This is a genomic window from Pseudomonas sp. SJZ103, assembly GCF_007828335.1.
In the GTDB taxonomy this organism is placed as follows: Bacteria; Pseudomonadota; Gammaproteobacteria; order Pseudomonadales; family Pseudomonadaceae; genus Aquipseudomonas.
Window position 1 is genome coordinate 1 of record NZ_VIUN01000011.1, and the last position, 113757, is coordinate 113757.

113 protein-coding genes, 1 tRNA gene and 6 pseudogenes (1 of these 120 only partly in view) are annotated in these 113757 nt (G+C 59.5%); 66 read left to right on the forward strand and 54 right to left on the reverse strand.

Features of this window, described 5'->3' with window-relative positions:
* Positions 1 to 569 (forward strand): CBS domain-containing protein (locus tag FBY10_RS31840; protein WP_256663570.1); only part of this gene is annotated, 569 nt, incomplete at its 5' end.
* A 21-nt stretch (positions 570 to 590) separates the two neighbouring features.
* Positions 591 to 1196 (forward strand): UvrD-helicase domain-containing protein, encoded by a 606-nt coding sequence (locus FBY10_RS21485; RefSeq protein ID WP_256663569.1) that lies wholly within the window; start codon positions 591 to 593, stop codon positions 1194 to 1196.
* 958 nt (positions 1197 to 2154) lie between these two features.
* On the opposite strand, the gene FBY10_RS21495 is transcribed toward FBY10_RS21485, so the two are convergent.
* The 6 genes and pseudogenes from FBY10_RS21495 to deoC all read right to left on the reverse strand — a co-directional run bounded on the left by FBY10_RS21495 (position 2155) and on the right by deoC (position 6322).
* Complete coding sequence (locus FBY10_RS21495; protein WP_145337838.1) at positions 2155 to 2559, reverse strand: DUF2251 domain-containing protein; 405 nt, start codon at positions 2557 to 2559, stop codon at positions 2155 to 2157.
* A 169-nt stretch (positions 2560 to 2728) separates the two neighbouring features.
* Positions 2729 to 3136, reverse strand: a pseudogene (locus FBY10_RS21500) (response regulator); the annotation flags it as partial.
* Between the two features lie 2 nt (positions 3137 to 3138).
* Positions 3139 to 4467, reverse strand: coding sequence for an ATP-binding protein (locus tag FBY10_RS21505; protein ID WP_145337836.1), 1329 nt, complete (start codon positions 4465 to 4467; stop codon positions 3139 to 3141).
* Positions 4468 to 4478: 11 nt separating this feature from the next.
* Entirely contained in the window at positions 4479 to 5090 is a 612-nt protein-coding gene (locus FBY10_RS21510; protein ID WP_131696283.1) for a chemotaxis protein CheC, read from the reverse strand.
* Entirely contained in the window at positions 5090 to 5449 is a 360-nt protein-coding gene (locus tag FBY10_RS21515) for a response regulator (RefSeq protein ID WP_131696282.1), read from the reverse strand. The genes FBY10_RS21510 and FBY10_RS21515 overlap by 1 nt, the downstream gene beginning before the upstream one ends.
* Before the next feature lie 189 nt (positions 5450 to 5638).
* Complete coding sequence (gene deoC / locus FBY10_RS21520; RefSeq protein WP_131696281.1) at positions 5639 to 6322, reverse strand: deoxyribose-phosphate aldolase; 684 nt, start codon at positions 6320 to 6322, stop codon at positions 5639 to 5641.
* Positions 6323 to 6450: 128 nt separating this feature from the next.
* On the opposite strand from deoC, the gene deoR reads away from it, so the two are divergent.
* The gene (deoR, locus tag FBY10_RS21525) at positions 6451 to 7209 is read left to right on the forward strand and encodes a DNA-binding transcriptional repressor DeoR (protein ID WP_131696280.1); all 759 of its coding nucleotides are present in this window, start codon (positions 6451 to 6453) and stop codon (positions 7207 to 7209) included.
* Here deoR and FBY10_RS21530 read toward each other — a convergent pair.
* From FBY10_RS21530 to FBY10_RS32230, 5 genes and pseudogenes are all read right to left on the reverse strand, one after another.
* On the reverse strand, positions 7206 to 8252 hold the full coding sequence (locus tag FBY10_RS21530; RefSeq protein ID WP_145337835.1) for an aldose 1-epimerase family protein: 1047 nt from the start codon (positions 8250 to 8252) through the stop codon (positions 7206 to 7208). The genes deoR and FBY10_RS21530 overlap by 4 nt on opposite strands.
* Positions 8249 to 9580 (reverse strand): L-fucose:H+ symporter permease, encoded by a 1332-nt coding sequence (gene fucP / locus FBY10_RS21535; RefSeq protein ID WP_131696278.1) that lies wholly within the window; start codon positions 9578 to 9580, stop codon positions 8249 to 8251. The genes FBY10_RS21530 and fucP overlap by 4 nt, the downstream gene beginning before the upstream one ends.
* A 28-nt stretch (positions 9581 to 9608) precedes the next feature.
* Complete coding sequence (gene rbsK / locus FBY10_RS21540) at positions 9609 to 10529, reverse strand: ribokinase (protein ID WP_145337834.1); 921 nt, start codon at positions 10527 to 10529, stop codon at positions 9609 to 9611.
* Positions 10530 to 10729: 200 nt separating this feature from the next.
* Positions 10730 to 11593: a methyl-accepting chemotaxis protein gene (locus FBY10_RS32225; RefSeq protein ID WP_371920991.1), complete on the reverse strand. Its 864-nt coding sequence runs from the start codon at positions 11591 to 11593 to the stop codon at positions 10730 to 10732.
* Positions 11588 to 12343, reverse strand: a pseudogene (locus FBY10_RS32230) (MCP four helix bundle domain-containing protein); the annotation flags it as partial. The gene FBY10_RS32225 and the pseudogene FBY10_RS32230, both read right to left, overlap by 6 nt.
* Positions 12344 to 12479: 136 nt before the next feature.
* Here FBY10_RS32230 and FBY10_RS21550 point away from each other — a divergent pair.
* Both FBY10_RS21550 and FBY10_RS21555 read left to right on the forward strand, forming a co-directional pair.
* Entirely contained in the window at positions 12480 to 13688 is a 1209-nt protein-coding gene (locus FBY10_RS21550; protein ID WP_145337832.1) for a multidrug effflux MFS transporter, read from the forward strand.
* A 100-nt stretch (positions 13689 to 13788) separates the two neighbouring features.
* Positions 13789 to 14646, forward strand: a complete 858-nt coding sequence (locus FBY10_RS21555; protein WP_092484302.1) for an SDR family oxidoreductase — start codon at positions 13789 to 13791, stop codon at positions 14644 to 14646.
* 43 nt (positions 14647 to 14689) lie between these two features.
* Here the strand turns inward: FBY10_RS21555 and xerC are convergent, their stop codons facing one another.
* Together xerC and FBY10_RS21565 are read right to left on the reverse strand one after the other, a co-directional pair.
* Positions 14690 to 15604, reverse strand: a complete 915-nt coding sequence (gene xerC, locus FBY10_RS21560) for a tyrosine recombinase XerC (RefSeq protein ID WP_145337831.1) — start codon at positions 15602 to 15604, stop codon at positions 14690 to 14692.
* Between the two features lie 108 nt (positions 15605 to 15712).
* Positions 15713 to 16531: a M949_RS01915 family surface polysaccharide biosynthesis protein gene (locus FBY10_RS21565; protein WP_145337830.1), complete on the reverse strand. Its 819-nt coding sequence runs from the start codon at positions 16529 to 16531 to the stop codon at positions 15713 to 15715.
* Positions 16532 to 16966: 435 nt separating this feature from the next.
* Between FBY10_RS21565 and arnC the strand changes: the two genes are divergently transcribed.
* From arnC to FBY10_RS21625, 12 genes are all read left to right on the forward strand, one after another.
* A complete protein-coding gene (gene arnC / locus FBY10_RS21570; protein ID WP_131696272.1) occupies positions 16967 to 18004 on the forward strand; it encodes an undecaprenyl-phosphate 4-deoxy-4-formamido-L-arabinose transferase in 1038 nt (345 codons plus the stop codon).
* Entirely contained in the window at positions 18001 to 19992 is a 1992-nt protein-coding gene (arnA, locus tag FBY10_RS21575) for a bifunctional UDP-4-amino-4-deoxy-L-arabinose formyltransferase/UDP-glucuronic acid oxidase ArnA (protein ID WP_131696271.1), read from the forward strand. Before arnC ends, arnA begins: the two co-directional genes overlap by 4 nt.
* Complete coding sequence (gene arnD / locus FBY10_RS21580) at positions 19992 to 20876, forward strand: 4-deoxy-4-formamido-L-arabinose-phosphoundecaprenol deformylase (protein ID WP_145337829.1); 885 nt, start codon at positions 19992 to 19994, stop codon at positions 20874 to 20876. Before arnA ends, arnD begins: the two co-directional genes overlap by 1 nt.
* A complete protein-coding gene (gene arnT / locus FBY10_RS21585) occupies positions 20873 to 22528 on the forward strand; it encodes a lipid IV(A) 4-amino-4-deoxy-L-arabinosyltransferase (RefSeq protein WP_145337828.1) in 1656 nt (551 codons plus the stop codon). Before arnD ends, arnT begins: the two co-directional genes overlap by 4 nt.
* Positions 22525 to 22872: a 4-amino-4-deoxy-L-arabinose-phosphoundecaprenol flippase subunit ArnE gene (gene arnE, locus FBY10_RS21590; RefSeq protein ID WP_131696268.1), complete on the forward strand. Its 348-nt coding sequence runs from the start codon at positions 22525 to 22527 to the stop codon at positions 22870 to 22872. Before arnT ends, arnE begins: the two co-directional genes overlap by 4 nt.
* Positions 22869 to 23282, forward strand: a complete 414-nt coding sequence (arnF, locus tag FBY10_RS21595) for a 4-amino-4-deoxy-L-arabinose-phosphoundecaprenol flippase subunit ArnF (protein WP_131696267.1) — start codon at positions 22869 to 22871, stop codon at positions 23280 to 23282. Before arnE ends, arnF begins: the two co-directional genes overlap by 4 nt.
* A complete protein-coding gene (locus tag FBY10_RS21600; protein WP_131696266.1) occupies positions 23279 to 24658 on the forward strand; it encodes a UDP-glucose/GDP-mannose dehydrogenase family protein in 1380 nt (459 codons plus the stop codon). The genes arnF and FBY10_RS21600 overlap by 4 nt, the downstream gene beginning before the upstream one ends.
* Positions 24659 to 24661: 3 nt before the next feature.
* Complete coding sequence (locus tag FBY10_RS21605) at positions 24662 to 26284, forward strand: glycosyltransferase family 39 protein (protein WP_145337827.1); 1623 nt, start codon at positions 24662 to 24664, stop codon at positions 26282 to 26284.
* Between the two features lie 271 nt (positions 26285 to 26555).
* Entirely contained in the window at positions 26556 to 26711 is a 156-nt protein-coding gene (locus FBY10_RS31545; protein ID WP_256663573.1) for a type VI secretion system contractile sheath small subunit, read from the forward strand.
* Positions 26712 to 26879: 168 nt separating this feature from the next.
* Positions 26880 to 27590: an HPP family protein gene (locus tag FBY10_RS21615; RefSeq protein ID WP_145337825.1), complete on the forward strand. Its 711-nt coding sequence runs from the start codon at positions 26880 to 26882 to the stop codon at positions 27588 to 27590.
* Positions 27591 to 27731: 141 nt separating this feature from the next.
* A complete protein-coding gene (locus tag FBY10_RS21620; protein ID WP_145337824.1) occupies positions 27732 to 28835 on the forward strand; it encodes an enoyl-CoA hydratase/isomerase family protein in 1104 nt (367 codons plus the stop codon).
* Positions 28836 to 28838: 3 nt separating this feature from the next.
* Entirely contained in the window at positions 28839 to 29990 is a 1152-nt protein-coding gene (locus FBY10_RS21625) for an acyl-CoA dehydrogenase family protein (RefSeq protein ID WP_145337823.1), read from the forward strand.
* 73 nt (positions 29991 to 30063) lie between these two features.
* Here the strand turns inward: FBY10_RS21625 and FBY10_RS21630 are convergent, their stop codons facing one another.
* Genes FBY10_RS21630 through FBY10_RS21645 form a run of 4 tightly spaced genes read right to left on the reverse strand, consistent with a single transcriptional unit; the run spans position 30064 to position 33953 of the window.
* Positions 30064 to 30837, reverse strand: a complete 774-nt coding sequence (locus tag FBY10_RS21630) for an enoyl-CoA hydratase (protein WP_145337822.1) — start codon at positions 30835 to 30837, stop codon at positions 30064 to 30066.
* Between the two features lie 11 nt (positions 30838 to 30848).
* The gene (locus FBY10_RS21635; RefSeq protein WP_131696259.1) at positions 30849 to 31976 is read right to left on the reverse strand and encodes an acyl-CoA dehydrogenase; all 1128 of its coding nucleotides are present in this window, start codon (positions 31974 to 31976) and stop codon (positions 30849 to 30851) included.
* Between the two features lie 12 nt (positions 31977 to 31988).
* Positions 31989 to 33173 carry an acetyl-CoA C-acyltransferase gene (locus FBY10_RS21640; RefSeq protein ID WP_145337821.1) on the reverse strand — a complete coding sequence of 395 codons (1185 nt, stop codon included), beginning with the start codon at positions 33171 to 33173 and terminating at the stop codon, positions 31989 to 31991.
* A gap of 12 nt (positions 33174 to 33185) precedes the next feature.
* Positions 33186 to 33953 carry an SDR family NAD(P)-dependent oxidoreductase gene (locus FBY10_RS21645; protein ID WP_145337820.1) on the reverse strand — a complete coding sequence of 256 codons (768 nt, stop codon included), beginning with the start codon at positions 33951 to 33953 and terminating at the stop codon, positions 33186 to 33188.
* Between the two features lie 200 nt (positions 33954 to 34153).
* Between FBY10_RS21645 and FBY10_RS21650 the strand changes: the two genes are divergently transcribed.
* From FBY10_RS21650 to FBY10_RS21670, 5 genes are all read left to right on the forward strand, one after another.
* Positions 34154 to 35047 (forward strand): bestrophin family protein, encoded by an 894-nt coding sequence (locus tag FBY10_RS21650; protein ID WP_131696643.1) that lies wholly within the window; start codon positions 34154 to 34156, stop codon positions 35045 to 35047.
* Positions 35048 to 35117: 70 nt separating this feature from the next.
* Positions 35118 to 36173 (forward strand): tetratricopeptide repeat protein, encoded by a 1056-nt coding sequence (locus FBY10_RS21655; protein WP_145337819.1) that lies wholly within the window; start codon positions 35118 to 35120, stop codon positions 36171 to 36173.
* Positions 36174 to 36284: 111 nt separating this feature from the next.
* Positions 36285 to 37787 (forward strand): ATPase domain-containing protein, encoded by a 1503-nt coding sequence (locus tag FBY10_RS21660; protein WP_131696255.1) that lies wholly within the window; start codon positions 36285 to 36287, stop codon positions 37785 to 37787.
* Between the two features lie 44 nt (positions 37788 to 37831).
* A complete protein-coding gene (locus tag FBY10_RS21665) occupies positions 37832 to 39466 on the forward strand; it encodes an ATP-binding protein (protein ID WP_221461895.1) in 1635 nt (544 codons plus the stop codon).
* 312 nt (positions 39467 to 39778) lie between these two features.
* Positions 39779 to 43990: a YopT-type cysteine protease domain-containing protein gene (locus FBY10_RS21670; RefSeq protein WP_178116781.1), complete on the forward strand. Its 4212-nt coding sequence runs from the start codon at positions 39779 to 39781 to the stop codon at positions 43988 to 43990.
* A 101-nt stretch (positions 43991 to 44091) separates the two neighbouring features.
* Here the strand turns inward: FBY10_RS21670 and FBY10_RS21675 are convergent, their stop codons facing one another.
* From FBY10_RS21675 to FBY10_RS21695, 5 genes are all read right to left on the reverse strand, one after another.
* Positions 44092 to 44469 carry a response regulator gene (locus FBY10_RS21675; RefSeq protein ID WP_057703059.1) on the reverse strand — a complete coding sequence of 126 codons (378 nt, stop codon included), beginning with the start codon at positions 44467 to 44469 and terminating at the stop codon, positions 44092 to 44094.
* 78 nt (positions 44470 to 44547) lie between these two features.
* On the reverse strand, positions 44548 to 45741 hold the full coding sequence (locus FBY10_RS21680; protein WP_131696252.1) for a hybrid sensor histidine kinase/response regulator: 1194 nt from the start codon (positions 45739 to 45741) through the stop codon (positions 44548 to 44550).
* The gene (locus FBY10_RS21685; protein ID WP_145337816.1) at positions 45735 to 46334 is read right to left on the reverse strand and encodes a chemotaxis protein CheB; all 600 of its coding nucleotides are present in this window, start codon (positions 46332 to 46334) and stop codon (positions 45735 to 45737) included. The genes FBY10_RS21680 and FBY10_RS21685 overlap by 7 nt, the downstream gene beginning before the upstream one ends.
* On the reverse strand, positions 46331 to 47161 hold the full coding sequence (locus FBY10_RS21690) for a protein-glutamate O-methyltransferase CheR (RefSeq protein ID WP_371920987.1): 831 nt from the start codon (positions 47159 to 47161) through the stop codon (positions 46331 to 46333). Before FBY10_RS21690 ends, FBY10_RS21685 begins: the two co-directional genes overlap by 4 nt.
* Positions 47162 to 50659 (reverse strand): response regulator, encoded by a 3498-nt coding sequence (locus tag FBY10_RS21695; protein WP_131696250.1) that lies wholly within the window; start codon positions 50657 to 50659, stop codon positions 47162 to 47164. It abuts the gene before it with no gap.
* A 283-nt stretch (positions 50660 to 50942) separates the two neighbouring features.
* Here FBY10_RS21695 and FBY10_RS21700 point away from each other — a divergent pair, with 283 nt between their 5' ends.
* The 5 genes from FBY10_RS21700 to FBY10_RS21720 all read left to right on the forward strand — a co-directional run bounded on the left by FBY10_RS21700 (position 50943) and on the right by FBY10_RS21720 (position 59348).
* Positions 50943 to 54488: a hypothetical protein gene (locus FBY10_RS21700; protein WP_145337815.1), complete on the forward strand. Its 3546-nt coding sequence runs from the start codon at positions 50943 to 50945 to the stop codon at positions 54486 to 54488.
* Positions 54489 to 54741: 253 nt separating this feature from the next.
* Positions 54742 to 55107 (forward strand): response regulator, encoded by a 366-nt coding sequence (locus FBY10_RS21705; RefSeq protein ID WP_131696248.1) that lies wholly within the window; start codon positions 54742 to 54744, stop codon positions 55105 to 55107.
* Between the two features lie 196 nt (positions 55108 to 55303).
* The gene (locus FBY10_RS21710) at positions 55304 to 56704 is read left to right on the forward strand and encodes a DUF1254 domain-containing protein (RefSeq protein ID WP_145337814.1); all 1401 of its coding nucleotides are present in this window, start codon (positions 55304 to 55306) and stop codon (positions 56702 to 56704) included.
* Positions 56705 to 56820: 116 nt separating this feature from the next.
* The gene (locus FBY10_RS21715; RefSeq protein WP_145337813.1) at positions 56821 to 58368 is read left to right on the forward strand and encodes a J domain-containing protein; all 1548 of its coding nucleotides are present in this window, start codon (positions 56821 to 56823) and stop codon (positions 58366 to 58368) included.
* The gene (locus FBY10_RS21720) at positions 58365 to 59348 is read left to right on the forward strand and encodes a DUF3829 domain-containing protein (protein ID WP_145337812.1); all 984 of its coding nucleotides are present in this window, start codon (positions 58365 to 58367) and stop codon (positions 59346 to 59348) included. Before FBY10_RS21715 ends, FBY10_RS21720 begins: the two co-directional genes overlap by 4 nt.
* A gap of 3 nt (positions 59349 to 59351) precedes the next feature.
* Here the strand turns inward: FBY10_RS21720 and FBY10_RS21725 are convergent, their stop codons facing one another.
* Complete coding sequence (locus tag FBY10_RS21725) at positions 59352 to 60023, reverse strand: DUF3313 domain-containing protein (RefSeq protein WP_145337811.1); 672 nt, start codon at positions 60021 to 60023, stop codon at positions 59352 to 59354.
* A gap of 133 nt (positions 60024 to 60156) precedes the next feature.
* Positions 60157 to 60651, reverse strand: a complete 495-nt coding sequence (locus FBY10_RS21730; RefSeq protein ID WP_145337810.1) for a hypothetical protein — start codon at positions 60649 to 60651, stop codon at positions 60157 to 60159.
* 194 nt (positions 60652 to 60845) lie between these two features.
* Between FBY10_RS21730 and ccoN the strand changes: the two genes are divergently transcribed.
* The 3 genes from ccoN to FBY10_RS21745 all read left to right on the forward strand — a co-directional run bounded on the left by ccoN (position 60846) and on the right by FBY10_RS21745 (position 63267).
* The gene (gene ccoN, locus FBY10_RS21735; protein ID WP_145337809.1) at positions 60846 to 62273 is read left to right on the forward strand and encodes a cytochrome-c oxidase, cbb3-type subunit I; all 1428 of its coding nucleotides are present in this window, start codon (positions 60846 to 60848) and stop codon (positions 62271 to 62273) included.
* Between the two features lies 1 nt (position 62274).
* On the forward strand, positions 62275 to 62484 hold the full coding sequence (locus FBY10_RS21740) for an elongation factor P maturation arginine rhamnosyltransferase EarP (protein WP_145337808.1): 210 nt from the start codon (positions 62275 to 62277) through the stop codon (positions 62482 to 62484).
* Positions 62485 to 62574: 90 nt separating this feature from the next.
* Positions 62575 to 63267 (forward strand): aspartate/glutamate racemase family protein, encoded by a 693-nt coding sequence (locus tag FBY10_RS21745; RefSeq protein WP_145337807.1) that lies wholly within the window; start codon positions 62575 to 62577, stop codon positions 63265 to 63267.
* On the opposite strand, the gene FBY10_RS21750 is transcribed toward FBY10_RS21745, so the two are convergent.
* The 4 genes from FBY10_RS21750 to FBY10_RS21765 all read right to left on the reverse strand — a co-directional run bounded on the left by FBY10_RS21750 (position 63264) and on the right by FBY10_RS21765 (position 67294).
* Entirely contained in the window at positions 63264 to 63776 is a 513-nt protein-coding gene (locus tag FBY10_RS21750) for a GNAT family N-acetyltransferase (RefSeq protein ID WP_145337806.1), read from the reverse strand. The genes FBY10_RS21745 and FBY10_RS21750 overlap by 4 nt on opposite strands.
* Positions 63777 to 63837: 61 nt before the next feature.
* A complete protein-coding gene (locus FBY10_RS21755) occupies positions 63838 to 64902 on the reverse strand; it encodes a DUF1176 domain-containing protein (RefSeq protein ID WP_145337805.1) in 1065 nt (354 codons plus the stop codon).
* A 54-nt stretch (positions 64903 to 64956) separates the two neighbouring features.
* Entirely contained in the window at positions 64957 to 66096 is a 1140-nt protein-coding gene (locus FBY10_RS21760) for a glycerate kinase (RefSeq protein WP_145337804.1), read from the reverse strand.
* A 91-nt stretch (positions 66097 to 66187) separates the two neighbouring features.
* Positions 66188 to 67294, reverse strand: coding sequence for a sugar diacid recognition domain-containing protein (locus FBY10_RS21765; protein ID WP_131696234.1), 1107 nt, complete (start codon positions 67292 to 67294; stop codon positions 66188 to 66190).
* Positions 67295 to 67467: 173 nt separating this feature from the next.
* Here FBY10_RS21765 and FBY10_RS21770 point away from each other — a divergent pair, with 173 nt between their 5' ends.
* Entirely contained in the window at positions 67468 to 68778 is a 1311-nt protein-coding gene (locus tag FBY10_RS21770; protein WP_145337803.1) for an MFS transporter, read from the forward strand.
* A gap of 64 nt (positions 68779 to 68842) precedes the next feature.
* Here the strand turns inward: FBY10_RS21770 and FBY10_RS21775 are convergent, their stop codons facing one another.
* On the reverse strand, positions 68843 to 69547 hold the full coding sequence (locus FBY10_RS21775; RefSeq protein WP_145337802.1) for an SDR family oxidoreductase: 705 nt from the start codon (positions 69545 to 69547) through the stop codon (positions 68843 to 68845).
* Between the two features lie 101 nt (positions 69548 to 69648).
* On the opposite strand from FBY10_RS21775, the gene FBY10_RS21780 reads away from it, so the two are divergent.
* The 4 genes from FBY10_RS21780 (at position 69649) to rarD (ending at position 73883) form a co-directional block, all read left to right on the forward strand.
* Positions 69649 to 70560 (forward strand): LysR family transcriptional regulator, encoded by a 912-nt coding sequence (locus FBY10_RS21780; protein WP_145337801.1) that lies wholly within the window; start codon positions 69649 to 69651, stop codon positions 70558 to 70560.
* 119 nt (positions 70561 to 70679) lie between these two features.
* Complete coding sequence (locus tag FBY10_RS21785) at positions 70680 to 71546, forward strand: hypothetical protein (RefSeq protein WP_145337800.1); 867 nt, start codon at positions 70680 to 70682, stop codon at positions 71544 to 71546.
* A 193-nt stretch (positions 71547 to 71739) separates the two neighbouring features.
* On the forward strand, positions 71740 to 72750 hold the full coding sequence (locus tag FBY10_RS21790; protein WP_131696229.1) for an aldo/keto reductase: 1011 nt from the start codon (positions 71740 to 71742) through the stop codon (positions 72748 to 72750).
* 251 nt (positions 72751 to 73001) lie between these two features.
* Complete coding sequence (rarD, locus tag FBY10_RS21795) at positions 73002 to 73883, forward strand: EamA family transporter RarD (protein ID WP_131696228.1); 882 nt, start codon at positions 73002 to 73004, stop codon at positions 73881 to 73883.
* 56 nt (positions 73884 to 73939) lie between these two features.
* Here rarD and hppD read toward each other — a convergent pair whose 3' ends face one another.
* Complete coding sequence (gene hppD / locus FBY10_RS21800; RefSeq protein ID WP_027606579.1) at positions 73940 to 75016, reverse strand: 4-hydroxyphenylpyruvate dioxygenase; 1077 nt, start codon at positions 75014 to 75016, stop codon at positions 73940 to 73942.
* A gap of 246 nt (positions 75017 to 75262) precedes the next feature.
* A complete protein-coding gene (locus FBY10_RS21805; protein WP_145337799.1) occupies positions 75263 to 76186 on the reverse strand; it encodes a DMT family transporter in 924 nt (307 codons plus the stop codon).
* 78 nt (positions 76187 to 76264) lie between these two features.
* Here FBY10_RS21805 and FBY10_RS21810 point away from each other — a divergent pair, with 78 nt between their 5' ends.
* From FBY10_RS21810 to FBY10_RS21820, 3 genes are all read left to right on the forward strand, one after another.
* Complete coding sequence (locus tag FBY10_RS21810; protein WP_131696226.1) at positions 76265 to 77191, forward strand: LysR family transcriptional regulator; 927 nt, start codon at positions 76265 to 76267, stop codon at positions 77189 to 77191.
* A 27-nt stretch (positions 77192 to 77218) separates the two neighbouring features.
* Complete coding sequence (locus tag FBY10_RS21815; protein ID WP_145337798.1) at positions 77219 to 78760, forward strand: EAL domain-containing protein; 1542 nt, start codon at positions 77219 to 77221, stop codon at positions 78758 to 78760.
* A gap of 198 nt (positions 78761 to 78958) precedes the next feature.
* Positions 78959 to 79324, forward strand: coding sequence for a histone-like nucleoid-structuring protein, MvaT/MvaU family (locus FBY10_RS21820; protein ID WP_027606583.1), 366 nt, complete (start codon positions 78959 to 78961; stop codon positions 79322 to 79324).
* Between the two features lie 111 nt (positions 79325 to 79435).
* On the opposite strand, the gene FBY10_RS21825 is transcribed toward FBY10_RS21820, so the two are convergent.
* Positions 79436 to 79972, reverse strand: a complete 537-nt coding sequence (locus FBY10_RS21825) for a DUF4946 domain-containing protein (RefSeq protein WP_145337797.1) — start codon at positions 79970 to 79972, stop codon at positions 79436 to 79438.
* Positions 79973 to 80171: 199 nt separating this feature from the next.
* On the opposite strand from FBY10_RS21825, the gene gloA reads away from it, so the two are divergent.
* A complete protein-coding gene (gene gloA, locus FBY10_RS21830) occupies positions 80172 to 80693 on the forward strand; it encodes a lactoylglutathione lyase (RefSeq protein WP_053129696.1) in 522 nt (173 codons plus the stop codon).
* Positions 80694 to 80757: 64 nt separating this feature from the next.
* On the opposite strand, the gene ahpF is transcribed toward gloA, so the two are convergent.
* The 3 genes from ahpF to FBY10_RS21845 form a co-directional block, all read right to left on the reverse strand.
* Positions 80758 to 82323: an alkyl hydroperoxide reductase subunit F gene (gene ahpF, locus FBY10_RS21835; RefSeq protein WP_145337796.1), complete on the reverse strand. Its 1566-nt coding sequence runs from the start codon at positions 82321 to 82323 to the stop codon at positions 80758 to 80760.
* Positions 82324 to 82453: 130 nt separating this feature from the next.
* Positions 82454 to 83017, reverse strand: a complete 564-nt coding sequence (gene ahpC, locus FBY10_RS21840) for an alkyl hydroperoxide reductase subunit C (RefSeq protein ID WP_003173835.1) — start codon at positions 83015 to 83017, stop codon at positions 82454 to 82456.
* Positions 83018 to 83150: 133 nt separating this feature from the next.
* Positions 83151 to 84083 (reverse strand): site-specific integrase, encoded by a 933-nt coding sequence (locus tag FBY10_RS21845; RefSeq protein WP_131696221.1) that lies wholly within the window; start codon positions 84081 to 84083, stop codon positions 83151 to 83153.
* A 170-nt stretch (positions 84084 to 84253) separates the two neighbouring features.
* Here FBY10_RS21845 and FBY10_RS21850 point away from each other — a divergent pair, with 170 nt between their 5' ends.
* Positions 84254 to 85261 (forward strand): DNA-binding protein, encoded by a 1008-nt coding sequence (locus FBY10_RS21850; RefSeq protein WP_145337795.1) that lies wholly within the window; start codon positions 84254 to 84256, stop codon positions 85259 to 85261.
* Here FBY10_RS21850 and gorA read toward each other — a convergent pair whose 3' ends face one another.
* A complete protein-coding gene (gorA, locus tag FBY10_RS21855; protein WP_145337794.1) occupies positions 85262 to 86620 on the reverse strand; it encodes a glutathione-disulfide reductase in 1359 nt (452 codons plus the stop codon).
* Between the two features lie 99 nt (positions 86621 to 86719).
* Complete coding sequence (gene galU / locus FBY10_RS21860) at positions 86720 to 87559, reverse strand: UTP--glucose-1-phosphate uridylyltransferase GalU (RefSeq protein ID WP_003212579.1); 840 nt, start codon at positions 87557 to 87559, stop codon at positions 86720 to 86722.
* Positions 87560 to 87868: 309 nt separating this feature from the next.
* On the opposite strand from galU, the gene FBY10_RS21865 reads away from it, so the two are divergent.
* A complete protein-coding gene (locus tag FBY10_RS21865; protein ID WP_131696218.1) occupies positions 87869 to 88054 on the forward strand; it encodes a hypothetical protein in 186 nt (61 codons plus the stop codon).
* A gap of 141 nt (positions 88055 to 88195) precedes the next feature.
* Positions 88196 to 88477, forward strand: a complete 282-nt coding sequence (locus tag FBY10_RS21870) for a hypothetical protein (RefSeq protein WP_027606590.1) — start codon at positions 88196 to 88198, stop codon at positions 88475 to 88477.
* 9 nt (positions 88478 to 88486) lie between these two features.
* Here the strand turns inward: FBY10_RS21870 and FBY10_RS21875 are convergent, their stop codons facing one another.
* Together FBY10_RS21875 and FBY10_RS21880 are read right to left on the reverse strand one after the other, a co-directional pair.
* Complete coding sequence (locus tag FBY10_RS21875) at positions 88487 to 88717, reverse strand: hypothetical protein (protein ID WP_027606591.1); 231 nt, start codon at positions 88715 to 88717, stop codon at positions 88487 to 88489.
* A 20-nt stretch (positions 88718 to 88737) separates the two neighbouring features.
* Positions 88738 to 89088 carry a hypothetical protein gene (locus tag FBY10_RS21880; RefSeq protein WP_131696217.1) on the reverse strand — a complete coding sequence of 117 codons (351 nt, stop codon included), beginning with the start codon at positions 89086 to 89088 and terminating at the stop codon, positions 88738 to 88740.
* A gap of 212 nt (positions 89089 to 89300) precedes the next feature.
* Between FBY10_RS21880 and FBY10_RS21885 the strand changes: the two genes are divergently transcribed.
* The 11 genes from FBY10_RS21885 (at position 89301) to FBY10_RS21930 (ending at position 99045) form a co-directional block, all read left to right on the forward strand.
* Complete coding sequence (locus FBY10_RS21885; RefSeq protein WP_003173824.1) at positions 89301 to 89603, forward strand: DUF1883 domain-containing protein; 303 nt, start codon at positions 89301 to 89303, stop codon at positions 89601 to 89603.
* Positions 89604 to 89627: 24 nt separating this feature from the next.
* Positions 89628 to 89795, forward strand: coding sequence for a hypothetical protein (locus tag FBY10_RS31550; RefSeq protein WP_167656289.1), 168 nt, complete (start codon positions 89628 to 89630; stop codon positions 89793 to 89795).
* 4 nt (positions 89796 to 89799) lie between these two features.
* Positions 89800 to 90465 carry a DNA oxidative demethylase AlkB gene (gene alkB, locus FBY10_RS21890; protein WP_131696216.1) on the forward strand — a complete coding sequence of 222 codons (666 nt, stop codon included), beginning with the start codon at positions 89800 to 89802 and terminating at the stop codon, positions 90463 to 90465.
* A gap of 75 nt (positions 90466 to 90540) precedes the next feature.
* Positions 90541 to 91587: a bifunctional DNA-binding transcriptional regulator/O6-methylguanine-DNA methyltransferase Ada gene (ada, locus tag FBY10_RS21895; protein ID WP_131696215.1), complete on the forward strand. Its 1047-nt coding sequence runs from the start codon at positions 90541 to 90543 to the stop codon at positions 91585 to 91587.
* A gap of 105 nt (positions 91588 to 91692) precedes the next feature.
* Positions 91693 to 92751: a nitronate monooxygenase family protein gene (locus FBY10_RS21900; protein ID WP_145337793.1), complete on the forward strand. Its 1059-nt coding sequence runs from the start codon at positions 91693 to 91695 to the stop codon at positions 92749 to 92751.
* A gap of 119 nt (positions 92752 to 92870) precedes the next feature.
* Entirely contained in the window at positions 92871 to 93629 is a 759-nt protein-coding gene (modA, locus tag FBY10_RS21905) for a molybdate ABC transporter substrate-binding protein (RefSeq protein ID WP_145337792.1), read from the forward strand.
* Positions 93630 to 94310 (forward strand): molybdate ABC transporter permease subunit, encoded by a 681-nt coding sequence (gene modB / locus FBY10_RS21910; protein WP_145337791.1) that lies wholly within the window; start codon positions 93630 to 93632, stop codon positions 94308 to 94310.
* Positions 94311 to 94315: 5 nt separating this feature from the next.
* A complete protein-coding gene (modC, locus tag FBY10_RS21915) occupies positions 94316 to 95395 on the forward strand; it encodes a molybdenum ABC transporter ATP-binding protein (RefSeq protein ID WP_131696641.1) in 1080 nt (359 codons plus the stop codon).
* Between the two features lie 79 nt (positions 95396 to 95474).
* The gene (locus tag FBY10_RS21920; protein WP_131696211.1) at positions 95475 to 96524 is read left to right on the forward strand and encodes a DNA topoisomerase IB; all 1050 of its coding nucleotides are present in this window, start codon (positions 95475 to 95477) and stop codon (positions 96522 to 96524) included.
* A 124-nt stretch (positions 96525 to 96648) separates the two neighbouring features.
* Positions 96649 to 98271 (forward strand): ABC-F family ATP-binding cassette domain-containing protein, encoded by a 1623-nt coding sequence (locus FBY10_RS21925; protein WP_145337790.1) that lies wholly within the window; start codon positions 96649 to 96651, stop codon positions 98269 to 98271.
* Between the two features lie 69 nt (positions 98272 to 98340).
* A complete protein-coding gene (locus FBY10_RS21930) occupies positions 98341 to 99045 on the forward strand; it encodes a YoaK family protein (protein WP_131696209.1) in 705 nt (234 codons plus the stop codon).
* Positions 99046 to 99189: 144 nt separating this feature from the next.
* Here the strand turns inward: FBY10_RS21930 and FBY10_RS21935 are convergent, their stop codons facing one another.
* The 4 genes from FBY10_RS21935 to FBY10_RS21950 form a co-directional block, all read right to left on the reverse strand.
* Positions 99190 to 99543, reverse strand: coding sequence for a hypothetical protein (locus FBY10_RS21935; protein ID WP_131696208.1), 354 nt, complete (start codon positions 99541 to 99543; stop codon positions 99190 to 99192).
* 171 nt (positions 99544 to 99714) lie between these two features.
* Positions 99715 to 100026 carry an AzlD domain-containing protein gene (locus tag FBY10_RS21940; RefSeq protein WP_145337789.1) on the reverse strand — a complete coding sequence of 104 codons (312 nt, stop codon included), beginning with the start codon at positions 100024 to 100026 and terminating at the stop codon, positions 99715 to 99717.
* Complete coding sequence (locus FBY10_RS21945) at positions 100023 to 100718, reverse strand: AzlC family ABC transporter permease (protein ID WP_131696206.1); 696 nt, start codon at positions 100716 to 100718, stop codon at positions 100023 to 100025. The genes FBY10_RS21940 and FBY10_RS21945 overlap by 4 nt, the downstream gene beginning before the upstream one ends.
* A 71-nt stretch (positions 100719 to 100789) precedes the next feature.
* Positions 100790 to 101005: a hypothetical protein gene (locus FBY10_RS21950; RefSeq protein WP_025856028.1), complete on the reverse strand. Its 216-nt coding sequence runs from the start codon at positions 101003 to 101005 to the stop codon at positions 100790 to 100792.
* Between the two features lie 176 nt (positions 101006 to 101181).
* Between FBY10_RS21950 and FBY10_RS21955 the strand changes: the two genes are divergently transcribed.
* From FBY10_RS21955 to FBY10_RS21975, 6 genes and pseudogenes are all read left to right on the forward strand, one after another.
* Positions 101182 to 101538, forward strand: coding sequence for a metalloregulator ArsR/SmtB family transcription factor (locus FBY10_RS21955; RefSeq protein ID WP_145337788.1), 357 nt, complete (start codon positions 101182 to 101184; stop codon positions 101536 to 101538).
* Positions 101539 to 101557: 19 nt separating this feature from the next.
* Complete coding sequence (locus FBY10_RS21960; RefSeq protein ID WP_145337787.1) at positions 101558 to 102841, forward strand: arsenic transporter; 1284 nt, start codon at positions 101558 to 101560, stop codon at positions 102839 to 102841.
* A 13-nt stretch (positions 102842 to 102854) separates the two neighbouring features.
* Positions 102855 to 103340: an arsenate reductase ArsC gene (locus FBY10_RS21965; RefSeq protein ID WP_131696203.1), complete on the forward strand. Its 486-nt coding sequence runs from the start codon at positions 102855 to 102857 to the stop codon at positions 103338 to 103340.
* A 113-nt stretch (positions 103341 to 103453) separates the two neighbouring features.
* Positions 103454 to 104065 carry a LysE family transporter gene (locus tag FBY10_RS21970; RefSeq protein WP_145337786.1) on the forward strand — a complete coding sequence of 204 codons (612 nt, stop codon included), beginning with the start codon at positions 103454 to 103456 and terminating at the stop codon, positions 104063 to 104065.
* Between the two features lie 414 nt (positions 104066 to 104479).
* Positions 104480 to 104563, forward strand: a pseudogene (locus tag FBY10_RS32235) (cation-transporting P-type ATPase); the annotation flags it as partial.
* 129 nt (positions 104564 to 104692) lie between these two features.
* On the forward strand, positions 104693 to 105220 hold the full coding sequence (locus FBY10_RS21975; protein ID WP_145337785.1) for a DinB family protein: 528 nt from the start codon (positions 104693 to 104695) through the stop codon (positions 105218 to 105220).
* Between the two features lie 2 nt (positions 105221 to 105222).
* Here FBY10_RS21975 and FBY10_RS21980 read toward each other — a convergent pair whose 3' ends face one another.
* Complete coding sequence (locus tag FBY10_RS21980; RefSeq protein WP_145337784.1) at positions 105223 to 105681, reverse strand: GFA family protein; 459 nt, start codon at positions 105679 to 105681, stop codon at positions 105223 to 105225.
* 196 nt (positions 105682 to 105877) lie between these two features.
* On the opposite strand from FBY10_RS21980, the gene FBY10_RS21985 reads away from it, so the two are divergent.
* On the forward strand, positions 105878 to 106159 hold the full coding sequence (locus FBY10_RS21985) for a hypothetical protein (RefSeq protein WP_131696199.1): 282 nt from the start codon (positions 105878 to 105880) through the stop codon (positions 106157 to 106159).
* 45 nt (positions 106160 to 106204) lie between these two features.
* Here the strand turns inward: FBY10_RS21985 and FBY10_RS21990 are convergent, their stop codons facing one another.
* Complete coding sequence (locus FBY10_RS21990) at positions 106205 to 106396, reverse strand: hypothetical protein (protein WP_027606617.1); 192 nt, start codon at positions 106394 to 106396, stop codon at positions 106205 to 106207.
* A 90-nt stretch (positions 106397 to 106486) separates the two neighbouring features.
* Positions 106487 to 106951: a hypothetical protein gene (locus FBY10_RS21995; protein ID WP_131696198.1), complete on the reverse strand. Its 465-nt coding sequence runs from the start codon at positions 106949 to 106951 to the stop codon at positions 106487 to 106489.
* A 224-nt stretch (positions 106952 to 107175) separates the two neighbouring features.
* On the opposite strand from FBY10_RS21995, the gene FBY10_RS22000 reads away from it, so the two are divergent.
* A tRNA-Leu gene (locus tag FBY10_RS22000) sits at positions 107176 to 107262 on the forward strand.
* Between the two features lie 153 nt (positions 107263 to 107415).
* On the opposite strand, the pseudogene FBY10_RS32240 reads toward FBY10_RS22000, so the two are convergent.
* Positions 107416 to 107556 (reverse strand): annotated as a pseudogene (locus FBY10_RS32240) (host specificity protein); the annotation flags it as partial.
* Positions 107557 to 107966: 410 nt separating this feature from the next.
* Here FBY10_RS32240 and FBY10_RS22010 point away from each other — a divergent pair.
* The gene (locus FBY10_RS22010) at positions 107967 to 108353 is read left to right on the forward strand and encodes a hypothetical protein (protein ID WP_256663567.1); all 387 of its coding nucleotides are present in this window, start codon (positions 107967 to 107969) and stop codon (positions 108351 to 108353) included.
* A gap of 26 nt (positions 108354 to 108379) precedes the next feature.
* On the opposite strand, the gene FBY10_RS22015 is transcribed toward FBY10_RS22010, so the two are convergent.
* The 4 genes from FBY10_RS22015 to FBY10_RS22030 form a co-directional block, all read right to left on the reverse strand.
* A complete protein-coding gene (locus tag FBY10_RS22015; RefSeq protein ID WP_145337783.1) occupies positions 108380 to 108559 on the reverse strand; it encodes a hypothetical protein in 180 nt (59 codons plus the stop codon).
* A gap of 109 nt (positions 108560 to 108668) precedes the next feature.
* Positions 108669 to 108947 (reverse strand): putative phage abortive infection protein, encoded by a 279-nt coding sequence (locus FBY10_RS32245; RefSeq protein ID WP_145337843.1) that lies wholly within the window; start codon positions 108945 to 108947, stop codon positions 108669 to 108671.
* Positions 108948 to 108951: 4 nt separating this feature from the next.
* Positions 108952 to 109371: a hypothetical protein gene (locus FBY10_RS22025; protein WP_145337782.1), complete on the reverse strand. Its 420-nt coding sequence runs from the start codon at positions 109369 to 109371 to the stop codon at positions 108952 to 108954.
* Between the two features lie 183 nt (positions 109372 to 109554).
* On the reverse strand, positions 109555 to 109755 hold the full coding sequence (locus tag FBY10_RS22030; protein WP_145337781.1) for a hypothetical protein: 201 nt from the start codon (positions 109753 to 109755) through the stop codon (positions 109555 to 109557).
* Between the two features lie 76 nt (positions 109756 to 109831).
* Between FBY10_RS22030 and FBY10_RS22035 the strand changes: the two genes are divergently transcribed.
* From FBY10_RS22035 to FBY10_RS22050, 4 genes are all read left to right on the forward strand, one after another.
* Positions 109832 to 110179 (forward strand): hypothetical protein, encoded by a 348-nt coding sequence (locus FBY10_RS22035; RefSeq protein WP_145337780.1) that lies wholly within the window; start codon positions 109832 to 109834, stop codon positions 110177 to 110179.
* Positions 110180 to 110578: 399 nt separating this feature from the next.
* Positions 110579 to 110944, forward strand: a complete 366-nt coding sequence (locus tag FBY10_RS22040) for a hypothetical protein (protein WP_131696191.1) — start codon at positions 110579 to 110581, stop codon at positions 110942 to 110944.
* 199 nt (positions 110945 to 111143) lie between these two features.
* Complete coding sequence (locus FBY10_RS22045; protein WP_145337779.1) at positions 111144 to 111389, forward strand: hypothetical protein; 246 nt, start codon at positions 111144 to 111146, stop codon at positions 111387 to 111389.
* A 147-nt stretch (positions 111390 to 111536) separates the two neighbouring features.
* Positions 111537 to 112085: a thioesterase family protein gene (locus FBY10_RS22050; RefSeq protein WP_131696189.1), complete on the forward strand. Its 549-nt coding sequence runs from the start codon at positions 111537 to 111539 to the stop codon at positions 112083 to 112085.
* A gap of 90 nt (positions 112086 to 112175) precedes the next feature.
* On the opposite strand, the gene FBY10_RS32250 is transcribed toward FBY10_RS22050, so the two are convergent.
* From FBY10_RS32250 to FBY10_RS32260, 3 genes and pseudogenes are all read right to left on the reverse strand, one after another.
* Complete coding sequence (locus FBY10_RS32250; protein WP_371920992.1) at positions 112176 to 113039, reverse strand: sensor histidine kinase; 864 nt, start codon at positions 113037 to 113039, stop codon at positions 112176 to 112178.
* A pseudogene (locus tag FBY10_RS32255) lies at positions 113040 to 113510 on the reverse strand (response regulator transcription factor); the annotation flags it as partial. It lies immediately after the preceding gene.
* Positions 113511 to 113588: 78 nt separating this feature from the next.
* A pseudogene (locus tag FBY10_RS32260) lies at positions 113589 to 113757 on the reverse strand (ATP-binding protein) (its annotated part continues 2144 nt past the right edge of the window); the annotation flags it as partial.

Sequence of the window (113757 nt, forward strand, 5' to 3'; positions counted from 1 at the left end):
GCGTCGGCGACGCGGCAAAAATCATGACAGAACAAAGCGTTTCTTGCGTTCTAGTGATGTCATCAGCGGGCTTGCAGGCGGCTGAAATCCAAGGGGTCGTGACGGATCGGGACCTTCGCACACGCGTTGTCGCGGCCGGCCGAAACGCTGACGAAACGGCTGCCCGATACATCATGACGGCCGAGCCGGTAACGATAGGCGCAGACGACTCAGTGTTTGAAGCGATGCTGGTGATGTTGCGCCGGAATATTCACCATCTGCCGGTTGTCCATCATGGCCATCCGATTCGGCGTGTGCTCATTGTTACGTTCACCCAGACGAATCAACAGGAACTGATCCATCGCCTCCGCACCCAGGTCGGCGATCGCTACAACCTCGAGGTTCTGGGCTGGTACACATTCTTGCTTCGCCACTTTGTAAAACCGTTCCTGCCATTCAAATTTCCGGGGGAGCGGGTAGGGGGCTTCAACTTCGAAGGTCGCCCTAGCATGTACGCGAAGAACAAGCAGAGATTTATGGATAGTAGCAACCAGATCTACGCATGCGAACTCGGACGCCTCGCGCGGTAGCTTATCGCAGCCACCCCAGCGTTGATACGCAGACTTGAGTGCCTCTACGACGAAATCTTGATCGACGAGGTACAAGATCTCAGTGGCTACGATTGGGAAATCGTCCATGAATTACTTGAGTCGCGGGCCGACGTCCGCATGGTTGGTGACGTGCGCCAAGCGGTGCTCTCAACAAACCCTCGGGGACAGAAAAATAAACAATATGGGTATGCAGGTGCACTTGAATGGTTCCTTGCACGCGAAAAGGGAGGGCTGCTTAGCATTGAGTATGCGACCACGACTTACCGCTGCCGAACTGAGATCGCTACATTCTCTGATTCCATTTTTGATACGTCATGGGGCTTTCCAGAAACAACGTCAGAGAACCACGTAGCGTCTGAGCATGATGGCGTGTACTTGCTGCACTCCAAGCATGTCGACCAATACGTTGAGCGGTACCGGCCTCAATGCCTACGCAGTACTATAGCTTCTGGCAAAGAGTTCCCGTTGGACTTCATGAATTTCAAAGTGTCGAAAGGCGCCACATTCGAGCGTGTGATAATCATGCCTACGGCGCCAATAAAGTCCTTCATTCAGATAGTGTCACAAGGGCTGAAAGGGCAAGTCCCCCGACTCTTTATGCTGTAAGAGCATTGCATTGTCAGCAACCAGCCTTCGTTAGGCAATATCGCGGACAGTCCTTGGCATGTGAGCTTCATGTCGGATGATAGTGACACCTCGATCACAGACGACATTGTCTTTGTGAGTGAGGCGAGGGTGGATGAATGCCGTAGAACATGCATGCGGATTACCCGGGCCCGAAAAAAGAGTGAGACGTCAGCCCAGTTGCACTGGGTGATGAGCCAGGTATTTCCGACGCTGATGCCCAATGTGGTGTTCGAAGGCAGCCGCCCTAGCATCAAGGCGCTTGAGTTCGGTGATAGGCCTTTTTAGAACATTCAACGACCACAGCAAGAGGTGCTCGACTTGACAGCGATAGGTGCTAAAAGTCAGGGGGTTTTCCGCAAAATGCCGCAGGTACGCACGCGCGGCCAGGTATCCGTCGACGGCCAGAAGCTCTTTATCGAAACTTTCCAGTAGTCATTGACGCTGCGTATAGATGACCGACCCACAGTAAAATCCTGATCTAGAAAATCATCATGGGATTCAAATGCAACGGTCACATCAGCAGCATGTCGCCTGCAGGAAACGATGAACAAGGAGGCATGCAGAACCAATCAATAGAGTTGCACATTTGCACAAATTCTTACCACACAGTTTCAAATTTGCGGACAAAAAGGCAACAGCAGGGGTGTTCACACTCGAAAAGTCTCAAATTCGCGCAGTCGCAAGGGAGGTATGTGGGATTGGACACGAACCGAAGTGGCTGAGCCTGATACATTATTTAACATAATATACATTATGCGAACCAACAGAATGTCCTCGTTGGGCTCTGCTTGGCGCTTTTCACCAAGCGCCCCCCCCTGTTTCTCGCCTGGTGGAAAAACACGATGACGACACTCGCTGTGGCGCTGCCTGCCCGTTAAACCTGGTAGATCCTTTGCGCAGAAGAAAAAGCCTGGCTAACCCAGGCTCATCCTCATACTCATGCGAACAGTTCAAGCGCAGCATCATCCCAATCGTGGCCATGTTCAGACCAACCATTGCCAGTGTGTGGTGGGAACCCGGTACGGCAATAGCCTTGTTTCGCCGTGAAATCGAATATGGCATGCGGATAATCGTTGATTAGCAACACGGCCTTGGTGTGATCAACGGACCAACCGATCTTCAAACTGGAGGGTTTATGTTTGTCTGAAACGTCCGCAACGTTGTAGATATGCAGCGCGTCTTGAATCGGGTTGCTTTCAGCCGCTGTATCCAGAGCGTAGAAATAGCCGGTGTCTTCGTCGTCTTCGAATACGACAACGCAAGTTCCTTCTTCCGCAGGTGCTTCTGTGAATGAGTTTTGACCCACGTGCAGTTCTGATTCGGCAGCGAGGTATATTGGCATCGGGTATTCCTTTACGAGTTGAATGTTTCAGACGTTAAGAATACCAACAGTCCACGGTTGGGTGACAACGATTAAACTGCCCTATGCCGCCCACAAAAAAAACAAAAAGAATAACTAAACTAAATAGTCATTTAGTTGAGTTATAGGGTTGGGGCGTATTCGGAGGGTTACGCTCACCGGACGCTCTCTTCATTTCAAGAGCCTGATCGAGAGTCAGCTTGAGCTCTTCATCATTCCAGGGCTTGCTGATGTAACGGAACACATACCCATCGTTGAGCGCCTGCGTGATCATGCTCATATCGGCATAACCGGTCAGCAGGATATTTACGCATTGCGGATCGCGCCTATGCACCTCGCGCAGCAAGGTCGGTCCGTCCATGAACGGCATGCGCGCGTCGCAGACGATCAGGTCGACAGGATGTTGTTCGAAAAGACTCAGCGCCTGGGCCCCGCTCGTGGCCAGAAGCAAGTCGTAAGGCTTTGCGCGCAGCAGGCGTCGGAGGCTGTTGAGGATGCTTTCTTCATCATCCACCAGCATGACGGTATGCCGTTTTACGCTGGAAGACAGCCTATCCATGATCAGCGTCCTTCAACGGCGCAAGTAGAGACAGCCTGTATCACCGGCTGGCGTAATGGTAACCAAGCGCGGAAGCGACTCCCCCTGCCCGGCTCACTTTCGACGGTGAGCCGTCCATGGTGCTTGACCATGATGCTGTACGACAACGACAGGCCAAGGCCCGACCCCATGCCCACCGGCTTGGTTGTGAAGAACGGTTCGAATATCCGGTTCTGGATTTCAAGGGGAATGCCATGACCGTTGTCGGCGATCTCGACGAACACGCCGCCGTCTTCCCTCCCGCTGCTAATGGTGATTTCGCCGTCGGCACCCACGGCATGGCTTGCATTGATGAGCAAGTTCAGGAAAACCTGATTGATCTGTGAGCCCATGCATTCGATGGGCTCGATATCGCCGTAGCACTTGATCACCTGAGCCTTGAACTTGATCTCGTTCCAGATAACGTTGAGGGTGCTGTCCAGCCCCTTGTGCAGATCGGCCAACTGCCATTCATAACTGTCGACATGGGAGAACTCGCGCAGGTCCTTGACTATGCGAGTGACCCGGTCAAGCCCGTCGGCCGACTCGGCCAGCAGGTCGTCGATGTCCTGGCGCATGAAGGTGTAATCCATCTTGTCCCGCATCACCGCAAGCTCGGGATGAGCACTGGCATGCGTGTCATCGGTCGCCTGTTCATGGGCCTCGAGCAGCGCGAAGATGTCCACGAGGTAACGGCGCAGGCTGTTGACGTTGGAACAAACGAAACCGATCGGGTTATTGATCTCGTGGGCCACGCCGGCAGCCAGTTGCCCTATCGCGGCCATTTTCTCGGACTGCAGCAACTGCGCCTGTGCCTCTTCGAGCCGCGCGATAAGCAGCGCCTGGGCGCCCTTTTCTTCTTCCAGCAACTGGTTGAGGTGCGTCAGCTCGATTTGACGCGCAGCGGTATCGGTCGTGTCACTGATGGCCAGGCCCACGCCAAGATTGCTGCCATCGGCATCTTGCACGGGGAAGAAGGTGCAGTTCTGATACATGTGCCGGACCATGCCACTGATGGGCCGGGTGCTTTCGAAATTGAACAGGTGCGGACGTTGCTGCCACGAAGTGAAAGCAAAGTTTTGCAGAGTCATGACGCTGTTGATCTTCTGCCGGGTCCAGACTTCCGGCAGTTCCGGAAAAGCTTCGAACAGCGTACGGCCGATCAGTTCTTCAGCGCTGCGGCCGCTGTTGATGGACATAAAGTGGTTGGAGAACAGCACCTTGCAGTCCTGGTCGACCAGCAGCACGCCCATGTTGATGGCCTTGAGCATCGACTCAAGGGTTTCCCGGGAGATTGCCTTATTGTCTGTCATGGGAGCCCCCTTCAAAGCTCGTCCAGCAAACGATCAATGGCCCGAACGACAACGCCTGCTGTACGTTCAGTGATGCAGATCAGCAGGTCGCAGGAGAATTGATGAGCCTGAACCTCGAAACGGATTTCCAACACCATCGCAAGGTGTTCATTCAGGTTCAATTCATCCAGTGCGTTCGCTTCCTGCTCCCTGTGGACGAGAATGGAGGGTGCGTCATAGCTCACTTGAGTCGCCACCTGTCTTGCCAGCCCACTGATGCAGGCGCCGGTCAGGATATTGGTGACATCAAGCATCAACTCGTCCTGCTGGGCCAGGCCGCCGCCCTTGTAGCCCAGCAGCTCGGCCAGTTCATCTGCCCCCATGGCGCCAAAACACACGAACACTTCTCCGCGTAACTCCCCCAGGAAAGACTGCCGGGTGACAATCATGAAGCTTCGGCGCAGATGCTCCGGGATCGCCAGGTTATTCTGTTCCCGAATCAGCGGGTGAATAAAAGGAACCGAAAGCGTCACCATGGTATTGGTCAGCAGGGCCAGTCGCTCGGCCGCCTGTCCCATGGCGATGTTCATCAGTTCCTGCAGGGCGTCACGTTGGTCTTCGGTGAGCTCGGCCAAGGTTTCCATCAAAGCACTCCTATGACGTGCAAAGCATTGAGTACGGCTTCTGCCGTAACTGGCTTGGCGACGAATGCAGCAGCGCCCAGGTCGAATACGCGCTGCCTGGCGAGGGGCTGGATGTCCGCGCTGATCACCACGACGACCACATTGGCGTCTTCGCGCTTGAGCGCCTCCAGCGTCTGGAAACCGTCCATGACGGGCATGGTGAGGTCGAGAAAAAGCAGATCGACGTGCCCGGCGTGGTAGGCCTCCATCACCTCGGCACCATTACAGGCTTGGCGAACATCTTCGGTCAGTGATTCAGGCAGGGAACGCAAGACCATCTTGCGGGACATGGATGAGTCATCGGCGATTAGAACTTTCATGGTGCACTCCACAGGTATGAAGTGTCCTGCGGCCTCGGCCGAGGCCGGAGAAATCAAGACTTCATTAAATCTTCCAATCACTCTAGCGTGACATATAGCAAAGAGCCATGAGGAAATCCCGATATTGCTCTAATGATTTGCGAAGGCTGTCGGGATTTCCCGACAGGTCACCAAGCGTCGGCCCGAAGCTCAGTAACCACTCGCCGCCGTCATCGCCCCGCCGACAATCGCAACCCCCGAACTGCTGCCCAAGCGTGTTGCCCCGGCTTCAATCATCTTCAGTGCCGTCGGATAATCGCGCACGCCCCCGGAAGCCTTGACCCCAACCCCGGCGCCCACGGTTTTACGCATCAGGGCCACGTCTTCGGCGGTGGCACCGCCTCGGCTGAACCCGGTGGACGTCTTGACGAACGCCACACCCAAGTCCCGGCAGATTTTACAGGCCTGGACCTTCTCTTCGTCATCAAGCAGGCAGGTTTCCAGGATGACCTTCAACGGCACGGCGCCGCACGCCTTGTGGACCAACGCAATGTCTTCGCGCACCGCCTCCAGCAAACCGTCCTTCAACCAGCCGATATTGAGCACCATGTCGATCTCCCCTGCCCCGGCGGCAATCGCCTGTTCGGCTTCGAAGGCCTTGGTGTCACTCAGGCCGGCGCCCAGCGGAAAGCCCACCACGGCACAAATCACCACGCTGTCATCGGCCAGGCACGATGCGGCGTAAGGCACCTGCCCTGAGTTCAGGCACACCGAATAAAAACCGTGCTCCCGTGCTTCCTCGCACAAGGTGCGAATCTGCTCACGGGAGGCATCGGGAGCCAGCAAGGTGTGATCGATGTACTTGGCCAATGCTGCGGGTTGAAGAGTGTTCATTTAACGAGCCCTTGCCTGTATGTTGCGAATGATCGTGTGCCGCCTGTCACAGCGCTCACACTAATACGTTACAATAATAACACTAAATGTTACTTATCTAACACAAACAATCAAGCCCTGGAATACTCGTGGACAGTAGAAAAGCCGAGCGACTCAAGCTTATCCAACAAGCCTTGCAGGACCAGAACGCCATTCACCTGAGGGAAATGGCGGCGCTGCTGGAGGTTTCGGAGATGACCCTGCGCCGCGATCTCAACCACTTCAGCGATCACCTGCGCCTGCTGGGTGGCTACATCACCCGCGTCGGCAGTGAGGTCAGCGATTACCGGGTTGCCGAGCAGGACACGCGCCACGTCGAGGAAAAGCGCCGCATCGGCAAACTCGCCGCGCGGCTGATCCAGCCCGGTGACACGGTGTTTTTCGACTGCGGCACCACCTCCCCCTTTGTGATTGACTTCATCCCCGATGAGCTGGAATTCACTGCGGTGTGCAGCTCGCTGAACGTGCTGCTTAAGCTGCATGGCAAGCCCAACTGCCACATCGTGTTGTGCGGCGGGACCTTTCACCGCAAGAACCAGGTGTTTGAAAACACGGCCGAAAGCAGCATCCTCGACAGCGTGCGCCTGACCTGGGCCTTCGTGACTGCCGCGGGTGTCAGCCAGGAATTCGGCGTGACGTGCTTCAACTTCAACGAGGTCGAGGTCAAGCAAAAGGTCATGCGCCAGGCCCAGCAACGCGTGTTGCTCGCCGACTTCAGCAAGTTCGACACGGTGCGCACGGCTCACTTCGCCACCCTGGAGGACTTTCAGTACGTGGTCAGCGACAAGAAAATCCCCCGCAGCTACAAGGAAGCCATCCAGGCCCACGGCGCGCAATTGCTGGTTTAACCCAGCAACCGCAACCGTTCCTGCGCACTCAGATAGCCCGTGGTCACACTGAACGAGGCGCTGGCTCCCGCTGCCAACACACGCACGTTGCCTTTGGCTTTCTCGGCGTTATAGCCCTCGGGTTCGCACGTCGATGGCAGCACGAACGCCGCCACTTGCTGATCCGGCGTGTGCAGGATCCAGCGTGCGGCGTGCTCGAATTGTTCGGGGCGATAGCGGGTGTAGAACGCCGCGCCGTCGGGGTGATCCAGCAGGAAATGCGCCTGGCCGGTGGCATCTGTGCCGACGCCGTCGAAGAAAAACACGATTTCAGGGTCGTACAACCCTGGCTGATCAAGACACGCCAATTGCCCGGGCTGCTCGGCGAGTTGCGCCATGTAGGCGCTCCAGTCCGGCGTCGGCTTGACGTGGTCAGGAATGCTGGTACGCAGGCGCAGGCGTTGCATGCCCAATGGCTCGACAAACCGCGCATCGGCAACAAAGGCGTAGTTCATGTGGGCCATGTACATCAGCTCCATAGGCTTGCCGGCCAGGTTCGTCACCTCCATGTCGATATCGAACAAAGCCGAGTCGGCGCGCAGGGTCACGCTGGGGCACGCCCGGTAGCGATCGCCGAAGCCCTTGGCGTATTGATAGCGACCGCCCAGGCGCACAATGCCCTCGCCGATTTCCAGCCAGGCCGAGTCCATCGGGGCGCAAGGCATTTCGCCATGCAAGGCGTGGGTGTCATCCGGCGCCGGGCAACCGTTGCGCAGCAGACCACTGTGAAACATGAAGCAGCCATAGGTATCGATGACCGTCGGGCTGGGCCGAGGTTGCTCGAACAGGTTGCTCATGGTCAGGTCGCAGCCGTCGAACACCGCCGACCAGATCATCTGCCCTTGATAAGGCAGCACCACCAGGCGTCCACGGCTGTTCTCCAGGCTCACGGCCAGCACCCCGGACGGGTAGGTCCAGGCGCTCACCTTGAAATCCTCAGACTGCAGCAGGATCTTTTCCTGCTCGGTAAACACCGCGGGATACAGCGGGATACGCGTGTTCATGAGGCCACCGCCGCTGCTGCGCCCGAAGGCAAGGTCGCGGATTGGCGCATGCATTTGAGCGCATACATCACGATCACGATAAAGCACAGCAACGGCACGCTGTAAGCCAGTTGCATGTTGCCGCCGCTGGCGTCGGACAACAGGCCCTGGAAGATTGGAATCACCCCGCCGCCGACGATGCTCATCACCAGTAATGAACCGCCGACGCCGGTGTCTTCACCCAGGCCATCGATGGTCAGGCCGTAAATGGTCGGCCAGCACGGGCCGAGGAAAATACTCACGCCGACCGCTGCATACACCGCCGAAATGTTCGGCACCAGAATGGTGTAGGCCAGCAGCACAATGCACAGCACGCCATAGATCGCCAGGACCTTGGCCGGGTGCAGGCGGCGCATCAACAGGTTGGCGATCATCTTGCCGACAAAGTAGGCGGCAAAGGTGGTCAGCAAAAACCATGAAGCGCTGCGCTCGTTCATTCCGCCCATTTGCATGGCCAGGCGAATGGTGAAACTCCACACGCCGACCTGCGCGCCCACGTAGAGAAACTGCGCCAATACGCCAAAGGTAAAACGCGGGTTACGCCACAACCGACCCAGGCTTTGGCGCAGGCTGCCAGGCTTGCTGTCAGCGGGTTTATTGCCCTTGCAGGCGGGGAATCGGGTGATGGCGACCAGGATAAACATCAGTACCAGCACGGCAATCATCCACTTGTAGGGCAACAGCGTGGACTGGATCATTTGCAACTGCTGCACAGCGGCCTCGGAGGCGCTCATCTGCGTCAGTTGTTCCGTGGTGGCGTCGGTGTCCTTGAACATCACGAAGCTGCCGACGTACACCCCGGCCATCGCGCCGAAGGGGTGGAAAGTCTGCGAGATGTTCAAGCGCCGTGTCCCGGTTTCCCGCGGGCCCATCAGGGTCGAGTAGGTGTTGCAGGCGGTTTCCAGGAACGACAGGCCAGCGGCAATCACAAACAACGCCAGCAGGAACATGCCGTACTTGGCCGTTGACGCCGCCGGGAAAAACAGCAGGCAGCCGAACATGTACAGCAGCAAGCCGATCAGGATCGTGCTCTTGTAGCTGAAACGACGCACCACCATCGCCGCCGGAATGGCCACGAAAAAGTAGCCCAGGTAAAACGCCGACTGCACAAAGGCGGTCTGGAAATCACTGAGTAAAAACGCCTTCTTGAAATGTGCGATCAGCACATCGTTCATGCTCGCCGCCGCGGCCCACAGGGCAAAGATGCTGCACAGCAGGATAAAGGCGAACCAGGGCGTGCGGTTCAGGTAGAAACCATCGGGTGTCTGTTGCAGCGCAGGTTTGTTCATTATTGTTCTCCGGGCTGGTTTGAGAGTGTTACTGCTGTTGCTGGAAACGAGCGAACGCTTGGCTGTCGGGATAAGACGTCTGGGTGCCCAGCGCCATGACTGAGCAGACGGAATACGCCACGGCCTGTTCCATGGCCTGTCGGATACCGCCGTCGCGGCTCCAGTGCTGAATAAAGCAACCGATAAAGGCATCGCCGGCGCCCGTGGTGTCACGTGCCACGACCTTTCGGCCCGGCACCCGGAATTCCCCCTCCTCTCCCACGTACAACGCGCCGTGTTCGCCGAGGGTGACGATCACGTGGCGAATGCCGCTGGCCACCAGCGTGCGCGCGGCGCGTTGGGCGGCATCCGGCGAGTCCACGACCTGGCCGGTGATCAACGCCAGTTCCGATTCGTTGGGGATCAGGAAATCCAGCAACGCGAGGTGCTCCCCACTCAGGCCGGCCAGGGCCGGTGCCGGGTTGAGCAGCACCGCGATGCCGTGCCGATGCGCAAATTCGATGGCGTAGTAGACCGTCTCCAGATTGATCTCCAACTGCAGCACGATCAGCGTGCACTCGCGCAGGTTGGCGGCCGCCGCGTCGATGTCCGCCGGCAACAAATGCGCATTGGCGCCTTTGACGATCAGAATGCTGTTGTGGGAGTCGGCCCGCACAAAAATCGGCGCGACGCCGCTGGAAACCCCAGGCACCCGCTGGACATAACGGGTGTCGATACCAAAACGCTGGAAGTTGGCCAGGGTGTTGTCGGCAAACATGTCGTCGCCGACCTTGCTCAGCATCAGCACCTGCGCCCCAAGCTTGGCTGCCGCCACCGCCTGGTTCGCCCCCTTGCCGCCACACCCGAGGGCAAAGCCAGGCGCTTCCAGGGTTTCGCCCTGGGCTGGCATGCGCTCGATGTAGGTGATCAGATCCACCATATTGCTGCCGATGACTGCGATCTTGCTCATTGCTGTTCCACCTTGTTGCAGCACGACCAGGCAGGTCGTGGCGCTCTTGTTTTGTTATTTAAATAACATTAGGTGTGAATATTCAATCTTTTTTTTGCAATGGCCGATCTATAAGTCCTGCGGGTGAGTCGGTGCAACGGGCAAAAAAAACCGGCCCACAGGGGGCCGGTCCATTAAGCGGTTATCAGGTCTGCGCTGCGTTACAAGCTGAAGCGATCCACGGACTGCGACAACTTGCCGGCCAACCCGGCCAGCTCATCGGTGGTCGAGGCGGTTTCTCCGATGACACGGCTGTTGTTTTCCGACATCCCGGCAATCATCTCCACCTGGTGGGAGATCTCGTTGCTCGCCAGGCTCTGTTCACCGATGGTGCGCGAGATGTCGTTCACCAACTCGGTCGTATTCAGGGTGGCCTGCAGAATATCGCGGATCGCGCGCTCCACCTCGGCAGTCACCGCCATGCCTTTATCCACCTGGGTGACGCCCTCCTCCATGCTGGTCACCGCTTCCCGGGTGTTTTGCTGGATACGCCCTACCATGTTGGCAATTTCCTGGGTCGAGGCGCTGGTGCGGCCCGCCAGGCTGCGAACTTCATCGGCGACCACCGCAAAGCCGCGCCCCTGTTCCCCGGCGCGGGCGGCCTCAATCGCGGCGTTCAGCGCCAACAGGTTGGTTTGGTCCGCGATGCCCTTGATCACTTGGATAATGCTGAAGATCGCCTCGGACTCCTTGTCCAGCGTACGAATGACCTGGGCCGATTGCTGCGCTGAACGGGCAATGCCGTCCATGTCCTTCACTACCTGGTGAATCACCCGGCCGCCGTCCTTGGCCAAGGCTTCAGCCTGGTTGGCCATGTCCAGGGCACGCCCGGCATGTCGGGTAATCTCTTCGATACTGGCGGTCATTTCACTCGCCGCTGCCGCCATGGTGCTGGCGGCCGCGCTTTGCTGCTGACTGCTGCCGGCGACTTCATGGCAGCCCTGGCTCAAGCGTTCGCTCATGCCATTGACGCCATGGGCATTACTGCGCACCACTTCGATCATGCCGCGCAAATCCCGCTGCATGATGGCGAGGTTGCGGATCAACGAACTGGCTTCGTCCTTGCGCTTGGGTTCGACGATCGGCTCGCTCAAGTTGCCACGGGCGATACTCGCGGCGATGCGGCTGGCAGCCTGCAGCGGCCCCATGATGCTCAAGATGACCCAGCGCCCCTGCGCCAGCAGCAGTAACAGGCTGGCGATCAGCACGGCGGCCAAGGTTAAATTGGCGTGACTGATGGTCTGCCGTGTACTGGTGCTGGTCAGATGGGTATTGCTTTCGATCAGCTCGCTCAAGGCCGCCATTTGATCTTCCAGCTGGGAAAACGCCTTGTTGAAGGTGTCCAGTTCCCCGCGAGCGGCTTCAGGATTGTCCAGGGCCAACGCGACGATGCGCTCCGCGGCGCTGATGTAGGTGTCCAGGCTGGGTCTGATTTTTTCCAGGCTGGTCTTGATCGTGGCCTCCAGCGGCAGCTTAAGGTTGTCCCCCAGTACTTCTCGGAAGTGCTCGGCGTGTTCCTTCAACGAAGTGTTGACCTCGTCCTTGCTGCTGATGCTTTTCCCCAACCCCACGAGCATGGCGGAAAACACGTCGGCACGCAGGGCGTCGTGCATCATGTCGGCTTCCATATGGTTGCGCAGGACCGTCATGCTGACCTCGCTATCCTGCACCGCCTCGCTCATCCGGGCGTTTCCCAGGTAGCCGGCCAGGCTCATGACCAAGGCCGTGAGCAGCCCGGTGGCAATCAATAACATCAAGCGTAATTTGATCGTCATGCCCACACCCCCATACCCAACAGTCAAAGCAACGTTCTTACCGTTATCGGCATCAATCTCAGTTAGTGAAGCCTAAGTTTGCAGATCTGCGCGAATCCCTTAATCTGATCGACTTTTGCTCTGCCCGGAACTGCCCATGTCTCGAAGTATCGCCCACCTCGCCCTGCTGCTCGGGCTGATCACCGCCGTCGGCCCGTTCGCCATCGACATCTACCTGCCCGCCCTGCCGACCCTGGGCGCCAGCCTGCAGGCATCGCCGGCGGCTGTACAGATGAGCCTGACAGTGTTCTTCATGATCATCGGCGTGTGCCAGCTGTTCTACGGGCCGATCAGTGATGTGTTCGGGCGCAAGCCGCCGATTTACGCCGGGCTGCTGATCTTTGCGGTGGGCAGTATCGGCTGCGCGCTGGCGCCCACCATTGAAGTGCTGATCGGCTTTCGTGCCGTGCAGGCGTTCGGTGCCTGTGCCGGGATGGTCATTCCGCGGGCGATCGTGCGTGATCTGTACACCGGCCATGAAGCCGCGCGGCTGATGGCCTTGCTGATGCTGGTGATGAGTGTTTCGCCGATCCTCGCGCCGCTGGCGGGCAGCCTGGTGATCTCGCTGTGGAGCTGGCGCGAAGTGTTTGCCGTGCTGGCGGTGGTGTCCGTCGCGTGCCTGGTCATGACCATCGTGCAACTGCCTGAGACCCACCCGGCCGAACGGCGTTTGGGCAAGACCCTGGGCACGGCGTTCGCCAGCTACGGTGCGTTGCTGCGCGATCCGGTTTTTATCGGTTTGTCGGTGGTATGCGGTTTTGGCCTGGCCACCTTCTTTGTGTTTATTGGCAGTGCGCCGTTCGTATATATCGAATACTTCGGCCTGACACCGACGCAATTCAGCCTGTGTTTTGCGCTGAACGCTGCGTCATTCTTCGCCATGAGCCAACTCACCGCTCGCCTGAGCGCCCGCTTCGGCCTGGCGCCGCTGATTCGCTGGTCGGTAACGGCGGTGGCCGCCGTCATGATCGTGCTGGCGGCCACCACGCTGTGGGTCGATAGCCTGCCCTGGATGATGGCGCTGCTGTTTATCGGCTTCGGTTTTCTCGGCCTGCTGTTGCCGGCGGCCGGGGTGCTGTCGCTGGAGGATCACGGCGCAGTGGCGGGCTCCGCCTCGGCCCTGCTGGGGGCGATCCAGATGATTACCGCCGCAGTGTCGATGACGCTGGTCGGGGTGTTTGCCGACCATACACCGGCGCCGATGCTGACAGGCATCGCGTTGTGTGCCGTGGCGGCGATGCTCACCGCTCTCTGGACCTTGCGCCGTCTGCCGGCGCACTTGGCGAGCGCCCCGCCCTCATCCTGAGCGGTACCACTCGTCGGGCCTGGCCGGCATCCATTACAACTATCGTCGGCCATGAAACTACTAATCCCATAGCACAGCTCGAAACCTATGGAGATTGGAAATGACTGACTACCCACGCCCACCCTTTGCCCCTCAAGCGCAAAACGTGCCCGGTACCCAGCGCAAAATGGACCCGTACCCGGACTGCGGGGAACAGAGTTACAAGGGCTCCGGCCGGTTGGCCAACAAAATCGCCTTGATCACCGGTGCCGACAGCGGCATCGGCCGCGCGGTGGCCATCGCCTTTGCCCGTGAAGGGGCTGACGTCGCCATCGCCTATTTGGACGAACACGAAGACGCCAGGGAAACCGCACGCTGGGTTGAAGAAGCTGGCCGCCAATGCCTTTTGCTGCCCGGCGATATCGCGCAAAAAGCCACCTGCCAGGCGCTGGTCGACAAAACCGTGGAACAATTCGGGCGCATCGATGTATTGGTGAATAACGCTGCGTTCCAGATGACCCACGAGACGCTCGAAGAGATCGAGGATGAGGAATGGGTCAAGACCTTCGATATCAACATCACCGCGATGTTTCGCATCTGCAAGGCTGCGCTGCCGCATATGAAGGCCGGCAGTTCGATCATCAACACCAGCTCGGTCAACTCCGACATGCCTAAGCCGACCCTGCTGGCCTATGCCGCCACCAAAGGTGCGATCGCCAACTTCACCGGTGGCTTGGCGCAATTACTCGGCAGCAAGGGCATCCGCGTCAACAGCGTCGCGCCCGGCCCGATCTGGACGCCGTTGATCGTGGCGACCATGACCGATGAAGACGTGCAGAACTTCGGCAGCGAAACCCCATTGGGCCGCCCCGGCCAACCGGTGGAAGTGGCGCCGATTTATGTGCTGCTGGCGTCGGATGAGGCCAGCTACATCTCGGGTTCGCGCTATGCGGTCACCGGTGGCAAACCCATTCTCTAAGCCGGCCCCTCTTGCGAGCGCTACGTAAAACGGCGCTGATCGCCTACAAATCGAACCGATCCACTGCCCGCCGCCGCTCATTGTCGTCACGTACGTCATAGCTGGCGGTGGTCTGGATATTGGTGTGATGCGCCAGCTTTTGTGCAATCGACAGGTCATGCTCCTCGATCACCCGCGTGATGAACGAGCGGCGGAAATCGTGGGGCATGATCTTCACCCCCACCTGCTCACCGCGTTGGCGGGCGATGTAGTAAATCGCGTGCTTGGTGATACGTTCGCGGGTGATATGACTGCCCCGGCGTATGCGGTTGAACAGGAAGCTATCGTCCTGCTCGCCATCCTTGAGCTGCTCGCGCCTGAAGGCCAACCAGGCCTGCAACTTGGCGAAAGCCCAGTCCGGCGCATACTTGACCAGTTCCTTATTGCCCTTGCCAATCACCCGCAAGCTGCGCTCAGCGAAGTTAATCTGCGCCAAGTCGAGGTTGACCGACTCCGATTTGCGCATTCCCGAGCCATACAGGATGCCGATCACCGCTGCATCCCGCAGGCCCTGGGGACGCGGGTCAGCGGCGCAGACTTCCATCATTTCCCGGATCAACGTGCGCCGCAGATTGCGGCCCTGGCCCAGGCGAGTGCCGGGCGTGGCCTTGACCGTGCGCATTTTCAACAGGTGTTCCTGGCTGATCAGGCTCATGCGCCAGGCCTCGTTCATCACCCCGCGCACCGCATTCACATACAGCGACGAGGTATTCGGCGCGTAGCCGTCTTCGCGCAAAGCAGCGACCAGGGCAATGACGTGTTCGGGTTGCAGCAGATGCCAGTCGATGTCTTCGAGGTTGATGTCCTCGTAGCCCAGGCGGTCGGCGGCATCCTGCAGCACATAGCGCATGGTCAGTTGGCTGGAGGGGGCCAGGCGAGTGAGGTAGAGGGTCAGTGGGTTGCGGATAGACTCAGTCAAGGTAGATCAGCCTTTGGATTAAATACCTCAAACAAACCATTGTTTAATCGAGGTATTTAGTGAATTGGCGAAGACCGAGTCTAACCCAGGAGGGGTCCTGGCACAAAATCACGGGGCCGTGTCGTCATCCTCCGTCCGTGCCGGCGACTGGGTCTGGGTTTGGGTCTGGTTCCATTCGGTGTCCTGCTTCTGCATCAGCGCGAACCAGTGCTGGCGCATAAAGGTCAGGTAAGCCTCCGGCGCCTTGGCGAAGTCCTTCTCGTTGTCATAGCAGCCCGGCAATGGCAACTCGGTGCCCTGCTCCTTGTATTGGCTGACCAGCGCCTGCTGCCCGGCCACACTGCAATCCTTGGGCAGCGGCATGCCACGCAGCGCACCGGCCTCTTCATCCCACCAGGCCGCGCCCACCCGGTCGACACCGCGCAGGCGATACTTCTGCGACTTGCCGACATGCATGATCAGCTTGAATTCATTGGGGCTGACATCGCTGGTGCAGGTGCGCGAATAACCCACGGTGGCCTGGGTGATACCATCACCGCTGAGGTCGGTGACCTTGGTCGCCGCCATGTCGAAGTGCAGCGCCGCATCGAATTCGCAATGCTGTACGTCGTCGTAGAGCATCCACATGCGCTTGGGGCGGTCGCCGTCGATCAGGTATTGCGCCGCGTAGACAAATGCCGATTGGGTACCATCGTCCTCACGCTCACTGACTTGCTCAGCGAGCACCAGCAGGTTCTTGCCCTGGTGGTCATCCCAGGTATAGGCGGCGACCTGCCTGCCGCGTACTTCAACGCCCTCAGGCACTTGAGCGAGGGTGGTGAGTGCCACGCCGTCATCTGCCCGTCCGGTGGGGACGCACGCTACCGTCATCAACAATCCCATCAAGACGGGCCGCCATTGGCCGCCTACACGCTGCACGCTATTCATCCGAGTACCCTGGCAAGAGATGGCTTACTTTACCGGCACTTGAGGCGCATTGCAGAGAAGATTCTTCAATATAAATGCACAGCAGGCAGTCGCACGGGGCGATACGGCGGCCGGTATTCGGCAAGTCCGGCCCACGACATACAAACCGTTCGTGTTTCGCCCAATTTATAACGCCTTTATCGCCTTAATTAAGTAGCTGAACACTAGCTGTCTACCTGTCAAATAAACGAGTTTTTCATCTGCCTTTCATATCTGTTGCACATTTTTGCGCTTAATCTTGAACGTGAACCTTCAGAGCGAGTCACACAACACCCGCTAACCTGTTGATTACGCTTCATCTTTAGCGCCGTTTTTTTACCAGCGGGCCAGGTGTTCGCCCAATGATTACTACCGCTTTCACGCTCCAAGTTGCTCTAACCCCGAGGTCATGAATCTTTGAAACCCTACCCTATTCATTGCGTGTCGATCGTTATCCCGGTCTACAACGAACAAGAAAGCCTGCCTGAACTGCTGCGCCGCACCACCGCCGCCTGCAAGCAACTGGCCTACGAATACGAAATCATCCTGGTGGATGACGGTAGCCGCGACAACTCCGCCCAATTGCTCGAAGACGCCGCCGCTGAAGACGGCAGCAACGTGGTGGCGGTGATCCTCAATCGCAACTACGGGCAGCATGCGGCGATCATGGCCGGTTTCGAGCAGTGCCGGGGCGAAGTGGTGATTACCCTCGATGCCGACCTGCAGAACCCGCCCGAAGAAATCCCACGCCTGGTGGAGCAAGCGGCCCTGGGCTACGACGTGGTCGCCACCGTGCGTAACAATCGCCAGGACTCGGCCTTTCGCCGCTGGCCTTCGCGCCTGATCAACCTCGCCGTGCAACGCTCCACTGGCGTGGCCATGACCGACTACGGCTGCATGCTGCGCGCTTACCGCCGCACGATCGTCGACGCCATGCTCGCCTGCCGTGAGCGCAGCACCTTTATCCCGATCCTGGCCAACGGCTTTGCCCGCCACACCACCGAGATCCTGGTGCACCACGCCGAGCGTGAACACGGCGAATCCAAATACAGCGCCATGCGCCTGATCAGCCTGATGTTCGACCTGCTGACCTGCATGACCACCACCCCGCTGCGCCTGCTGTCCATCGTCGGCTTCAGCCTGGCGGCCTTGGGCATGCTGTTCGCCTTTGCACTGATCATCCTGCGCCTGGCCTTCGGTGCTGAATGGGCCGGCGACGGCATGTTCGTGCTGTTCGCGGTGCTGTTCGTGTTCACCGGCGGCCAGTTCATCGGCATGGGCCTGCTGGGTGAATACCTGGGCCGAATGTACAGCGATGTCCGCGCCCGCCCACGTTTCTTTATTGAAAAAGTGCTGCGCAACCAACCGGCAGCACCGGCACCCGTGGTCGTCGTTGACGGCCTGGTGTCCTCCCATTCCACCACTACTTCTCCTTCCGATCAGGTTTCGTCATGAATTCAAAAGCCGTTGTCTTCGCTTACCACGATATTGGCTGTGCGGGCATTGAAGCCCTGCTGACTGCCGGCTACGACATTGCCGCCGTGTTCACCCATGCCGATGACCCCAAGGAAAACAATTTCTACGGTTCCGTCGCCCAGCTGTGCGCGCGCAACGGCATCCCGGTACATGCGCCGGAAGATGCCAACCACCCGCTGTGGATCGAACGCATTGCCAAGCTGAACCCGGAATACATCTTCTCTTTCTACTACCGCAACCTGTTGAGCGAGCCGCTGTTGGCCACCGCCAGCAAAGGCGCGTTCAACCTGCACGGCTCGCTGCTGCCTAAATACCGTGGCCGCGCACCGGCCAACTGGGTGCTGGTCAACGGCGAAACCGAAACCGGCGTGACCCTGCACCGCATGGTCAAGCGTGCCGATGCCGGCGCGATCCTGGTCCAGCAAAAAGTCGTGATCGAGCGCACCGACACCGGCCTGACCCTGCATGCCAAGCTGCGTGATGCGGCGACCAGCCTGTTGCGCGATGCCCTGCCGCAACTGGCTGCGGGCAAGCTGCCCGAGACTGCCCAGGACGAAAGCCAGGCCACCTACTTTGGTCGCCGCACGGCAGCCGACGGCAAGCTGGAGTGGAAAAAACCGGCTGAAGAACTGTTCAACCTCGTGCGTGCGGTGACTCAACCGTACCCGGGCGCCTTCTGCTCTGTCGGTGAGCACCAGCTCATCGTCTGGCAAGCCGAAGTGGTCAAGGGCAACGAAGGCCTGGCGCCGGGCCGCGTGATCAGCGTCAACCCGCTGCGCATCGCCTGCGGTGAAGACTCCCTGGTGGTCAAGTTCGGCCAGCGCAACGACAACGGCCTGTACCTGGCGGGTCCGTCCCTGGCCAACGAACTGGGCCTGGTCGACGGCTCCGTGCTGCGCGGTGCCGAGTCCGGCCGCAAGCCGCGCCGTACCCGCGTGCTGATCCTCGGTGTGAACGGTTTCATCGGTAACCACCTGTCCGAGCGCCTGCTGCGTGACGACCGTTATGAAGTCTACGGCCTGGACATAGGCTCCGACGCCATCGAGCGCCTGCGCAGCCACCCAAACTTCCATTACGTCGAAGGCGACATCAGCATCCACACCGAGTGGATCGAGTACCACATCAAGAAATGCGACGTGGTCCTGCCGCTCGTGGCCATCGCCACACCCATCGAGTACACCCGTAACCCGCTGCGCGTGTTCGAGCTGGATTTCGAAGAAAACCTCAAGCTGGTGCGCTACTGCGTCAAGTACAACAAGCGCGTGATCTTCCCGTCGACCTCCGAAGTCTATGGCATGTGCCAGGACCAGTACTTCGACGAAGACACCTCCAACCTGGTGGTCGGCCCGGTCAACAAGCAGCGCTGGATCTACTCGGTCTCCAAGCAACTGCTGGACCGCGTGATCTGGGCCTACGGCGCCAAGGGCCTGAACTTCACCCTGTTCCGTCCGTTCAACTGGATGGGCCCACGCCTGGACCGCCTGGATTCGGCGCGTATCGGCAGCTCCCGTGCGATCACCCAGCTGATCCTCAACCTGGTGGAAGGTACGCCGATCCGCCTGTTCGACGGTGGCGAGCAGAAGCGCTGCTTCACCGACATCGCCGACGGTATCGAAGCCCTGGCGCGCATCATCGACAACGACAACGATGCCTGCAATGGCCAGATCATCAACATCGGCAACCCGGAAAACGAAGCCAGCATCCGTCAGTTGGGCGAAGAGCTGCTGCGTCAGTTCGAAGCGCACCCGCTGCGCAGCAACTTCCCGCCGTTCGCCGGTTTCCGCGATGTAGAAAGCAAGGCGTTCTACGGCACCGGTTACCAGGACGTGGCCCACCGCAAGCCAAGCATCGAAAACGCCAAGCGCCTGCTGAACTGGGAGCCGACCGTGGAGATGAGCGAAACCATCGGCAACACGCTGGACTTCTTCCTGCGTGAAGCCATGCTCGAAATCGCGGACAAGCGCTGATGCAGGCAGGTCTTCGCATCGACGTCGACACCTACCGCGGCACCCGTGAAGGTGTGCCGCGGTTGCTCGAATCCCTGGATGAGGCCGGGGTAAAAGCGACGTTCTTCTTCAGTGTCGGGCCGGACAATATGGGGCGCCACTTGTGGCGCCTGATCCGCCCGCAGTTCCTGTGGAAAATGCTGCGTTCCAATGCTGCCGGCCTGTACGGCTGGGACATCCTGCTGGCCGGCACCGCCTGGCCAGGCAAGCCCATCGGCCGTGACCTGGGGCACTTGATGCGCCAGGCCAAGGCAGCGGGGCATGAAGTCGGCCTGCACGCCTGGGATCACCACGGCTGGCAGGCCAACACCGGGCGTTGGAGCGATGCACAGCTGGTGGAGCAGATTCGACGCGGCGTGGAGACCTTGAACGACATCCTCGGCGAACGCATCGACTGTTCCGCGGCCGCCGGGTGGCGTGCCGATGAGCGTGTGGTGCAAGCCAAGCAAGGGTTCAACTTTCGCTACAACAGCGATTGCCGGGGTACCAGCCTGTTTCGGCCGACATTGGCCGATGGCAGCGCGGGTACGCCACAAATTCCGGTGGACCTACCGACCTTCGACGAAGTCGTCGGGCCGGTGGTGGCCGCCAAAGACTTCAACGGTTTCATTCTTGACCGGTTTGCCGAGTCGAAGCTCAACGTCTACACGATCCACGCAGAAGTAGAAGGGATTCTGATGGCCAATGATTTTCGCCAGTTGCTCGCCCAGGCAGGGCAGCGCGGCATCGATTTCAAACCCCTGGGCGACTTGTTGCCTGCGGACCTGACCACCCTGCCCCGGCAACACCTGGTGCGCGGCGCATTGAGCGGCCGTGAGGGTTGGCTCGGAGTGCAGCAGGCATGATCCGGCGCTGGGCGTTGCCCCTGCTCCTGTTGGCATTCGGCGCGTTCTATTTGCTGCCGCTGGCCACCCACGGCCTGTGGATTCCGGATGAAACCCGCTACGCGCAGATCAGCCAGGAAATGCTGCTGACCGGCAAGTGGGCGTCGCCGCACTTCATGGGGATTCGCTACTTCGAAAAACCCGCTGCAGGGTACTGGATGATCGCGCTGGGCCAGGCGATCTTCGGGCAAAATCTGTTTGGCGTGCGCTTCGCCTCGGCGTTGAGCACCGGCTTGAGCATCCTGCTGGTGTACCTGGTGTCGCGCCGACTGTGGAATGACCCGCAAAAGAGCCTGGTCAGCACCGTGCTGTACATGAGTTTTGTCAGCGTGGCGGCACTGGGCGGCTATGCCAACCTCGATCCGCAGTTCACGTTCTGGGTCAACCTGACCGGCGTCGCCCTGTGGTTCTGCTTCGACAGCACCACCCGCAACGGCCGCCTGGGAGCCTGGGCGCTGCTCGGTTTGGCCTGCGGCATGGGCTTTATGACCAAGGGCTTCCTGGCGTGGCTGTTGCCGGTGCTGATTGCCCTGCCCTACGCGATCTGGCAGAAGCGCTTTCGCGAACTGCTCGGTTACGGCCTGGTCGCCGTGGTCGTCGCCATTGTCGTAAGCCTGCCCTGGGCCCTGACCGTGCACCTGCAAGAGCCGGACTACTGGAACTTCTTCTTCTGGCACGAGCACATCCAGCGTTTTGCCGGCGAGGATGCACAGCACGCCGAGCCGTTCTGGTATTACCTGCCGCTGCTGGTCGCGTTTTCGTTGCCATGGGTCGCCCTGCTGCCGTCCACCTTCAAGCAGGCGTGGCAGCAAAAGCGCTTGCCTGCCACCGCGTTTCTGCTGCTGTGGTTGTTGATGCCCCTGGCCTTCTTCAGTCTGGCCAAAGGCAAGTTGCCCTCCTACGTCATGCCGTGCCTGCTGCCGCTGGCGTTGCTGATGGGGTCTGCGTTGTCCGCCAAATTGGCCGAGGGCCGTGACCGTGCGTTGCGGGTCAACGGCGGGCTGAACCTGATCATCGGTGTCGTGGCATTGCTCGCACTGACCTGGTTCCAACTGAAAAAACCGGTGTATGAGCACGGCAGTGAAACCCTCAGCCTGGTACTGGTGTTTGCCTTCCTGTTTGGCTGGATCCTCGTCAACCTGCTGCAGGCCGCACGGCCTTTGAAACTGTGGGCCGCGCCGGTGATCGGCAGTTGGTTGATGGTGGCGTTGGTCCCGGCCGCATTGCCCCATTCGGTGGTTTATAACAAGACCCCGGACCAGTTCATCATCGATCACCTCCAGGAACTGAGCCAGACCACCGCGTTGCTGAGCAACGACCTGGGCGCGGCCTCCGCCCTGGCGTGGCGCGTCAAGCGCCCGGACGTGACCCTCTATAACACCATCGGCGAAGTGAAATATGGCTTGGCCTTCGACGATGCGGCCCATCACAAGGTCGACACCACGCAGGTCCAGCAATGGATGAGCGACGCGCGCAAACACGGCGCGGTCGGTGTGGTGATGCGCGTCAAGGGTGACGACGAAATCGCCGAAGTGGCGTTGCTGCCCAAAGACGGCAAGCGCTACGAGCAAGGCAATATCGTGATCCTGGTGTTCCCGCAGGTTGCGCCATGATCACACTGCTCCTGTTCTTGGCGGCCTGCCTGCTGACATGCATGGGCCAGGTCTCGCAGAAATTCGCCGTGGAAGGCTGGCGCGACCAGCCCGACGATTGGACGCTGAAACTGCGCTCGCCGTGGTTGTGGTCTGCCCTGCTGTGCCTGGGTTTTGGTTTGCTGGTGTGGTTGCTGGTGTTGCAGCGTCTGGAAGTCGGCATCGCCTACCCGATGCTCAGCCTCAATTTTGTTCTGGTCACGCTGGTGGCGCGCTTCGTGTTCAAGGAAACCATCGACACACGGCATTGGCTGGGCGTGGCGCTGGTGATTGCCGGTGTGGTGCTGTTGGGGCGCCAGGTATGAGCCGCATTCGTGGTTTCGCCCTGGCCCTGGGCAGCGTTGGCCTGGTCAGCGCCGCCCAATTGGGCATGCGCTGGAGCATGACGCGCCTGCCCTTGCCCGCCGAATGGCTGACGGCATTCAACAGCAACGCCATCGACTTCGGGGCGTTGGGGGTGGTGAGCCTGGCGATCCTGGCCTACGCGCTGTCGATGCTCTGCTGGCTCGGCGCCCTCAAGCACCTGCCCCTGGGCCGCGCCTATTCGCTGCTGAGCATCAGCTACGCGCTGGTGTACCTGCTGGCCGCCAGCCTGCCGGTGTTCAACGAACATTTTTCCCTCTCGAAAACCCTGGGGGTGGCCTTGGTCATCCTCGGTGTGCTGGTCATTAACTCTCGCCGTGCTAGCGCTGCAAGCGCCAGGAATGCCCCATGAAAATCAGTGTATTTGGTAGTGGTTACGTCGGTCTGGTACAGGCCACCGTATTAGCCGAAGTCGGTCACGATGTCATCTGCATGGACGTCGATCAGAACAAGGTCAAGCTCCTGCAGCAAGGCCATGTGAGCATCTTCGAGCCGGGACTGGCGGCCATGGTTAAGGAAAACCTGGAAAGCGGGCGGCTGCACTTCACCTTCGATGAAAAACTCGCCGTCGAACACGGCGAAGTGCTGTTTATCGCGGTGGGCACGCCGTCGGATGAAGACGGCTCGGCGGACCTCAAGTACGTGTTGTCGGTGGGCGATGCGGTGGCCCGCCACCGTATCGAACCGGTGATCCTGGTGGAGAAATCCACCGTGCCCGTGGGTACCGGCGATACCCTGCGCGCCCATATCGAAAAAGTCCTGCACCTGGCCGGTCGGCACCTGGAGTTCGATATCGTCTCCAACCCGGAATTCCTCAAGGAAGGCTCTGCCGTTTCCGACTGCCGCCGTCCGGACCGCATCATCATCGGTTGCGAGCGCGAAGAAGTGCGCGACGTGATGCGTGACCTGTACGCGCCGTTCAACCGCAACCATGACCGCATCATCTTCATGGACCTGCGCAGCGCCGAGCTGACCAAATACGCCGCCAACTGCATGCTGGCCACCAAGATCAGCTTTATCAACCAGATCGCCGAGCTGGCCGAACACCTGGGCGCCGACATCGAGGCCGTGCGCCTGGGCATCGGCGCCGACTCACGCATCGGCTACCACTTTATCTACCCTGGCTGCGGCTACGGCGGCTCGTGCTTCCCCAAGGACATGCGCGCCTTGATCCACAGCGCCAAGCAGGCCAACTGTTCCAGCGACCTGCTGGAAGCCGTGGAAGCCATCAACCAGCGCCAGAAGAGCAAGCTGTTCGACCGCATCAATGCGTTCTTCCAGGGCAACCTGCGCGGCAAGACCTTTGCCCTCTGGGGCCTGGCGTTCAAGCCCAACACCGACGACATGCGCGATGCGCCCAGCCGCGTGCTGATGGAAGCCCTGTGGGCTGCCGGCGCCAACGTCCGGGCGTTCGATCCGGAGGCCATGCAGGAAACCCAGCGCCTCTACGGTGACGAGCAACGGCTGATGCTGATGGGCACGCCGGAGTCCACGTTGGTCGGCGCCGATGCGCTGATCGTCTGCACCGAATGGCAGCAGTTCAAGGCGCCGGACTTCGACCTGATCCACCAGCGCCTGAAAACCCCGGTGATCTTCGACGGCCGCAACCTGTACGACGGTGAACGCCTGGCGCGCAAAGGCTTCCAGTACTACCCGATTGGCCGTGGCGATTCCTGCCAGTTGCCGATTCCCCAGCAGCAGTGGGTGCCGCAGGTCGTGGAAGCCTGATACGTGAACAAAGCTCAGTCGTCCCTGCTCAGCCCAACGATCCGCCGCCAATCCCTCGGCCTGGGATTGCTGGCGCTGTTGTTGTTTATCGCCGGCAGTTGGCACCAGGCGATTATCGGTTTCGACTCACGCTTCGTGGTGTTTGCCCAGGAGATGCTGCGCCATGGGCCGGGCTTTTTCCCCACCACGTACGGGCAGCCGTATGCTGATTACCTCGCCACCTCAACGCTGATGACCTGGCTGTTGTCGCTGCCCCTGGGCCAGGTCACCAGCCTCACGGCCTGGCTGCCGACGGCCATGGCTTCGGCAGTGATCGTCACCCTGGTGTATCGCCTGACGGCGCCCTACTCCCAGCGTTGGGGGCTGCTGAGCCTCGCGCTGCTGTTGCTGAGCAGTACCTTCATCAGTGAAACCCGCGCGGTTTCCCTCGACCAGATGCTCGCGGCCATCGCCTTGGCGGTGTTCTACCTCGGTTATGCCCATGACCATTTCGGCGGGGGGAAACGCCTGCACTGGCTGTACCTGCTGCTGATCCTTGGCTTTGCGATTCGTGGGCCGATCGGGCTGGTGATTCCTACGGGCGTGCTGTGCAGCTACTACCTGATCAACCGGCAATGGCGACAACTGTTCAGTTTCGGCCTGCTGGCCCTGGCGCTGCTGGTGGCCTGTGTCGGCCTGCTGCTGCTGATGGCCAAGCTCAGTGGCGGCGAGAGCTTCATGCAGGATGTGATCCGCATGCAGTTCCTGGGGCGGATGGACGGCAGTGAAGGCTCCAGCGGCGCGTTGTACTACTTCACCAGCTCGCTGGGCAATTACGCCCTCGCCTATCCCGTGGCACTGCTGGTGCTGCTGGCGGTCGCGGTCGGTCGGCGACGCGTACCGACGCCCGCGTTGCAACTGGTGCTGTACTGCGCTGCCGCTGGCTTTCTGGTGATGCTGGGCCTGTCGATTCCCCAGGCAAAGAAGGCCCGCTATGTGCTGGCGATGTTGCCGATGGCGGCGATCATTGCGGCGTACCCGTTCCAGGTCGTTGAAGGTCGTCTGTTTGCATGGCTGCGCGGGCTGATGCTGGGTGTCTGGACACTGCTGCCAGGCCTGCTGATCGTTGGGCTGGTCTTCGCGCGGCCACGTTATCCGGAGCAGTTGAGCCAGCTGGGGCCGGTGTTTGCCGTGCTCGGGCTGTTGCAAGCCTTGGCATTGCTGGCGTTGTTCAGGGCTCGTCTACGGCCGTTGGGGCCGGCGCTTGCCGCCGTCCTTGCGGTGTGGGCAACGTATATAGCAGTGGTCGAACCGCTCGAACGCAGCATCTACGACACCCGCACCTTTACGCTCCAAGTGCATGAGCAGGTCCAGCAACAGCGCGCCCCGGTGGTATTGCACGGCTTGGGCAAAGACGCCAAGGCGATCAAATTCATGGTTAACCTCGACTGCGATCAGGTGCCGTTGTTTACCCGACAAGCCTCTGACCTGGCGCCGTTACGAGGGCCGGCATGGCTGGTGATGAGCCAGGAGGATTTCGAAGGGCTCAAAGACCCGCGATTTGCCTCTATCACACCAACGTTGACCGGCGAGTTCGACCGAAACCCCTATGTGCTGCTGTACCTGGCCAAAGCCACTCAACCTTGAGTTGCGACGCAGAAAGATCCTACGAAGCTATGCGTAATGGCTGGTGTCATTTCACTTTCCCGCGTCTGAAACCCAACTGTAAACTCGATGGCCACGTGCGGTAACTGTCTACCGCCACAGGCCATGGATAACAACAAGGACGCTATGAGCCGCAGCCAGCACCGCGGCTCACTTCGCGAGAGGACAAACCGTGCCAAATGACCGTTTACCGGATACCCCAACTTCCCTGGCCCGTGATGAAGTGCATATCGGCTACCTGTCCGCTCCGCCGCTGGATCGGCTGATGTGGCTGCGCAATGCCCTGGTGGCACTCAAAGGTCCCCTCGCCGGCGAGCCAGCGCTGCAGGAGAACCTGCAGAGGCACTTGTTCAATGAAGAAACCGATAATCGCGTACTGGGCAAGCTCAATCCTGCTGTCACTTCGTAATAAATTCATTATTTTTGTATTTAACCCTCATTAATATGCATTGGCGCTGACCTATCTGGCACGGCACACTGCGCAGTGTTCCTCCCCCGAATGCAGGAACTTTCAAAGGGCTTTTCCGGGCAACCAGACAAGCCTTTTTTTTGCCCGCCGTTTATGGATTTCTTTTCAATGCTCGCTCGCTGGTTTCCCGCTGCTATCAATACCCGCCCCGCCGAATGGAGCCGTGCCGCGATTGGCATGGCCTTGGGTACATTATTCAGTGTATGGCTCTGCGCCCAGGTCTTCGGCATGGAGGTGGCGCTGCACCTGCTCGGTCCGTTGGGGGCTTCAGCGGTGTTGTTGTTTGCGGTTTCGTCCGGTGCGCTGGCGCAGCCCTGGTCGATCATCGGCAGCTACCTGTGCGCCGGTGTCGTGGCGTTGCTGGTGGCCCGCGTCCTTGGTCGCACCCTGGGCGGTGCTTGCCTGGCAGCTGGCATGGCCGTGGTGCTGATGTGCTGGCTGCGTTGCCTGCATCCGCCCGCCGGCGGCCTGGCCATGGCCCTGGTATTAGCCGATCCTGCCTCCGCCGCCCTGGGCTGGCACGAATTGGGTGCTGTACTACTCGGTGCCGGTGCCCTGCTGGCCTGCGCGCTGGCCTACAACAATGCCACCCGAACACGCTATCCCAAGGGCGCTGCCGAGGTTGCAACGGCTATCCTGCCTGACCCCAAGGCGGCACGAGACCCGGCCATTACCGCTGCCGACTTGAAATTGGCACTGGCCGAGATGGAGCAGTTCTACGATGTGGCACCCACGGAGCTGGAGCAATTGATCCACGCCGCAGAAACCCACGCTCGGCGCCGCAGTATTGGCGAAGTGCTGGCAAGTCGCGTGACCTGAGCCCAGGCCCGGAACCCTGCATAAATGCAAAAACGACCTGCATGATTCCGGGTTGTACTGTGCAAATTTGCACTGGTACTCTCACGAGAGTGTTCGCACACGAACATCTTGATAAAGAACAATAAAAGCAGGGAGTTATAGATGACTGCTCAGGTTTCAAGCGAAGCAAGCAGTGCCAATAGCCTTGAGGAAGACGTACTGGCCGAGGTACGCAACCATATCGGCCACCTCACCCTCAACCGCCCCTCCGGCTTGAACGCCCTCACCCTGGGCATGGTCCGCCGCCTGACGCAACAACTGCAGTCCTGGTCAGACGACCCACAGGTGCATGCCGTAGTCCTGCGCGGTGCGGGCGAAAAGGCTTTCTGTGCCGGCGGCGATATCCGTTCCCTGTACGACAGTTTCAAACGCGGCGACACCCTGCACGAAGAATTCTTCGTCGAGGAATACGCGCTGGACCTGGCCATCCACCATTACCGCAAACCCGTACTGGCCCTGATGGACGGGTTTGTCCTGGGCGGCGGCATGGGCCTGGTGCAGGGCGCGGATTTGCGTGTCGTGACCGAGCGCAGCCGCCTGGCGATGCCGGAGGTGGCGATCGGTTATTTCCCGGATGTCGGTGGCAGCTACTTCCTGCCCCGTATTCCCGGTGAACTGGGCATTTACCTCGGCGTTACCGGCGTGCAGGTCCACGCGGCAGACGCCCTCTATTGCGGTTTGGCCAACTGGTACCTGGACAGCGCCAAGCTGGCCAGCCTCGACCAGAAACTCGATAGCCTGCAATGGCACGAATCGCCCCTCAAGGATCTGCAAGGCGTGCTGGCCAAGCTCGCCGTGCAGCGGCTGCCCGACCCGCCGTTGGCCGAATTGCGCCCGGCTATCGACCACTTCTTCGGCCTGCCGGACATTCCGAGCATCGTCGAGCAACTCCAGGAAGTTACGGTCGCCGACAGCCATGAATGGGCATTGAACACCGTCCACCTGATGCGCACCCGCTCGCCCCTGGCCATGGCCGTGACCCTGGAAATGCTGCGACGCGGCCGGCGCTTGCCGTTGGAGCAGTGCTTTGCCCTGGAACTGCACCTCGACCGCCAATGGTTCGAACGCGGCGACCTCATCGAAGGGGTCCGCGCGCTGATCATCGACAAGGACAAGAACCCTCGCTGGAACCCGCCGACGCTCCATGGACTGGACAAAAGCCACGTCGACAGCTTCTTCCATCACTTCGAGCAGGTTGCGAAATAAGCCATGCAAGACATTGAATACACTGAAGAACAGATAATGATTCGGAACATGGCGCGCGACTTCGCCCGCGGCGAAATTGCCCCCCACGCCCAAGCCTGGGAGAAAGCCGGCTGGATCGACGACGCCCTGGTGGCGAAGATGGGTGAGCTGGGCCTCTTGGGCATGGTAGTGCCGGAAGAATGGGGCGGCACTTATGTCGACTACGTGGCGTATGCCCTGGCGGTGGAAGAGATTTCTGCCGGTGATGGCGCCACCGGCGCGTTGATGAGTATCCATAATTCAGTGGGTTGCGGGCCAATCCTCAACTACGGCACAGATGTACAGAAACAAACCTGGCTGGCCGACCTCGCCAGTGGTCAGGCGATTGGCTGCTTTTGCCTGACCGAACCGCAGGCCGGCTCCGAGGCCCACAACCTGCGCACCCGGGCCGAACTGCGCGATGGCCAGTGGGTGATCAATGGCGCCAAGCAGTTCGTCAGTAACGGCAAGCGCGCCAAGCTGGCGATTGTATTTGCCGTAACCGACCCGGACCTGGGCAAGAAAGGTATTTCCGCGTTCCTAGTCCCCACCGACACCCCAGGGTTTGTAGTCGATCGCACCGAACACAAGATGGGTATTCGGGCCTCGGATACCTGCGCAGTCACCCTCAACCAATGCAGCGTGCCCGAGGCCAACCTGCTCGGCGAGCGCGGCAAAGGCCTGGCCATCGCCCTGTCCAACCTCGAAGGCGGCCGCATCGGCATTGCCGCCCAGGCGCTGGGCATCGCCCGTGCGGCCTTTGAGGCGGCGCTGGCCTATGCCCGCGACCGGATGCAGTTCGACAAGCCGATCATCGAGCACCAAAGCGTGGCGAACCTGCTGGCAGATATGCAAACCCGTCTGAACGCTGCCCGTTTACTGATCCTGCACGCGGCGCGCCTGCGCAGTGCCGGCAAGCCCTGCCTATCGGAAGCGTCCCAGGCCAAGCTGTTTGCGTCGGAAATGGCCGAGAAAGTCTGCTCGAGTGCGATGCAGATCCATGGCGGCTACGGATACTTGGAGGATTACCCGGTGGAGCGTTACTACCGGGATGCGCGGATCACGCAGATTTACGAAGGGACCAGCGAGATCCAGCGGATGGTGATTGCCAGAGAGCTCAAGCACTACCAACTCTAACTGACACACTACACAACCAATGTGGGAGGGGCTTGCCCCTCCCACATTTGATCTTCAGTGCTTGAAGGATCGCTTACTTATCCTTGAACTCCGGTGCACGCTTGGCCACAAACGCCGCCATGCCTTCCTTCTGATCCTGCGTCGCGAACGCCGCATGGAACACTCGGCGCTCAAAGCGCACGCCTTCGGACAGGCTCACTTCAAACGCACGGTTCACGCTTTCCTTGACCATCATGCTGATCGGCACCGACTTGCCGGCAATCAGCGTGGCGACTTTCAGTGCCTCGTCCAGCAGTTCATCGGCCGGCACGATGCGCGCCACGATCCCGCAGCGCTCGGCTTCCACCGCATCGATAAAACGCCCGGTCAGGCACATTTCCATGGCTTTTGCCTTGCCCACCGCGCGAGTCAGGCGCTGGGTGCCGCCCATGCCCGGCAGCACGCCGAGGTTGATTTCCGGCTGGCCGAACTTGGCGCCGTCACCGGCCAGGATGAAATCGCACATCAGCGCCAGTTCGCAACCGCCGCCCAGGGCGAAGCCGTTGACGGCGGCGATGATCGGCTTGCGGCGGTTGGCCACGCGGTCGCTGTCACTGAACAGGTCATCGAGGTAGATCTGCGGGTAGGTCAGCTCGGCCATTTCCTTGATGTCGGCGCCAGCGGCGAAGGCTTTTTTCGAGCCGGTCAATACGATGCAGCCGATTTCCGGGTTGGCTTCCAGGCCATCCAGCGCCTGGTTCAATTCGCTGACCAACTGTGCATTCAAGGCGTTCAGGGCTTGCGGACGGTTGAGAGTGATCAGCCCGACGCGGCCCTGGATTTCGAGCAAAATGGTTTCGTAACTCATGTATCGGCTCCTTAGAGATTGCGTGAGATGACCATGCGTTGGATATCGCTGGTGCCTTCATAAATCTGGCAGACCCGCACATCGCGGTAGATCCGCTCCAGGGGGAAGTCGCTCAGGTAACCGTAACCGCCGAGGGTTTGCAAGGCTGCGGAACAGACTTTCTCAGCCATTTCCGAGGCGAACAGCTTGGCCATCGAGGCCTCCACCAGCGCTGGTTTGCCACTGTCACGCAGGGCGGCGGCGTAATGCACCATCTGCCGCGCTACGGCGATTTGCGTGGCCATGTCGGCCAAGCGAAAAGCCACGGCCTGGTGTTCAATGATTGGCTTGCCGAAGCTTTCGCGCTCCCGGGCATAATCGCGCGCCGCCTCAAAGGCGGCACGGGCCATGCCCACCGACTGGGAGGCGATGCCGACGCGACCGCCTTCAAGGTTGGCCAGGGCGATCCTGTAGCCTTCGCCCTCCTGCCCAAGACGGTTAGCCACCGGCACCTTCACATCCTCGAACAGGATCTGGCAGGTATCGGAGGCATGCTGGCCGAGCTTGTCCTCGATACGGGCCACGCTGTAGCCCGGCGAATCGGTAGGCACGATAAACGCACTGATGCCACGCTTGCCCGCTGCCGGGTCGGTGACGGCAAACACAATCACCACCCCTGCGTTTTGCCCGGAGGTGATGAACTGTTTGCAGCCGTTGAGCACGTAATGGTCGCCGTCCAGGCGCGCGCGGGCTTTCAGGCCACTGGCATCCGAACCGGCTTGCGGCTCAGTCAGGGCGAAAGCACCGAGCATGGCGCCGCTGGCCAGGGGCTTGAGGAAGTGCTCTTTCTGCTGATCGTTGCCGAAGGTCAGGATAGGCACACAGCCCACCGAGTTGTGCACGCTCATGATGGTGGAGCAGGCGCCGTCACCGGCGGCGATTTCTTCCAGGGCCATGGCGTAGGCCAGATAACCCGTGTCGCAACCGCCCCACTGTTCCGGCACTAGCATGCCGAAAAAGCCCAGTTCGGCCATCTCGCCGATGGCTTCCTTGGGAAAGCGATGTTCGCGGTCCCACTCGGCGGCAAACGGTTTGAGCCGTTCCTGGGCAAATTGCCGGGCCGCGTCGCTGATTTGCAGTTGTTCGTCATTGGGCAGCATGGGGGTAGGTCCTTAATACAGGCATTCGACGGCCATGGCCGTGGCTTCACCACCGCCAATACAAATGGCGGCGACGCCACGCTTGAGGCCTTTCTGGCGCAGGGCCGAAAGCAGCGTGACCAGGATCCGCGCGCCGGACGCGCCAATCGGGTGGCCCAGGGCGCAGGCGCCGCCGTGGACATTGACCTTGGCATGGGGGATTTCCAGTTTGCTCATGGTCACCAGGCTGACCACGGCAAAGGCTTCGTTGATTTCGAACAGATCGACCTCGTCGAGGCTCCAGCCGGTCTTGCTCATCAACTTGCGAATCGCCCCCACCGGTGCCACCGGAAACAGCCCCGGTTCATCGGCAAAAGCCGCGTGCCCATGGATCACCGCCAGCGGCTTGAGCCCACGCTTTTGCGCCTCGGACTCACGCATCAGCAGCAATGCTGCCGCGCCGTCGGAAATCGAACTGGAATTGGCCGCCGTCACCGTGCCGCCTTCGCGGAACGCCGGTTTGAGGCTGGGGATTTTTTCCGGCTTTGCCTTGGGGGGCTGTTCGTCATGCAGGATGGTTTTCTGCTCTTTGCCGACGGTGACCTGTACCGGGACAATTTCGGCGGCGAAACTGCCATGGGTGATTGCCTCCTGCGCACGGGTCAGCGAAGCGATGGCAAACGCATCCTGCGCCTCACGGCTAAAGCCGTTCAGCTGCGCGCACTCCTCGGCAAAGGTCCCCATCAGGCGGCCCTTTTCATACGCATCTTCCAGGCCGTCGAGGAACATATGGTCGATGACGCGGCCGTGGCCCATGCGATAGCCGCTGCGGGCGCGGTCCAACAGATAGGGCGCGTTGGACATGCTTTCCATGCCGCCGGCGATCACCACGTCGACACTGCCGGCCAGCAGCGAATCATGGGCCAGGATCGCCGCTTCCATGCCCGAGCCGCACATTTTGTTGAGGGTGGTGCAACGCGTGGATTTGTCCAACCCGGCGCCCAGGGCGGCTTGACGCGCAGGCGCCTGGCCCAGGCCGGCGGGCAGCACGCACCCAAACAACACCTCATCCACGGCGTCGGCGGCGATGCTGGCACGCTCGACCGCCGCACGGATGGCGGCAGAGCCCAGTTGCGGCGCAGTCAGGCCCTTGAGGTCGCCCTGGAACCCGCCCATGGGCGTGCGCACGGCACTGACAATCACGATGGGATCATTCATGGGTAATCCTCCTTACTTGGCCGCCATGCGCAAGGCACCGTCGAGACGGATCACCTCGCCGTTGAGCATGCTGTTTTCAATGATGTGCCGCACCAGCGCGGCGTATTCGACAGGCTTACCCAGGCGTGGCGGAAACGGCACGCCGGCGGCCAGGGAGTCGCGCACGTCCGGGGTCATGCCGGCCATCATCGGGGTTTCGAAAATGCCTGGGGCGATGGTCATCACGCGAATGCCGGAGCGCGCCAGCTCCCGTGCGGCGGGCAAGGTCAGGCTGGCTATCGCGCCTTTGGAAGCCGCATAGGCAGCCTGCCCGATCTGCCCGTCGAACGCAGCCACCGACGCGGTGTTGATGATCACCCCGCGCTCGCCGTCGGCGTTCGCTTCAGTTTCGGCGATGGCCGCTGCCGCCAGGCGCAGCAAGTTAAAGCTGCCGATCAAGTTGACGTTGATCACCTGGGCAAAGCTGGCCAGCCCGTGGGGGCCACTCTTGCCGAGGATCTTTTCACCGCGCACCACCCCCGCGCAGTTGACCAAACCATGCAAACCGCCAAACGCCGCGACCGTTGCCTGCACGGCGGCTTCGGCAGCGGCTTCCTGGCTGATATCCGCCACTGCGCTGCGGGCGTTGTCGCCGAGCTGCCTGGCCTTGGCCGCCACGGCGTCGGCATTCAAATCCACCAGCATGACCTTGGCGCCGGCCGCGACCAGCATGTCTGCGGTGGCCGCACCAAGGCCGGAAGCGCCGCCGCTGACCAGAAAAATCTTGTTCTCAATCTGCATTATTGGTTCCTTGAACGGTCGGTATCGTCGAAATAGTCGCTCTGCCACGCTACGGCAGCAATGGTCAAAGCCTTCAACATGGCTGACTGGTTTGGCCAATCATCGACCGCGCTGATCGGCCGGTCAGTCCAAGCGATTGGACGCCCGGCTTGCAAGCTCCTAACCTGAGAGCCTGCGCCACCGAAGAAGTCCGCCCACCGATGATCGTACGTCCCAAACCGAACCTGCTGGGCATCCTGTTTTCGCTCAAGGGCTCGATTGCCAAGCGCATCGCCCTGCGTAGCCTGCTGGTCACGCTGCTGGCGTCGGTGATCGTGTTGGTGGAAACCCTGCACCCGGCGTATTTCTCCAAGGTCAACGCGACACCCTTTACGTTGCTCGGGCTGTCGCTGTCGATCTTCATGAGTTTTCGAAATAACGCCTGCTATGACCGCTGGTGGGAAGGCCGCAAGCAACTGGGGCAGATGATCATCGAGGTGCGCTCGCTGATTCGCGAGACCCAGGTGCTCACTGACCCCGCGGAGCGTGGGCGCTTGCTGCGGGGGCTGGGCGGCTTCGCCCACGGGCTGGTCGCGCGTCTGCGCCACGAAGACGAAGCCCGGGCGATAAAGCCGTGGGCCAGCGTGGAAGCGAGTCATCCCAACCTCCCTGACCGGGTGCTGCAACAGCTCGGCGCGCGATTTTCCGCTTTGGCCGAGCAAGGCGCCATCAGCGAATGGCGTTACACCCAGTTGGAAACCCGCCTGGTCAGCCTCAGCCAGGTACAGGCCGCGTGCGAGCGAATCAAAAGCACGCCGCTGCCCTTCCCTTACACCTTGCTGCTGCACCGCACCATTTACCTGTTCTGCATTCTCTTGCCGTTCGCCATGGCCGAACCCCTGGGCTGGCTGACGCCGGTGTTTACCGCCATCGTCAGCTACACCTTCTTCGGCCTCGATGAAATCGGCGACGACCTGGAAGACCCTTTCGGCTTTGACGAAAACGACCTGCCCTGCAATGCGATCCTGCGCACCCTGGAGCGTGAGCTGCTCGCCGCCCTCGGCGAAACCGACCTGCCACCGGCCCTGGAACCGGTGGAATACGTGCTGACCTGACACGGGTTTGACACCTGCCGTGGTCTGACCGAAGCTTGCGACTTTGCTTCTTCAGCTTTCGGACACCTGCATGTCAAAGTCACGCCGTTACTCCATCGTCGGCCTGTGCGCCCTGTTGTTGATTGTGCTGATCACCTGGTATTTCTCCCGCACCACCCAGGCCGTGCCTCCCGCCATTGCCCATGGCTACTCCAAAGCCCTGAAACAGGCACATAACGGTGAACCGGGCGCCGCGCGTGTGCTGTATCAGCAACTGGGCCGGCCGGACCTGTCACCCGAGCGCCGCGCCGCCTTGCATGCCGAATTGCCCAACTACCCCAGCCCCCAAGCCTTGAAGCTCGCGGACAAGGACCTCAGCAGCGAATCGCCGCTGGTGCGCGAGGCCGCCATCCACAGCATCGTCGGCCTGGTGCCCACCGGCCAGCGCACGCTGTTGCTCGGCCCAGTGCTGGATGACCCCGAACAAAGCGTGCGTTTCACCGCCGCCAACGCCTTGCTCGGCCTGTCGCCAGACACCCTGGGCCTGTACTTCGGGCCGTTGCAGCAGGTGTTGGACGAGTTCGTGAAAAAGCTCAAGGCCGAGCCCGAAACCGCCGAAGGCTGGATTCAACTGGCGCGCCTGTACATTCACAGCGCCCTGCTGCCAGACGCACAAAACGCCCTGGAACAGGCCATGCGCTTGCAGCCGGACAACCTGCAAGCGGTCGTGGCGCAGATCGAACTGCTGGATAAACAAGGCAAGACCGACGAGTCCCGCCAACTGTTGGCACGGCAACTGGCGGCGCATCCTGAGTCGGCCTACCTGCAGCACGCCCTCGGCATGTGGTTGCTGCACCACGGCGAGCGTCCCTATGCGCTGCTGGGTCTGTCCAAGGCGGTGGAGTTGGAGCCGGACAACCAGGATTATCGCTATGACCTCGCCACCACCCTGCACGCCCAGCAAGAATTGGAAGCCGCCCAGCGCCAATTGGAGGAAATCATCCAGCGCCATCCGGCCAATCGCAAGGCACGGGTGCTGCTGGTCAACTATTGGAAAGAAAGCGGTCAACTGCAGAATGTGCAGGTGCTGCTCGCCCAGCTCGAACAGCAAAACCCTGACGATCCGGCCCTCCAGCAAGGCCTGTAGGCGCAATAATCACGCATCAGTTTGAACCGCCGCAAAGCGCTACGGTCAAGAGAACATGGCACGTCCACCTGGATGCGCATCCTCTACTCGTATGTGACCTGAGGGCACTTCTTGTCTACATCCAAAGCGTTGTTAAGCGAAAAAGCAGCCACCGGCATCGAGGGCCTCGACGACATTCTGTGCGGCGGGCTATCGCGCAGCCATCTGTTCCTGCTGGAAGGTGAACCGGGTACCGGTAAAACTACGGTCGCCCTGCACTTCCTGCAGGCCGGGGCGAAAAAGGGCGAGCGAACCCTGTACATCACACTGTCCGAAACCGAGCGTGAGTTGCGCCAGGGCGCCGAGTCCCATGGCTGGGACCTGGACGACAATATCCATATCTTTGAATTGACCCCGCCGGAGAGCCTGCTGGATGCCGAGCATCAGCAGAGCCTGCTGTACTCATCCGACCTCGAGCTGGGCGAAGCCACCCGGCAGATCTTTGAAGTGGTGGAACGGGTCAAACCGACCCGCGTGGTGATCGACAGCCTCTCGGAAATCCGCCTGCTGGCGCAAAGTTCGCTGCGCTATCGCCGCCAGATCCTGGCGATCAAGCATTACTTCGTGCGCTATGACGCTACCGTGCTGCTGCTCGACGACCTGACCACCGAATCCCTCGACAAAACCGTGCACAGCGTGGCCCACGGCGTGGTTCGTCTCGAAGAGCTGACCCCCAACTACGGTGCCGAGCGCCGTCGCGTGCGGGTGGTGAAGTATCGCGGGCAAAAATACCGTGGCGGTTTTCACGACTTCACCATCATGCAGGACGGCATCCATGTATTCCCGCGCCTGGTAGCTGCCGAACATCGCGGTGGCTACACGCGCCAGACCTTGAGCAGCGGCATTCGTGAGCTGGATGCCTTGATGGGCGGCGGTGTCGAGACCGGCTCCAGCAGCCTGATCCTCGGCCCGGCCGGTACCGGCAAATCGCTGATCTCGATGATCTTTGCCGCGGCGGCGGTAGCCCGTGGCGAAAAGGCTGCGTTATTTATCTTCGATGAAGAGCTGGGCCTGCTGTTCGAGCGCATGAGCAACATGGGCATCGATCTCGCCGCCCTGCAAGCCACCGGTAACCTGCTGATCGAGCAAGTGGACGCCGCCGAGTTGTCCCCCGGCGAGTTCTCACACCGCGTGCGCCGCTGCGTGGATGAACGCGGGATCAAGACCGTGGTTATCGACAGCATCAACGGCTACCAGGCGGCGATGCCGGAAGAAAACGCGCTGATCCTGCATATGCACGAACTGCTGCTGTACCTCAACCGCCGTGGCGCAGCGACATTCATGACCGTCGCACAACACGGGCTGGTCGGCGACATGCAGGCGCCTGTCGACATTACTTACCTGGCCGACACGGTGATCCTGTTGCGTTACTTCGAGGCCCTGGGCAAGGTCCGCCGCGCCATCTCGATCATCAAGAAACGCACCGGCGCCCACGAGTCGACCATCCGCGAATACCGTATCGGCAGCCGTGGCATGACCGTCGGTGAACCGCTGGATAACTTCCAAGGTGTCTTGCGTGGGATCCCGACCTATATGGGCGCCGGTTCCCCTTTGCTCAAGGATGAGGGCGTGTGACGACCGTACCACCCATATCCGAACGCGCAATCGTGCTGGCGCCAATGGGCCGTGACGGCTCGCTGGCGCTGATGATGCTCAACCAGGCCGGTTACAGCGGGATCATCGCCAGCAACCTGACGGTGCTGTGCGAAGCGCTGGAGCAAGGCGCCGGCATGCTGATCATTGCGGCCGAGGCCCTGCGTGGCGCGGACCTGGAGCCGCTGCTGGAGCATCTGCATCGTCAGCCCGCCTGGTCTGACCTGCCCATCGTGTTAATGACCCACCATGGTGGCACCGAGCACAACGGCTCATCACACTTCAGCGGCTTGCTGGGCAACGTGACCTTCCTGGAGCGTCCCTTCCACCCCGTGACGTTGATCAGCCTGGTGAGCGCAGCCCTGCGTGGGCGGCGCCGCCAATATGAAGCACGGGACAGGTTGATCGACCTGAGCGAGAGCGAACTGCGCCTGCAGCGCACCCTTGAGACGCTGGAGCAGCAAGTCGAAGAACGCACGGCGCAGTTGCGCAGCAATGAAGAAGCCTTGCGCCAATCCCAGAAGATGGAAGCCGTCGGCCAGTTGACCGGCGGCATCGCCCACGACTTCAACAATATGCTGACCGGCATCATCGGCAGCCTGGAACTGCTGCGAAGGCGTGTGTCCCGTGGCAAGCTGGATGACCTCGACAGCCTGATCGACCTCGGTGTGACCTCCGCCAACCGCGCCGCCGGCCTCACCCACCGCTTGCTGGCGTTCTCGCGGCGCCAGTCGCTGGATTCCAAGCCGGTACAGATCAACGAACTGGTCACGTCCATGGGCGAGCTGCTGCAACGCAGTCTCAACGAAAGCATCGCCTTGGACATGCGCCTGGACAGCCAATTGTGGACCGCCGAAGCCGACCCCAATCAACTGGAAAGTGCCCTGCTCAACCTCGCACTCAACGCCAGGGATGCGATGCCGGGGGGCGGGCGGCTGACGGTCGACACCAGTAACCGCCATCTGGACAGCGTGTTTACTGCCGCCTACGGCACGCTCACGCCGGGCGACTATGTGGAACTGAGCGTCAGCGACACTGGCTGCGGCATCCCTGAAAGCCTGATTGGCCGGGTATTCGACCCATTCTTCACGACTAAACCCATCGGCCAGGGCACCGGCCTGGGCCTGTCGATGATCTACGGCTTCGCGCGCCAGTCACGCGGGCATGTCACCATCCACAGCGAGGTGGGCAAAGGCACCACGGTGAGTCTGTTCCTGCCGCGCTATATCGGTGAAATCAGCGAGGACAGGCCGTTGGACCCGGCGCTGCTGCCTGTCGCCAATACCGGTGAAACCGTGCTGATCGTCGAGGACGACCCGGCGGTGCGCGTGCTGGTCAGCCAGGTACTGAGCGAACTGGGCTACGCGTTTGTCGAAGCCGGCGATGCCGATAGCGCACTCCCGATTATCGAATCCAGCCAGCGCATTGACCTGATGATCAGCGACGTAGGCTTGCCTGGGATGAACGGGCGACAACTGGCAGAGATCGGTAGGCAGATTCGCCCCGAGCTGAAGGTGTTATTTATTACCGGATATGCCGAGCATGCGGCGGTGCGGGGCGGTTTCCTGGACCCGGGGATGCAATTGATCACCAAGCCCTTTACCTTTGACTTGTTGACGGCGAAGGTGCGGGAGATGACTCACATAAAGGCCAGTGAATGAGGCGCAGGTCAAGCGAAACGCTGGGTCTCGACCGGGCCCGCTGACAGGCTATTTACGTTGAAGGCGACGAATTTGGTTCATTGAAAACTTCGTTAATGACCTGCAATGTCTGAAGTTTTACTTTTAGATACAGGAAGTAATACTCAAGTGCCGTCGGTGAGTCACCTTTGTATCGGCGCCCAGCGCATTTAGTAACTTCCGGCAAAGGGTAGAGTTGGAACGTTAGAGGCTAATACCAATACCAAGTGTTAAACCGCGGGCGCAGTTATAACACCCGGGGTATGTTCATTTGCCTCTCAGAGAATGCCCCTCATGATTTCATCCGATAGCGTTACTCTTCCCCGCCAGCATCTTCAGAGCACCCCGCAAACATCAACTTCCGCCTCGTCCCATGCGCCTCTTGCTGAATCTTCTTCCGAGTGGGACATCGATCCGATACGTAATCAACGATCTATTCGGAGTATCGGGCAAAGATCGCTTCTCGCCCAACAAAGTGTCCAGAATCAGTTGCCACCACCTCTGCAAAAAAATTCGATGACGGCGGCCGATGCCATTGGCCTACAAGCACTTATCGATGGCCTGACTAAAACAGGTGAGTTGCAGAAACATCAATACTATGGCACTGAACGGCGGCTTAGATCGTTGCAGATAACCCTGCCACCAGAATCTTACATTGCGCGCAAGAACAACCTTCTCGAAGGGCAAAGCATGAGCGCCGAACGATACATCCAGGCGCTGGGTTTGCCGTTACCCACCAGTTGGCAAGAGACCTTGCGATTGACCCAGAAAATTGCCATGCCATTGCCCGCACCGTCTGCGTTGGGTGATTTCGGGGGGCTGCTGGGTCGGACGGTACCCCTGGCTCAATTCCAGCAAGACCGCGTGCGCGCTATCGTCAACGAATCAGCTAATACCAGCATTCAGTCCTTGATCATACACGCTGTCACCAACACAGAATCACCCGTAACCCCTCGCAAGGTACTCGAACAGTTGATCGCAAACCCCCAGGCGCAGGCACTGGGTCAGAAATTGGAAGCCGAACTGCAGGGCATTTCAACCACAACCAGTGTCAATGAATGGTTGATGACAGCGGTGGCACTGGAACTGGGCATCACGCCCGAAACACAGCGCAACCGTATCGCAGGCTATGACCTGAACCAGCCCGACAATTGGGGCAAACCCGCTTCGGCGATCATCGCGGCGGTCAATGACCATCTAGAACGTGAAAACGCCAATGTCCCTGACGTGAGGGGTTATTTGCTGCTCTCGCGGGTCGCGCCGCAGTTTCTGGTCAAACAGTTGCCCGAGAACCTGGTGTACGGTTCCAACGAGTGGGCTGTGTTCAGTGCTGCCGTTTCGCGCATTGAGCAACAGGCGCCCGGTACTGCGGCGACCATGACATTTGACCAAGTGATCGAGTTCGGCAACACCTCTGCGGTCAGCGAGCGCCAATCGGTGCACGCCGCCCTTGCTGAACGCAACGCCATGGTTGACTGGGGTATCGTCAATGGTTTTCTCATTAAGGATGACGATGACAACTACGAACCAGCAGCGATTGAGCACACGCGGAGCAAATTCAACGAGCAGATAACAGAACTGAGTACACGCCTCGCGGTGTTCTCCTCACCGCTGCCGACCAGAAAAGCCTTGGCAGAAGCCGAACTCAAAAAAGTACTGGGCGATCACGTCCCTCTCGAGAAAGAATTCATCAAGCTGGGCCGCCAAAACAGAGGTGGCACAGCATACTCGATTATTGATCTATATATGTCGGGTCGGCTCAAGGCCGATACGCTCAGGTCTGATTTTGACAAGGAGCTACTAAAAAAACTCGAGCCTAAATTCGTTGAGCTTCCCGATATCGAAGAAGTATTTAAAGAAACGTTCACGCCTTATTTCGACGGGGTAAAAAAAGCCTTTACCTCGCGTATAAAGAATCAAATTTCACGACTCCCTTTAGAAGACCGAAAAAACTTTGGATTCGGGGGATTAACGGCTTACTCCGTTCGCCTACCACTGTATGAGGATAGAGAAGATGATATCGGTCAAAAACAATACAAAAAAATTGGACGCGATTGCATATTGTTTAAAACGGTGCGTGGCGAGAAATCCACCTACTATGAGTTTTCTGTAAGCGATCAGACTATTCGCAAAAAAACCGACCTGCCTGACGATCTGCCGATCGGTGCAACCCGTATCTTCCGTGGGGTAGACGGCGATAAATATATCGAAGGGTTTGAACGGCTGCCGTTTGACCTCGATAAGTATGGGATCGGGAATGGAGGCCTACCACCGCCAAAAGTCCCCGTCATTATTGATCGGGTCAAGATCCAGCCCGCGTCAGTCACCTCCGGCGCCGACGAACCGAATTCGACAACTGCCCCACTCAAGACGTTCTTTACCGCGAAGACCGATGCGATTGCCAAGACCGTCAGCGAGCATTTTTTCAGCGACAAGGACAGTTTCGAGGCAAATGCTTCAGGTGAAACAAACTTTGAGAAGCGGTACCGGAAAAACAATAAACTCAGCAACGACATTCTGAATGTAATTATTCCGTTCAAATCCGCTATCGAACACGCGATTGAGGGTAAATGGGACGACGCCATCGGCGATGCAATGCTGGATCTGATAGCGCTTTATAATCCTGGCGCCAAAGGCAGCGGCATTGTTAACAGAACCAGTAAAACAACGGCTATGAGGCTACTGACAGGCGTCAAGAAATTCGGTGGCGCCGTGCTTAAAGACGCCAATCTTTTTGCTGACGTGGCGGACCTGACGCGCTTGTTGACGAAAGGTGCGAGATCCGCAGCATCGTCACTCTCTGACGGTGTTCATTCCCTACAGATGTCTAGCCGCAGTTTGCTCAATGCTCCTAACGGCCTGGACAGCGTGTCGATGGGTACCTTCAAGTATCAAGGCGAAGTTATGGAGGGTGCGGCAGCGTTCAAAGATAACAAGTGGTACGCACTTGATCCCTTGTCACTAAAACCTTATGGCGCACCGCTGGAGGATTTCTTGCCCTCGCTGCAGAACCAAATGGCAGAACTCGGGAAATGGGCGACTGCGGACAGCCCCCGAAAGACACTCGATGAGGCCGTTGTCAAAAGCTGGAAAAAGACCGTTAACGACCATCGCACTGGACCGCAAAAAGCTCAGTTTGAAAGCGGATACCAATCAGGAAACCCCCAAACTATCAGAGGGTTCTCCAATTCCATGAAGCCCGCAGATATCATAACCTTGGCTGGCAATAAAAACCTTACCGCCAAGGAGGTCGGGATGCTGCTCAAGCGGTTCGACGATCTCTCTTACCAAATCGGTCGGGTTGGCTCAGCTCGTTTTATCGATGCCATAGAACCAGGGCTCGGCAGCGTAATACCTATGCCTCAAGTCATATACCTTTCCAAGACCGGGCAATTGTCCAATGGCCAATGTGCCGCGCTGTCACGTGTCATGGCGGACGCCATGGCAGAAGGCAAAGAACGGTTATTGATCAAGAACATGCTCAGTGCAGCGGCCTACCCGGCCGATCCGGCCTCCAGAGAATTTACTGCCAAACTGAGCAAGATCCAAACCCAAGTCGGCGCGCGAAGTGCTTTTCATGCTCAACAGACGGTGCGTCAGGAGACGGTTCAAGGCATCGTGAATGAGCTGGCCGACGCCAGCGTATCCAAGTCAATAATGATCGACTCTCCTGGTCACGCCATGGCGGCTGGCGTAAGGGTTGATGACACAGGAAAGAGCTTCTACTTCTATGACCCTAATCATGGGCTTGCGAAATTTTCCAATGCACAGGACATGGAAAAGGCACTGGAGAAACTGACTCGCGACAAGAAACTGGAGCCAGGCTACGTGACTCATAGTACTGACCCCGCTAAGTTGGAGTTCAAGGTCTTCGACCATACTGATGCGTGGCAGCGAACAAATAGTGTGCTGAGTACGGATGTTAAAAAGCTGTATGACGCACGACTCGCCATCCGACCAGACAGCGAAAGAAGTGCTGAAAAGTTCATGGTTCGTTTACTCAATGAACGTCTTGCCACCCCCGGGACCAAGGCGAGTGTCCGAACCCTTGAGGAATTGAAGAAATTTGACTTCGCTGTCCCAACCCAAATATTTCGAGGGCATACAGCTACCGGGGATACTCTCGCGACCGGCCTCAGGCGTGCAGCGGGAACGGACTCTTCCGGCGACGACTATCTGGCTGCGATTATCCAACATACGGCAAGAACATCAGGCAGTGGCGGTGAAGTCATGTCATTCAGCGCGAGCAAGGCCAAAGCCAATAGTTTTGCCACTCAGTACTCAACACCCACTAAGAAGGTGCCCGTCTTTACTGTCGACACCACCCAAGACCCGAACGCATTTCGAACGGTGGTCGATATCGTTCTTAAAGACGGGGAAAGACTGGTCGGGGATAAAAAAATCACTAAAGCAACCCTTCTGCAAGCCGTTGAAAAATTGAACGGGCAGGAGTTAGAGGTCTTTTATGTCAAAGGGGACATACCGCCGGCATTTATGGTGAGCTAAAGCACCTCTCATCCTACGCTCAATGCCAATAGGAAAAAACTGACACCTTGAACCTATGAAAGCGAAAGCAGCGGCGTCGGACTTTCGACGCCGACCCGCCATCAGGCCAATAACCGCTGTATATGCTCCTGCAACGTATCCAGATCAAACGGCTTGGCCAGGATCGGCGCATTGCGCGTGATCGGGCTGTTGCAGTCGAGAATTTCCTGCGGGTAGCCGCTGATAAAGATCACTTTCAATTCCGGGCGCAACTTGAGCGCGGGCTCGGCGATCTGCACGCCGGAAATCCCACCGGGCAAACGGTAGTCGGTGACCATCAGGTCCAGGTGCGGCTTGGTGGCGAGGATTTCAAAGGCCTGCTCCCCGTTGATCGCCTTCAACACCCGATACCCCAGGCCGGCCAGGTACTCACCCAGCACAAACATAATGGATTCGTCGTCCTCGACGATCAGAACGACATCTTGTGCATCTTCACTCATGGGAAGCCTTTGTCCGGTCAATTGCTGCAATTACGACCATGGGGTCACGCAGAGGTTGCGTCGGGGTGACGATTGATTTCATGCCGACTGTTCAAGGGGCAGGCACACCCGAAACAACGCGCCCTCGCCTATCCGGCTCTCGACCTCGATGGTGCCGCCGTGGGCTGCAATGATCTGTTCTGAAATAAACAGCCCAAGGCCCAGGCCCGCTGATACCTGGCTGGCGGACACGCGTTCGAACTGCTGGAAGATACGCTTCTGGTTCGCTTCACTGATGCCGATCCCATGGTCGCGCACCTCGACCCGGGCCTCGCCATGTTCGCTGTACACGCGCACCTCCACCGGGCTCTTGGCCCCGTAGCGCAAGGCGTTGGTCAGCAGATTGGTGATCACCTGCTCGATACGGAACTCATCCCAGTTGCCCACCACGGGTCCACCGGCAACCAGTTGCATCGACGATTCGGCGGCAGCCACTTGCGGAGCGAAATTCTCCACCAGGTTGCTTACCAGTTGCGTCAGGTCGAAGCGCCCCGGGCGAATCGACAATTTGCCGGTGCGGATACGCGAGACGTCGAGCATGTCTTCGATCAGGCGGATCAGGCTCTGGATCTGACGCTCGTCGCGGTCGACCATGGCGTGCATCTTGTCCAGGGTGAACGCGGCGGCGTTATCCCGCGCCAGGTGCATCTTGCGCAGCTGGGTTTCCAGGATCAGGCCGTTAAGTGGCGTACGCACTTCGTGGGCGACGATCGACATGAAGTCGTCCCGCATGCGCACTGCCTGCTCCAGCTCGGCCTGGGTGGCCTGCAGGCGCGTCAGCAACAGCTCCTGCTCGCGACGGCTGCGCTCCAGCGCTTCCACCTGCAGTTTCATCGCCTTGCTCTGGCGGTACAGGTCGACGAACACATTGACCTTGCTCTTCACCGCGTGGATATCCAGCGGTTTGTGCAGGAAATCCACGGCGCCGCTTTCGTAGCCCTTGAAGGCGTAATTGAGCTCACGGCCTGCGGCGCTGACGAACACAATCGGAATGTTCTTGGTTTTTTCGGTGCCGCGCATCAGTTCGGCCAGCTCGAACCCGTTCATGCCGGGCATCTGCACATCAAGAATCGCCAGGGCGAACTCGTGCTCCAGCAACAGGGACAAGGCCTCGTCGGCGCTCAATGCCTTGAAGACCTGGCGATCCTCGCGCTTGATCAGCGCTTCGAGGGCCAGCAGGTTTTCCGGCAGATCGTCGACGATCAGCAGTTTGGCCTGGACAGTACTTAACATGGGGAGGATTCCAGGGAAGCCAGCAATGCGGCAATGCGGCTCAAAGTCAGAATATGGTCGGGTATATGCAAGGCCAGGGCCGCCTGCGGCATCACGGCGATCCGAGCTTCACTGGGGTCCTGTACCACGGTGGTGCCGCCCGAGTGCTTGACATGGGCCAGCCCGTGGGCGCCATCGTGGTTGGCGCCGGTCAGGAGAATCGCCAGCAGCCCCTTGCCATAGGCGTCGGCGGCCGAGGCGAACAGGTAATCGATAGCCGGCCGGGAATGGTGTACCCGGTCTTCCTGGCTCAGGGACAGGCTGCGGTCATGCTCTACCGAGAGGTGATAGCCGGGTCCGGCGAAATAAAGCGTGCCTGCATCGATTACCTCCTTGTCCCGCGCTTCGCGCACGGGGATGGGCAAGCGCCGCGCAAAGACTTCCGCCAGTTGGCTGCGGCGCTCATCCGGCAGGTGCAAGACCGCAATGATCGGCAGGCCGAAGGTCTCGGGCAGTTCGCTGAAAATACTCAGCAACGCTTCGACGCCGCCGGCGGAAGCGCCGACGACGATGGCTTCAATCCCGCGAATCGGGTTGGCTGCAACGTCGCTCATGATTTTCGGTAGATCCGTTCCTGTTTGACCAAGGGTTCGAATTGCTTGTTGTAGGCGGAAAAATCCAGGGTTTCCTTGCTGCCCAGCACCAGGAAGCCGCGATGGCACAGCGACTCATGAAACAACCCGAATGCTCGATCCTGCAACTTTTTATTGAAGTAAATCAATACGTTACGGCATGAAATTAATTGAGTTTCTGAGAATACACTGTCGGTCGCCAGGCTGTGATCGGCAAACGTCACGTTCTCGCGCAGCGTCTTGTCGAAGATTGCGTAATCGTAGGCCGCCGTGTAGTAGTCGGCAAATGATCGTTGCCCCCCGGCCTGTTGATAATTGGCGGTGTAGGCCCGCACATTTTCCAGTGAGAAAATGCCCTGCTTGGCTTTATCCAGGGACGCCGGGTTGATGTCCGTGGCGTAGATGATCGTGCGCTCCAGCAAGCCCTCTTCACGCAGCAGGATGGCCATGGAGTACACCTCCTCCCCAGTGCTGCAACCGGCGATCCAGATCTTGATCGACGGGTAGGTCTTGAGCAGCGGCACCACTTCCTGGCGGATCGCCAGGAAGTGCGAGGGATCGCGAAACATCTCGCTCACCGGGATCGTCAGAAATTGCAGCAACTGCATGAACGCTGCCGGGTCATGCAACACCCGCTCCTGCAGCGCCGAAATCGTGGCGCAGTCGAACTGGCGCAAGGCATGAGCCACGCGGCGTTTGACCGACGCGCCGGAGTAGTCGCGAAAGTCGTAGCTGTACTTGAGGTAAATCGCCTCGATCAACAGGCGCAGCTCAATATCGCTGCTTTTCTCCAAAAAACGTTGCTCCACTTAAATGCGTTCCATCTTGGGTAGCCATACGCGAATCAGCGAGAACAGGCGATCCAGGTCGATCGGCTTGGCCAGGTAATCGTTGGAGCCCGCCGCGAGGCAACGCTCCTGATCGTCCTTCATGGCCTTGGCCGTCACGGCGATGATCGGCAGTTTCTTCCAGCGCGGGTCCTGGCGGATCAAGGCGGTGGCCTCGTAGCCGTCCATCTCCGGCATCATCACATCCATCAGCACCAGGTCGATATCGTCGACTTCATTGAGTCTCTCGATGGCTTCGCGGCCATTACGGCCGATCACCACCACGGCGCCTTTGTGCTCCAGGGCGCTGGTCAGGGCGAAGATGTTACGCACATCGTCGTCCACCAACAGGATCTTGCGTCCTTCGAAAACCTTGTCGCGGCTGCGGGCGGTCTTGAGCATCTTCTGGCGGTCATGGGACAGCTGGGATTCGACTTTGTGCAGAAAGAGTGTGACTTCGTCGAGCAGGCGCTCCGGTGAGCGGGCGCCCTTGATGATGATCGAGCGCGAATACTTGCGCAATTCGGCCTCTTCATCACGGGTGAGATTGCGGCCGGTGTAGACGATCACCGGCGGGAACGAGCAGATATCTTCGGTGGCCATGCGCTTGAGCAACTCGTTGCCCAGCATGTCCGGCAGCTTGAGGTCGATGATCATGCAGTCGTAGACGTTGTTGCGTAGCAGGTCCAGCGCTTCCTGGGCGAAGCCCACGGCGGTGATCTCGATGTCATCGTCGCCGATCAGGCGGGCAATGCTGTCGCGCTGGAGGTCATCGTCCTCCACCAGCAGCACGCGCTTGACCTTCTGGGTCAGCTTGGCTTCCAGACGCGCAAACACGTCCTTGAGCTCTTCGCGGGTGGTGGGTTTTACCGCATAGCCGATAGCGCCCATGTGCATGGCGGCTTCGACGCGGTCTTCCACGGAAATCACATGCACCGGGATGTGGCGGGTGTTGGCGTGCTCCTTGAGGCGTTGCAGCACGGTGAGGCCGGAATGGTCCGGCAGGCGCATGTCCAGCAGGATCGCGTCGGGGATGTATTCCTCGGCCAGGCTGTAGCCTTCGTCCGCGCCATGGGCCACGAGGCACTGGTAACCCAACTCATGGGCCAGGTCGAACAGGATGCGCGCGAAGTTCGGTTCATCCTCCACCACCAGGATGCAACGACTGGTGAACGGCGCTTTGTCGCGGTCGTCGGCAAACCGCGGGATCTGCTTGGCGTCGGCTACCGGCAGCGGTGAGATCGCGATGGGCTTGGGCGCGGGGGCGGCAACGACCTGACGCGGTTGCTCGATCGGCGCGGCATCTTCCTCGCGTTCGACATACTGCTCCGGCAGCACCAGGGTAAAGGTGCTGCCTTTGCCGGGCTCGCTGGTCACGCTGATATAGCCGCCGAGCAACGCGGCCAGGTCGCGGGAAATCGACAGGCCCAGGCCGGTACCACCGTAACGGCGGTTGGTGGTGCCATCGGCCTGGCGGAAAGCTTCGAAGATGCTTTCCTGCTGGTCCGGCGCAATACCGATACCCGAATCACGCACGGTAAAGGCAATGCCCTCGCCCGGCGCACGGGACACCGACAGGCTCACTTCGCCCTGCTCGGTGAACTTGACCGCGTTGGACAGCAGGTTCTTGAGGATCTGCTCCAGGCGCTGGCGATCGGTAAACAGCATCACCGGCGCACCGTTCTGTACCTCCACCTGGAAGCCCAGCTTACGGTCAGCGGCCAACGGTTCGAACATCCCGCGCAAGCCATCGACCAGGCGCGCCACACTGGAGTTTTCCGGGCGCACTTCCAACTTGCCGGCTTCTACCTTGGAAATATCGAGGATGTCGTTGATCAGGTTGAGCAGGTCGTTGCCGGCCGAATAGATCGACTCGGCAAACTTGACCTGTTCGGCGCTGAGGTTTTCCTGGGGGTTTTCCGCCAGCAACTTGGCCAGGATCAACGAACTGTTCAGCGGTGTACGCAGTTCGTGGGACATGTTGGCGAGGAATTCGGACTTGTACTTGCTGGAACGCTGCAACTCATCGGCGCGGTCTTCCAGCTCGAGCTGGGCCTGGTTGAGCTGGACGTTCTTGCGGTCCATGGCATCGCGCTGCTCGGCCAGGGTCTGGGTCTGTTCGGCCAGTTGCTCGTTGGTCTGCTCCAGCTCGGCTTGCTGGGTTTCCAGGTGGGCCTGGGATTCCTTGAGGATGCGCGACTGCTCTTCGAGCTCTTCGTTGGCGGTCTTCAGTTCTTCCTGCTGCACTTGCAGCTCTTCGTTGAGTTGCTGGGTCTCGGCCAGCACTTCCTGCAAGCGTTGGCGGTAGCGCGCCGCTTCGATTGACGTGCCGATATTACCGGCGATCAGCTCCAGCAGTTCTACATCACGCTCTTCCAGCGGTCGCAGGAAGCCCAGCTCAATCACACCATTGACACGGTCGTCATCGCTGGTGGGCACCACCAGCACGCTACGGGTCGAGCCTTCGCCGAGGCCGGAGCTGACCTTGAAGTAGTCGACCGGCACATCATCAAGGCGAATCAGCCGGTCCAACTGGGCGGCCTGGCCCACGATCCCCTCGTCGCTGTAGATAGCCTGTTCAAGCTGTTCCTGTTCCCGGGAGAAGCCATACGTCGCCACGCGCCTGAGGCCGCCGTGCTCTTCACGCACATACAGCGCCGCCACCGCCGAGCCCATGTACTGGGCGAAGAATTGCAGGATATTGCGGCCCAGCATGTTGAGGGTCAGTTGGCCAAGGACTTGCTCGGCCAATTCGGTCTGGCCATTGCGTAGCCAGGCTTGTTGTTCCAAGCGCAGTGCGATCTTCTGTTGTGACGCGAGGTTTGCGCTATAACTACCTGAAAGAGCGAGTAAATTCTTACGGCCTATATAGGCCAGGAAGCCACTCAACCCCAACACGAACGCCAAATACAAAGTGACACTGATAACGGTGGTGCGGGTGACTTCTTGATTGCGCGTGATGCGGAACTGCTGCTCCATCGCCACCGCATCTTCGTATTCCTTGCGGATCTCATCGGTCAGGCGCTTGCCACGGCCGGCCTTCACCGCGCCGCGGTAGTCCCCACTCTGGCGCTGCATATCAATCATTGACTGGGCGTATTTGTTCCACTCCAGTTGCAACGCTTCCAGGCGCTTGAGACGGTCCACCTGCTGTGGGTTATCCGCCACCAGCTCTTGCAGGTTGCGCAGGTCGGCAATGATCCGCGGCTTAGCCACTTCGTACGGGTCGAGAAAGTGCTCGTCACCGGTGATGAGGAAACCGCGCATGCCGGTTTCCAAGTCCACCGTCATTTTAGATGATTCGTTGAGGTTATTGATCACCCGGTCGGTGTGCTCGACCCATTGGATGACTGACAGCAAATAGGTGATCAGGCAGACGAAAAATACCGCGCTGAGCACGCCCACACCCAGGGGCAACGCTACGTTTCGGCTGAGCAGTGTACGAAAGCTCTTTTCATCGACAGACGACGCGGGAGTCATGGGCATGCCTTGGCCAAGTATGGAAAACCCGGGAGTTTGCCCCAAAGTGGCGGTAGAGGGCTACGTTTTGTGATGCACATAGAAGATTAAGCGCGACGGTCTGCCTGATCAGACTCCCTCCCCCCGCTCCCTGCCTGCATGCCTACATATATGATTTCTGACACTTGCTTCCCGGCCTGCGGGGAACGTCCGGACTTACGCTCGACACTCACTTGCTGTGTGCCTTAGGTCCAGGGAGGCCCTTTCAGAAGGTATTACCCTTAAATAACTAAAGGTAATAAAGATGACTTCCTCTTTGAGTTTGCTACATCCACAGGGTTTCAAATACTCCACGCCAATATCACACGATCAGCCGGAGGGCACGCCTTCCACTGGCAACCCCAGCGGCGCCACGCGTGCAATAGTCTCGGATCAATCCCTGTCACATACATCAGAGGCCCGCGCGCAGGGAAACGCGCAGAACTGGAAAAATGTGGCGCAGCACCTCACCACTGCCATGAACACCCTTGCGCAGGATGCGACGCCCCAAACCCTGCTGGCTCATTTGAGCAGTACTCAAACCGCCATTGACCCACGCTCCGCCTACCACCAGGACAGCGCGTCGGGAGGCCAGGCCTCTGTCAGTCTGGAAACCTTTCTCAAGCACCATAATTTGCCTATGCCTGAAACCCGGCTTGATCTGGTTCACTTGGCGGACGCCGCGCACGCTCATGCATTGGAACAACCCTTGGGCAATCTCGGGGGGGCGCTATCCTGGCCCCTGCCCTTGACCTCGCAACAACGACACAAGGTGCGTGTCATTGCCGAAGCCGGGGTGATGCGGCATAGCCGCCACTCAGAGCCAGGCCCGGTCCGGTCAGAGCTGACAAAAGGCGCGCTGGGCGCCCTGATAAAAGCCAGCTCGCTGTCGGATGCCGAACTGCAAGACCCTGCCAAGGCCCTGGAAACCCTGCTCAAGTCCACCAAGGCCCAGGCGATGGGGCAAGCATTACAGAGCGGGCTTGAAGGGATTGCCACGCCAACCAGCATCAGCGACTACGTGTTGGCCGCCATTAACATTGGCCTCGATCGTGAATCCGTCGAGTCGCCCGCCAGGAATTCAATCGCCGGCTTCGACTTGGGGCAGGAAAAATACTGGGGCATGCCACCGTCAGCCATCGTTGAGGGGCTCAGTCGCCATCTGGTGGATAAAGGCCGGGCCACGCAAGCCACAGCCAAGCTGGCCACCCACCTGTTGCTGTCACGCATAGCGCCTCAGTTCCTGGTCAAGGACATTCCCGACACGCTGGTCAACGGCAGCCAGGCCTGGGTAAATTTCTGCCTGGCGGTGGCCAAGGTCGAAGCGAGTGCACCGGGTACCACATCACAGTTGGACTACGGCCAGGTGATGAGTGCCGCCCAAGTCTTGAATGATCCGCCGGTCCACGTCATCACAGCCTTGTTGCTGGACTGGGGCATGATCAATGGCCTTGTCGTAAAGAAGGATGATGCTGCCTACACCCCCCAGGAAGTGGAGAGCATCAGGACCGCGTTCAATCAGCAGTTGACTACCAGAATCAAGGCCTCCCAATTACTGTCTGCCGAGATTCCAAGCAGAAAAGCCATCGCCCTGGCAAAGCTCAAGGAGCATTTTGGGGAAGGTATTCCGTTTGAATTGAAGTGCCTCTCGACCGTCTCCCAAGACAAAGCCAAGCAATTGGATGGGAAACACTCAATGCTGGACATGGCCATGATGGGCATCAACGTCAACTGGAAAACAGACGATGCCCGGGTCCCCATCAATGCGATCAACGAGCAGCCCAGGCTCAACGTCAACGGCATATTTCAAGGCCAATACGAGACGGCGACCCAATCGCTGAAAGAAGGCATTCAGACCCAGGTGAAACACCTGATTTCCGAACTCCCGCTGGAAGACCGGCAAAACCTGGAATTCGGTAAAATCGATTTCTATCAATCTAACCAGTACAAAATTGGCAGGGGGCTCATAAATCCCCCCACTTTCCAGTCAAGACTCAATGAGTTGCTGGTAAGAACTGAAAGAGAGGTCGACGGAAAACCCCAGGTCTGTGTTTATGAAATCGATATAAGAAACAAACGAATCGTCAAGCGCACGAGTGAGGCGGCCATCACTCGGGGTGATTGGCGCGACGCGAATATTCTGACCAAAGTCGAAAAATTCACCCCGGAACGCCTTGATCGCCAAGGGCGTGAAGCACACCAACCGAATACCCCTTTACCGGCCCCGTCGAGTTTTACCTCCGCCCGAACCCAGTACCTTGCGGACGCGTTTCTTGAACACCTTGATATCAACGGCAAGGACCAATGGCTGCAAGCCAATGGAACCACGACACTTGATGAGCAGAAAGCAGGCGATGAGCGAGTCAGGCAGTTCTTTCTCAACTTGATTCCGTTCAGGTCGGCCTATGTCAATTTTCGCGACGGTGATTATGAGGCAGGCCTTCTGGACCTTGGCCTGGATACTCTAGCGCTGGCCACGATGGGTTACGGTGTTTCCGCAAAAGCCGCCAAAGTGCTTGTATCCGCAGCGTCCCCTACTATGAAGGCGCTCCAGACGGCACGCGTCCTCGGCAGTGGTCTTATCGGCGCGCTCAATCCGCTCGGCGGGGTCAGGGGCTTGGCGACGGGAACCGCCAGCCTGGTCACACGTGGAGCAAGATTCCTCAGTGACTCCGGGCAGGTGCTGATTAACAAGGTACGTGGCGCATCGGGAAGCTATGACCTGTTGAAGGCAGCCAACAAGGAATATGGTCCGGCGCTGATAGGGACTTATAAAGTCGGAGAGAATAGCGTCGACGGCGTCGCCGTTCTGAAAAACGATCGATGGTATAGCTTCGACCCTTTTCGAAACCTGCCCTATGGCCCGCCAATCGAGAACTTCTCCCCCCTGCGCGGCAGTCTGTTCGGTAGAGTCCCAGATACGTACCTGGCGAGTGCCGGAGAGAATATCTCTGCCGCGAGGACCTCCAACACACTTCCGAAATTCAACCAGGGTTATCGAAACGGTGCATTGGATGACTTGTCGGATTACTCTGGACAGCGCAGTTTCGAGGCGTTGATGGTATTAGCGGCCAAACCTGGCAGGACACCTGAAGAAATGGGGATTCTGGCCAGGGAGTTGAAGGCCAAAAGAATTGAAGAGGGCAAGTATTTCACTGCGCTGCTTACCCGCGATGTCGGGAATTCTCCCAGCGTTTCCATCAATAGCTTTGCCCAGTCGGACTACCTCGGCCGTGTTGATTTGACCTCCAACGGCGATTGCGCCGGGTTATCGAATGCCATGGCGCTCGCCTTGCATCGAGGAGACGAAAAAATATTCCTCGACAATCTTCGCAAGGCCTCCACCACTGAATCGCCCTCTCCGCTGCACACCCTATTCAATCACGATTTAAAAACACTGCAGTACGCCGTAAACACAAAGGACACCTTCCACGTAAACGCCGCCCCTTCACTGATCAATCATCAGTCCATCATCGACGATCTGAGCAGGTCCACGACGTCAAAATACCTGAGAATCAGCACGGAAGATCACGCCATGCTGGCAGGCATCAGAGTCAAGGATGGCCAAAAAGAGTGGTTTTTCTTCGAGCCCAATGGCGGACTGGTCAGGTTTGATAACGTAGAGTCTATGCGTGAAGGCATCGAGAAAATCCTCAATAGCGGCGGTGTCAGCGCGACCTTAAGGCCTAAGATTTCGCCGGGGGGCAAAAAGGGGTTCCACGTGAGCGCGTTCCATCCCGATGACATCGTCACAGACAAGGTGGACAGTTTTGCGGTTTCAATGATGGTATCCAGACCCCTGCCGCCTTAAGGCATGGCATTGATCCTGGCCCCCGGCAGGGCCAGGAGCTTCTGAACGAAGCCGCTTGCCCGGCAATGTGTTGAACGGCGCACAGGACGGAGCCACTGATGGCCCGCGGCCTCTGGTGAGTAACGCGACTTTTTCTTGCATTCCCGTCACAATGCCCCCGCCAACGGAACTTGCCGAGATTGACGCGACTCATTAGAGAATGGTCTTTCAACCGCTAAAGACCTGCACCTCCATTTTTTCGGGAACCCTCATTATGTCCGCAGTCTCCTCCACCCTCCTTGTCGTCGAAGACGATGCCATCGTGCGTATGCTGATCGTTGATGTGCTCGAAGAGTTGGAGTTCCTGGTGCTTGAAGCTGCCGATGCGCAAGAAGCCTTGAAGATTGTTGAAGACACCGCGCAGATCATCGACCTGATGATGACCGACGTCGGCCTGCCGGACATGGACGGCAAGCAACTGGCGGCCAAGGTGCGTGAATTGCGCCCCACCCTACCTATCCTGTTTGCCAGCGGCTATGCCGAGAATATTGATGTGCCCGCCGGGATGCAGGTGATCGCCAAGCCGTTCTCCATCGATCAATTGCGCGACAAAGTCAAATCGATGCTGCCTGCCGCCTGACCCCTCTTTTACACAGTGCCGCCCGGCAAGGGCGGCTATTTGTGCGTCTTTATCCACATGTTCAAGCCGCCGTACAGATCGGCATTGATGAGTTCACTTTATTCGCAGGGATTAACGTGACGTCAGGGAAATAAAACAGGAAACTCATCGCCTTTATTCCCCGGCAGTCAAACGAACTTTGGAAGGACGCAACAACATGATTGGAAAACCGACGCGCCTGCTGTTGGCGAGCCTCTCGATACTCATGAGTACCGGCGCCTGGGCCGAATTTACCGCCACCCCCAGCGAAGCCCGGGCCATCGCCAAGGAAGCCTACCTGTATGGCTACCCGGTGGTGGAGATGTACAAGACGCTTTACACCCAGGCCGTTGATAAGGGCGGTACCAACTTCAAGGCACCGTTCAACCATATCGGCAATACCGCCCAAGTGATCACCCCCAAGGACACCGCGTTCGTGACGCCGAACTCGGACACGCCCTACTCGTTCGTGTGGATGGACCTGCGCAGCGAGCCACTGGTGCTGACGCTGCCCAAGATCGAAGACGACCGTTACTACTCGGTGCAATTGATCGACCTCTACACGCAGAACATCGCCTATCTGGGCACCCGCAGCACCGGCAACAACGGCGGCCACTACATGATCGCCGGCCCGGACTGGAAAGGTCAGCAGCCGGTGAACGTGGACCGCGTGGTCTACAGCGAAAGCAACATCGCCTACGCCCTCTACCGTACGCAGTTGTTCGACGAGAAGGATCTGAACAAGGTCAAGCAGATCCAGAACGGCTACAAAGTCCAGTCTCTGAGCAATTACGTGAAGCAAGCTGCGCCGGCCAAGGCGCCGAAGGTCCCATGGCCCAAGCCCATGGCGACCATGACCGAAGGCCCGCAACTGTTTCGCTACCTGAACTTCATGCTGGCCTTCGCCGCACCCCAGGACAGCGAGAAAGACCTGCTGGCGCGCTTCGCCAAGATTGGTATCGCCCCGGGCGCACCCTTTAAGGTCAAGGAGTTGACCGCTGAACAGCGCAAGGCCCTGGAAGACGGTATCTCCGATGCACGCGCCGAGTTTGCCGCGTTCAAAAAGGACAAGGTCGACACGCATCAGGTCGCCAGTGGCGATTTGTACGGCAGCCGCGACCACCTGAACAACAACTACCTGTACCGCTACGCCGGTGCGGACATGGGGCTTTTTGGTAACTCCGGCGATGAGGTCGCGTACCTGAGCTATATCCTCGACAGCGAGGGCAAGCCCGCCAACGGCGCACGCCACAGCTACACCGTGCACTTCCCCAAGGACCAGTTGCCACCAGCCGATGCCTTCTGGTCGCTGACCATGTACGACGCCAAGACCAAGCTGCTGGTGCCCAACCACAAGAAGCGCTACCTGATCAATTCGCACATGCTGTCCGGCCTCAAGCGGGACGCCGATGGCGGCCTGACCTTGGCCCTGCAGCACCACGAGCCGCCGAAGGCCGAGCAGAGCAACTGGTTGCCGGCCCCACCCGGTCCGTTCTACGCAATCCTGCGGATTTACCTGCCCAAGCCTGAGGTGGGTAACGGCCAGTGGAAGCTGCCGCCGTTGACGCCGCTTAAGTAACACCACGTGCCCGGTGGCCGCAGGGCTGGACCGGGCCAGTCCTAGCCCTACCCCCTGGTTTATCAACCCGTAAAACAGGTAATGTGCGCGCGATTGTCTACGGAGTTGCACTGCACATGACTTGCTGGAATGTCCTTGGCCTGGCGCCGGATGCCGATAGCCGCGCGATCAAGCGCCAATACGCCGCCCTGCTGAAGAAAACCCGGCCGGATGATGACCCCGAGGGTTTCCAGCGCCTGCGCGAAGCCTATGAGGCCGCGCTGGCGTGGAGTCAGGGGCAGCAGGAAGCTGACGAAGTGGTCATCGATATCCAGGGCGACAGCCTTGCCGACCACTACCAGGCAGCCATGGCCCATGGCAATGCGCTGCACTTTGAAATCCAGTTGTTGCTGCGCGACATCGAGGGGCATCTCAACCCCGAAGAAACCCGCTGGGCCTTTGAAACCTTCAACTGGCTGACGGCCTGGCAGCGCCTGGAACTGCCCGGCGAGCTGATCGAAAGACTCGAGCGCAAGCACCGCAGCGCGTTGCAGCAACCCTTGCGCCAGGCCCTTGAGCAAAAGGACGAGGCCGCTTTCCTGGCTGCCTATGCCGCACGTTCCGAACATCCCTGGGTGAACAATCACCCGCATGCCGAGTGGTTCAACCAATGGCTGGCCCGCCTGCTTGCACAGAGTCACTACTGGTCGAGCGCGGTGTTCGAGGCAGTGTGCGCCGGCCAGCACTGGCATGGCGGCGCCGGTCATGACTGCCCGGCTGGGGATTGGGCGCGGCTGTTGCAACGCCAGCAAGGCCCGGTCTTCATGGCACGCCAACGGGCACTCGCCGCCGAAGCGCCCAACAGCCCGCAACAACGGGCTGCCCGGCTGCTACTGGCACCGATGAGCCTGGGTCAGCGCCGTGCCTTCGCCCAACGCTTTGATGAACATGACTGGAAAGCCTGCCAGGCACTCAGTGCAGATATCTACACCGAGCACGTGGCCGAAGCCGAAACGATGCCCGGCGGTATCGTGTACTTCTGGCAAGGGTGGGACACGGCCATGGACACCTGGCCCTGGATTGTCGCGCTGGTGCTGAGTTGCCTGGTAGGCGTGCTGGTGAATGCCGAGCCCCTGGCCGGCAATGTGCTGCCGACCTTGGGCTACGGCCTGCTGTGGTCGTTGGGCGCCGTGATAGGCGCCGGATTGGCTTGGCAGGTCTGGCGCCCGCTGGCTCATCAGTACCGCGTGCTCGATGAACGACTCAGTGAGCGCCTGCCGCGCTGGTTCAGCCCTACTCACCTTCCGTTGTTGCCGATACGGGACCTGCTGCCAGGGCTGGTCCTTGCCGCAGTGCTGGGTTACGCGTTCGGCCCGTTTGCCAGCCTGGCGCTGGTCGCAACCCTGGCGGCTATCGGCGTGATCAAGCGGCCCTTCATGAACAGCCACACCCCCTGGACCGCCCGCCACCCACGCTGGACGGCCCTGGGCATGGTGCTGTTGGTCATCAGTGGGATTGTGCTGTACACCGGCTTGACGGTGCTCGACAACCAGCAACACGTGACCCGTAACCAGGGCCTGCAACAGTGGCCCGAACGCCTGTGCAGCCGCATGCCTCGCAGCGCCCCCGACTGTCAGGCGCCCGCCACCCAGGCACAGTGGTATGGCCAGGAGGCGGCGCAATGAATCCGAAATGGTTGTTACCCATCAGCCTGGTATTGGGCCTGGGATTGCTCGGTGTGGCCGGCGCCACCAAACCGCTGCAACGCGTGCAATTATGGCTGGACCAACGGGACAGCCCTTCCACCGCGACGGCCAGCGCACTGGCGCCGATCATTGATTGTGTGAACCGCATTGATCGCGATACGCGCCTGGCCTACTACCGTATGCGTTCGACACAACCCGAGGCGCCCACCCAGGATAAGTTTGGCGACCGTGACGAGCCCGAGCCCCGCATTATCCAGGCGGCGGTCTGTTCGCAGCTGTACACCATCAAACTGGAGCGTCAGCAGCCCGGAAGCCACCTCGGTACTCTCGCCATGGTGTATGCCGACAAGCTGAATAAATTCACCTCACTGGCGGACATGGTTGATCCGATACAAACCGAAGGTATGCCGTCGAACATGCGTCAATGGGTGGCGCAAGCCATGAACAAGCGGATGGTCGGGGAATTGGCCAACCGGGGCGAAGAGTACCTGAGCGCGTCCGCTGCGTTACGCACCCAGTTGGAAAACGAAGACATCCATCTGCGCCCGGTACAACTGGCGCGACTCGAAGCGCGCTTCGGCCGGGACCTGCATTGGCACCTGCTTAACCATATGATCGCGGCCCGTCAGGCGATGAACCAGATTGACCAGGGTGTACGCGACGCCAGCCTGACGCCCCAGCAACTGGTCAGCTTGACCGAGACGCTGCAACAGGCCAGCGATGCCAGCAAGGACTTCATGGTGAAAACGCCGCGCAGCAAGCGGGAGGATGAAGCCACTCACCTCTGGTACGCCACCCGCTCGTCAGCCGACGCGTACCTCCAGGCATTGCGCACTCTGCATCAGGACTGGCGGGAACACGCCCCGCCACAGCAACTGAGTGATGACTACTACCTCATCACCCGTCGCTACGACGCCCTGCTCAGCTACTACAACAAACCCGCCAGGAATGCGTTCTAGTCCCTAGTGTTTTTTCAGTTTCACATACGACTGATGCAGGTCCGACGCCCAGCCATCGATCACGCCTTTCACGTCATCGGCCTTCATCACCTGCGAGTCGTTGGACAGCGGCTTGCCCGTGCCCTTGCGCACCACTTGGGCGAGCACCTTGCCACTGGCACCATCGAGGAACTGCGCCTCGGTGCCGAGGGTAGTTTCCTGGTCGCGGATGCCGGTGCCGGTACTCACCGCCGCCGCCACCAGGGCCACAGGCACGAATTCATAGGGTTTGAGGCCTTCGGTCTTGCTGCTGACGGCAGTGATCGCCGCGCGCACCACCATCACACCGGGGCCAGGGCCGTTGGCCAGGGGCAGTGACTTGCCCAGCTCACGCTTGAGTGCCTGGTTGAAGTAAGTGTTGATGCCATTGAGGGTGCTGTCTGGGATTTTCGCGGTGGCCTGGGGCTTGGGGTAGAACTGCGTCGGTTCGATGTACACCGCGGTGTAGCGGCTCAGGTCCAGTTGGGGGTCGACCCAGCGCATCACCTCGGCCCCCGACGGCGACTTGGCTTCCTTGAGTTGGCTGTAGTCGGAAAGAAAACCCGAGTACTCGTCCGGTTGGGTGACCTTGCTGGCGCAGCCAGCCATAGCAATTGACGCGACGCACAGCGTACTGATCATTAGCCTTAGTTTCATTATTGAACTCCTTGGCGATCATCATTGAGGCATTGAGCTGTAGGTATAGCCAATCCTGGGCAAAAAATGCTTATTTGTACCCAATGTTTGACACACCCGCAGCCCGCATCAACGCTGTACGAAGCGGTCGCCCTCAGCCACGTTCGCGCGGGATCAAGCTCTGCAACTGCGTGGCCAGGAAGTTGGCGTCGAAGCCAAAGGTGTCAGGGTCTTTCAAACCGTTGGTTTTTTTCCACAACCAGTCATTTTTTTCGGCCGGCAGTACCAGCGATACGCTGCCGTGACGGGCGGCGGTCAAGCCCATCACCGACACCGAGATCAAGCCGCCGACGCCCATGACCTCGGGCACGAACTCCACGGTTTTACCGGTAATGTGCACCAGCAGTTTTTCGGTCTTGAAGGTCGACGTCTCCACCGGCATGCTCGGCCCGCTGGCGACATAGGCTTCACGGTGCACCTCCAGCAAGCCGACGGTTTTGACCGGCTCAAGCCATTGCTCGATCTGCCCGAACAACTCGCCGAGCTTTTGTGCCCAGCGGGCCGACTGCACATCGAACTGCTGCTTCTTGTGCGCTTCGCTATCGGCGTAATGACGAAGCATCTCGCCCAGTTGCTGTACATCGTCCATTGCGGATTTCCTTGGGTGTGCCAGGTTGCGATGCCCGATCATGGCAGATGCGGCCACTCACCGTACGATTAACGCTGACAGGCCAGTGGGCGTGCTTGTCGACTGATCCGCTGTAATGAGCTTTTTCTGAGCCTGTTTTGTTTTTCCCGCGTTTCCTACAGTGCCCGCCACTTGGAACCGTGGGAGGACTGAGCATGAGCACCGCAACAATCGAGCAGGCCTATAACTATAAAGTCGTCCGCCAATTCGTGATCGCCACCCTTGTGTGGGGCGTGGTGGGCATGGCCATGGGCGTGTGGATCGCCTCGCAACTGGTCTGGCCCGAGATGAACCTGGACCTGCCCTGGACCACGTTTGGCCGACTGCGGCCGTTGCACACCAGCCTGGTGATCTTCGGCTTCGCCGGCAGCGCGCAATTTGCCGCCAGCTATTACGCGGTTCAGCGTACCTGCCAGGTACGGCTGTATTCCGACAGCCTCGCCGCGTTTACCTTCTGGGGCTGGCAGTCGGTGATCGTAATCATGCTGGTCAGCCTGCCCCTGGGCTACACCACCACCAAGGAATACGCCGAGATCGAGTTCTCCGGCGCGGTGTGGATGACCGTGGTATGGGTGGCCTACGCCATTGTGTTTTTCACCACGGTAGTGCGGCGCAAGACCCAACATATCTACGTGGGCAATTGGTTCTTCGGCGCCTTCATCGTGGTGATCGCCATGTTGCACGTGGTCAATCACCTGGCCATCCCGGTGGATTGGTTCAAGTCCTACCCGGTGTATTCCGGCGCGACCGATGCCATGGTGCAGTGGTGGTACGGGCATAACGCCGTCGGCTTTTTCCTGACCACCGGGTTTCTGGGGATGATGTATTACTTCGTGCCCAAACAGGTCGGGCGGCCGGTGTACTCCTATCGCCTGTCCATCGTGCACTTCTGGGCATTGATCACGTTGTACATCTGGGCCGGCCCGCACCACTTGCACTACACCGCGCTGCCCGACTGGGCGCAGTCGCTGGGCATGGCGATGTCGCTGATCCTGCTGGCCCCGAGCTGGGGCGGGATGATCAACGGCATGATGACCTTGTCCGGCGCCTGGCATAAATTGCGCACCGACCCGATCCTGCGCTTCCTGGTGCTGTCCCTGGCGTTCTATGGCATGTCGACCTTCGAAGGCCCGATGATGGCGATCAAGACCGTCAACGCCCTCTCCCACTACACCGACTGGACCATCGGCCACGTACACGCCGGCGCCCTGGGTTGGGTGGCGATGATCACCTTTGGCTCGCTGTACCACATGATCCCCAAGGTCTTCGGCCGCGAGCAGATGCACAGCGTGGCGCTGATCAACCTGCACTTCTGGCTGGCGACCATCGGCACCGTGCTGTACATCGCCTCAATGTGGGTCAACGGCATTACCCAGGGCCTGATGTGGCGCGCGGTAAACGACGACGGTACCCTCACCTACTCGTTTGTCGAAGCCTTGCAGGCCAGCCATCCGGGGTTTGTGGTGCGATTTGCGGGCGGAGTATTTTTCCTCTCGGGCATGTTGCTGATGGCCTACAACACTTGGCGCACCGTGCGGGTCGCAGACTTGAACGTGGCCCAACTCGATGCGCGGATCGCCTGATATGTGGAGTTTCCTGATTGTGGTGTGCCTGTACGGTGCGGTGGAGTATTGCCTGCGTGGGCAATCCGAGACGAGCCTGGACGAAGCCAGCATGTTGCCGTTCGCTGACGACCCGGAGGTGGCGCGGCGCGTTGAACAGGCCACAGGTAAACCCATCCAGGCAATTGCAGCGGAGCAACCCCGGCCGGTCTGGGTCAACCTGGAGATGTGAAACTGCTCCGGTCATTTGGCCTGCAACTGCGTATGACTATTCAGCTGCCGATGGGTAAGGTGAAGCGACTTTCCCTGTCAGGAGCATCGCATGCGCACCATCGGCCTTATCGGCGGCATGAGCTGGGAGTCCAGCTCCGAGTACTACCGCATCATTAACCAGCGCGTGCGTGACCAGCTCGGCCCGCTGCGCTCGGCACAGGTGTTGATGTACAGCGTCGACTTCGGCCCCGTGGAGCAGGCCCAGCACGCCGGGCGTTGGGATGACGCCGCGCTGATCCTCGAAGACGCCGCGCGCCGCTTGCAGGCGGGCGGCGCCGAGTGTGTGGTGCTGTGTACCAACACCATGCATTTGGTGGCGCCGCGTATCGAGGCGGCGGTGTCGATTCCCTTCCTGCATATCGCCGATGCGGCCGCTGCGGCGGCGGTGGCAGCCGGTACCCTGACGGTCGGCTTGCTCGGCACCGCGTTCACCATGGAGCAGGATTTTCTCACGTCACGCCTGGCCGCCCAGGGGCTCACCGTGCTGGTGCCGGACGCGGAGGAGCGCCGCGCCGTGCACCGGATCATCTATGAGGAGTTGTGCGTCGGCGTGATCAGCGATGCGTCCCGCCAGGTCTACCTGCGGGTCATCGACTCCCTGGCTGCACGGGGTGCCCAGGCGGTCATCCTCGGTTGCACGGAAATCAGCCTGTTGGTCAAGCCCGAACACAGCGACCTGCCGCTGCTGGACACCACCGAGCTGCATGCGCAGGCTGCGGTGGCGTTTGCGCTGGAGGGTTAAGCCGATTTGCGCAGACGCGCCATGCTCAGGGTGTCGACGAACACCCCATCGCGCAGGGCGTAGTCACGCAAGCGCCCTTCGACCTCGAAGCCGAACTTGCGGTACAGGTGGTGCGCGGCGTCGTTGTCGGCGTACACCGTGAGTTCCACCCGGTGCAGGTTCATCCAGTTGTCGGCCACGTCCAGCGCGGCCGTCAACAACCGCGAGCCTACGCCCTTGCCCTGCCAGGCCGTGGCCACGCCCATGCCGAACGAACCCACATGCGCCTGGCGCACGCGCAGGTACTGTTCCAGGCCCAGTTGGCCGATCACCTCACCGCCGTGCACCGCCACCAGTTGCAGGCGCCGTTCGTTGTCCATCACCAGGCGCTTGCGCCACGCCTCGACCGACTGGAACGGCATCTGCAGCACCTGCCGGCACACGGCCGGTTCGTTATAGAGCGCCGCGACACCTTCAAGGTGGGCCTCGGTAAAGCGCTGGATCACGATGTGGGGTTCAGGTGTGTGCATTGTGTTTCATCCTTTGAAAAACAAGTGGCCGGCCAGTGTAGAGGCCATGCCCTCCCCCTGGCTAGGGCGCCGGTGCGGTCGTCCACAACGACGGCCAATCGCCGTAACCCACACCGGTGCAGCGCGGCATCACATGAAACTCACTGAGCTGGAACGCCTTGCCGTCGAACACCCAGACGCCACCGCCGCCACAGTCACCGATCCCGCGCTGCTTGTAGAAATAACTCAGGGTGCCAGAGGCTTCGTCATAGCCCACCGAGCCTTGCAGCGCGGCGCCGTCCAACGGCAAGGGCTCAAGCTCCAGCGGCGTTTGCGCATAGGGCGCCTGACGCTGGCGGCTGACCACGTCGAACTCACAGTTGTAGGCCGCGCAGTCGTAGCGCGCCACCGTCATCGCCTGTTGCGCCGTCAGCGCCCCGGCCGTTGCCTCGGGCTCACCCTCCTCCGGCGTCACGGCCTGCAATGCAGCCGCCACCAGGCCCGCCTGTTCCTGCACGGTCAACGTCGGCGGCGCAGGGAACTTGCGCAACACCGGCGTCGGCAAGCGTGGCGGCACCTCACTGGCCGGAGCTTTTCCGGGGCGTGCCAGGGCCGTCACGTTATCCACCCGCCCCTGCACCGCATCCATCAACAGCAGCGAAGCACTCAGGCCGCTGAGCGACACATGCGCCTGCTCATCGCCCGGCAATTGCAGGCGCTGGCCATTGCGCAAACGCTGCAACCAGCGCCGCGCTGCGGCGTCCTCGATCACGCCGTAAGACTGCACCTCGGGATCGCCGCCCTGATCGTCCAGTTCTACGTGCAAATCCCGGGTCAGTTCCAGGCCCAGCGGCTGACCGTCCAACACCAGGGTCGACAGGTCCAGCGCTTCGCCGCGATGGTCGAAGCGCAAGCGTAGATACCCCTCGGGGCCGGCCTGATGCCAGATGTGCAAGGTCAGGGCGCTGTAGTCTTCTTCATCGACGCCACTGGGCGCGCTCAGGGCATGGCAATTGCGCAGGTTGTCGCAACCGGTGACCCAGTTCTTGATTTCGCGCAGCAGCGGCACGGTTTCAGCGGGCGGTTGAGCGAAGGCATGGGTGGCGGTGCCGGTCAGCAGCAGGGCCAGGAGTACGGGGCGTAGCATGGGGACTCTCCGTGTCGAAAAAGGCGCGGATTGTCCCATGTTCGGCGTGATGCGTCAGCGCTTGGCCGCCACTCGCCACACCCGCGCAATATCCGCCGCGCGCTCGCGCAGCAAACGCGGTGCCTCGCTGCAGGCCTGCTCCAGGTTCATCGGGCCGCTCGGCAAGGCAAATGCCGCATCCACGCCATGGGCGTACATCTGCTCGTAGCCGTCGCCCAGGGTGCCGGCGATGACGATCACCGGAACGCCGTGTTGCCGGGCGATACGGGCCACGCCGAAGGGGGTCTTGCCGCGCAGGGTCTGGGCGTCGAAGCGGCCTTCGCCGGTGATGACCAGGTCGGCGCCGCGTACGGCTTCGTCAAGTCCTACCAGTTCGGCGACGACGTCCACGCCCGCGCGGAACTGCGCACCGAGGAACGCCTTGGCGGCAAAACCCAGGCCGCCAGCGGCGCCGCTGCCGGGTTCGTCGCGCACGTCCTTGGGCAGGACGTTGGCGCAGTGATCGGCAAAGTGGCCAAGGGCAGCGTCCAGTTGTTGCACCTGCTCAGGGTTGGCACCTTTTTGCGGGCCGAATATCGCCGAGGCGCCGTGGGGGCCGCACAGCGGGTTGTTCACATCGGCGGCGATTTCAAAGCGTACCTGGGTCAGGCGCGGATCGAGTTTTTCCAGGTTGATATGCGCCAGTCGTGACAACGCCAGGCCTCCGGGAGGCAAGGCCTGTTCCGCAGCGTCGAACAGTTGCACGCCCAGGGCTTGCATCGCACCCGCACCGCCGTCGTTGGTGGCGCTGCCGCCAATCGCCAGAATGATGCGCTGGGCACCCAGGTCCAAGGCCGCGCGAATCAGCTCGCCGGTGCCGTAGGTGCTGCTGGTGCACGCATCGCGCTGGCCTGGCGGTACCAATTGCAGGCCGCTGGCTTCGGCCATTTCGATGATCGCGGTGTGGCTGTCGGCCAACCAGCCCCAACGTGCTTCAACCGTCCCGCCCAGAGGGCCACGCACCGCCTGGCGGCGCAATTGGCCGTTACAGGCGGCGAGCACCGAGTCCACCGTGCCTTCACCACCGTCCGCCATCGGGCACTGGATCACCTGTGCATCCGGCCAGACTTGCGCCAACCCTGCGGCAATGGCCTGAGCGACGCCCTCGGCACTCAGGCTGTCCTTGAACGAGTCGGGGGCGATGATGATTTTCATGGGCTTTCTCCGGTTTTTATGACGCCCATGCTGCCAGTTGGCACCGCCGATGACGCCGGTCCGATGCACAAGTACGGGTAAGGTTTGTTGTTCATTCCGACAAAGCCTGGGGCAACAGCTGCACGCCGAGGTACAGTGCCAGCATGCCGTCCAGGGTCAGCGGGTCGACGCCGCTGAGTTCGGCGATGCGCTCCATGCGGTAGCGCAGGCTGTTGCGGTGAATGCCGAGGGCGTCGGCACAGGCCTGGCTTTGCCCGTCGTGTTCGCACCAACTGCGCAGCGTGGCCAGGAGTTGGCCGTTGCTGTCCTTGGCCAGCACCTTGCGCAATGGGTTGAGCAGTTCGTCGAGGGCATCGTCGTTGCGATGGCGCCAGAGCATCACCGGCAAGCGGTAGCGGTTGAGGGTCAAGAGCCGCGACTGCGGCAGCACATCGCGACCGTAGGCCAGTAAATCGCCGACGCGACGATAGCAACGGCGCAATCCGGCCAGGCCATCCGCCTGCCCGCCGACGGCCACGCGAAGGATGTTCCAGCCCAGGCCTTCGAGCTTTTCCAGCAGCCGTGGATTGTCCACCTGCTGTGCCGCCGGTCGGCACCACAGCAGCGAGAACTGCGCCGAGCTCACGCACCAACTGTCCGGATAGCGCGAGGTCAGCCAGGTGTTCAATGCTTCCGCCGATTGGCCCGCCCCCAGTTCGAACAGGTACGGCGTGCGCGCCAGCTGCGGCTTGAGGCCCAATTGCTGGGCTTCATCGACCAGGCGTGGTGAGTCGCCGCTGTCGGCGAGGAGCAACGCCAACAGATCATCGCAACGCTGGCGTCGCCATTGCTGCTCGGTTTGCTGGTGACGATGGCTGACGAGCATTTCGGCGGTCATGCGCACCAGTTCGGCATAAGTGCGCAACAACTCGGGCTCGCCGGTGATGCCCAGTACGCCAATCAGGCGCTGATCGTGCATCAGCGGCAGGTTGATGCCGGGCTGCACGCCCTTGAGGTGCTTGGCGGTCTGGCCGTCGATCTCGACCACGCGACCATTGGCCAGCACCAATTGTGCTCCTTCGTGGCGGGTGTTGATCCGCTCGGGTTCGCCGCTACCGAGGATCAGGCCTTGGCTGTCCATGACATTGACGTTGTAGGGCAGGATCGCCATGGTCCTATCGACGATATCCTGCGCCAGGTCATGATCCAGCTCGAACATGCGGCCATCTCCTTGAAAGAAAGTACTTGAAAGCGTGCTTGTTCATCCGCACAGCGCAAAGCATGCATCACTGTGCGCAAGCACAAAGACAGCACCCCGCCACGTGGCCGAGACTCGTTGGGCGATCAACGTTACCCTCGCATCGCGCAAAATCATAATAAAGAGAGATTCCCATGTCACAGAGCGCCGCTGTCACACTGGCCACCGATGACGATAAAAACGCCATCTACAAGCGCGTTACCCTGCGCTTGATCCCCTTCATTTTCATCTGCTATCTGTTCAACTACCTCGACCGGGTCAACGTTGGCTTTGCCAAGTTGCAGATGCTCGATGCGCTGAAATTCAGCGAAACCGTGTACGGCCTGGGTGCCGGGATCTTCTTTATCGGCTACGTGCTGTGTGGCGTGCCGAGCAACCTGGCGCTGACCAGGTTCGGTCCACGGCGCTGGATTGCGTTGATGATGATCGTCTGGGGCACGCTGTCCACCTGCCTGCTGTTCGTCACCACGCCGACGCATTTCTACACCTTGCGCCTGTTTACCGGTGCGGCTGAAGCCGGCTTCTTCCCCGGTGTGGTGCTTTACCTCTCGCAGTGGTTCCCGACGTTCCGCCGTGGGCGGATCATGGCGCTGTTCATGTCGGCGATCCCGGTGTCCGGTTTGCTCGGCAGCCCGTTTTCCGGCTGGATCCTCAACCACTTCGCCGCCGGCCAAGGCGGCTTGGCGGGCTGGCAGTGGATGTTCCTGCTGCAAGGCATTCCGACCGTGATCCTCGGCGCCCTCGCCTACTTCCTGCTCAGCGACAGCTTTGCCCACGCCAAATGGCTCAAGCCCCACGAGCGCGCAGTGCTGGAAGCCGACCAGGCCACCGACCTGGCGAACCAGCCGAAAACCAGCACCGATTCACTCGGTGAAGTGTTCAAGAACCCGGCGATCTGGGCATTCGGCCTGATCTACTTCTGCATCCAGAGCGGTGTGTACGCCATCAACTTCTGGCTGCCGTCGATCATCAAGAACCTGGGCTTCAGCGATAACCTGGTGATCGGCTGGCTCAGCGCGATTCCATACCTGCTGGCCGCCGTCTTCATGTTGCTGGTGGGCCGCTCGGCGGACTTGCGCAAGGAACGTCGCTGGCATCTTGTCGTGCCGATGTTGATGGGCGCCATCGGCCTGGTGATTGCCGTGAACTTCGCCACCACGCCAGCCATCGCCATCCTCGGCCTGACCATCGCGACCATGGGCGCCCTCACCGGCCTGCCGATGTTCTGGCCGGTACCGACCGCCATGCTCAGTGCGGGCGCAGCGGCCGGTGGCCTGGCGCTGATCAACTCCATGGGCCAGATGGCCGGCTTCCTCAGCCCGTATATCGTCGGTTTTGTGAAGGACGCCACCGGCTCCACGGATGTGGCGCTGTACCTGCTGGCGGCGGTAATTGTGGCGGGCAGTGTGTTGGCGTTGCGGATGACGCGGACCTTGAAGGTATAACACGGTCCATGTCGGAGGGGCGGGGCGACGATTCGACTTGCCGCCTCCCACATATAGTCCGCGTTTACAGCAGCCCGCCGCCGTCGATATCAATGACAGCACCGGTCATGTAGCCATTCTCCATGGCCAGCACATACCCCGCCGCCACTTCCTCTGCCTGCCCTACGCGCCCCACCGGCAATGCGCCACCCGCCTTGGCAAACATCGCCAAGCGCTGGTCCTCGGCCAACCCCGCATACGCAGGGGTATCAATCACACCGGGACTCACCACGTTAACGCGACGCGGTGCCAACTCCTTGGCCAACTGCTTGCCCAGGGCTTCAGTGGCCGCGTTGATACCGACTTTGATGAACTGGCCCGGCGCCAATTTGCGCCCCAGTTGCCCGGAGGTCAGGCTGATGCTGCCGCGCTCATCAAGAAAAGGCAGCGCCTGTTGGATCGCCCGCAACGCGCCCCAGAGTTTCACGTTGAAGTTGTCCTGGGCCTCGTCCAGATCGGTTTCGATCAAGGTCTTGGCCCGCACCGAGGGGCCGGAGGTGTACACCAGATGGTCAAAACGCCCGACGGTTTCGAACAAACGCTGCAGGGAGGCGGCGTCGGTGACGTCCACGGGTTCGCTGCGCAGGCCGTTTTCGCTGCCCGACGAGAGGCGTCGCCCCGCCAACACCACCTGAGCACCGCGTGCAGCGGCGGCCTTGGCCACGGCTGCGCCGATCCCGCTGCTGCCGCCGATGACGATGACCGTTTTACCGTTGAGGGGGGAAGTCATTAAGAAATGTCCTGGGTCAGAAAGTGAGCGCTCATCTTCCCAGCTTGGCAATCAGCGAAAAATCCCGGTAAAACGACAGGATCTTTAAAGGATTTTTACAAATGAGCTCAATCCTCGACCTTGAAGTGTTCGCACGCACCGCCGACACCGGCAGCCTGTCCGCCGCCGCACGTGGGCTGGGCCTGACCCCCGCAGCAGCCAGCATCGCCCTCAAGCGCCTGGAAACCCGGTTGGGCACCCGCCTGCTGGCACGCTCCACCCGCAGCATGCGCCTGACAGAAGAAGGTCGCCGCTACCTCGACAGCGTGCGCGAAGCGCTGGCCGCATTGGCCGAAGGCGAGCAAGCGCTCAAGCAGCAGAGCCAGGGCCTGACCGGCCTGCTGCAGTTGGCGGCGCCCTCGGATTTTGGCCGCAATGTGGTCCTTGGCTGGCTGGATGAGTTCAAGCAGGAACACCCGAACATCCGCCTGCAATTGCTGCTCAACGACAGCAATGCCGACCTATTCCGCGACACCGTCGACATCGCCCTGCGTTTCGGCGTCCCACGGGACTCCAGCCTGGTGGCGCTGCCGGTGGTCCCCGACCACCAACGCATTCCCTGCGCCAGCCCCGACTACCTGGCGCGCCACGGCACGCCGCGCACCCCGGCGGAGTTGGCGCAGCACAACACGCTGCGGTACATGCGCCAGGGCCGGGCCAACAGCACCTGGTACTTTCGCCAGGGCACGACGTTGCAGGAAGTTGAGGTGACGGGCGACTACCTGAGCGATGACGGCGAGATTGTGCGGCGCTGGGCACTCGCCGGCCACGGTATTGCCTACAAGGCCAATCTCGACATCGCCCGGGACCTCAAGGCCGGACGGCTGGTGCAACTGTTGCCGGACTGGCAGGGAGAACCCACCCCGTTCAACCTGATGTGCCCCCACCGCCTGCAAGTGTCGGAACGGGTGAAAGTGTTGCACCGGTTTCTACAAGTGCGCTGCCAGGCCCTGTTACACCCATCGCTGCCCTAAGTTTCAGCTATTAAGAGGTGGCTTTTTAAACCTGTCATTTATGACAGTATCTCAGCGTACCTATCGCATTTAGCATGTCCATTCCGAAGTCCCCTTCACATTGCGCAAGGAACATCGAGATGACAACTAAAGCTAAACCAACCGCGAGCACGGGCAGCCTCACCGCAGCGTTTACCGGCAGCCATACCCATTCGTTCGTATCCGATCTCGACAGACAACATATCTTCAAGTCCGGAGAGCACTGGCGTTTCAGTGGGGTTGAATTGCAAAGCGGCGACCCACACCAGAATTATTATGGGCTGAACGTGGTGCTTCCGGCTGATCTTGAAGAGAACGGCAAGAAGCACATCTACAGCTTCCCCGACGAGGTCACCGGCTTTGTCTTTGCACCCTATGGAGCAGGTATTTCCGTCTATCGGATTGTAAGTGGGGAGATCACCGTTTCAGTACTAAATGAGGAAATGAACGCAACCTTCCATTTATCGGCGGAATTTAACGAAGCGCATGTAGACCTTACCGACGGCGAGCTTCACTTGAAGGGAATATCCTACCCAAGGCTCTATACAGATACCTTCAATGGAACATTCCGTAATAGCCCGTTTCCTTCACATGAAGATTTTGTAGCAAAGACCGTTGGCATTATCAGTCACGAATCGCCCTTTTTCCCGGACAGCTGGGAAGTCTTTGGCTCGCGGGATATCGACTCTTTTCCACCCTCAAACCAAATCGTCAGCATCCAGATAACAAAAAACCTGACCGAGCATGACTATGTCATCTCCCCAAAAAGCACGGAGGTTTTCGTCAACTGCAGCGCCCGTCCCGCTTACGGCCTCTATGCCGCAGTAGGAGGAAACCTGCATTTCGATTCACTCCCCGCTACAGGCCGCGCGAAAGGCACATTGAAATGCAGTTTTATTGTGAGAGAAGGCGTGGAGTTTCAGTTCGACGGTGGATTCGACGTAGGCACGCCCTTCTATATCGCTTGATCTTGTTCAAAGATGTAAGCCCCCGCCGCTCTCAACTGGTAACGCCGAATCACCCGCGGCGTTATCAGTTGCACATGGCCACGGCGGGGGGACAGGCGGGTCCGTGCCCCCCGATACGCCGACGTTGAGCTTGTTCTAGAGCCTTGCTCTCTGGTATTGCATAGCACTCGTCAATGCTTTTGAGGAATGCACCATGATTTACCGCACGTTGGGCCAGTCCGGTTTGAAGGTCAGTGCCTTGACTCTGGGCACCATGATGTTTGGCGAACAGACCAACACCGAGGACTCGCTGCGCATCATCGACAAGGCCTGGGACCAGGGCGTCAATTTTATCGACACGGCGGACGTGTACACCGGCGGGCGCTCCGAGGAAATCGTCGGCGAAGCCATCGCTCGCCATCGTCAGGATTGGGTGGTGGCGTCGAAAGTCGCCATTGGCCCCACGGAGGGCCTGCCCAACCGCAGTGGCCTGAGCCGCAAGCGCATCTTCAACGCGTTGGAAGCCAGCCTCACCCGCCTCGATACCGACTACCTCGACATCTACTACCTGCACCGCGAAGATCACGACACCCCGCTGGAGGTGACGGTATCGGCCATCGGCGACCTGATCCGCCAGGGCAAGATCCGTTACTGGGGCCTGTCCAACTATCGCGGCTGGCGGATTGCCGAGGTGATCCGTGTCGCCGAACGCCTGGGCGTGGACAAGCCGGTGATCAGCCAGCCGCTGTACAACATCGTCAACCGTCAGGCCGAAGTCGAACAGATCACCGCCGCCGCCGCGTACGGCCTGGGGGTCGTACCTTACAGCCCACTGGCGCGTGGCGTGCTCAGCGGCAAATACGCGCCGGACGTCACACCCGAAGCCGGCAGCCGTGCCGCCCGCCAGGACAAGCGCATCCTGGAAACCGAATGGCGCATGGAATCACTGCGCATCGCCCAGCAGATCCAGCAATACACCCAGGGCCGTGGTGTGGGCATTGTCGAGTTTGCGATAGCCTGGGTGCTGAACAACGCGGCGGTGAGCTCGGCGATCGTAGGGCCGCGCACCGAGGCGCAGTGGGATGCCTACACCGGCGCGCTGGACGTGAAGATCACGGCTGAGGATGAGGCTTTTATCGACTCGCTGGTGACTCCGGGGCATTCCTCCACGCCGGGGTTCAATGATGTAGGCCATTTTGTCTCGGGCCGGGTGGCGCGCGCGTAGGCTGAGTGACCAGGCTACGGTTGTAGAGCGGGCTTACTGTGGCGAGCGGGCTTGCACCGCTCGCAACAACAACAACAACAACAACAACAACAACAACAACCCGACTGACCCTACCAAGCCGACCCAGAAAGCGGTAACGAGAAATTTTCCTGAAAAACGCCCCAAAACAGCGCAACCCTCTCGACTCAAAAGCACCATAATCCCCTCTTGAAATTCCCCTTTTTTTTGAAATTGGTTTTCGCGAGGACAGCGTGTCTAAAGGAGTTGTGTTATCGGTGTCGGCCTCGGTGTTGTTTGCCGTGATGTACTACTTCACGTCATTGCTGACGCCATTGAGCGGCCTGGAAATTTTCGGCTGGCGCATGTTGCTGACCGTGCCGTGCATGACGGTATTCATGATCGTCAGTGGCGAATGGCGGCGGGTGTGGGAGTTGCTGCAAGTGCTCGCGGCCAAGCCTCGGCTGATCGGCGGTGTGGTGCTGTCGTCGGCCTTGCTGGGCGTGCAGTTGTGGTTGTTCATGTGGGCACCGCTGAACGGGCGCAGCCTGGATGTATCGGTAGGTTACTTCCTGCTGCCGCTGAGCATGGTGCTTACCGGACGCCTGGTATGGGGCGAACAGCTTTCATACCTGCAAAAAATCGCGGTGTTTTTTGCCAGCCTCGGGGTGCTTAACGAGTTGTTCCAGGCCGGCGGGTTTTCCTGGGCGACGCTGGTGGTGATCATCGGTTACCCGCTGTACTTCATCGCGCGCAAATACCTCAAGACCGACCACCTGGGAGGACTGTGGCTGGACATGGCGCTGATGTTGCCGGTGGCCTGGTGGTTTGTGCAAAGCGGCGAACAGGGTTTCGCGGTGATGGATGCCCACCCCAGGCTGTACGGGTTGATCCCGGTACTGGGCCTGATCAGTGCCTCGGCGCTGGTGAGCTATATCATTGCCAGCCGGTTGCTTGCATTCAGCCTGTTCGGACTGCTCAGTTATGTCGAGCCGGTGCTGTTGCTGGTAGTGGCGCTGCTGTTGGGTGAAGGCATCAAGGCAGGCGAATGGTTGACCTACATCCCGATCTGGATCGCAGTCATGGTACTGGTGTTCGAAGGGTTCAAACATTTGGTGCGTCAGCGCCGAGCCTGAATGCCAAACGACAAAAAGCCCGACCGAGGCGTCCCTCGGTCGGGCTTTTTTCATGCTCAGTCGGCGGTCAACACGCCACGACGTACCTGGTCCCGCTCGATGGACTCGAACAGCGCCTTGAAGTTGCCCTCGCCAAACCCATCATCGCCCTTGCGCTGGATGAACTCGAAGAACACCGGGCCCATCAGGGTTTCCGAGAAGATCTGCAGCAACAGGCGCTTGTCGCCTTCGATTGACGAGCCGTCCAGCAGGATGCCACGTGCTTGCAGTTGATCCACCGGTTCGCCGTGGTTCGGCAGGCGGCCTTCGAGCATTTCATAGTAGGTGTCCGGCGGCGCAGTCATGAAGCGCATGCCGATCTTCTTGAGTGCGTCCCAGGTCTTGACCAGGTCGTCGGTGAGGAACGCCACGTGCTGGATGCCCTCGCCATTGAACTGCATCAGGAACTCTTCGATCTGCCCGGCGCCCTTGGACGACTCTTCGTTCAGGGGGATGCGGATCATGCCGTCCGGGGCGCTCATGGCCTTGGACGTCAGGCCTGTGTATTCGCCTTTGATATCGAAGTAGCGCGCTTCGCGGAAGTTGAACAGTTTCTCGTAGAAGCCGGCCCAGTAGGCCATGCGCCCGCGATACACATTGTGGGTCAGGTGGTCGATGACCTTGAGGCCGGCGCCTTGCGGGTTACGCTCGACGCCGTCGAGGTAGACGAAGTCGATGTCATAGATCGAGCTGCCCTCACCAAAACGGTCGATCAGGTACAGCGGCGCGCCGCCGATGCCCTTGATGGCCGGCAGGTTCAGCTCCATCGGGCCGGTTTCGATATGGATGGGCTGAGCCCCCAGTTCCAGCGCGCGGTTGTAGGCTTTTTGCGAATCCTTGACGCGGAACGCCATGCCGCACACCGACGGGCCGTGCTCGGCGGCGAAATAGGAGGCGATGCTGTTGGGCTCATTGTTAAGGATCAGATTGATCTCGCCCTGGCGGAACAGTTGGACGTTCTTGGAGCGATGGTTCGCGACTTTGGTGAAGCCCATGATCTCGAAGATCGGCTCCAGGGTGCCGGGGGTCGGCGATGCGAATTCGATAAATTCAAAGCCCATCAGGCCCATTGGGTTTTCGTAGTGGTCGGTCATGGCCGGTGCCTCATCATTCTTGTGGGTAGCAAGTGGTTATGTGCGAGCAAGGATGAGGTCGGAGGGGGGCGCGCAGGAAAGGCCTCGCACACTGCGGGCGAGGAAGTCACCAAAAATGAGGGGGGAGCCGAGTAGCTTCATGGTTACATCAGTCTCTGACGGCCGAGGCTTGCGTGAGCGCAAGTCCATATTCTTGTATGCGTAAATCGATTCTACACAGCGTAACCGTATTTGTCCGTACTCTTATCAAATCCCCATTGCCCTGGCGTGTGCAAGGGGTTTGTTGCACAGGTAGATGCCCAACAGGATGACGGCCCCGCCCGCCAGCATGGGCGCCGTCAGTTGTTCCCCCAGCAGCAGTGCACCGCAGATCACCGCCGTCAGTGGGTTGAGTGCGATAAATACGCCGGCGCGCGTCGCGCCGATGCGCCGGATACCGTCGTAGTAACCGATATATGCCAGCGCCGAGCCCAAAACGCCGAGGTAGGCCAGGCTGAGCCAATGGGTTATCGGCAAGCAGCCAAGCGCTTCTACGCTGACGCTTGCGGTGACAAACGCGGTGGTGGTCAACATCAACGTACCCAGCAGCACCGACCAGGTGACCGTCTGCAATGGCCCCAGGCTTTGGTTGAGCCCCCGGGCACACAGCGAATAAACGCCCCACCCCGCCACACAGCCAAGGATCAGTAAATCGCCGATCCAGGCATCGGCGGAGGCCTGCAACAACTGCGGGTTACGGCTGACAATGACCGTCCCGGCACCGACCAGACACAACAGGATACCCAGCAGCTTGATCCGACTCAGCCGCTCCTTGAATAACAGCCAGCTCGCCAGGCCGATCACCGCCGGGTTCAACGCCACGATCAACGAAGCCCGCGACGCATTGATGTACTGCAACCCATAGAAGAAGCACAGGTTGTAGAAAAAAATCCCGAAGAATCCCAGCACCGCCAGTTGCGCAAACTGCCGAAGATTGGGACGCAACAGAGGAATACGCGCGCAGGCCATGAACAGCAACAACGCCAGACTGGCGAGGATAAAACGCAGGCTGGCGGCCAGCAGCGGATTGAGGTGGTCGGCCAGGAAGCGCCCGGCGACAAAGGTGCCGCCCCAGATCATGGTGACGGCGGCGAGTTTGCAATAAGTCAGGTGATCGGAGGCGAGTCGCATGAGGGATGGGCTCAAGGTACGGGAGAATTCGCGTATTCTTCAGCTAATAACCGATCATCGTAAAATGAGCTTTCACTCATGACACTGACCCAATTGGAAATTTTCTCACTGGTCGCCGAGCTCCAAGGTTTTACCAGTGCCGCCCACCGTTTGGGCATCAGCCAATCGGCGGTGTCCCATGCCATCAAGGCCCTGGAGCAGGAACTGGGTGTGGAGCTGTTTCGGCGCCACCAGTCGCTGGTAGAACCGAGTGACATCGGCCAGCAATTACTCGGACGTGCCCGTGCCATGCTCGGCCTGGCCAACACCCTGCAACAAGAGGCGGCCGATGCCCGTGGCATGCGGCGCGGTACGTTGCGCATCGGCTCATTCGGGCCGACCGCGTCGATTCGCCTGTTGCCAGCCATCCTCAGCCAGTTTCGCAGCGCCCATCCGGGGATTGAGGTGCATGTGGACGAAGGGCCCGACCGCCAGGTGCTGCAGTGGCTGGATGAGCGACGGATCGATGTGGGCTTTGTGGTGCTGGAACAGGAGCGCTTCGACACCTTTGCCTTGTTCGAGGACCAGATGGTGGCGCTGCTGCCGGCAGATCATCCATTGGCTGCGCGGGACACGCTGGCCCTGCAGGACCTGTGTGACGATGCCTTTATCCTGACGGAAGCCGGCTCCTCGGAGTTGGTCACCCGCCTGTTCGACGTCGGCCAACTGCGGCCGAAGGTGCGCTACCGCTGCGCGCAACTGTTGAGCACCCTGGAAGCGGTCAGCCGTGGGGACGGCCTGAGCATCGTCGCCGAAGCATCGCTGCCGCAGGCACTTGATCCGCGCTATGTGAAGCGACCGCTTTCGCCCCGCGTGCCGCGCCAGATTGGCCTGGCGGTACTGGATCGGCGGCAGTCGTCACCGGCCACCCTGGCCTTTATCGAGATTGCGCAAAGCCTTGGCAGGGCGAGCGAAGTCCAAGCGGGCCATCTATCATCGAAACATTCCCCGCCGGCCTGCCGGTAAAGCCTCCTGCGCAACAGGCCTGAACCCATGCCCCTCACCGTCAAAGGCCCGCGAAAGCTCTTCACCCGCTATTCGATCAGCGTGTTGTCGGGGGTGCTGCCGATCCTGCTGGGTGTGACCATCCTGTATTGGCAAGCTGAACGCACCCTTGAACAAAGCACAGCGCAAACCGCCCAGGAGGCCGTACGTCAATTCGACCTGATGCTCGACAATACCGCCCTCGCCGCCCAGGCCTTGCTGCCACTGGCCGGACAGCCGTGTGACAGTGGCGTGCAACTGGCGCTGCGTGAACAGGTCACGCGCCGGCCGTTCGTACGGGCGACGACCTTGTCCTGGCAAAAAAACATCTATTGCAGCTCCCTGTTCGGCAGTCACTACGAGTCACCGGTGAACCCGGATGACTATGTCGATGGCCGCCTGTGGTTGATGAACGGCAACCCGGTTACACCGGATACCGCGTTGCTGGTCTACCGATTGGTCGACGGGGACAAAGCCGCGTTTGCCTCAATCGACGGCTATCACCTGACCAACGCCCTGCGCCTGATCAGCCGCTATGCGCAGCTTGTGCTGCAAGTCGGGCCTCACTGGCTCGGCGCCGATGGCAACGTGCACGACACCGCAGTCCCGGTATTTGCCGTAGCCCATCATCACCTGGCATCCGAGCGCTATCACTACAGCGTCGACGCCGGCATGCCGGCCGGTGAAGTGTGGCGCTATATGCAGGCACGTTACCCCGCGCTGTTCAGCCTGGTAGTGTTCTTTGGCGTACTCGCGGGCCTGCTTGCGCACTGGCTGCAAAAGCGTTCCTCGGCGCCTACCCATGAGCTGCGGCGGGCGCTGGGGGCCAACGAGTTCATCCCGTACTTCCAGCCGGTGGTGCGCGGCGACACCCGCGAATGGGCCGGCTGCGAAGTGCTGATGCGCTGGCAGCACCCCAAGGAAGGTCTCGTCCGACCCGATCTGTTTATCCCGCTGGCCGAACATTCAGGCCTGATTGTGCCGATGACCCGTGCCCTGCTGCGCCAGACCGCTGCCCAACTGGCGCCCCATGCGACGCGGTTCAGCCCGGGTTTCCATATCGGCGTGAATATCACCGCGCGCCATTGCCACGACCTTGCACTGGTAGAGGACTGCCGTGAATTTCTCGCCGCCTTCACGCCAGGCCAGGTGACCTTGGTGCTGGAGTTGACCGAGCGCGAGTTGATCGAGCCCACGGATACTACCCGTCGACTGTTCGACGCCCTGCATCAACTGGGCGTGATGATTGCCATCGATGACTTTGGTACCGGCCATTCCAGCCTGGGTTATTTGCGCAACTTCAATGTGGACTATCTGAAGATCGACCAGAGTTTTGTCGCCATGATCGGTGCCGATGCACTATCGCGGCATATTCTGGACAGCATCATCGAATTATCCGGCAAGCTGGACCTGGGCATCGTTGCAGAAGGTGTAGAGACCGCCGAGCAGTGCGAATACCTGGCCGCTCATGGTGTGCATTTTCTCCAGGGCTATCTGTTTGGAAAGCCATTACCCAGCGATGAATTCATTAAAAACCTAGTCAGCCATTGAATAGCCATGCACTAGCGGCGTTGAAATAATGTTAATAAGACAAAAGACATGATTTACTCGTGGCGGATTAACTACTACAATTTTTCTTGCCTGTGCAGAACTCGCAGGACGACTTCTTCTGTGAGTCGCCTTAACGCTATTGGCTTATAGCTTTGTCTGTAGTTGACATCAGCCAAATACACTATTGGAGTACAGATTTTGTCCAGACTCGCCGAATTTCGCGCAGCAGAAAAAGCCCTTCAAGAGCAGCTTGCCCAGCTGGAGTCCCTGAAGAACGACGCCGGCCTGAAGAAAGAAATCGAATTCGAAGAAAAGCTTCAAGGACTGATGAAAACCTACGGCAAAGGCCTGCGCGACATCATCCTGATCCTTGATCCAAACCCGGGCAAGACCAGCGCTGCCGCCGCCAGCGCACCAAAACAGCGCCGTGCGCGCGTAGTCAAGGTTTACCACAATCCGCACACTGGCGAACTGATCGAAACCAAGGGCGGTAACCACCGCGGCCTCAAAGCCTGGAAAGAACAGTATGGCGCCGCCACTGTAGATTCCTGGCTTCGCGGCTGATCACCACGTACTAACAAAGAGCCCCGCACATGCGGGGCTTTTTTATTCAAGGGTTCGAAACCGAACTTAAATAACATTTCACTTTGTTCAGAATCGACGGGTGAAACGCACTTAAAGTTTGAGGCCAGCGCGCACCGAACTGACTTCATCCTTGCTTGCTTGGTAAGCGTCGGCTTGACCCGCGTATGAAAAAACATACGCTTTATCGGTATCAACCGCGCCTACCAATGTTTGTGAAAGCACGTGCCGTCCATTGTCAGTAATCACACACGTAGTTTCTACGGCCTCAAGACGACTCAGTGTTGTCGAGTGCATCTTGCTGCACACACTTTGGTAGCCGCCTTGGGCAAAATCTTTCTGGATGGACTTGCGCATCTCCAGCAATACGCCCTGAAGGTTAACGTTATGCCCAGCCTCGATCGGCGTCCCCGTCAACTCCATCACCATCACTGTGTTGCCATTTTCATCGTTCTTGATCGCACGCTGCCGCGAAACCGGCTGCGGCGTGGCTGGCGCGTCGCCGTCGGGTACCACCTCCTCGACCTGCCAGCCGCTGGGCCAATGAATTTCCGGCTCGCCCGCCCATACCCAAGGGCTGGACAACAGCAAACACAGAGCGCTCAACAGCGGTAAACGACATTCGATCATTGCAAAAGACACCCAAGGTTCAAGCGACAAAGTGTGAGCCCCGCCACCGGCTGGTCGCAAGACCTACGCGTGCTTTTTCATTTGGCGCGGCAGGCGGGCCTTGCGTATCATGGTCCGGCTGCACGGACGCCAGCTGCAAGCCAAGGGAACGCTCCTCTCACCTGGAGCCGCGTTTGCCCCATTTTTTTCTGGAGGGCCCATGAGCCTGCACGAACTGAACACCTTCCCGGGCGTCACCGCCCAACCTGACACCGCCACCTCGAACTTCGTGTTCAACCACACCATGCTGCGGGTCAAGGACATCACCAAGTCCCTGGACTTCTACACCCGTGTCCTGGGTTTTTCCCTGGTTGAAAAGCGCGACTTCCCGGAAGCCGAATTCAGCCTGTACTTCCTGGCCCTGGTGGACAAATCCCAGATCCCGGCCGACGCCGCCGCGCGCACCCAATGGATGAAGTCAATTCCAGGCATCCTGGAACTGACCCACAACCACGGCACCGAAAACGATGCCGACTTCGCCTATCACAACGGCAACACCGATCCGCGTGGTTTTGGTCATATCTGCATCTCGGTGCCCGATATTGTCGCTGCGTGTGAACGCTTCGAAGCATTGGGCTGCGATTTCCAGAAACGCCTGACCGATGGCCGCATGAAAAGCCTGGCGTTCATCAAGGACCCGGATGCGTACTGGGTTGAGATTATTCAGCCAGCGCCGCTGTAAGTTTCTAACACACAACAAAAAACCCCATGATCACTCATGGGGTTTTTCGTTTCCGGGCCTGGACTTACGCCGGAGCGGAGGTCCGGATCAAGTGATCGAAAGCACTCAGGGAAGCCTTGGCGCCCTCGCCTACCGCAATCACGATCTGCTTGTACGGCACGGTCGTCACGTCACCGGCAGCGAATACCCCTGGCAGTGAAGTCTCGCCACGGGCATCGACAATGATCTCGCCACGCGGGGTCAATTCCACAGTGCCTTTAAGCCAGTCGGTGTTGGGCAGCAAGCCGATCTGTACAAAGATGCCTTCCAGGTCGATGGTCTTGAACTCGCCAGTATCGCGGTCCTTGTAGGCCAGGCCGGTGACCTTCTGCCCGTCGCCTTTGACTTCACTGGTCAGCGCGCTGGTGATCACATCAACGTTAGGCAGGCTGTACAGCTTGCGCTGCAATACCGCGTCGGCGCGCAACTTGCTGTCGAACTCCAGCAAGGTCACATGGCTGACGATACCGGCCAGGTCGATGGCCGCTTCAACGCCGGAGTTACCGCCGCCGATTACCGCCACACGCTTGCCCTTGAACAACGGACCATCGCAGTGCGGGCAGAAGCACACGCCCTTGGCCTTGTATTCCTGCTCGCCGGGCACACCCATTTCGCGCCAGCGGGCGCCGGTGGCCAGGATCACGGTCTTGGACTTGAGCGTCGCGCCGCTTTCAAAGCGAATTTCATGCAAGTCACCGGCGTTTTTCGCTGGGATCAGGCTGCTGGCGCGCTGCAGGTTCATGATGTCCACGTCGTACTGGCGTACGTGGGCTTCCAGGGCGCTGGCCAGTTTCGGCCCTTCGGTTTCCTGTACCGAGATAAAGTTCTCGATGGACATGGTGTCCAGCACCTGGCCGCCAAAGCGTTCGGCGGCAACACCGGTGCGAATACCTTTACGTGCGGCGTAGATGGCCGCTGCGGAACCGGCCGGGCCACCGCCGACGACAAGCACATCAAAGGCATCTTTGGCGCTGATTTTCTCGGCGGCTTTTTCAATGCCGCTGGTGTCGAGCTTGGCGAGGATTTCCTCCAGGCCCATGCGGCCCTGGCCGAAGTTCACGCCATTCAAGTAAACGCTCGGCACTGCCATGATCTGACGTTCGTCGACTTCAGCCTGGAACAGCGCGCCGTCGATGGCGACGTGGCGGATGTTCGGGTTGAGCACGGCCATCAGGTTCAGCGCCTGGACCACGTCCGGGCAGTTCTGGCAGGACAGCGAGAAGTACGTCTCGAAGCTGAACTCACCTTTAAGGGCGCGGATCTGTTCGATGACTTCGACACTGGCCTTCGACGGGTGGCCACCGACTTGCAGCAGGGCCAGCACCAACGAAGTGAATTCATGGCCCATGGGGATGCCGGCGAAACGCAGGCTGATATCGGCACCCGGGCGGTTGATGGAGAACGATGGCTTGCGCGCATCATCACCATCGGTTTTCAGGGTAATCAGCGTGGTGAGGCTGGTTACGTCCTGCAAAAGGGCAAGCATTTCCTGGGATTTCGCGCCGTCGTCGAGGGAGGCGACGATCTCGATCGGCTGGGTGACCCGTTCCAGGTATGACTTCAACTGAGCTTTAAGATTGGCGTCCAACATACGGGCGATTTCCTATTAATTCGGTTTATTGCAGACAAAAAAACGCCCGAGCGACTCTCGCCCGGGCGTTTTGAGGGCGGATGCAGCTTACTTAAGTGCGGAGTTCCGCCCTTGAGACGTCTTCACAGACTTAGATCTTGCCGACCAGGTCCAGGGACGGAGCCAGAGTAGCCTCGCCTTCTTTCCACTTGGCTGGGCACACTTCGCCTGGGTGGGCAGCTACGTATTGAGCGGCCTTGATTTTGCGCAGCAGCTCGGAAGCGTCACGGCCAACACCGCCGTCGTTCAGTTCAACGATCTTGATCTGACCTTCCGGGTTGATCACGAAGGTACCGCGGTCAGCCAGGCCAGCTTCTTCGATCAGTACGTCGAAGTTTCGGGAGATGGTCAGGGTCGGGTCGCCGATCATGGTGTACTGGATTTTACCGATGGCTGGCGAAGTGTTGTGCCAGGCAGCGTGGGCAAAGTGGGTGTCGGTGGAAACGCTGTAGATTTCGACGCCCAGTTTCTGGAATTCGGCGTAGTTGTCAGCCAGGTCTTCCAGCTCGGTTGGGCAAACGAAGGTGAAGTCGGCTGGGTAGAAGAACACTACCGACCATTTGCCTTTCAGGTCAGCGTCGGTCACATCTACGAAGTTGCCGTTTTTGTATGCAGTCGCTTTGAACGGTTTTACTTGGCTGTTGATGATAGGCATCGTTGACTCTCCGTCAGGGGTTAAGAAGTTGATGAAGTGAATCCTACCCACTCTCTCGGCGGATGGCTCATTGGCAAACCTGATGCTGACGATTGGTTTTCCCTATCAGGTGACGGTATTAATAGAAGAAATCTCAAAGCAGCGGTTGAGTGGCCAATGTCATGCCGAGAAAGGGCGTTGCTTCAACATAGCGCATGGCGGATTTCATGTCGCTCCAGCCGACGTAACTCATCAGCGACTTCAAGTCCCAGCCGCTGCGATGAGCCCAGGTGGCAAAACCCCGGCGCAACGAGTGGCTGGTGTATTGCTCGGCGGCGATGCCCGCACGCTCAAGCGCCTGGCGCAGCAGCGGGATCACGCTGTTGGGGTGCAAGCCCTCCTCCCCCAGATTTCCCCAGCGGTCGATGCCCCGGAATACCGGACCGCGCACCAGGGCCGACGCGCTGAGCCATTCGCTGTAGGCCTGCACCGGACATAGGCGCAGCAACGCCGGGGTGTGATAGGTCTTGCCGAGGTTGTCGCGGTCACTTTTGCTGCGCGGCAGATACAGGCTGATGCCGGCACCGGGTGTGGCCTGCACGTGTTCGATACTTAATCGGCACAACTCATCGCTACGAAAACCGCGCCAGAAGCCCAGCAGGATGAGCGCAGTGTCACGCTTGGCGCGCAGCAATCGCGGTGGATCCTGCGCCTCACTGGCCTCTCGCGCTTCAGCCTCAAGGGAGGCCACCACCTGCTCCAGATGCCTGAGCTGCAATGGCTCGGCCTGCTTCTCCTGCGCCGGGTGCACGGCGCGAATCCCCTTGAGCACCTTGCGCACCACCGGCGCTTTCGTCGGGTCGGGAAAGCCCTGGCTGGTATGCCATTGCGCCAGTGCCGAGAGCCGCAGCTTCAGGGTGTTGACCGCCAGCACACCCGCATGCGCCACCAGATAACGCGCCACGCTGTCGCTGGTAGCCGGCAGAAATCCGCCCCAACTGACTTCGAAGTGTTCGATGGCCGCGCGATAGCTGCGGCGCGTGTTATCGCGGGTGGCGGCGTTGAGGTAACGATCCAGATCGCTCATGGGAGGCCTATTCGTACTGCTTGCAGACATATAAGCGTTCCAGACGCCAATGACACGGGATAATACGCCAATATCCCATCTGTTAAATCATGAATTTAAACGAATTTTTATTCGTGATATGGTATGTATATACATAATACATACCACAGTACTAAATCGACGGAGACCCCATGGCTCGCGGCGGCATTAATAAAGCAGTAGTTCAAACGGCACGCCTGGCGATCCTTGCCCGTGGCGAGAACCCCAGCATCGACGCGGTACGCATCGAGATGGGCAATACCGGCTCGAAAACCACGATCCACCGCTATTTGAAGGAGCTGGACGACAGCGAAGCCCGCCTGACCATCACCGAAGCCCCGATTGACGACGAGCTGGGTGAACTGGTTGCACGGTTGGCGCTGCGCTTGAAGGAGAAAGCTCAAGAGCCGATTGACCTGGCCCTGGCGCAGTTCGAACAGCAAAAAGCCGCCCTGCTCGCCCAGATCGAGGCGCTTGAAGAAGCTCACGCCGAACTCAAGCAGCAATTCGATATTCAAGCGGCCGCCCTGGCAGAAGAAAGCGCCGCCCTGCAAACCACCAATACCAGCCTGCAAACCGAGCAAACCCGCAACGCTGGGCTCAGCCAGGCCTGCAGTGATTACGAACTGCGGATCAGCGACAAGGACGAGCAGATTCGCTCGCTGGAAGAAAAGCACCTGCACGCCCGCGAGGCGCTGGAGCACTACCGCAATGCGATCAAAGAGCAGCGCGAGCAGGAACAGCGGCGCCACGAAGGCCAGCTGCAGCAAGTACAGGCAGAACTACGCCAAGCCCAGCAAAGCGCAATGGTTCGCCAAGGTGAGATCACCCAGCTGCATCGCGACAATGAGCGCTTGCTGATCGAGCACCGAGTGACGACAAAGGAATTGGCTGCGCTGCTGGAAGAAACCCGCAAAGGCCAGGCCCAGCAACTGAAACTGAACGAACACGTGAACCAGATCGACAGCGAGCGCACCCTGCTTCAGGAACGCCTGCGGGTGGCCTTGCTTGAAAGCGAGTCACGCCAACAAGCGCTGGCTGAGCACGGGCACACCAACAAGCACCTGGAACTGGAGCTTATGAAGGCCCACGCCACTATCGAAGCGTTGCGCCTGGCGGCCGCCGTTGCAGCGACGCCAGAGGCAACACCACCCACCTGATCAGTCCGCCACAGGCGTGCGCATGGTGACGAACTCTTCCGCCGCCGTGGGATGCACGCCGATGGTTTCATCGAAGTGCTGCTTGGTCGCGCCCGCCTTGAGCGCGATCGCCAGGCCCTGGACGATCTCGCCCGCGTCCGGACCGACCATGTGGCAGCCCAACACCCTGTCGGTGTCGGCATCGACCACCAGCTTCATCAAGGTTTTTTCCTGGCACTCGGTCAAGGTCAGCTTCATCGGGCGGAAACGGCTTTCGAAGATCTGCAGCCGGTGCCCATTCTTCTTCGCCTCCTCCTCCGTCAGGCCGACCGTGCCGATATTCGGCAGGCTGAATACCGCTGTCGGGATCATTGCGTAATCCACCGGACGGTATTGCTCGGGCTTGAACAAGCGACGCGCTACTGCCATGCCTTCGGCAAGCGCCACCGGCGTCAGTTGCACACGGCCGATCACATCGCCGATTGCCAGGATCGACGCTTCGGTGGTCTCGTACTGGTCGTTCACCTGGACGAAACCTCGCTCATCCAGTTTGACGCCGGTATTTTCCAAGCCCAGGTTATCCAGCATCGGCCGCCGGCCGGTGGCATAGAACACGCAATCGGCCTCCAGCACGCGACCGTCTTTCAAGGTTGCCTTAAGGCTGCCATCGGCTTGTTTGTCGATACGTTCGATATCGGCATTAAATTGCAGGTCCAGGCCACGCTTGGTCAGTTCCTCTTTAAGGTGCGTGCGCACTGAACCATCAAAACCGCGCAAGAACAGATCGCCGCGATACAGCAACGAGGTTTGCGCGCCCAGCCCATGGAAAATCCCGGCGAACTCAACAGCGATATAACCGCCACCTACCACCAGCACACGCTTGGGCAACTCTTTGAGGAAGAACGCCTCATTGGAGCCTATCGCGTGCTCACGTCCCGGAATATCCGGAATCTGCGGCCAGCCCCCGGTAGCGATCAGGATGTGCTTGGCTGTAAAACGCTCGCCATTGATTTCCACCTGGTGCGGATCAACCAGGCGCGCATGGCCTTCATGCAGGGTCACGCCACTGTTGACCAACAGGTTGCGGTAGATGCCATTGAGGCGATTGATCTCGCGATCCTTGTTGGCGATCAGGGTCGCCCAATCAAAATTCGCTTCCCCCAGGGACCAGCCAAAGCCACTGGCTTGCTCGAAGTCCTCGGCAAAATGTGCGCCGTACACCAATAGTTTCTTCGGCACGCAGCCAACGTTTACGCAGGTGCCACCCAGGTAGCGACTTTCCGCCACGGCCACCTTGGCCCCAAAGCCTGCAGCAAAGCGCGCCGCGCGAACACCGCCGGAACCGGCGCCAATTACATACAGGTCAAAATCGTAGGCCATTTCATTCTCCTCGGCAGGACATCAGCATACCGACTTACATGGGGCTGAAAAACGAAAAAGCCACCCGAAGGTGGCTTTTCAAAGGCAGGTCAGCGTGAATCAGTAAGCTTTGCCTGTCTTGTAGAAGTGCTCGTAGCAGAAGTTGGTGGCTTCGATGTAGCCTTCGGCGCCACCGCAGTCAAAACGACGACCCTTAAACTTGTAGGCGATCACGCAACCGTCTTTGGCCTGCTTCAACAGGGCGTCGGTGATCTGGATCTCGCCACCCTTGCCTGGCTCGGTTTCTTCGATCAGCTTGAAGATGTCCGGAGTCAGAATGTAACGACCGATGATCGCCAGGTTAGACGGTGCATCTTCAGGCGCCGGTTTTTCAACCATGTCACGTACGCGGATCAGACCATCACCAATGTCGTCACCGGCAATCACGCCGTACTTGTTGGTCTCTTGAGGATCAACCTCTTGAACCGCAACGATGGTGCAACGGTATTTCTGGTACAGCTTGACCATCTGGGTCAGTACGCCGTCGCCTTCCAGGTTCACACACAAGTCGTCCGCGAGTACGACGGCGAACGGCTCGTCACCAATCAACGGGCGGCCGGTCAGGATGGCGTGGCCCAGACCTTTCATTTGGGTCTGACGGGTGTAGGAGAACGAGCACTCGTCCAGCAGCTTGCGGATGCCGACCAGGTATTTTTCCTTGTCGGTGCCCTTGATTTGGTTTTCCAGCTCGTAGCTGATGTCGAAATGGTCTTCCAGTGCGCGCTTACCGCGACCGGTGACGATAGAGATTTCGTTCAAACCGGCATCCAGTGCCTCTTCGACGCCGTACTGAATCAGTGGCTTGTTTACCACCGGCAGCATCTCTTTGGGCATGGCCTTGGTCGCTGGCAAGAAGCGAGTGCCGTAACCGGCTGCTGGGAACAAGCATTTCTTGATCATATAAGTCCTTACAAAGGGCTGTGCGTACGGAGTTCGGCGCAGTCTAATCAGGCCGCAGTCACCTTACAATGGGTTCTGCTGGCGTTGCGATGTCATCATAGAGAAAAAATGTCGGCGTAAGTTCCGCTGATCTTACAAAGAGCGACTCTGCCGTCACGGTAAAAAAAACCGTTTCCTCATTTTTAAAGGGGCTGCAACCCTTTTAGCACGCTTTTCAGCCCAGAACACTGACCTGGAATAACTTGCGCGGCATTGGGACATTTGGCGCTATCATTACGCCCTTGAATCAGACCACGAGATTGTTAATAGATGTCAGAACCAAAAGGCGTGAACGGCTACCTGATCACCAAGCGAGCGGACGGCTGGCACCTGATCAACTTCCACGGAGACAGCGTCGCGGGCGTGTTCGAGAGCGAAAGCATGGCGATCGCGGTCGCCGAAGTATTTGTGGATGAAGCGGGCCACGCATCGAGCAAAAGGCCGAAGGGCAAGTAAGCCAGCAGGCCTGTGCAAAAAGCCCCGAACCAGGGGCTTTTTTGGGTTTTGCCTGTACCTAGATGGCAGTTCGCTATAATCTTTCAAAAACGCCCCACGACAGTGTCAGCGCCCCTCCCACACCCTCGACGACGAACACACATGAACAAATTTCTGGCACTGACTGCGGTACTGGCACTTGCCGGCTGCACCACCACTTCCGATGTCTACCTCAAAAACGGCGAGCAAGGCCTGACCATCGACTGTTCAGGTGAAGCCAACTCCTGGGCCAGTTGCTACGAAAAAGCCGATGCCTCCTGCGCAGGCACCGGATATCGCATTGTCGGCACCGAGGGCACGCCATCGCTGAAAGAAAGCGACAAGACCCTGGGCCAGGATGTGGGCAACTACAAAAGTCGCAGTGTGGTGGTGGTCTGCAAGTAACCCCGAGGGTTATAGGTGGATCTCGGCAAATTTGATGCCCAGCTCCCGAAGGATCTCGCTGAGTTCGTCAAGACTGGCAAAGGACTCGACTTCATCCTGATCATCCACCAGAAAAAAGCTGCGACCGCCGCTTTTCTTGAAGAAGACGATCCACTCGCCCAGATCGGCGGGGTTCTGGATGACATGGGTGGCCGAGATTTCACCCTCGGCATGACGGGCTTTGACGTGTTCACGCTTCATATCGGCTTTCCCCAGCGGCATCAACCGGAAATGCACTCTTCACCGGCCTTTTTCACGTCACCCGGGCGGATAGGCACGTTGGACATGCTCTCGTAGAGCTTGATGCTGCTACCGCTGGAGCGCTCTTCAATATCGAAAATTGCCGAAGGATCGGCGGAAAGTTTCTGCGGCACGATGACCTGGACACCGTCTTTATGCGGTTCAATCTGCGGCGGCCGACGGGTGGCCGACAATTTTCTTACCACACACGCGGCGTACTCCTGGGGTTTTTTCCCGGAGATGACGGCCAACGTCGGCGGGGTCTGCTTGATATCTGCAACCGAAGCACACCCACCTATCGCCAAGGCCAGAACCAACACACTCCACTTCATACAAATCCTCCATTAAAGACCCTACGACAGCGGAGATAGTAATTTTCTCCCGCCCACGTAGGATTTATCTCTTATAACTCGGTAAATAACTGTTTTAAATTGTCGACGCCGTTGAAGACGGGCCGATAATAAACGCGCTGGGGCTGATAAACTCCATCTTAACCTACGTATCATTCTGATTTTTCAGAAAAAGCCCTTCTGGAGACACCCTCATGAAATTTATCCACCAGCGCGAGCACCTCAACGAGGGGGACATTGTCGTCATCGAATGCTCGCAGACTTGTAATATTCGCCTGATGAGTGACGCAAATTTTCGCAGTTTCAAGAATGGCGGCCGCCACACGTACCACGGCGGCGCGTTCGACAAGTTCCCCGCCAAGATCACTGCACCCAGCACCGGGTTCTGGAATATCACCCTGGACGTGGTGACACGCCGCGCAATCAGCGTCACGCGCAAGCCTGCGTTGTCCCACAAGATTCGCATCGTACGTCGCACCAGCACCAAGCTGAGCTGACTCGAACAGCCACAGGAAATCACCGTGACCACCACTACCAAATACGTGATCAAGTACAAGCTCAATGGCGAACGCCGCTTTGAGTTCGCCCAACTTACCACCAACAGCGTAGAAGAGGCCCTGCAAGCCCTGGCGAAAATCCACGATACCAGCGATGAAATCACCGACATCAACGTGAGCAAGGCGCTGTAAGGCAATGCCCGGGCCCACAGATGACTTGTTCGCCGATGACGCCCTGCAACAACCAGCAGCACGTGAGCAGATCGGCGAACAGTCCTACGTGCTTAGGGGATATGCCCTGCCCTGGATTGAGCGCCTTCTACCAGAACTGCGCCGTGTGCTGGCGCAATCGCCGTTTCGGCAAATGGTTACGCCCGGTGGCTTTACCATGTCGGCAGCCTTGAGCAGTTGCGGCGCGCTGGGCTGGACCAGCGACACCAGCGGCTACCGCTATACGCCCCTGGACCCTCGCACCCGGCAGCCCTGGCCAGCGCTGCCGGACACCTTGCGCCAACTGGCCATAGAAGCCGCAGCAGACGCCGGGTTTGTCGACTTTGCCCCCGACGCCTGCTTGATCAATCGTTATGTTCCGGGCGCGAAAATGTCCTTGCACCAGGACAAGAATGAACGTCGCTACAGCGAGCCCGTCGTGTCGATATCCCTTGGACTGCCGGCAGTTTTCCTGTTTGGTGGTCACGCGCGTAGTGACAAGACCCGCAAGGTCTCGCTGTTCCATGGTGATGTGGTGGTCTGGGGCGGGGTCGATCGGCTGCGCTTTCATGGGGTGACGCCGATCAAGGAAGGCGTGCACCCGATCATGGGCCCGCAACGTATCAACCTCACTTTTCGCACCGCCGGCTGATTTGACCGCAAGCTTCGGAGTGCCAGGCCACTGCGGCACGGCTAATCTGGCCAGGATCCGTCAAGAGTGCCAACTATGACTACCGAACAAGATCTGCGCTGGGCTGCGATTCTTGCCCGCGATCCGAAAGCCGACGGGCTGTTCGTCTACGGCGTAAAAACCACTGGTGTGTATTGCCGCCCGAGCAGCGCCTCGCGATTGCCCCGCCCGGAAAATATCGAGTTTTTCGACACCCCGGCACAGGCCGAGGCCGCCGGTTATCGCGCCAGTAAACGCGCAGCCGGTGACCAGACGCAGCTGGCTGCGCAGCATGCGCAATTGGTGGCTGACGCGTGCCGGCAGATCGAACACGCCGACACCGCGCCCAGCCTCAACACGCTGGCGAGCCGGGCCGGACTGAGCCCGTTCCATTTCCACCGCGTGTTCAAAGGCGTGACCGGCCTGACGCCCAAGGGTTACGCCAGCGCCCATCGCTCACGCAAGGTGCGCCAGGGGCTCAAGGGCCCGCATTCGGTAACCGATGCGCTGTATGAAGCCGGCTTCAATTCCAACAGCCGCTTTTATGAGTCGGCCAACCAATTGCTCGGCATGACGCCCAGCGACTACAAGGCCGGCGGCACCAACAACCAAATTCTATTTGCCGTCGGGCAATGCTCGTTGGGTGCGATCCTGGTGGCGCAGAGTGCCCGTGGTGTGTGCGCGATTCTATTGGGGGATGACCCGGACAAACTGGTGCGCGACCTGCAGGACCAATTCCCCAAGGCCAACCTCGTGGGCGCCGACCGTCGTTTCGAACAGCTGATCGCCCAAGTGGTGGGGTTTATCGAGGCTCCCGCCCTGGGCCTGGACCTGCCGCTGGACCTGCGCGGCACGGCGTTTCAGGAGCGGGTATGGCAGGCCTTGCGCGAAATCCCGGTGGGCAGCACGGCCAGCTACGCGCAGATCGCCCAGCGTATCGGCGCACCCACGTCTTTTCGCGCGGTGGCCCAAGCCTGCGGAGCGAACAGCCTGGCGGTGGCGATTCCCTGTCATCGGGTGGTGCGCAGCAATGGTGATTTATCCGGCTATCGCTGGGGGGTTGAGCGCAAGCGGCAGCTGCTCGATCGCGAAAAAGACCACTGACGCGCACGAAAGGCCCACCTCGTCCAGTGAATAAAACAGACTGGCCGGGTGCCAGGTACCCTGCTAAAACAGCGAAAAAACCGACTGACGCTGGAGACGCATCCCATGAGCACCTGGCCAGACACCCGCATTCTCGACCTGCTCGGCATCGACGTGCCTATCATCCAGGCGCCGATGGCCGGTGCCACGACCGCCGCCATGGTCATCGCCGCCAACGAGGCGGGCGCCCTGGGATCGATGCCGGCGGCCACACTGAGCATCGAGCAACTGCGCGCCGCGCTGACCAGCATTCGCCAGGCAAGTACGCGCCCCATCAACGTCAACTTCTTTTGCCACCAGCCCCCTGCCGCCGACGAAGAACGTGATCGACGCTGGAAGGCTCTGCTGGAGCCCTACTACCGCGAACTGGGTGCCGATTTTGAGGCGCCAACGCCGGTTTCCGATCGCGCACCGTTCAACGACGCGGCTTGCCAGGTGGTTGAAGCGTTCCGGCCCGAGGTCGTCAGTTTTCACTTTGGCCTGCCGGAAAAATCCCTGCTGGATCGGGTAAAAGCCACCGGCGCCAAGGTGCTGTCGTCAGCCACCACCGTTGAAGAGGCGATCTGGCTGGAGCAGCACGGTTGCGACGCGATTATTGCCATGGGCATTGAAGCCGGGGGGCATCGCGGGATGTTCCTGAGCGACGACCTCAGCAGCCAGATAGGCCTGATGGCACTAGTGCCGCAGATCGTCGACGCGGTGACCGTACCAGTGATTGCGGCCGGTGGTATTGGCGATGCACGTGGCATCGTCGCAGCCTTGGCGTTGGGCGCTTCAGCGGTACAGATCGGGACGGCGTATCTGTTCACCCCCGAAGCCACGATCACAGCCTCCCATCACCATGCGCTGCGCCATGCACAGGCCAGCGAAACCGCCCTGACCAACCTATTCACCGGGCGCCCGGCACGGGGCATCATTAACCGGGCAATGCGTGAGCTGGGAGCGATCAACCTCACGGCACCCGCGTTTCCCAGGTCCGGCGGCGCATTAATACCGCTCAAGGCCAAGGACGAAGCAGGCTTCAGCAACCTGTGGTCCGGCCAGGCGCTACGCCTGGGTAAAGACACAAGCACCTATGAACTGACCCGCGAATTGGCCGAGCAGGCTTTAGCAAAGCTCAAATAGCGCCTTCACCTGCGGCAACTTTGCACTGTACCGGCAATGGCCAACCGCTATATATTCCCATACATAGCGGTTACATCTTCTACCTATAACAGGCCGTACAGTCCCCAAGGAGCTGCTTCATGAAGATTCACGCCTTACGCCTGACCATGCTGGCCGCCGCGTTCGCTGTCGGTTCGGCCCATGCCGATGAGGTCCAGGTAGCCGTAGCGGCCAACTTCACCGCACCGATCCAGGCGATTGCCGCCGACTTCGAAAAAGACACTGGCCATAAGCTGGTCGCGGCCTACGGCGCCACCGGGCAGTTCTACACCCAGATCAAGAACGGCGCGCCGTTCGAAGTATTCCTGAGTGCCGACGACACCACCCCGCAGAAACTCGAAAGCGAAGGCGACACCGTCAAAGGCTCGCGCTTCACCTATGCCGTGGGCACCCTGGCGCTGTGGTCGGCCAAGGAAGGCTATGTGGACGCCAAGGGTGAGGTCTTGAAGAGAAACGATTTCAAGCACCTGTCCATCGCCAACCCGAAAGCCGCGCCTTATGGCCTCGCCGCTACCCAGGTGCTGGCCAAGGAAGGGTTGACCGAGAAGGTCAAGGACAAGCTCGTCGAAGGCCAGAACATCACCCAGGCCTTTCAGTTTGTCTCCACCGGCAATGCCGAGTTGGGTTTCGTCGCCTTGTCGCAGATCTATAAAGACGGCAAAGTCACCAGCGGTTCGGCCTGGATCGTCCCTGCCACCCTGCACGACCCGATCAAACAAGACGCGGTGATCCTCAACAAGGGCAAAGACAGCGCCGCAGCCAAGGCCCTGGTCGAGTACCTCAAGGGGCCGAAAGCCGCTGCCGTTATCAAGTCCTACGGTTATGAGCTGGCCAAATAAATGCCCCTGTCGAGTGCCGATTTTTCCGCAATCTGGTTGACCCTCAAACTGGCGTCATTGACCACGGTGATCCTGCTGGTCATCGGCGCTCCGATCGCCTTGTGGCTGTCGCGCACCCGTTCATGGTGGCGCGGCCCTATCGGCGCGGTGGTGGCCCTGCCGTTGGTACTGCCGCCCACGGTAATCGGTTTCTACCTGCTGTTGACCATGGGGCCCCATGGCTACGTTGGCCAGTTCACCCAATGGCTCGGCCTGGGCACCCTCACCTTCAGCTTCGCCGGGCTGGTGATTGGTTCGGTGATCTATTCCATGCCGTTCGTGGTGCAGCCGTTGCAAAACGCCTTCTCCGCCATCGGCACTCGCCCATTGGAAGTGGCCGCGACCCTACGCGCCAATCCCTGGGACACCTTCTTCACCGTGATCCTGCCCCTGGCGCGCCCGGGATTTGTTACCGCGGCCATTCTGGGCTTTGCGCATACCGTCGGCGAATTCGGCGTGGTGCTGATGATCGGCGGCAATATCCCGGACAAAACCCGTGTGGTCTCGGTGCAGATCTACGATCACGTCGAAGCCATGGAGTATGCCCAGGCCCATTGGCTGGCGGGCGCCATGGTGGTATTCGCGTTCCTCGTGTTGCTGGCGCTCTACTCCAGCCGTAAAACCAAGATGGGCTGGAGCTGATGTCGATGATCAATGTGCGCCTGAACGTGAAGTACCCAGGCTTTGCCCTGGACGTGGACCTGCAGTTGCCCGGCCGTGGGGTGACTGCGCTGTACGGGCACTCGGGCTCCGGCAAGACCACCTGCCTGCGCTGCATCGCCGGGCTGGAGCGCGCCGAAGACGGGTTTATCCAGATCAACGATGAAGTCTGGCAAGACAGCCGCAACGGGCTATTCGTGCCGCCGCACAAGCGCGCGCTCGGCTACGTGTTCCAGGAGCCGAGCCTGTTCCCCCATCTGTCGGTGCGGGCCAACCTGGAGTTCGGTCTCAAACGCATCGCGCGCCCGCAACGCCGGGTGGATATGCTTCAGGCTACGGAGTTGCTGGGGATCGGCCATCTGCTTGAGCGTCACCCCCAACACTTGTCCGGCGGTGAACGCCAGCGTATCGGTATCGCCCGTGCCCTGCTCACCAGCCCAAAACTACTGTTGATGGATGAGCCCCTGGCCGCTCTCGACAGCAAGCGCAAAGGTGAAATCCTGCCCTACCTGGAACGCCTGCACGACGAACTGGACATCCCCATGCTGTACGTCAGCCATGCCCAGGATGAGGTGGCACGCCTGGCCGATCACATCGTGTTGCTCAGCGACGGCAAGGCGCTGGCCAGTGGTCCCATCGGCGAAACCCTGGCGCGGCTCGACCTGCCCCTGGCGTTGGGGGACGACGCGGGCGTGGTGATCAACGGCAGCGTCAGCGCCTACGACGATCACTACCAACTGCTCACGCTGCAACTGCCCGACAGTGCCCAGCATCTGCGCGTGGCCCATGCACCGCTGGCGTTGGGCAAGGCGTTGCGGGTCAAGGTACAGGCGCGCGACGTCAGCCTCAGCCTGCACGCCGGAGAGCACAGCAGCATCCTCAACCGCCTGCCGGTGACGGTTACCCAAGAGATTGCAGCGGATAACAGCGCCCATGTGCTCGTGCGCCTGGACGCGGATGGCACGCCGTTGCTGGCGCGTATCACGCGGTTCTCCCGTGACCAGTTGCAACTGCATCCCGGCCAATCGATGTGGGCACAAATCAAAGCGGTCGCTGTACTGGCGTAAGAAACCTTTTTGGCACGACCGCACACAGCTGCGGTCAATCAGGCATACCGGCCTGTTCTGCTTCCAAGGAAACCGCACCATGCCCGACTCCGCGCTGCCCGCCGACCTGCCCCGCGACCTGCATTACGTTGACGACACCCAGCCCGGCATCCGCCGCAAGAAGCTGCGCGGCAAATTCCAGTACTTCGACGCCAAGGGCGAGCGCATCCAGGACGCCGATGAGATCAAGCGCCTGAACGCCCTCGCCGTCCCTCCGGCCTATACCGACGTGTGGATCTGCGCCGACCCGCGCGGCCACCTGCAAGCCACCGGCCGCGACGCCCGTGGGCGCAAACAGTACCGCTATCACGCGCGCTGGCGCGAGGTGCGTGACAGTGACAAGTACGCTCGGCTGCAGGAATTCGGCAACGCCCTGCCGAAACTGCGCAGACAGCTGGAAGCGCAGATCGCCGAACCCGGCTTCACCCGCGAAAAAGTCCTGGCCACGGTGGTGATGCTGCTGGACGCCACGCTGATCCGTGTCGGCAATACCCAATATGCACGAGACAACAAATCCTACGGGCTGACCACCCTGCGCAACCGCCATGTGGATGTGAAAGGCAGCGAAATCCAGTTCCAGTTTCGCGGCAAGAGTGGCGTGGAGCACCAGGTCAGCGTCAAGGACCGGCGCCTGGCCACAGTGGTCAAGCGCTGCCTGGAGTTACCAGGGCAAAATCTTTTCCAGTACCTGGACGAGGACGGCGAGCGGCACACCGTCAGTTCCCATGACGTGAACGCCTACCTGCACGACCTTACCGGTGCCGACTTCACCGCCAAGGATTACCGCACCTGGGCTGGCACCGCCATGGCGCTGGCGGTGCTGCGGGAGTTGGAATGGCAACCGGAATCCGACGCCAAGCGACATGTGGTGGCGATGGTCAAGGATGTCGCCAAACAGTTGGGCAACACGCCCGCCGTGTGTCGCAAGTGTTATATCCACCCGGCCGTGCTGGAGCATTTCAGCCTGGGTGAATTGTCCAAGCTGCCCAAGCCACGGCTGCGCAAAGGCCTGAAGGCCGAGGAAGTCGCCTTGGCGATGTTCCTTGAGCAACTGGCCGCCGACTTGCCCCAGAAAGCCAAGGCGGGTTAGGCTCTGACTCCCTTCTGACTCCCGGGACGACCGCCGACGTGAACCACTAAGCCTTCCAAAATGTATCTGCAACAAGCCGCAAGGCGCGCTTGTTGGCCTGTTCGACATTTTTTTGGAGGTGCTGATGACTGACGTCAACCGGCTGCCCGTATTGGTTTCCCTGCAACACCTGTGCTTCGAGTTCGCCAACGGCGAGACCTTGCTGGACGACCTGAGCCTGTCCATCGACCACACACCCACCGGCATCGTGGGGCGCAATGGACGTGGCAAAAGTATCCTCGCCAAACTCATTGCCGGAGTGCTGCTACCCACCAGCGGCGCACTCGATTGCGCGGCCAGCGTGGCCTATGTGCCGCAGTACCTGGCGGTGACCGCAGGGGAAACCGTCACCCACATTGCCGGGGTCGCCGAGGCATTGGCGGCCCTTGAACGCATGGCCCGGGGCGAAGCGCAGGTCGACGACCTGGAGCTGATCGCCGATCGCTGGGACCTTGCCGATCGTTTGCGCCGGGCCCTGGATGCAGCAGGTCTGGAACAACTCGGCTTTGCAGCGCCGGCCGAGCGACTCAGTGGCGGCCAATTGGCTCGAGTCGCGATAATCGGTGCGCTGTTGGCCGCCCCCCAACTGCTGGTGCTGGATGAACCCACCAACCACCTCGACAGGGCTGGCCGCACCTGGTTACTGCGTGTGCTGAAGGATTGGCGCGGCGGCCTGGTGGTGGTCAGCCATGATCGGCAATTGCTCGACACCATGGGCCGCATCGTCGAACTATCGCCCCTCGGACCACAGGTGTATGGCGGTAACTACCAGGCTTATCGCACCCAACACGACGGGCAGCAACAGGCCGCCATCGCTGCGTTGGAACACGCTCGCCAGGCACGCAGCCGCGAACGTCGGCGCCTGCAAATGGACCACGATAACCTGCAACGTAACGCCGCCCAATCGCGCAAACACGCAGAGACCGCCAACGTGGACCGGTTTACCAGGGCTCGGTGGAAAAACGCCGCCACCGAGGTCGTCGACACACGGCACCGCGCGCACCTCGCCGACAAAGCCCGGTTGGATGACCAGGTGCGCCAGGCCTATGCGCGCGTCATCGATGAATCCCCCACCTTGTTGGCTTTGCCAGGCTCAGCGGTACCCAATGGCCGACAGGTGTTGGCCCTGGTCAATGCCCGGTTACCGTGGCTGGACCACCCAGCGCTCACCCTTAACCTGATGGGCCCGGTGCGCGTTGCCGTGCGTGGGCCAAACGGCTGCGGAAAATCCACCTTGCTCAAGCTGCTGGCAGGCCAATGGCAGCCGCTCAGCGGTGAATGCCACGTGTTTGTGCCCAGTGCCTATATCGATCAGCACCTGGCGCTGCTGGACGACCGGCGCTCCGTCGTCGAACAGCTCAACCTGCTCGACACACCACTGGCCGAAGCCGAACTGCGTACGCGCCTGGCGTTGCTGCAACTGGATGCCCTGCGGGTGACACAACCGGCCGCGCACCTCAGCGGCGGCGAGCGTTTGAAAGCCGCGATGGCGATTGCGCTGTGGCGTGAGACACCCGCGCAACTGCTGTTGCTCGACGAGCCCACCAACCACCTGGACCTGGAATCGGTGAACGCTTTCGAGCAGGCGTTGCGAGGTTTTACCGGGGCGATGGTGGCGGTCTCCCATGACGAAGCATTCGTTCAGGCGATCAAGCCGACTCACCTTTTGACGTGGGAGACTGAGGGTTGGCGCCTGGAGAGTGTCTGAGGTTATTGCGCGCGCAATCAAAGCGTCCTAGGGTAGTGGCCGGATAATCTCACCGAGGAAGCCGGCCCTATGTTGCCTTCGCCCCACAAGCCGTATGCCAACGCCGCACTGGCCCATCAAAAGCGCTGGCGGGGCCGCGTCGGCCTGATGCTGGTGGCCAGCCTTTCGGTATTGGCGGGCATGACTGACGCCATCGGCTTTATGGCCAGCGGCGACTTTGTTTCGTTCATGAGCGGCAACACCACGCGCCTGGCAGTGGCCATCAGTGTTGGGGATCTCGGCTTGACCGCACGCCTGCTGTTGCTGGTCGCCACATTCGTCGCCGGTAACGCCTTGGGTGTAGTGGTCAGCCGTCTCAGCCGGCGCCATGCCCTGCCCCTGCTGCTGTGTATTGCAACGTTGCTCTGCGGCGCAGCCTTGTTGCCCTTCGCCGATACATTGCCCGCGCTGCTGGCGGCGATTATCGCGATGGGCATGCTCAACGCAGCCGTGGAAGAGGTCAACGGCTTGCCGGTGGGTCTTACCTACGTCACTGGCGCGCTGTCACGCTTTGGGCGCGGACTGGGACGCTGGATGCTGGGGGAACGCCGTAACGGCTGGCGGGTGCAACTGATTCCGTGGGCGGGAATGTTTGTCGGCGCGGTGATCGGCGCGTTGCTGGAACAGCACATGGGGCTGAGGGCGCTGGTGGTCAGCGGTGTATTGGCGGGGGTGTTGGGGCTGGTGTCGCTGAAGATTCCCCGGCGCTGGCATTTGGGTTTTATGCCGCGATAAGGAACAAAGGTGCCCGCCCGACGGTTAGGCCTCGACGTCCGTGTACTGGTAAAGAGCCATTATGTCGGGCGGGCGGATTGAATCATAAGCGAATGTCCAACGGCTGTCCCGCCGGGCGTTTCCCAAAATGACTAAGGCAACGGACTACAGACAAGTCGCGAGTGCGGCCAAACGACGTTTGGCCGGCATCGTATCTTCAACGGCGTAGTACTTGACGGACGAACCGGCGCCGGCGCTTTGCACGTCGACGAAGTAATCGCCACCCGTGGTGTAGACGGTGAAGCCACCGGCGCCGTTCGGCTCTTTGAAGCCTCCGGCGTCGACGCCAAACACGCTTTCGTCCTGCCAGCCAAACTGAATGCACTCGGCAACCACCAGCGTGGCCTTGTCCGATGCCATGGCCTTGTACGGAGCACCCAAGCGCGCCTCGTTCATCTTCGATCCCGCGCAACCGGCCAGTGCTACCAATACCAATGCGCCCATTACCACCTTGTGCATGCCATTGCCTCGTTGGAAAAAACGCGACTGTACCATTGCCGCAAGGCTGACTGACGCCGCCATGAATTTTGTTTCACTGTGGAGCGAGAATGTGCCGCCTATAGTGGCCTGGCTCATTTTCAGAAGCCTTCCTTCTGCCCGCCCTCCCGCGGGCTTTTTTTCGCCTGCGCTTCAGAGCCACCAGCGAAACAGGTAGAACAGCGCCATGCTCAGCAGCACGGTAATCAATACGTTGCGCGTCCAGAACATCAGCGCCACCGCGCAGATACCTGCCAGAAAATACGGATTGGCCGGGCTGAGGTTGAGCTGGTGGTCGGCGAGGAAAATAATCGGCCCGCAGATCGCCGTGAGCATGCCCGGCACCGCAAACCCGAGAAACTCCCGTGCCCCACGGTTGAGGCGCACCGGCAGGCGCGGCTCGATAAACAAATAGCGGTTGAAAAAAACCACCAGGCCCATGGCCATAATCATCAGGTAAATCATCGCTGCCCAACCCCCAGCCGTTTGCAGAAAAACCCTGCGCTCATGCCCAGCACGCCCGACACCACCACGGCCGACTCCCAGTGCAGGAAGCTCAGCCATACGGAAAACAGCAGCGACACCGCCACGCAGACCACCGTCGGCACGTCGCGCACCACCGGGGTGATCAGCGCAATAAAGGTGGCGGCAATCGAGAACTCCAGGCCCAACTGATCGAGGCCGGGGATGCTTTTGCCCAGCACGATACCGGCCAGGGTGAACAGGTTCCAGATGATGTAAAACGTCAAGCCGACGCCCAGGGCATACCAGCGATTAAAGGTTTCGCGGTCATAGTGGCTGACCAGCGCAAAGAACTCATCGGTCATCAGAAAGCCCAGGCTGATGCGCCAGCGCGTCTTGAGCGGCGAAAGAATCGGGCGCAGGTGCATGCCATACAGCAGGTGTTGGGAGGTCAGCAGCAAGGTAGTCAGTACAATGGAAATAAGACTGGCGCCGCTCTTGACCATGCCAATGGCGACCAACTGCGCAGCGCCGGCAAACACAATAGCGGACAAGCCCTGGGCTTGCAGGGGTGTGAATTGCGCATCGATGGCCATGGAGCCGGCCAGCAGCCCCCAGGGCGCACAGGCCAGGGACAAGGGAATGACGGCGATTGCGCCGCGAGCGAACGCGTAATGAGGTAAGGCAGCAGGCATGGAAACGGCTCATCGACAGACAGTCGACAAGCATGCCAGCCCTCTAAGGGGCTTGTCTTGAACGATTTTGCTCAGGCGAGCCTGACCGACACCTGCTCCACCGAATCCCGCGCCTCACGCAGTTCGTGAGCGTCCTGGTTGAGACGGTGAATCGTGTTGAGCAACCTTTGGCGCAGCACTTCATCGCCGAGCTTTTCGACAGCACGCATCAGGTCGAACGCCGCGGTTTCGTTATTTTCCGCGACGGAATCCAGAGTCTTGCGCAGGTTGCGAGTGGCACGGGTCACGCGGGTCTTCCTTCATCAGCAATGGGGAGGCACTTTAGGACATTCGTGTTTCATTTTAATTTCAATCACTTGTGGTGGTTTTCCGGTGATTTGATCCATATCAATTGAAACAGGGTTTGACCAAAATATATGGAAATACGTATATTCGAATCCTCATATATACAAAGGTCATGGTCATGTCGGCGCCCCTTACACCGCCCACCTTGTTCAAGTGCCTGGCCGACGCCACTCGGGCGCGGCTGACGTTATTGATTCAGCGTGAAGGCGAACTTTGCGTGTGCGAACTGATCCATGCCTTGGACGACAGCCAGCCAAAAATCTCCCGCCACCTGGCGCAACTGCGCAGTTGCGGGCTGCTGCTGGATCGTCGTCAGGGTCAATGGATCTACTACCGCGTCAACCCGGCACTGCCCGATTGGGTGACCCAGGTGCTGGACATCACCCTGCAAGCCAACCAGCCATGGTTGCACAACGACGCACAGCGTCTGGGTGCAATGGGCGACAGACCACAACGAGCCAGCACCTGCTGCTGAACCACCGGAGCGTTTATTCATGCTTGTCGCAGTCGCCATTTTCATCTTCACCATCGTCCTGGTCATCTGGCAGCCCAAGGGCCTCGGAGTGGGCTGGAGCGCCACACTGGGTGCGATCCTGGCCCTGGCCTGTGGCGTGATCAGCCTGGCGGATATCCCGGTGGTATGGCACATCATCTGGAATGCCACCGGGACGTTTGTCGCGCTGATCATCATCAGCCTGCTGCTGGATGAGGCCGGATTCTTTGCCTGGACGGCGCTGCATGTGGCGCGCTGGGGACGCGGGCGTGGCCGGCGCTTGTTTGCCTATATGGTGCTGCTCGGCGCCCTGGTGTCGGCGCTGTTTGCCAACGACGGCGCAGCGCTGATCCTCACCCCCATCGTGATGTCGATGCTGCTGGCGCTGCGCTTTTCGCCGGCGGCGACCCTGGCGTTTGTGATGGGTGCGGGGTTTATCGCAGACACGGCGAGCCTGCCGCTGGTGGTGTCGAACCTGGTGAATATCGTCTCGGCGGACTATTTCAAGATCGGCTTCAACGAATATGCCGCCGTCATGGTGCCGGTCAACTTCGTCAGTGTCGCCGCCACCCTGGCGGTGCTGCTGTGGTTCTTTCGCCGAGATATTCCCCAGACCTACGACCCCGCCGACCTGGCCGACCCCGCCAGCGCGATCCACGACCGCGCCACCTTCCGCGCCGGCTGGTGGGTGCTGGGCATCCTGCTGATCGGCTGCTTTGCCCTGGAACCGCTGGGCATTCCCATCAGCGCGATTTCCTCGGTGTGCGCCGTGCTCCTGCTGGTGATCGCCGCCAAGGGCCACAAGATCTCCACGCGCAAGGTGCTGAAGGAAGCCCCGTGGCAGATCGTGGTCTTTTCCTTAGGGATGTACCTGGTGGTCTACGGCTTGCGTAACGCCGGCCTCACCACCTACCTGGCCACCTGGCTCGATACCTTTGCCACTTACGGCGTGTGGGGTGCGGCCATGGGCACTGGGGTGCTGACGGCGTTGTTGTCCTCTGCGATGAACAACCTGCCGACCGTATTGATCGGCGCGCTGTCCATCGAGTCCAGCCATGCCGTGGGCGTGGTCAAGGACGCGATGATCTACGCCAACGTGATCGGCAGCGACCTGGGCCCGAAAATTACCCCCATCGGCAGCCTGGCCACCCTGCTGTGGCTGCATATCCTGGCGCGCAAAGGCATCACCATCACCTGGGGCTACTACTTCAAGGTCGGGATTGTGCTGACCTTGCCGGTGCTGCTGATCACCCTCGCCGCCCTCGCGTTGCGCCTGAGTATCTGAAGGAGAGACCGCAATGAAAGTCCTGTTCATGTGCACCGCCAACAGCTGTCGCAGCATCTTGTCCGAAGCGATGTTCAACCACCTGGCCCCGCAGGGTTTTGCCGCGGTCAGCTCCGGCAGCTTTCCCAAGGGCCAGGTCCTGCCGCGCAGCCTGAGCACGTTGCAGGCGGCGGGCATCCGCACCGAGGGGTTGTACAGCAAGGGCAATGATGCGTTTGAAGGCAGCCCGCCGGATGTGGTCATCACCGTCTGCGACAAGGCGGCGGGTGAAGCCTGCCCGGTGTATTTCGGGCCGGCGGTGAAGGCGCATTGGGGCTTGGAAGATCCTTCGGATGTGCAGGGCGATGAAACCAATATCCAAGCCGCATTCGACGCAACGCTGGCGACCATCGCCACCCGTTGCCGAGCGTTTTTCGCCCTGCCCTTTGCCCACCTCAGCCCTGGCGAGCTGAAGGCCGAGCTCGACCGCATCGCGCTGCTGGAAATGACCACGCCCTGACGGCTGAATGAATCCCCCGTTGGCAAGTGGGCTTGCCACAACAGTGTGTGCAGATATGGATCGCCAACCCTCTGCCAGCGTATGCTCTCGCACTTTCCTGAAAGGACGCGGGCATGCTGACGATCTTTTTTTACGCGCTGGTATTCGGTTTTGTGTTTTGCCTCTCCCCTGGCGCAGTGCTGGCGGAGACGTTGCGCCGTGGCTTGCTGCACGGGTTCACGCCCGCCCTGCTGGTGCAGTTTGGCTCGCTGGTAGGCGATGCCGTGTGGGCGGTGATCGGCCTCACCGGCATCGCGCTGTTGATCCAGCATGACGCCGTGCGCGTGCCGCTGACGATCATCTGCGCGCTGTACCTGGCCTGGTTGGGCGTGCGCAGCCTGATCGACGCCTGGAACTTGCCCGAAGCCGATGATGCACCGGCCAGCACCCGACAAAATGCGCTGGCCGTGGGCGCGGCAATCTCCCTGGCCAACCCGAAAAACATCGTCTACTGGGGAGCACTCGGCAGCGCGCTCTCAGGCATCGTCGGCGCCACGCCCAGTCATGGACAGACGCTGATGTTTTTCGCCGGTTTCATGTTGGCTTCGGTGCTGTCATGCTTTTTGATCGCTGCACTGGTGAACCTGCTGCGCAAGAACGCATCGCCCACTTGGCAGCGCATCAGTTATGGCGCCTGCGGTTTGGTATTGATCTATCTGGCCATTCTCGCCGCACGCGGCATATGAAGTTATATATCGGGTAACTTTCGAAGGCCTCTTGTCTGAATGAACCCTGAACACCGGGCTATCTAATTAATCATGCGCCGACATTGTGTAACTGTCTGAGTAGTTTGCCCGTGCCCGCAACTGGGGCCTTTTTTAACCCTCACAAAAGAAGCCAATGGACACAGTATCCAGTCGCTGTCCGAGCACCGCATTGGCGGGCATCGGGCGCCCAACCCAGAATATGACAGGACTCGCCTCCCCGGTCCGGTAAGCTGCGCTGGAGCTTGATAGTAGAAGTTATCCAAGATCGCGAAGTCAGCGACTCGGCATGCTTTCGCTCGCCTGTATTCAGGTAAGTACCGGGTATGTTTTATCGAGAATTGGCGACAGGAGTACAGACAATGGGCGCCGTAAAAAACACGCTACTGCATAAGAAAAGTGGTCCATGACAAACCGCCTCACGCCATCGTCCAGTTCCTGCAGGCACTGAACAATCCGTTCATCTACGTGCTGCTGACCAAGCAGGCGGAACGCCAACGCAACCATTTCACTGGGCTTGGCAGGTTGCGCCAGGTGCCGTTGCAACTGCGGGTCGTCCAGGTAATTGCCTTATGATGACGGCACCATTGCCAACGAGGGGTAAAGCACGTGGACCGTATCGAACAAATGGCGCTGCTGGCGACCTATAACCAGTGGATGAACCGCAAGGTCTATGACGCGGCGGCCAAGCTCACGGACGATGAATTGCGCGTGGACCGCCGGGCATTTTTCGGCTCGATCTTCGGCACGCTCAACCATCTGACGTTGGGCGACACGGTCTGGCTCAAGCGCTTTGCCCTGCACCCCGCAGGCTATGAGGCGCTGGCGCCCCTGAGCGCCATTGCCGCCCCCTCGGACCTCAAGCAGCTGGCGTTCGCCGACCTGAGTGAACTCGCGGCCCGGCGGCGTTGGCTGGACCAATTGATCATCGATTGGGTCCACACCCTGCGCGAACCCGACCTCGACCATCGCCTGCACTACCACAACATGCGTGGCGCGGCGGCCGGTAAGCCGTTTGGCGCCCTGTTGGTACACTTTTTCAATCACCAAACCCACCATCGAGGCCAGGTCACCACGCTGCTGACCCAGGCCGGGCAGGACGTAGGCGATACGGACCTGCTCGCTTTGATTGACTGAACTCAGCGAGCACTGAACTCGGCATAGGCCTGCAACAACCTTACAAAATCCTCGGGTTGCGGCAACTGCTCGAAGCTTTCGACGGCCGGAGTGGAAGCCCAGGCCAGTTTTTCGCAGGTCCAGGTCTCCATAAAGGGCACGTAATCCGCGGCACTATCCAACAATGTCGCACGCACGTTGACGAACTCATCGATGCCATGGGGCCGGGTAAACAGCCAGCTCATGCAGTGCGGGCAGCAATAGTGACGATCGACCCCGTGCAGGCCGCCGACCACCGGGCAACCCTGGGTCACGGTGAACGCGCTGGCGGGAATCAGCGCGCTGAGGGAGAACGCACTGGCGGTCATCTTCTGGCAACCGGTGCAGTGGCACGCCATGGTAATTACCGGCGCCTGGCTCACGCTGAAGCGCACCCTGTTACAACGGCAACTGCCTTCCAGGGGCAGGGTTTCGACGCTCATCACACACTCCTTTTCATGATCAGTGGCGTGGCAGGTTAGCGTCCAGGCAGGGGTATTGAACAGGTCCAAGGGCAAAACCGAACGCTGCCGCACCCACGGGGTCGAAATTTCAGGTGCCGGGATTTTTAATCCCCGCCCTCCCCGCGTGCATTGTGGGTTTACCGATGCGCGCACCCAATAAGAAGGAGACGCTTACATGGTCATTCACTTCAAGGTTGCCGGGCATCTGGCCTGCGGTCATCACGGCAATAACCTGCCCTCCAGCACCGAGCTGAAACGGGTCAAGTGCCGCACCTGCCGCAACACCGACGCCTTCAAGGAAGCACGCCGCAACCAGCGCAACGCCGCTCGCCGTGCTTCGCGCCAAGCCAAGACCCACACCAGCACCGACTGGCGCAGTGCCTGGACGCAACGCCTGACCGAGCTGACAGGGCTGCAACGCCTGCCACGTGGCTTCGGCGCACAGCCCTTCGTATAAGCCAGAAACGCAGAAGCCCCGGTCAAACCGGGGCTTCGTTTTCAATCAATCATCATTGGACACCGGCCGGTTGCGGGCCTGGTAGCCCGGCAACGTGGCGGCATACGCCAGCGCCTGTTCGCGGGAGTTAAAGGACGCCAGCCGGTCCTGGGGCGTACACACCCGCCATGGCCCGAAATTGACCTGCACGATGTCGTACCCATTCAGATGCAGCTTCTTCAGCAGTGGAGCGCTCATAGTCACCTCGCTTTCCTGAGATTAGCGTTGCACACCCTACCTTACACCCGAGTCCAGGCTCATGACTGACCGCATGTCGCGGCGGCCACGCTACTTGACCTTGTTGCTCAAGGTATCCACCGTGCGCTTGAGATCATCCAGGCTGCGCTTCAAACCGTCGATGTCGCTTTTCTGCCGTTCGATCGTGCTGTTCTGATTCTCGACCGTGCGCTTGAGGCTCGCCAACTGGCTGTCACTGGAGCTGGCACTCGAACCGTCCCTGCGCTTGAACTCATCGAACGCGCGGTCCTGACCCTCCAGCTTGCTTTTCAGGCCTTGCACCTCGCTATCGGTACGTTTCTGCGCCGCTTGCAGCTGTTCAATATCCCCCACCGAAATGCTCGACGCCTTCAATACATACTGATTGCCGGCCTCCAGCGAAGCCCCCGTCAACCGGTCACCGCCTGACGCACTGAAATCCCCCCACTTCACCGCACTCCCAGCCTGTGCCGTACCGGCCAACAGTCCCATGACACCTGCAACCACCCACCAGGATCGCTTGCGAACACTGAGCATCAACTGATTCCTTTCCAGACTGCTGGGATGGCATATCGCTATGACTGTCATTTATGCCGCTTGTTCCCCTGCGGTAGGAATCCTCTGGTTCGCCTGTTAAAGCCGATGTAGATCACTGATCTGCCAAGCTTTTTCAGGCGCCCCTGAAGCAAGAAAGCGGCAGTCCGACCTTGCGTCGAAGCGCCTGGATCTATATATTCCCAACCCTGTAACAACGCGCTACCGCCCGAATGGCGAAACTGGTAGACGCATGGGACTTAAAATCCCCCGCTCGTAAGGGCGTCCCGGTTCGATTCCGGGTTCGGGCACCATATATATCAAGGGCTTGCATGATGAACTTCATGCAGGCCCTTATCTTTTTGCTCCGCAATTTCCATTGCTCCGGCGTCCTGCCGACCTAAATCAAATCCCAAGATCAAGCCCCCTGCTAAGCCGTCCACTCCAAGGAACAGACATACCTAACAGCGGATCTTCGCGTCGATCACCTTGGTGAGGCCGGCAATCTGCATAGTGTTGGAGATTTTGTTGTTGTTCTGGTTAGCAGTCAGTCGAGTGATCCGCAACAGCCGTCCGGTAGTCACGCGTGGCAGATTGATACGGCGCGTGCTGCGCTCCTGCTTTTCTCCAGGCAATAAAAAAGCCCGCCGAAGAGAGCCTTTGATGAAGTGGTGCTGACTATAAGCAGCCTAGCAGCGCGACCAATCGCTTATTCGCAATCCAGTTGGCGACCACAATGTAATAAGTGGGAGCGCATGCTCGCCTCCTTGTACTTCGGTAAGAGGAGCACGCCGCGCGGATCTTCGAAGCCGTCGGCGCCTGAAGCCAGGTAAAGGTGATTCATGCGACGCATACCCCGCATCCAGCAACGCAAACGTCAAACCTGGCTCGCACTGCCGGCCAGCGGAATAGAAGAGGTAGGCCATGGCTGTGACCCAGGAAGAACGAACGGCCAGGCTCGCCGAGAAGCGGCAGGAACTGGGCGATGCGGCACACAGTCCCGTACGGTACCCGGCAAATGCTCGACGATTTGATGCTCTGGCATGAGGTCGAGGACGTCAGCGAGGCGGTGCAGCTGCTGGTGCTGAATGGCCGAGCCAAGGATCTGCCGCCGGCGCCGCCGAAGGTCAAAGGGCCGTCCGACATAATCCGCCACTACTTCCGACAGGGAATACGTGATCGGCTGGCGGCGCTAAACGCCGAACTGGGCGAGACGAAAGACCGTTCAACCATCTGGCGATTGATCGTGCACGCCCACTCGCTCGGGCATGAGGCGTCTGCCCCAATGCTCGAAATTAAGCGCCACGGAATCGAAATACAGAAAAACGTGGTGCGTAAATTACGGCAAGCAGGCTTTGCCGAGTCGCTGCAAATGAACGCCGAAGACGACGGCGAGAACGACTGAAAACGCGCCCTGCTCGCTGCATCCGGTTACTTTCGACCGCTCGCACCGAAGAAAGGAAGCACTAGCAAAACGAGCCCCCCTGCAAGAATGCCAACACCAAAGGTATGCACAAAACCTTCTGAGTTGGTGGCGATGATGGCCGCGCCAGCGATCACCCCGGCGCAGCCCATTATTCGAATGTTTTTGCTCGGCGACTTCAGTTCCATTGTAGCGATGCTCCCTATTAAGAATGCGCTGAGTTTATCGCAGAGACCTTCAAATAAGAATCTTTCTCGCTGCATCCGGTAACCGGCGGGCGGCGCTCACCCGAGTAAATTATCTAACCTCATAGAGGCTTAGCGCAACTTTGTTGCCACCCAATGTAGCTCTATCGGCATGCACCACATGCATTTTATTTAATAGTAATTCGACATCCAAATTATCAAACAAGGCGTACTCAATTGCGAAACGATTAAATTTACGTCCCTTCTCGCTTAAGCAATTATAGAAAATGAATACGAGCTCGTGATTCGACAATAAAGATCGCACTACGGCCCCTAGATGCTTCTTCTGTGTAATTTCCACATCATCTATAAATCTGAATAACGAATACAGGCTTCTAAAATAAAGGCCGAGATCGCCCTGATGGGACTTTAAGACTTTTTATATGCTTCAAGGCCCGCACTATATCAGGCTTATCCTTGAGCTCTATAAACATCTCACTGTACCTAGCCTGCAATTTATTTCGCCAATCTCGGAAACAATCTCGCCCCTGAATTGTATGTGCATTCTCACCCTTGCGATGCAAATCAAAACCTTGGACAACCTGTTGCTGCAGTGTAAGCATATTGTAAAACTGGGATTCTGTTTGCTGTTTTGCATTTTGAGCTTGGTTAGCTTCCAAATCTTTTCGCTGAAAGCAAAGTGTAATTAGCACTACAGAGAATGCTAGGCCAGAAAAAAGAGTATTTAAGGTTCCAAAAGCATCACCAAAAGTACCACTTCGAACGCCCTTCAACTCAGTAATTTCTTCCGACACCCCATCCCAAAAACAAAAAAATAGTAATATCAAAAATATGCAGCGAATACTGCAGCTACCCCAACAGTGATAACTACTCCTGCTTTAATCTTCATGTTCAATAGCCTGCTCATAGTTGATCCGGCTCCATGCCGGTCACCCGCAATACCCTATATCGCTGAATAGCGCCAGACGGCTAGGCTATCAGCGCTTATCGCGAGCTTTGGCATTCCATGCATTGCAGAGAAACATGATCCCAGGAGCAATAAAGATACCCCAATAACCATTGAAGCTTGGATAGAAAAGCGGCCCGAATGTCGCAGTGACAAGCAAAGCGAGCCCTGCCCATAACCGCTTACGCGGCGTGAACCACTCGCGGAACGCTTCAAGCTTTTTACCCGCCATTACCACCTCCTTGTTTGATAAGCAGCAAAGCATATCACCCACTTAAACGAATCACGCCAGCTGGCGAGGCGAAGCCATGCCTATCGCCCCTGAATACCTGAAATCGATACTTGCCTACTCGCCAGAATCGGGCATTTTCACCTGGCTTGTCAGCCGAAGCAGAACTGTTGCGGGCAGCCTGGTTTCCAGTGGCTATCTGACGGTGATGATCGACAGAAAGCGGCACAACCTGCACCGACTCGCATTCGTCTACATGCTCGACCGGCATTTGCTCAATCATAGCAATCGCGATGGGCCTAACCTCGTTCTCCTACACCAGCATCTGGAACGATGGCGCCGGAAGGATAAGCACCACAAGCTACAGCTACGGATTTTACGTTTGGATGCTTTCTTTTTTATGGCTTGCCGCCACCTCTGTTATTGAACTTCAACGTGATAAAAGACGCTCACTGACCGCAAGCTCGTAAAACAGGGCTGACATTACAACTCGGTCATGGCGTTTTGCACCTTCAGCACATCACAAAGGTCACGAGGAATGAGCTCACCAGAAAAGGACGCAGCAAGATCTACCGATATATCGATAGCAGTAATAGGTATTGCTCTGGGCCTAGCCGTCGCCGTCTACATAAGCCCTAAAAACCAGTATTTCTTGGGTACTTTTGCATACCTCTGGTTACCGCTCCACAGGTTTGCATCATCCTTTAGGGGCTGAATCTACAGTCTTCCTGGCCAGGCATCCAGTGTGTATGGAATGCCAGTAACTACGTCCATTACGAAATGGTAGCGTTGCGCCACACTAATTCATCAAGCGCATGAGGAAGCCATGGCAATAGGCGACAAGATAAGACAATTCTCTGTAGCACCCGCCAAAGATCATCAGTGGATCCGGGGGCTGCGCTACGCGATCATGTTAGAAATTGAAGATTTCAAGGACCGCGAGGGTATGCGCTTATCTCGTTCAGCGGAACGGATAAACGCTCTCAAGGGCAACGAACGTTTCGCTCATCGACTTTCGAATCTGCAAGAAATTATGGATCTCATAGCACCTTTAGAAAACGAAGATCCTATACGGTCAGCCGAATTAGGAAATGAGTTGGCCGACTACCTATTGGCTAGAGAGAACAATCCTGATTGTAGTAGCCCGAACAGGCTCAAAGGCGAGTTGCTAGGGATGGATCTTGGCCTTTGAATTTATGGATTTCCCCAGCCCCGTCGCCCGCAGCCCAAGGAATGGGGAAGTGCCAATACCGGCGCGTTTATGACCTGGAAGTCAAATGAGCAAAACACGTTTGCAGTAGCGTCTGGACATCTCGCACATACACCAGCATTGCTGGCTTTAATCCTTAACCTTACCGGGCGCAGCAGCCTGGCGATTACTTGGATGGGACGTGCTCATCTACTCGATCCCCAGTGCTCGTGTCGACAATGATCATGTCCCGCCAGGTATTACTGGGGGCGGTTGTGAGCTGCCAACCGATCGCGAGAAGCTTGAGACACAGTTCCCTTGGATCAACGGCGAGTACATCGAAGCGTTCAACAAGATCGCGACAATCCTCACCAGCCGCAAGGCTTTCGCAAGCGGCGGCCTGCATCGCAAGCCCGAGACGATTGCCGATCGGCAGTTATCGCGATAGCGACCTGCGAAACCCGCTAGAAAAACTTAAACCATAGAAGTTAGTGATCGGAATGTACTTTTGCGCAGAATTTAGTCATTTAGGGACCTACCTGGCTTAGGCCTCAGCACTTTAAAGTACGCCAATCATTCAACTATCGGCGTCTGTATGAATCTCTGGTTTCGACTTCTCCTCATGCTACTTCGTCGACCTTGGCGCAGACCGGCAAAAGCGCTGGAATCGACCGTCATCCGAATGCGCGTCTGGCCACTGGACCTCGACTTCAATCGACATGTCACCAACGGCCGATATTTCACACTGGCCGATGTCGGACGCATGGATTTCGTTTTGCGCAGTGGCGCCTATCGAGTAGCTATTAGAGCAAAGGCGCTGCCCATCGTTGGAGACACTTGGGGTAAATTTCGTCGTGAGCTTAGACTGTTTGAAGCGTTTGAAATCCACACAAGGATGCTTGGCTGGGACGACAAGTGGAGCTTCATGGAGCATCGATTTGTGAGCAAAGGCAGAGTGATCGGCGTTGTCGTAATGCGAGGTCTATTTCGTTCAGCGAAAGGTGTTATTCCGCCAAGCGAGTTTGTTCGAGAACTGGGACTGCCCGAACGGTCGCCAGAGATGCCGACATGGCTGACCTCGTGGTCGCAGAGCTGCGATGCCATGAGCCGCCAGCTCAGAGATGAAGAAAGCACCCATGATTGACTGACTTGCAGGCAGCCCGTGACCCGTGCGCTATTGGTTTACCCGCCTTAACCGTAAATTAACGCAACCCATTCCGGCGTTGTTCGATGTTCAACGCTTACTCTGCGGCGCATCAAGGGGGATTTCGAGGATGAAGGTTGCGCCCTGCCCAGCCCCGTCGCTGTGCACGGTCAAGCTGCCACCCATTTCCTGCGCGGCGAGCGCGCAGCTGTGCAGGCCGAAACCGTGACCGTCTTTGCGCGTCGTGAAGCCATGGGAAAAGATACGCGTCAGGTGCTCTGGCGTAATTCCGTTGCCATTGTCGGCCACCGTGATACGCAAGACTGTTCCGTCAGCAATGAGGGAGGCGCTGCACGTGATGCACGGGCCGCGATCGACCACGCCGTCCAACGCCTGCCCGGCGTTTCTGATCAGGTTCACCAGAATCAGCAGCACCCGGTGCCGGTCCAGCGACAGCAGGGGCAAGTCGGCAATGTCCTTGACCACTGTCACCTCCTGTTTCATCCGTGAGCCGGCACTCATGCGCCAGGCATCATCGATTAATTCCGAAACCGGTATTGTCTCGACGACACTGACAGCAACGGCATAGGACTGCTGGGCAGCGACAATGGTCTTGATGTGGTCAATGCCTTTGGTGAGTTGCTCGAGTTCTTCGATGATGCCCTGCTGCTCTGCCGCCACCGCCTGCGCCAGCTTGAGCAGGTAGTCGGGCAGCATCTTTCCCCTCTGGTCCTGGGTGAGGAAATCGCTCAACTCATGGATGTGTTCGTTCATCATCTGCGCGACCTTGCCCAGGCCCTGGGCCTTGGAGGTGCGCATCTGGCTGCTGACCAGCTCTGCCGAAACGTTGACGCTGTTGAGGACGTTGCCGACATTGTGCAGCACCGTCGTGGCGATCTCGGCCATACCCGCCTGACGGGATTTCGCATGCAGCTCGGATTGCACCTGGCTCATGCGTAGCGCCGCGCGTACACGAGCCTTGAGCTCCAATGGCGAGAAAGGTTTGGCGATATAGTCATCGGCGCCACTCTCCAGCCCGGAGATGCAAGCCTCGCTGCCGCCGCGGGCCGTCAACAGGATGACGGGCAGATGGGCAAAACCGGCGCTCGCCTTGATCCTGGCGGTCAGGCCGAAGCCATCGAGCTCCGGCATCATCACATCCGAGAGAACGACATTGATCGGTTGGCGCTGCAGTATGGCCCAGGCCTGCTCTCCGTCAGCTGCGGTGACGACGCTGTAGTCGTCGCGCAAAAGCTCGCTGAGGTAACTAAGCATTTCCGAGCTGTCATCAACCACCAGAACCCTGGACTGCGAGGCGCGTTCCGGGTGCTGCTCGTTGTCTGCATCGCCCATGGACGCTGGGTCGTTGCTACTGCCACGGTGGCCGTCGTCAAACAGCAAGTGGCGCTGCTCGGTTGTGATCATTGCGGTGGGTGACGATCCCTCATGCAGATGACTGGCTTCGGTCGGCACGGTGTTTTGCTCAGTTCCCCGAGGAAATCGAACAAGGAAGCACGACCCCTTTCCAGGCTCACTGTTGACGCGAACTTCGCCCCCCATCAGCTCGACCAGATCCTTGACCAGGGCCAGACCGATGCCTGTACCGCTGTAATGCCGCGTGGCGGAATTGTCGATCTGGGAAAAGCGCTGAAACAGGAGGGGCAATTTGTCA

Coding starts and splice junctions, on each gene's coding strand:
- FBY10_RS21495 (WP_145337838.1), bottom strand. CDS start 2,559: ATGCCAATATACCTCGCTGCCGAATCAGAACTGCACGTGGGTCAAAAC.
- FBY10_RS21505 (WP_145337836.1), bottom strand. CDS start 4,467: ATGACAGACAATAAGGCAATCTCCCGGGAAACCCTTGAGTCGATGCTC.
- FBY10_RS21510 (WP_131696283.1), bottom strand. CDS start 5,090: ATGGAAACCTTGGCCGAGCTCACCGAAGACCAACGTGACGCCCTGCAG.
- FBY10_RS21515 (WP_131696282.1), bottom strand. CDS start 5,449: ATGAAAGTTCTAATCGCCGATGACTCATCCATGTCCCGCAAGATGGTC.
- deoC (WP_131696281.1), bottom strand. CDS start 6,322: ATGAACACTCTTCAACCCGCAGCATTGGCCAAGTACATCGATCACACC.
- FBY10_RS21530 (WP_145337835.1), bottom strand. CDS start 8,252: ATGAACACGCGTATCCCGCTGTATCCCGCGGTGTTTACCGAGCAGGAA.
- fucP (WP_131696278.1), bottom strand. CDS start 9,580: ATGAACAAACCTGCGCTGCAACAGACACCCGATGGTTTCTACCTGAAC.
- rbsK (WP_145337834.1), bottom strand. CDS start 10,529: ATGAGCAAGATCGCAGTCATCGGCAGCAATATGGTGGATCTGATCACC.
- FBY10_RS32225 (WP_371920991.1), bottom strand. CDS start 11,593: ATGCAGCGGGATTTGCGCGGCATGATCGAAGTGGTGCGCAGTAATGCC.
- FBY10_RS21550 (WP_145337832.1), top strand. CDS start 12,480: ATGTCTCGAAGTATCGCCCACCTCGCCCTGCTGCTCGGGCTGATCACC.
- FBY10_RS21555 (WP_092484302.1), top strand. CDS start 13,789: ATGACTGACTACCCACGCCCACCCTTTGCCCCTCAAGCGCAAAACGTG.
- FBY10_RS21565 (WP_145337830.1), bottom strand. CDS start 16,531: ATGAATAGCGTGCAGCGTGTAGGCGGCCAATGGCGGCCCGTCTTGATG.
- arnA (WP_131696271.1), top strand. CDS start 18,001: ATGAATTCAAAAGCCGTTGTCTTCGCTTACCACGATATTGGCTGTGCG.
- arnD (WP_145337829.1), top strand. CDS start 19,992: ATGCAGGCAGGTCTTCGCATCGACGTCGACACCTACCGCGGCACCCGT.
- arnT (WP_145337828.1), top strand. CDS start 20,873: ATGATCCGGCGCTGGGCGTTGCCCCTGCTCCTGTTGGCATTCGGCGCG.
- arnE (WP_131696268.1), top strand. CDS start 22,525: ATGATCACACTGCTCCTGTTCTTGGCGGCCTGCCTGCTGACATGCATG.
- arnF (WP_131696267.1), top strand. CDS start 22,869: ATGAGCCGCATTCGTGGTTTCGCCCTGGCCCTGGGCAGCGTTGGCCTG.
- FBY10_RS21600 (WP_131696266.1), top strand. CDS start 23,279: ATGAAAATCAGTGTATTTGGTAGTGGTTACGTCGGTCTGGTACAGGCC.
- FBY10_RS21615 (WP_145337825.1), top strand. CDS start 26,880: ATGCTCGCTCGCTGGTTTCCCGCTGCTATCAATACCCGCCCCGCCGAA.
- FBY10_RS21620 (WP_145337824.1), top strand. CDS start 27,732: ATGACTGCTCAGGTTTCAAGCGAAGCAAGCAGTGCCAATAGCCTTGAG.
- FBY10_RS21625 (WP_145337823.1), top strand. CDS start 28,839: ATGCAAGACATTGAATACACTGAAGAACAGATAATGATTCGGAACATG.
- FBY10_RS21630 (WP_145337822.1), bottom strand. CDS start 30,837: ATGAGTTACGAAACCATTTTGCTCGAAATCCAGGGCCGCGTCGGGCTG.
- FBY10_RS21635 (WP_131696259.1), bottom strand. CDS start 31,976: ATGCTGCCCAATGACGAACAACTGCAAATCAGCGACGCGGCCCGGCAA.
- FBY10_RS21640 (WP_145337821.1), bottom strand. CDS start 33,173: ATGAATGATCCCATCGTGATTGTCAGTGCCGTGCGCACGCCCATGGGC.
- FBY10_RS21645 (WP_145337820.1), bottom strand. CDS start 33,953: ATGCAGATTGAGAACAAGATTTTTCTGGTCAGCGGCGGCGCTTCCGGC.
- FBY10_RS21650 (WP_131696643.1), top strand. CDS start 34,154: ATGATCGTACGTCCCAAACCGAACCTGCTGGGCATCCTGTTTTCGCTC.
- FBY10_RS21655 (WP_145337819.1), top strand. CDS start 35,118: ATGTCAAAGTCACGCCGTTACTCCATCGTCGGCCTGTGCGCCCTGTTG.
- FBY10_RS21665 (WP_221461895.1), top strand. CDS start 37,832: ATGGGCCGTGACGGCTCGCTGGCGCTGATGATGCTCAACCAGGCCGGT.
- FBY10_RS21670 (WP_178116781.1), top strand. CDS start 39,779: ATGATTTCATCCGATAGCGTTACTCTTCCCCGCCAGCATCTTCAGAGC.
- FBY10_RS21675 (WP_057703059.1), bottom strand. CDS start 44,469: ATGAGTGAAGATGCACAAGATGTCGTTCTGATCGTCGAGGACGACGAA.
- FBY10_RS21680 (WP_131696252.1), bottom strand. CDS start 45,741: ATGTTAAGTACTGTCCAGGCCAAACTGCTGATCGTCGACGATCTGCCG.
- FBY10_RS21685 (WP_145337816.1), bottom strand. CDS start 46,334: ATGAGCGACGTTGCAGCCAACCCGATTCGCGGGATTGAAGCCATCGTC.
- FBY10_RS21695 (WP_131696250.1), bottom strand. CDS start 50,659: ATGACTCCCGCGTCGTCTGTCGATGAAAAGAGCTTTCGTACACTGCTC.
- FBY10_RS21700 (WP_145337815.1), top strand. CDS start 50,943: ATGACTTCCTCTTTGAGTTTGCTACATCCACAGGGTTTCAAATACTCC.
- FBY10_RS21705 (WP_131696248.1), top strand. CDS start 54,742: ATGTCCGCAGTCTCCTCCACCCTCCTTGTCGTCGAAGACGATGCCATC.
- FBY10_RS21710 (WP_145337814.1), top strand. CDS start 55,304: ATGATTGGAAAACCGACGCGCCTGCTGTTGGCGAGCCTCTCGATACTC.
- FBY10_RS21715 (WP_145337813.1), top strand. CDS start 56,821: ATGACTTGCTGGAATGTCCTTGGCCTGGCGCCGGATGCCGATAGCCGC.
- FBY10_RS21720 (WP_145337812.1), top strand. CDS start 58,365: ATGAATCCGAAATGGTTGTTACCCATCAGCCTGGTATTGGGCCTGGGA.
- FBY10_RS21725 (WP_145337811.1), bottom strand. CDS start 60,023: ATGAAACTAAGGCTAATGATCAGTACGCTGTGCGTCGCGTCAATTGCT.
- FBY10_RS21730 (WP_145337810.1), bottom strand. CDS start 60,651: ATGGACGATGTACAGCAACTGGGCGAGATGCTTCGTCATTACGCCGAT.
- ccoN (WP_145337809.1), top strand. CDS start 60,846: ATGAGCACCGCAACAATCGAGCAGGCCTATAACTATAAAGTCGTCCGC.
- FBY10_RS21740 (WP_145337808.1), top strand. CDS start 62,275: ATGTGGAGTTTCCTGATTGTGGTGTGCCTGTACGGTGCGGTGGAGTAT.
- FBY10_RS21745 (WP_145337807.1), top strand. CDS start 62,575: ATGCGCACCATCGGCCTTATCGGCGGCATGAGCTGGGAGTCCAGCTCC.
- FBY10_RS21750 (WP_145337806.1), bottom strand. CDS start 63,776: ATGCACACACCTGAACCCCACATCGTGATCCAGCGCTTTACCGAGGCC.
- FBY10_RS21755 (WP_145337805.1), bottom strand. CDS start 64,902: ATGCTACGCCCCGTACTCCTGGCCCTGCTGCTGACCGGCACCGCCACC.
- FBY10_RS21760 (WP_145337804.1), bottom strand. CDS start 66,096: ATGAAAATCATCATCGCCCCCGACTCGTTCAAGGACAGCCTGAGTGCC.
- FBY10_RS21765 (WP_131696234.1), bottom strand. CDS start 67,294: ATGTTCGAGCTGGATCATGACCTGGCGCAGGATATCGTCGATAGGACC.
- FBY10_RS21770 (WP_145337803.1), top strand. CDS start 67,468: ATGTCACAGAGCGCCGCTGTCACACTGGCCACCGATGACGATAAAAAC.
- FBY10_RS21775 (WP_145337802.1), bottom strand. CDS start 69,547: ATGACTTCCCCCCTCAACGGTAAAACGGTCATCGTCATCGGCGGCAGC.
- FBY10_RS21780 (WP_145337801.1), top strand. CDS start 69,649: ATGAGCTCAATCCTCGACCTTGAAGTGTTCGCACGCACCGCCGACACC.
- FBY10_RS21785 (WP_145337800.1), top strand. CDS start 70,680: ATGACAACTAAAGCTAAACCAACCGCGAGCACGGGCAGCCTCACCGCA.
- FBY10_RS21790 (WP_131696229.1), top strand. CDS start 71,740: ATGATTTACCGCACGTTGGGCCAGTCCGGTTTGAAGGTCAGTGCCTTG.
- hppD (WP_027606579.1), bottom strand. CDS start 75,016: ATGACCGACCACTACGAAAACCCAATGGGCCTGATGGGCTTTGAATTT.
- FBY10_RS21805 (WP_145337799.1), bottom strand. CDS start 76,186: ATGCGACTCGCCTCCGATCACCTGACTTATTGCAAACTCGCCGCCGTC.
- FBY10_RS21810 (WP_131696226.1), top strand. CDS start 76,265: ATGACACTGACCCAATTGGAAATTTTCTCACTGGTCGCCGAGCTCCAA.
- FBY10_RS21815 (WP_145337798.1), top strand. CDS start 77,219: ATGCCCCTCACCGTCAAAGGCCCGCGAAAGCTCTTCACCCGCTATTCG.
- FBY10_RS21825 (WP_145337797.1), bottom strand. CDS start 79,972: ATGATCGAATGTCGTTTACCGCTGTTGAGCGCTCTGTGTTTGCTGTTG.
- gloA (WP_053129696.1), top strand. CDS start 80,172: ATGAGCCTGCACGAACTGAACACCTTCCCGGGCGTCACCGCCCAACCT.
- ahpF (WP_145337796.1), bottom strand. CDS start 82,323: ATGTTGGACGCCAATCTTAAAGCTCAGTTGAAGTCATACCTGGAACGG.
- ahpC (WP_003173835.1), bottom strand. CDS start 83,017: ATGCCTATCATCAACAGCCAAGTAAAACCGTTCAAAGCGACTGCATAC.
- FBY10_RS21845 (WP_131696221.1), bottom strand. CDS start 84,083: ATGAGCGATCTGGATCGTTACCTCAACGCCGCCACCCGCGATAACACG.
- FBY10_RS21850 (WP_145337795.1), top strand. CDS start 84,254: ATGGCTCGCGGCGGCATTAATAAAGCAGTAGTTCAAACGGCACGCCTG.
- gorA (WP_145337794.1), bottom strand. CDS start 86,620: ATGGCCTACGATTTTGACCTGTATGTAATTGGCGCCGGTTCCGGCGGT.
- galU (WP_003212579.1), bottom strand. CDS start 87,559: ATGATCAAGAAATGCTTGTTCCCAGCAGCCGGTTACGGCACTCGCTTC.
- FBY10_RS21865 (WP_131696218.1), top strand. CDS start 87,869: ATGTCAGAACCAAAAGGCGTGAACGGCTACCTGATCACCAAGCGAGCG.
- FBY10_RS21870 (WP_027606590.1), top strand. CDS start 88,196: ATGAACAAATTTCTGGCACTGACTGCGGTACTGGCACTTGCCGGCTGC.
- FBY10_RS21875 (WP_027606591.1), bottom strand. CDS start 88,717: ATGAAGCGTGAACACGTCAAAGCCCGTCATGCCGAGGGTGAAATCTCG.
- FBY10_RS21880 (WP_131696217.1), bottom strand. CDS start 89,088: ATGAAGTGGAGTGTGTTGGTTCTGGCCTTGGCGATAGGTGGGTGTGCT.
- FBY10_RS21885 (WP_003173824.1), top strand. CDS start 89,301: ATGAAATTTATCCACCAGCGCGAGCACCTCAACGAGGGGGACATTGTC.
- alkB (WP_131696216.1), top strand. CDS start 89,800: ATGCCCGGGCCCACAGATGACTTGTTCGCCGATGACGCCCTGCAACAA.
- ada (WP_131696215.1), top strand. CDS start 90,541: ATGACTACCGAACAAGATCTGCGCTGGGCTGCGATTCTTGCCCGCGAT.
- FBY10_RS21900 (WP_145337793.1), top strand. CDS start 91,693: ATGAGCACCTGGCCAGACACCCGCATTCTCGACCTGCTCGGCATCGAC.
- modA (WP_145337792.1), top strand. CDS start 92,871: ATGAAGATTCACGCCTTACGCCTGACCATGCTGGCCGCCGCGTTCGCT.
- modB (WP_145337791.1), top strand. CDS start 93,630: ATGCCCCTGTCGAGTGCCGATTTTTCCGCAATCTGGTTGACCCTCAAA.
- modC (WP_131696641.1), top strand. CDS start 94,316: ATGATCAATGTGCGCCTGAACGTGAAGTACCCAGGCTTTGCCCTGGAC.
- FBY10_RS21920 (WP_131696211.1), top strand. CDS start 95,475: ATGCCCGACTCCGCGCTGCCCGCCGACCTGCCCCGCGACCTGCATTAC.
- FBY10_RS21925 (WP_145337790.1), top strand. CDS start 96,649: ATGACTGACGTCAACCGGCTGCCCGTATTGGTTTCCCTGCAACACCTG.
- FBY10_RS21930 (WP_131696209.1), top strand. CDS start 98,341: ATGTTGCCTTCGCCCCACAAGCCGTATGCCAACGCCGCACTGGCCCAT.
- FBY10_RS21935 (WP_131696208.1), bottom strand. CDS start 99,543: ATGCACAAGGTGGTAATGGGCGCATTGGTATTGGTAGCACTGGCCGGT.
- FBY10_RS21940 (WP_145337789.1), bottom strand. CDS start 100,026: ATGATTTACCTGATGATTATGGCCATGGGCCTGGTGGTTTTTTTCAAC.
- FBY10_RS21945 (WP_131696206.1), bottom strand. CDS start 100,718: ATGCCTGCTGCCTTACCTCATTACGCGTTCGCTCGCGGCGCAATCGCC.
- FBY10_RS21955 (WP_145337788.1), top strand. CDS start 101,182: ATGTCGGCGCCCCTTACACCGCCCACCTTGTTCAAGTGCCTGGCCGAC.
- FBY10_RS21960 (WP_145337787.1), top strand. CDS start 101,558: ATGCTTGTCGCAGTCGCCATTTTCATCTTCACCATCGTCCTGGTCATC.
- FBY10_RS21965 (WP_131696203.1), top strand. CDS start 102,855: ATGAAAGTCCTGTTCATGTGCACCGCCAACAGCTGTCGCAGCATCTTG.
- FBY10_RS21970 (WP_145337786.1), top strand. CDS start 103,454: ATGCTGACGATCTTTTTTTACGCGCTGGTATTCGGTTTTGTGTTTTGC.
- FBY10_RS21980 (WP_145337784.1), bottom strand. CDS start 105,681: ATGAGCGTCGAAACCCTGCCCCTGGAAGGCAGTTGCCGTTGTAACAGG.
- FBY10_RS21985 (WP_131696199.1), top strand. CDS start 105,878: ATGGTCATTCACTTCAAGGTTGCCGGGCATCTGGCCTGCGGTCATCAC.
- FBY10_RS21990 (WP_027606617.1), bottom strand. CDS start 106,396: ATGAGCGCTCCACTGCTGAAGAAGCTGCATCTGAATGGGTACGACATC.
- FBY10_RS21995 (WP_131696198.1), bottom strand. CDS start 106,951: ATGCTCAGTGTTCGCAAGCGATCCTGGTGGGTGGTTGCAGGTGTCATG.
- FBY10_RS22010 (WP_256663567.1), top strand. CDS start 107,967: ATGCTCGACGATTTGATGCTCTGGCATGAGGTCGAGGACGTCAGCGAG.
- FBY10_RS22015 (WP_145337783.1), bottom strand. CDS start 108,559: ATGGAACTGAAGTCGCCGAGCAAAAACATTCGAATAATGGGCTGCGCC.
- FBY10_RS22030 (WP_145337781.1), bottom strand. CDS start 109,755: ATGGCGGGTAAAAAGCTTGAAGCGTTCCGCGAGTGGTTCACGCCGCGT.
- FBY10_RS22035 (WP_145337780.1), top strand. CDS start 109,832: ATGCCTATCGCCCCTGAATACCTGAAATCGATACTTGCCTACTCGCCA.
- FBY10_RS22040 (WP_131696191.1), top strand. CDS start 110,579: ATGGCAATAGGCGACAAGATAAGACAATTCTCTGTAGCACCCGCCAAA.
- FBY10_RS22050 (WP_131696189.1), top strand. CDS start 111,537: ATGAATCTCTGGTTTCGACTTCTCCTCATGCTACTTCGTCGACCTTGG.
- FBY10_RS32250 (WP_371920992.1), bottom strand. CDS start 113,039: ATGAGCCAGGTGCAATCCGAGCTGCATGCGAAATCCCGTCAGGCGGGT.